122 protein-coding genes and 1 pseudogene (2 of these 123 only partly in view) are annotated in these 114753 nt (G+C 41.3%); 44 read left to right on the plus strand and 79 right to left on the minus strand.

The window, feature by feature from the left end; genetic code table 11:
- The 11 genes from eutH to MMU05_RS04955 all read left to right on the plus strand — a co-directional run.
- Nucleotides 1-338: the final stretch of an ethanolamine utilization protein EutH gene (gene eutH, locus MMU05_RS04905; RefSeq protein WP_241140558.1), read on the plus strand. The gene continues 751 nt to the left of window position 1, outside the view; the window shows 338 of its 1089 coding nt (coding positions 752-1089); its start codon lies off the left edge, out of view; it ends in the stop codon at nt 336-338.
- Between the two features lie 2 nt (nt 339-340).
- Nucleotides 341-2458, plus strand: a complete 2118-nt coding sequence (gene eutB / locus MMU05_RS04910) for an ethanolamine ammonia-lyase subunit EutB (RefSeq protein ID WP_241140559.1) — start codon at nt 341-343, stop codon at nt 2456-2458.
- A 191-nt stretch (nt 2459-2649) separates the two neighbouring features.
- Entirely contained in the window at nt 2650-3222 is a 573-nt protein-coding gene (locus tag MMU05_RS04915) for a hypothetical protein (protein WP_241140560.1), read from the plus strand.
- A 203-nt stretch (nt 3223-3425) separates the two neighbouring features.
- On the plus strand, nt 3426-3791 hold the full coding sequence (locus MMU05_RS04920) for a type II toxin-antitoxin system RelE/ParE family toxin (RefSeq protein WP_241125261.1): 366 nt from the start codon (nt 3426-3428) through the stop codon (nt 3789-3791).
- Entirely contained in the window at nt 3778-4077 is a 300-nt protein-coding gene (locus MMU05_RS04925) for a helix-turn-helix domain-containing protein (RefSeq protein ID WP_241125262.1), read from the plus strand. The genes MMU05_RS04920 and MMU05_RS04925 overlap by 14 nt, the downstream gene beginning before the upstream one ends.
- Before the next feature lie 221 nt (nt 4078-4298).
- The gene (locus MMU05_RS04930) at nt 4299-4538 is read left to right on the plus strand and encodes a ribbon-helix-helix domain-containing protein (protein WP_241140561.1); all 240 of its coding nucleotides are present in this window, start codon (nt 4299-4301) and stop codon (nt 4536-4538) included.
- A complete protein-coding gene (locus MMU05_RS04935; protein WP_241140562.1) occupies nt 4531-4818 on the plus strand; it encodes a type II toxin-antitoxin system RelE/ParE family toxin in 288 nt (95 codons plus the stop codon). The genes MMU05_RS04930 and MMU05_RS04935 overlap by 8 nt, the downstream gene beginning before the upstream one ends.
- A gap of 12 nt (nt 4819-4830) precedes the next feature.
- Entirely contained in the window at nt 4831-5409 is a 579-nt protein-coding gene (locus MMU05_RS04940; RefSeq protein ID WP_241140563.1) for a YdeI/OmpD-associated family protein, read from the plus strand.
- Between the two features lie 334 nt (nt 5410-5743).
- Nucleotides 5744-5947 (plus strand): helix-turn-helix domain-containing protein, encoded by a 204-nt coding sequence (locus MMU05_RS04945; RefSeq protein WP_241125266.1) that lies wholly within the window; start codon nt 5744-5746, stop codon nt 5945-5947.
- Entirely contained in the window at nt 5944-6279 is a 336-nt protein-coding gene (locus MMU05_RS04950; RefSeq protein ID WP_241140564.1) for a HipA N-terminal domain-containing protein, read from the plus strand. Before MMU05_RS04945 ends, MMU05_RS04950 begins: the two co-directional genes overlap by 4 nt.
- Complete coding sequence (locus tag MMU05_RS04955) at nt 6272-7216, plus strand: HipA domain-containing protein (protein WP_241140565.1); 945 nt, start codon at nt 6272-6274, stop codon at nt 7214-7216. The genes MMU05_RS04950 and MMU05_RS04955 overlap by 8 nt, the downstream gene beginning before the upstream one ends.
- 258 nt (nt 7217-7474) lie before the next feature.
- Here the strand turns inward: MMU05_RS04955 and MMU05_RS04960 are convergent, their stop codons facing one another.
- A complete protein-coding gene (locus MMU05_RS04960) occupies nt 7475-7975 on the minus strand; it encodes a hypothetical protein (RefSeq protein ID WP_241140566.1) in 501 nt (166 codons plus the stop codon).
- A gap of 115 nt (nt 7976-8090) precedes the next feature.
- Nucleotides 8091-9500: a sugar porter family MFS transporter gene (locus MMU05_RS04965; protein ID WP_241140567.1), complete on the minus strand. Its 1410-nt coding sequence runs from the start codon at nt 9498-9500 to the stop codon at nt 8091-8093.
- A gap of 260 nt (nt 9501-9760) precedes the next feature.
- Here MMU05_RS04965 and MMU05_RS04970 point away from each other — a divergent pair, with 260 nt between their 5' ends.
- The 7 genes from MMU05_RS04970 (at nt 9761) to MMU05_RS05000 (ending at nt 16434) form a co-directional block, all read left to right on the plus strand.
- Complete coding sequence (locus MMU05_RS04970; protein ID WP_241140568.1) at nt 9761-10312, plus strand: PorT family protein; 552 nt, start codon at nt 9761-9763, stop codon at nt 10310-10312.
- A 194-nt stretch (nt 10313-10506) separates the two neighbouring features.
- A complete protein-coding gene (locus MMU05_RS04975; protein WP_241140569.1) occupies nt 10507-11247 on the plus strand; it encodes a DUF2490 domain-containing protein in 741 nt (246 codons plus the stop codon).
- 109 nt (nt 11248-11356) lie between these two features.
- Nucleotides 11357-11812, plus strand: coding sequence for a DUF4440 domain-containing protein (locus MMU05_RS04980; RefSeq protein WP_241140570.1), 456 nt, complete (start codon nt 11357-11359; stop codon nt 11810-11812).
- A 27-nt stretch (nt 11813-11839) separates the two neighbouring features.
- Nucleotides 11840-13516: a mechanosensitive ion channel family protein gene (locus tag MMU05_RS04985; protein ID WP_241140571.1), complete on the plus strand. Its 1677-nt coding sequence runs from the start codon at nt 11840-11842 to the stop codon at nt 13514-13516.
- Nucleotides 13517-13560: 44 nt separating this feature from the next.
- The gene (locus MMU05_RS04990) at nt 13561-14016 is read left to right on the plus strand and encodes a GNAT family N-acetyltransferase (protein WP_241140572.1); all 456 of its coding nucleotides are present in this window, start codon (nt 13561-13563) and stop codon (nt 14014-14016) included.
- 23 nt (nt 14017-14039) lie between these two features.
- Nucleotides 14040-15176, plus strand: a complete 1137-nt coding sequence (locus MMU05_RS04995) for a lycopene cyclase family protein (protein ID WP_241140573.1) — start codon at nt 14040-14042, stop codon at nt 15174-15176.
- A 211-nt stretch (nt 15177-15387) separates the two neighbouring features.
- A complete protein-coding gene (locus MMU05_RS05000; RefSeq protein ID WP_418884462.1) occupies nt 15388-16434 on the plus strand; it encodes an amidohydrolase family protein in 1047 nt (348 codons plus the stop codon).
- Between the two features lie 166 nt (nt 16435-16600).
- On the opposite strand, the gene MMU05_RS05005 is transcribed toward MMU05_RS05000, so the two are convergent.
- The 3 genes from MMU05_RS05005 to MMU05_RS05015 form a co-directional block, all read right to left on the minus strand.
- Complete coding sequence (locus MMU05_RS05005; RefSeq protein ID WP_241140575.1) at nt 16601-18001, minus strand: MBL fold metallo-hydrolase RNA specificity domain-containing protein; 1401 nt, start codon at nt 17999-18001, stop codon at nt 16601-16603.
- Between the two features lie 220 nt (nt 18002-18221).
- Nucleotides 18222-20129, minus strand: coding sequence for a PspC domain-containing protein (locus tag MMU05_RS05010; protein WP_241140576.1), 1908 nt, complete (start codon nt 20127-20129; stop codon nt 18222-18224).
- A gap of 3 nt (nt 20130-20132) precedes the next feature.
- Nucleotides 20133-20462: a PadR family transcriptional regulator gene (locus tag MMU05_RS05015; RefSeq protein WP_113925352.1), complete on the minus strand. Its 330-nt coding sequence runs from the start codon at nt 20460-20462 to the stop codon at nt 20133-20135.
- A gap of 393 nt (nt 20463-20855) precedes the next feature.
- Here MMU05_RS05015 and MMU05_RS05020 point away from each other — a divergent pair, with 393 nt between their 5' ends.
- Together MMU05_RS05020 and porU2 are read left to right on the plus strand one after the other, a co-directional pair.
- A complete protein-coding gene (locus tag MMU05_RS05020; RefSeq protein ID WP_241140577.1) occupies nt 20856-21965 on the plus strand; it encodes a putative type IX sorting system protein PorV2 in 1110 nt (369 codons plus the stop codon).
- A gap of 2 nt (nt 21966-21967) precedes the next feature.
- Nucleotides 21968-26998: a putative type IX secretion system sortase PorU2 gene (porU2, locus tag MMU05_RS05025; protein ID WP_336246848.1), complete on the plus strand. Its 5031-nt coding sequence runs from the start codon at nt 21968-21970 to the stop codon at nt 26996-26998.
- Between the two features lie 178 nt (nt 26999-27176).
- On the opposite strand, the gene MMU05_RS05030 is transcribed toward porU2, so the two are convergent.
- The 3 genes from MMU05_RS05030 to MMU05_RS05040 all read right to left on the minus strand — a co-directional run bounded on the left by MMU05_RS05030 (nt 27177) and on the right by MMU05_RS05040 (nt 30061).
- Nucleotides 27177-28436: a DUF6515 family protein gene (locus MMU05_RS05030; RefSeq protein WP_241140578.1), complete on the minus strand. Its 1260-nt coding sequence runs from the start codon at nt 28434-28436 to the stop codon at nt 27177-27179.
- Nucleotides 28437-28453: 17 nt separating this feature from the next.
- A complete protein-coding gene (locus MMU05_RS05035) occupies nt 28454-29191 on the minus strand; it encodes a DUF2092 domain-containing protein (protein WP_241140579.1) in 738 nt (245 codons plus the stop codon).
- A gap of 168 nt (nt 29192-29359) precedes the next feature.
- Entirely contained in the window at nt 29360-30061 is a 702-nt protein-coding gene (locus MMU05_RS05040) for a TVP38/TMEM64 family protein (RefSeq protein ID WP_241140580.1), read from the minus strand.
- 71 nt (nt 30062-30132) lie between these two features.
- Between MMU05_RS05040 and MMU05_RS05045 the strand changes: the two genes are divergently transcribed.
- The gene (locus MMU05_RS05045; protein ID WP_241140581.1) at nt 30133-31278 is read left to right on the plus strand and encodes a trans-sulfuration enzyme family protein; all 1146 of its coding nucleotides are present in this window, start codon (nt 30133-30135) and stop codon (nt 31276-31278) included.
- Nucleotides 31279-31410: 132 nt separating this feature from the next.
- Here the strand turns inward: MMU05_RS05045 and MMU05_RS05050 are convergent, their stop codons facing one another.
- Both MMU05_RS05050 and MMU05_RS05055 read right to left on the minus strand, forming a co-directional pair.
- The gene (locus MMU05_RS05050) at nt 31411-31824 is read right to left on the minus strand and encodes a type II toxin-antitoxin system VapC family toxin (protein ID WP_241140582.1); all 414 of its coding nucleotides are present in this window, start codon (nt 31822-31824) and stop codon (nt 31411-31413) included.
- Complete coding sequence (locus MMU05_RS05055; protein ID WP_113925359.1) at nt 31825-32073, minus strand: DUF6364 family protein; 249 nt, start codon at nt 32071-32073, stop codon at nt 31825-31827.
- A gap of 133 nt (nt 32074-32206) precedes the next feature.
- Here MMU05_RS05055 and MMU05_RS05060 point away from each other — a divergent pair, with 133 nt between their 5' ends.
- Together MMU05_RS05060 and MMU05_RS05065 are read left to right on the plus strand one after the other, a co-directional pair.
- On the plus strand, nt 32207-32920 hold the full coding sequence (locus MMU05_RS05060; protein ID WP_241140583.1) for an SDR family oxidoreductase: 714 nt from the start codon (nt 32207-32209) through the stop codon (nt 32918-32920).
- 111 nt (nt 32921-33031) lie between these two features.
- Nucleotides 33032-33541, plus strand: a complete 510-nt coding sequence (locus MMU05_RS05065; RefSeq protein WP_241140584.1) for a GNAT family N-acetyltransferase — start codon at nt 33032-33034, stop codon at nt 33539-33541.
- A 23-nt stretch (nt 33542-33564) separates the two neighbouring features.
- On the opposite strand, the gene MMU05_RS05070 is transcribed toward MMU05_RS05065, so the two are convergent.
- From MMU05_RS05070 to MMU05_RS05115, 10 genes are all read right to left on the minus strand, one after another.
- Nucleotides 33565-34143, minus strand: coding sequence for a phosphatase PAP2 family protein (locus MMU05_RS05070; protein WP_241140585.1), 579 nt, complete (start codon nt 34141-34143; stop codon nt 33565-33567).
- Nucleotides 34143-34538, minus strand: a complete 396-nt coding sequence (locus MMU05_RS05075) for a VOC family protein (RefSeq protein WP_241140586.1) — start codon at nt 34536-34538, stop codon at nt 34143-34145. Before MMU05_RS05075 ends, MMU05_RS05070 begins: the two co-directional genes overlap by 1 nt.
- 107 nt (nt 34539-34645) lie before the next feature.
- The gene (locus MMU05_RS05080; protein WP_241140587.1) at nt 34646-35368 is read right to left on the minus strand and encodes a GDSL-type esterase/lipase family protein; all 723 of its coding nucleotides are present in this window, start codon (nt 35366-35368) and stop codon (nt 34646-34648) included.
- A gap of 79 nt (nt 35369-35447) precedes the next feature.
- Nucleotides 35448-35804, minus strand: coding sequence for a translation initiation factor (locus MMU05_RS05085; protein WP_241140588.1), 357 nt, complete (start codon nt 35802-35804; stop codon nt 35448-35450).
- Between the two features lies 1 nt (nt 35805).
- Nucleotides 35806-36657, minus strand: coding sequence for a universal stress protein (locus tag MMU05_RS05090; RefSeq protein ID WP_241140589.1), 852 nt, complete (start codon nt 36655-36657; stop codon nt 35806-35808).
- 72 nt (nt 36658-36729) lie between these two features.
- Nucleotides 36730-37641: a 1,4-dihydroxy-2-naphthoate polyprenyltransferase gene (locus MMU05_RS05095; RefSeq protein WP_241140590.1), complete on the minus strand. Its 912-nt coding sequence runs from the start codon at nt 37639-37641 to the stop codon at nt 36730-36732.
- 78 nt (nt 37642-37719) lie between these two features.
- Nucleotides 37720-38301: a glutathione peroxidase gene (locus tag MMU05_RS05100; RefSeq protein WP_241140591.1), complete on the minus strand. Its 582-nt coding sequence runs from the start codon at nt 38299-38301 to the stop codon at nt 37720-37722.
- A 1-nt stretch (nt 38302) separates the two neighbouring features.
- The gene (argS, locus tag MMU05_RS05105; protein WP_241140592.1) at nt 38303-40093 is read right to left on the minus strand and encodes an arginine--tRNA ligase; all 1791 of its coding nucleotides are present in this window, start codon (nt 40091-40093) and stop codon (nt 38303-38305) included.
- Nucleotides 40094-40179: 86 nt separating this feature from the next.
- The gene (locus MMU05_RS05110) at nt 40180-40560 is read right to left on the minus strand and encodes a GxxExxY protein (protein WP_241140593.1); all 381 of its coding nucleotides are present in this window, start codon (nt 40558-40560) and stop codon (nt 40180-40182) included.
- Between the two features lie 40 nt (nt 40561-40600).
- The gene (locus MMU05_RS05115) at nt 40601-41551 is read right to left on the minus strand and encodes an arginase (RefSeq protein WP_241140594.1); all 951 of its coding nucleotides are present in this window, start codon (nt 41549-41551) and stop codon (nt 40601-40603) included.
- 230 nt (nt 41552-41781) lie between these two features.
- Between MMU05_RS05115 and MMU05_RS05120 the strand changes: the two genes are divergently transcribed.
- Both MMU05_RS05120 and MMU05_RS05125 read left to right on the plus strand, forming a co-directional pair.
- A complete protein-coding gene (locus MMU05_RS05120) occupies nt 41782-43068 on the plus strand; it encodes an APC family permease (protein ID WP_241140595.1) in 1287 nt (428 codons plus the stop codon).
- 4 nt (nt 43069-43072) lie between these two features.
- Nucleotides 43073-44221: a methionine aminotransferase gene (locus MMU05_RS05125; RefSeq protein WP_241140596.1), complete on the plus strand. Its 1149-nt coding sequence runs from the start codon at nt 43073-43075 to the stop codon at nt 44219-44221.
- A gap of 62 nt (nt 44222-44283) precedes the next feature.
- Here MMU05_RS05125 and glgX read toward each other — a convergent pair whose 3' ends face one another.
- The gene (gene glgX, locus MMU05_RS05130) at nt 44284-46392 is read right to left on the minus strand and encodes a glycogen debranching protein GlgX (RefSeq protein ID WP_241140597.1); all 2109 of its coding nucleotides are present in this window, start codon (nt 46390-46392) and stop codon (nt 44284-44286) included.
- Nucleotides 46393-46675: 283 nt separating this feature from the next.
- Between glgX and MMU05_RS05135 the strand changes: the two genes are divergently transcribed.
- Nucleotides 46676-47161, plus strand: a complete 486-nt coding sequence (locus MMU05_RS05135) for a hypothetical protein (protein ID WP_241140598.1) — start codon at nt 46676-46678, stop codon at nt 47159-47161.
- 131 nt (nt 47162-47292) lie between these two features.
- Nucleotides 47293-48687: an arginine decarboxylase gene (locus MMU05_RS05140; protein WP_241140599.1), complete on the plus strand. Its 1395-nt coding sequence runs from the start codon at nt 47293-47295 to the stop codon at nt 48685-48687.
- A gap of 131 nt (nt 48688-48818) precedes the next feature.
- Here the strand turns inward: MMU05_RS05140 and MMU05_RS05145 are convergent, their stop codons facing one another.
- A complete protein-coding gene (locus MMU05_RS05145; RefSeq protein WP_241140600.1) occupies nt 48819-49916 on the minus strand; it encodes an alanine racemase in 1098 nt (365 codons plus the stop codon).
- Between the two features lie 154 nt (nt 49917-50070).
- Here MMU05_RS05145 and MMU05_RS05150 point away from each other — a divergent pair, with 154 nt between their 5' ends.
- The 3 genes from MMU05_RS05150 (at nt 50071) to MMU05_RS05160 (ending at nt 54673) form a co-directional block, all read left to right on the plus strand.
- A complete protein-coding gene (locus tag MMU05_RS05150) occupies nt 50071-53490 on the plus strand; it encodes a DUF7133 domain-containing protein (protein ID WP_241140601.1) in 3420 nt (1139 codons plus the stop codon).
- An 80-nt stretch (nt 53491-53570) separates the two neighbouring features.
- Complete coding sequence (locus tag MMU05_RS05155; RefSeq protein ID WP_241140602.1) at nt 53571-54335, plus strand: PIG-L deacetylase family protein; 765 nt, start codon at nt 53571-53573, stop codon at nt 54333-54335.
- Between the two features lie 44 nt (nt 54336-54379).
- A complete protein-coding gene (locus MMU05_RS05160) occupies nt 54380-54673 on the plus strand; it encodes a Dabb family protein (RefSeq protein WP_241140603.1) in 294 nt (97 codons plus the stop codon).
- 74 nt (nt 54674-54747) lie between these two features.
- On the opposite strand, the gene MMU05_RS05165 is transcribed toward MMU05_RS05160, so the two are convergent.
- Both MMU05_RS05165 and MMU05_RS05170 read right to left on the minus strand, forming a co-directional pair.
- Nucleotides 54748-55275 carry a lipocalin family protein gene (locus MMU05_RS05165; protein ID WP_241140604.1) on the minus strand — a complete coding sequence of 176 codons (528 nt, stop codon included), beginning with the start codon at nt 55273-55275 and terminating at the stop codon, nt 54748-54750.
- Nucleotides 55276-55370: 95 nt separating this feature from the next.
- Nucleotides 55371-56570 carry an exo-beta-N-acetylmuramidase NamZ family protein gene (locus MMU05_RS05170; RefSeq protein ID WP_241140605.1) on the minus strand — a complete coding sequence of 400 codons (1200 nt, stop codon included), beginning with the start codon at nt 56568-56570 and terminating at the stop codon, nt 55371-55373.
- A gap of 41 nt (nt 56571-56611) precedes the next feature.
- On the opposite strand from MMU05_RS05170, the gene MMU05_RS05175 reads away from it, so the two are divergent.
- Complete coding sequence (locus MMU05_RS05175) at nt 56612-57829, plus strand: ABC transporter permease (protein ID WP_241140606.1); 1218 nt, start codon at nt 56612-56614, stop codon at nt 57827-57829.
- Here MMU05_RS05175 and MMU05_RS05180 read toward each other — a convergent pair.
- The 4 genes from MMU05_RS05180 to MMU05_RS05195 form a co-directional block, all read right to left on the minus strand.
- On the minus strand, nt 57813-58559 hold the full coding sequence (locus MMU05_RS05180; RefSeq protein ID WP_241140607.1) for a polyprenol monophosphomannose synthase: 747 nt from the start codon (nt 58557-58559) through the stop codon (nt 57813-57815). The two genes, MMU05_RS05175 and MMU05_RS05180, sit on opposite strands and share 17 nt — an antisense overlap.
- 308 nt (nt 58560-58867) lie before the next feature.
- The gene (locus tag MMU05_RS05185) at nt 58868-59266 is read right to left on the minus strand and encodes a type II toxin-antitoxin system VapC family toxin (RefSeq protein WP_241140608.1); all 399 of its coding nucleotides are present in this window, start codon (nt 59264-59266) and stop codon (nt 58868-58870) included.
- A complete protein-coding gene (locus tag MMU05_RS05190) occupies nt 59250-59477 on the minus strand; it encodes a hypothetical protein (RefSeq protein ID WP_241140609.1) in 228 nt (75 codons plus the stop codon). The genes MMU05_RS05185 and MMU05_RS05190 overlap by 17 nt, the downstream gene beginning before the upstream one ends.
- A gap of 118 nt (nt 59478-59595) precedes the next feature.
- A complete protein-coding gene (locus tag MMU05_RS05195; protein WP_241140610.1) occupies nt 59596-60165 on the minus strand; it encodes a hypothetical protein in 570 nt (189 codons plus the stop codon).
- Between the two features lie 219 nt (nt 60166-60384).
- On the opposite strand from MMU05_RS05195, the gene MMU05_RS05200 reads away from it, so the two are divergent.
- Entirely contained in the window at nt 60385-61263 is an 879-nt protein-coding gene (locus MMU05_RS05200; protein ID WP_241140611.1) for an ATP-grasp domain-containing protein, read from the plus strand.
- A gap of 480 nt (nt 61264-61743) precedes the next feature.
- Here MMU05_RS05200 and MMU05_RS05205 read toward each other — a convergent pair whose 3' ends face one another.
- Together MMU05_RS05205 and MMU05_RS05210 are read right to left on the minus strand one after the other, a co-directional pair.
- On the minus strand, nt 61744-62529 hold the full coding sequence (locus tag MMU05_RS05205; RefSeq protein ID WP_241140612.1) for a tetratricopeptide repeat protein: 786 nt from the start codon (nt 62527-62529) through the stop codon (nt 61744-61746).
- A 204-nt stretch (nt 62530-62733) separates the two neighbouring features.
- Nucleotides 62734-63708: an RraA family protein gene (locus MMU05_RS05210; protein ID WP_241140613.1), complete on the minus strand. Its 975-nt coding sequence runs from the start codon at nt 63706-63708 to the stop codon at nt 62734-62736.
- 576 nt (nt 63709-64284) lie between these two features.
- On the opposite strand from MMU05_RS05210, the gene hisG reads away from it, so the two are divergent.
- The 4 genes from hisG to hisB all read left to right on the plus strand — a co-directional run bounded on the left by hisG (nt 64285) and on the right by hisB (nt 68906).
- Nucleotides 64285-65145: an ATP phosphoribosyltransferase gene (hisG, locus tag MMU05_RS05215; RefSeq protein WP_241140614.1), complete on the plus strand. Its 861-nt coding sequence runs from the start codon at nt 64285-64287 to the stop codon at nt 65143-65145.
- A 270-nt stretch (nt 65146-65415) separates the two neighbouring features.
- The gene (hisD, locus tag MMU05_RS05220) at nt 65416-66708 is read left to right on the plus strand and encodes a histidinol dehydrogenase (protein ID WP_241140615.1); all 1293 of its coding nucleotides are present in this window, start codon (nt 65416-65418) and stop codon (nt 66706-66708) included.
- The gene (gene hisC, locus MMU05_RS05225) at nt 66708-67772 is read left to right on the plus strand and encodes a histidinol-phosphate transaminase (protein WP_241140616.1); all 1065 of its coding nucleotides are present in this window, start codon (nt 66708-66710) and stop codon (nt 67770-67772) included. Before hisD ends, hisC begins: the two co-directional genes overlap by 1 nt.
- A gap of 39 nt (nt 67773-67811) precedes the next feature.
- Nucleotides 67812-68906 (plus strand): bifunctional histidinol-phosphatase/imidazoleglycerol-phosphate dehydratase HisB, encoded by a 1095-nt coding sequence (hisB, locus tag MMU05_RS05230; RefSeq protein WP_241140617.1) that lies wholly within the window; start codon nt 67812-67814, stop codon nt 68904-68906.
- 405 nt (nt 68907-69311) lie between these two features.
- Here hisB and MMU05_RS05235 read toward each other — a convergent pair whose 3' ends face one another.
- From MMU05_RS05235 to MMU05_RS05255, 5 genes are all read right to left on the minus strand, one after another.
- Nucleotides 69312-70484, minus strand: a complete 1173-nt coding sequence (locus MMU05_RS05235) for a serine hydrolase domain-containing protein (RefSeq protein WP_241140618.1) — start codon at nt 70482-70484, stop codon at nt 69312-69314.
- Nucleotides 70485-70487: 3 nt separating this feature from the next.
- Complete coding sequence (locus MMU05_RS05240; protein WP_241140619.1) at nt 70488-71108, minus strand: hypothetical protein; 621 nt, start codon at nt 71106-71108, stop codon at nt 70488-70490.
- Between the two features lie 98 nt (nt 71109-71206).
- Complete coding sequence (locus MMU05_RS05245) at nt 71207-72034, minus strand: LytR/AlgR family response regulator transcription factor (protein WP_241140620.1); 828 nt, start codon at nt 72032-72034, stop codon at nt 71207-71209.
- A gap of 30 nt (nt 72035-72064) precedes the next feature.
- On the minus strand, nt 72065-72484 hold the full coding sequence (locus MMU05_RS05250; protein ID WP_241140621.1) for a putative toxin-antitoxin system toxin component, PIN family: 420 nt from the start codon (nt 72482-72484) through the stop codon (nt 72065-72067).
- Nucleotides 72485-72488: 4 nt separating this feature from the next.
- Complete coding sequence (locus tag MMU05_RS05255; RefSeq protein ID WP_241140622.1) at nt 72489-72716, minus strand: hypothetical protein; 228 nt, start codon at nt 72714-72716, stop codon at nt 72489-72491.
- 198 nt (nt 72717-72914) lie between these two features.
- Between MMU05_RS05255 and MMU05_RS05260 the strand changes: the two genes are divergently transcribed.
- The gene (locus MMU05_RS05260) at nt 72915-73775 is read left to right on the plus strand and encodes a serine hydrolase (protein WP_241140623.1); all 861 of its coding nucleotides are present in this window, start codon (nt 72915-72917) and stop codon (nt 73773-73775) included.
- A gap of 82 nt (nt 73776-73857) precedes the next feature.
- Here MMU05_RS05260 and MMU05_RS05265 read toward each other — a convergent pair whose 3' ends face one another.
- The 12 genes and pseudogenes from MMU05_RS05265 to MMU05_RS05320 all read right to left on the minus strand — a co-directional run bounded on the left by MMU05_RS05265 (nt 73858) and on the right by MMU05_RS05320 (nt 84040).
- Nucleotides 73858-74400, minus strand: coding sequence for a hypothetical protein (locus MMU05_RS05265; protein ID WP_241140624.1), 543 nt, complete (start codon nt 74398-74400; stop codon nt 73858-73860).
- Between the two features lie 166 nt (nt 74401-74566).
- Complete coding sequence (locus MMU05_RS05270; protein ID WP_241140625.1) at nt 74567-75457, minus strand: hypothetical protein; 891 nt, start codon at nt 75455-75457, stop codon at nt 74567-74569.
- A 37-nt stretch (nt 75458-75494) separates the two neighbouring features.
- Nucleotides 75495-76415 carry a collagen-like domain-containing protein gene (locus MMU05_RS23060; protein ID WP_272493291.1) on the minus strand — a complete coding sequence of 307 codons (921 nt, stop codon included), beginning with the start codon at nt 76413-76415 and terminating at the stop codon, nt 75495-75497.
- A gap of 376 nt (nt 76416-76791) precedes the next feature.
- Nucleotides 76792-77140: pseudogene (locus MMU05_RS05280) on the minus strand (IS1595 family transposase); the annotation flags it as partial.
- A gap of 168 nt (nt 77141-77308) precedes the next feature.
- Nucleotides 77309-79198, minus strand: coding sequence for a serine hydrolase domain-containing protein (locus tag MMU05_RS05285; RefSeq protein WP_241140626.1), 1890 nt, complete (start codon nt 79196-79198; stop codon nt 77309-77311).
- Nucleotides 79199-79212: 14 nt separating this feature from the next.
- The gene (locus MMU05_RS05290) at nt 79213-80091 is read right to left on the minus strand and encodes an N-acetylmuramoyl-L-alanine amidase-like domain-containing protein (RefSeq protein WP_241140627.1); all 879 of its coding nucleotides are present in this window, start codon (nt 80089-80091) and stop codon (nt 79213-79215) included.
- 140 nt (nt 80092-80231) lie between these two features.
- Nucleotides 80232-80588 (minus strand): bleomycin resistance protein, encoded by a 357-nt coding sequence (locus MMU05_RS05295; protein WP_241140628.1) that lies wholly within the window; start codon nt 80586-80588, stop codon nt 80232-80234.
- Between the two features lie 98 nt (nt 80589-80686).
- Complete coding sequence (locus MMU05_RS05300; RefSeq protein ID WP_241140629.1) at nt 80687-81337, minus strand: hypothetical protein; 651 nt, start codon at nt 81335-81337, stop codon at nt 80687-80689.
- Between the two features lie 4 nt (nt 81338-81341).
- A complete protein-coding gene (locus tag MMU05_RS05305; RefSeq protein ID WP_241140630.1) occupies nt 81342-81848 on the minus strand; it encodes an RNA polymerase sigma factor in 507 nt (168 codons plus the stop codon).
- A gap of 261 nt (nt 81849-82109) precedes the next feature.
- Nucleotides 82110-82487, minus strand: a complete 378-nt coding sequence (locus MMU05_RS05310; protein WP_241140631.1) for an iron chaperone — start codon at nt 82485-82487, stop codon at nt 82110-82112.
- Nucleotides 82488-82516: 29 nt separating this feature from the next.
- Nucleotides 82517-83362: a sulfurtransferase gene (locus MMU05_RS05315; protein ID WP_241140632.1), complete on the minus strand. Its 846-nt coding sequence runs from the start codon at nt 83360-83362 to the stop codon at nt 82517-82519.
- A gap of 39 nt (nt 83363-83401) precedes the next feature.
- Nucleotides 83402-84040, minus strand: coding sequence for a hypothetical protein (locus MMU05_RS05320; RefSeq protein ID WP_241140633.1), 639 nt, complete (start codon nt 84038-84040; stop codon nt 83402-83404).
- Between the two features lie 246 nt (nt 84041-84286).
- Here MMU05_RS05320 and MMU05_RS05325 point away from each other — a divergent pair, with 246 nt between their 5' ends.
- Nucleotides 84287-85819: a Ppx/GppA family phosphatase gene (locus MMU05_RS05325; protein WP_241140634.1), complete on the plus strand. Its 1533-nt coding sequence runs from the start codon at nt 84287-84289 to the stop codon at nt 85817-85819.
- Nucleotides 85820-85856: 37 nt separating this feature from the next.
- On the opposite strand, the gene MMU05_RS05330 is transcribed toward MMU05_RS05325, so the two are convergent.
- Nucleotides 85857-86417, minus strand: coding sequence for a helix-turn-helix domain-containing protein (locus MMU05_RS05330; RefSeq protein WP_241140635.1), 561 nt, complete (start codon nt 86415-86417; stop codon nt 85857-85859).
- A gap of 413 nt (nt 86418-86830) precedes the next feature.
- On the opposite strand from MMU05_RS05330, the gene MMU05_RS05335 reads away from it, so the two are divergent.
- Nucleotides 86831-87379 carry a fasciclin domain-containing protein gene (locus tag MMU05_RS05335; protein WP_241140636.1) on the plus strand — a complete coding sequence of 183 codons (549 nt, stop codon included), beginning with the start codon at nt 86831-86833 and terminating at the stop codon, nt 87377-87379.
- Nucleotides 87380-87493: 114 nt separating this feature from the next.
- On the opposite strand, the gene MMU05_RS05340 is transcribed toward MMU05_RS05335, so the two are convergent.
- The 8 genes from MMU05_RS05340 to MMU05_RS05375 form a co-directional block, all read right to left on the minus strand.
- Nucleotides 87494-88216, minus strand: coding sequence for a TMEM175 family protein (locus MMU05_RS05340; RefSeq protein ID WP_241140637.1), 723 nt, complete (start codon nt 88214-88216; stop codon nt 87494-87496).
- A gap of 71 nt (nt 88217-88287) precedes the next feature.
- The gene (locus MMU05_RS05345) at nt 88288-88587 is read right to left on the minus strand and encodes a DUF6958 family protein (protein ID WP_241140638.1); all 300 of its coding nucleotides are present in this window, start codon (nt 88585-88587) and stop codon (nt 88288-88290) included.
- Nucleotides 88588-88593: 6 nt separating this feature from the next.
- Complete coding sequence (locus MMU05_RS05350; protein WP_241140639.1) at nt 88594-88989, minus strand: VOC family protein; 396 nt, start codon at nt 88987-88989, stop codon at nt 88594-88596.
- Nucleotides 88990-89149: 160 nt separating this feature from the next.
- A complete protein-coding gene (locus tag MMU05_RS05355; protein ID WP_241140640.1) occupies nt 89150-89839 on the minus strand; it encodes a hypothetical protein in 690 nt (229 codons plus the stop codon).
- Nucleotides 89839-90390, minus strand: coding sequence for a DUF5655 domain-containing protein (locus MMU05_RS05360; protein WP_241140641.1), 552 nt, complete (start codon nt 90388-90390; stop codon nt 89839-89841). Before MMU05_RS05360 ends, MMU05_RS05355 begins: the two co-directional genes overlap by 1 nt.
- An 11-nt stretch (nt 90391-90401) precedes the next feature.
- On the minus strand, nt 90402-90929 hold the full coding sequence (locus MMU05_RS05365) for an SRPBCC family protein (protein ID WP_241140642.1): 528 nt from the start codon (nt 90927-90929) through the stop codon (nt 90402-90404).
- Between the two features lie 28 nt (nt 90930-90957).
- Nucleotides 90958-91305, minus strand: coding sequence for a YciI family protein (locus MMU05_RS05370; RefSeq protein WP_241140643.1), 348 nt, complete (start codon nt 91303-91305; stop codon nt 90958-90960).
- A gap of 77 nt (nt 91306-91382) precedes the next feature.
- Nucleotides 91383-91973 carry a Crp/Fnr family transcriptional regulator gene (locus MMU05_RS05375; protein ID WP_241140644.1) on the minus strand — a complete coding sequence of 197 codons (591 nt, stop codon included), beginning with the start codon at nt 91971-91973 and terminating at the stop codon, nt 91383-91385.
- A gap of 369 nt (nt 91974-92342) precedes the next feature.
- Here MMU05_RS05375 and MMU05_RS05380 point away from each other — a divergent pair, with 369 nt between their 5' ends.
- Nucleotides 92343-92747, plus strand: coding sequence for an STAS/SEC14 domain-containing protein (locus MMU05_RS05380; protein WP_241140645.1), 405 nt, complete (start codon nt 92343-92345; stop codon nt 92745-92747).
- 628 nt (nt 92748-93375) lie between these two features.
- Complete coding sequence (locus MMU05_RS05385) at nt 93376-94173, plus strand: hypothetical protein (RefSeq protein WP_241140646.1); 798 nt, start codon at nt 93376-93378, stop codon at nt 94171-94173.
- 80 nt (nt 94174-94253) lie between these two features.
- Here the strand turns inward: MMU05_RS05385 and MMU05_RS05390 are convergent, their stop codons facing one another.
- The 10 genes from MMU05_RS05390 to MMU05_RS05435 all read right to left on the minus strand — a co-directional run bounded on the left by MMU05_RS05390 (nt 94254) and on the right by MMU05_RS05435 (nt 101716).
- Nucleotides 94254-94508 (minus strand): FUSC family protein, encoded by a 255-nt coding sequence (locus tag MMU05_RS05390; RefSeq protein WP_241140647.1) that lies wholly within the window; start codon nt 94506-94508, stop codon nt 94254-94256.
- A gap of 126 nt (nt 94509-94634) precedes the next feature.
- Nucleotides 94635-95618, minus strand: a complete 984-nt coding sequence (locus MMU05_RS05395; RefSeq protein ID WP_241140648.1) for a TlpA family protein disulfide reductase — start codon at nt 95616-95618, stop codon at nt 94635-94637.
- A 160-nt stretch (nt 95619-95778) separates the two neighbouring features.
- Nucleotides 95779-96207, minus strand: coding sequence for a hypothetical protein (locus MMU05_RS05400; RefSeq protein WP_241140649.1), 429 nt, complete (start codon nt 96205-96207; stop codon nt 95779-95781).
- 162 nt (nt 96208-96369) lie between these two features.
- Nucleotides 96370-96828 (minus strand): DUF4440 domain-containing protein, encoded by a 459-nt coding sequence (locus MMU05_RS05405; RefSeq protein WP_241140650.1) that lies wholly within the window; start codon nt 96826-96828, stop codon nt 96370-96372.
- A gap of 368 nt (nt 96829-97196) precedes the next feature.
- Nucleotides 97197-97334 (minus strand): hypothetical protein, encoded by a 138-nt coding sequence (locus MMU05_RS05410; protein WP_241140651.1) that lies wholly within the window; start codon nt 97332-97334, stop codon nt 97197-97199.
- A 513-nt stretch (nt 97335-97847) separates the two neighbouring features.
- Nucleotides 97848-98999 (minus strand): aspartyl protease family protein, encoded by a 1152-nt coding sequence (locus tag MMU05_RS05415; RefSeq protein WP_241140652.1) that lies wholly within the window; start codon nt 98997-98999, stop codon nt 97848-97850.
- 145 nt (nt 99000-99144) lie between these two features.
- Complete coding sequence (locus MMU05_RS05420) at nt 99145-99519, minus strand: DUF1016 N-terminal domain-containing protein (protein ID WP_241140653.1); 375 nt, start codon at nt 99517-99519, stop codon at nt 99145-99147.
- Nucleotides 99520-99660: 141 nt separating this feature from the next.
- Entirely contained in the window at nt 99661-100185 is a 525-nt protein-coding gene (locus MMU05_RS05425) for a threonine/serine exporter family protein (protein WP_241140654.1), read from the minus strand.
- On the minus strand, nt 100182-100961 hold the full coding sequence (locus tag MMU05_RS05430; RefSeq protein ID WP_241140655.1) for a threonine/serine exporter family protein: 780 nt from the start codon (nt 100959-100961) through the stop codon (nt 100182-100184). The genes MMU05_RS05425 and MMU05_RS05430 overlap by 4 nt, the downstream gene beginning before the upstream one ends.
- Before the next feature lie 203 nt (nt 100962-101164).
- Nucleotides 101165-101716, minus strand: a complete 552-nt coding sequence (locus MMU05_RS05435; protein ID WP_241140656.1) for a hypothetical protein — start codon at nt 101714-101716, stop codon at nt 101165-101167.
- A gap of 263 nt (nt 101717-101979) precedes the next feature.
- Between MMU05_RS05435 and MMU05_RS05440 the strand changes: the two genes are divergently transcribed.
- Entirely contained in the window at nt 101980-102846 is an 867-nt protein-coding gene (locus MMU05_RS05440; RefSeq protein ID WP_241140657.1) for an alpha/beta fold hydrolase, read from the plus strand.
- 89 nt (nt 102847-102935) lie between these two features.
- Here the strand turns inward: MMU05_RS05440 and MMU05_RS05445 are convergent, their stop codons facing one another.
- The 13 genes from MMU05_RS05445 to MMU05_RS05505 all read right to left on the minus strand — a co-directional run bounded on the left by MMU05_RS05445 (nt 102936) and on the right by MMU05_RS05505 (nt 112519).
- A complete protein-coding gene (locus MMU05_RS05445) occupies nt 102936-104396 on the minus strand; it encodes a cellulase family glycosylhydrolase (RefSeq protein WP_241140658.1) in 1461 nt (486 codons plus the stop codon).
- A gap of 521 nt (nt 104397-104917) precedes the next feature.
- Nucleotides 104918-105466 carry a DUF2911 domain-containing protein gene (locus MMU05_RS05450; protein WP_241140659.1) on the minus strand — a complete coding sequence of 183 codons (549 nt, stop codon included), beginning with the start codon at nt 105464-105466 and terminating at the stop codon, nt 104918-104920.
- A gap of 409 nt (nt 105467-105875) precedes the next feature.
- Nucleotides 105876-106403, minus strand: a complete 528-nt coding sequence (locus MMU05_RS05455; protein ID WP_241140660.1) for a hypothetical protein — start codon at nt 106401-106403, stop codon at nt 105876-105878.
- 151 nt (nt 106404-106554) lie between these two features.
- Nucleotides 106555-107079 carry a DinB family protein gene (locus tag MMU05_RS05460; RefSeq protein WP_241140661.1) on the minus strand — a complete coding sequence of 175 codons (525 nt, stop codon included), beginning with the start codon at nt 107077-107079 and terminating at the stop codon, nt 106555-106557.
- A 41-nt stretch (nt 107080-107120) separates the two neighbouring features.
- On the minus strand, nt 107121-107537 hold the full coding sequence (locus tag MMU05_RS05465) for a VOC family protein (protein WP_241140662.1): 417 nt from the start codon (nt 107535-107537) through the stop codon (nt 107121-107123).
- A 162-nt stretch (nt 107538-107699) separates the two neighbouring features.
- Nucleotides 107700-108428 carry a carbon-nitrogen hydrolase family protein gene (locus MMU05_RS05470; RefSeq protein ID WP_241140663.1) on the minus strand — a complete coding sequence of 243 codons (729 nt, stop codon included), beginning with the start codon at nt 108426-108428 and terminating at the stop codon, nt 107700-107702.
- A 71-nt stretch (nt 108429-108499) separates the two neighbouring features.
- The gene (locus tag MMU05_RS05475) at nt 108500-108871 is read right to left on the minus strand and encodes a VOC family protein (RefSeq protein ID WP_241140664.1); all 372 of its coding nucleotides are present in this window, start codon (nt 108869-108871) and stop codon (nt 108500-108502) included.
- 23 nt (nt 108872-108894) lie between these two features.
- The gene (locus MMU05_RS05480) at nt 108895-109347 is read right to left on the minus strand and encodes a DUF1569 domain-containing protein (RefSeq protein ID WP_241140665.1); all 453 of its coding nucleotides are present in this window, start codon (nt 109345-109347) and stop codon (nt 108895-108897) included.
- Entirely contained in the window at nt 109331-109822 is a 492-nt protein-coding gene (locus tag MMU05_RS05485) for a VOC family protein (protein WP_241140666.1), read from the minus strand. The genes MMU05_RS05480 and MMU05_RS05485 overlap by 17 nt, the downstream gene beginning before the upstream one ends.
- Before the next feature lie 14 nt (nt 109823-109836).
- Nucleotides 109837-110226, minus strand: a complete 390-nt coding sequence (locus MMU05_RS05490) for a VOC family protein (RefSeq protein ID WP_241140667.1) — start codon at nt 110224-110226, stop codon at nt 109837-109839.
- Nucleotides 110227-110301: 75 nt separating this feature from the next.
- The gene (locus MMU05_RS05495) at nt 110302-110883 is read right to left on the minus strand and encodes a Crp/Fnr family transcriptional regulator (RefSeq protein ID WP_241140668.1); all 582 of its coding nucleotides are present in this window, start codon (nt 110881-110883) and stop codon (nt 110302-110304) included.
- Nucleotides 110884-111058: 175 nt separating this feature from the next.
- The gene (locus tag MMU05_RS05500; protein WP_241140669.1) at nt 111059-111709 is read right to left on the minus strand and encodes a hypothetical protein; all 651 of its coding nucleotides are present in this window, start codon (nt 111707-111709) and stop codon (nt 111059-111061) included.
- Nucleotides 111710-112141: 432 nt separating this feature from the next.
- Nucleotides 112142-112519, minus strand: a complete 378-nt coding sequence (locus MMU05_RS05505) for a hypothetical protein (RefSeq protein WP_241140670.1) — start codon at nt 112517-112519, stop codon at nt 112142-112144.
- Nucleotides 112520-112920: 401 nt separating this feature from the next.
- Here MMU05_RS05505 and MMU05_RS05510 point away from each other — a divergent pair, with 401 nt between their 5' ends.
- Both MMU05_RS05510 and MMU05_RS05515 read left to right on the plus strand, forming a co-directional pair.
- Nucleotides 112921-113913: a Gfo/Idh/MocA family protein gene (locus MMU05_RS05510; RefSeq protein ID WP_241140671.1), complete on the plus strand. Its 993-nt coding sequence runs from the start codon at nt 112921-112923 to the stop codon at nt 113911-113913.
- Between the two features lie 689 nt (nt 113914-114602).
- Nucleotides 114603-114753, plus strand: the beginning of a protein-coding gene (locus tag MMU05_RS05515; protein ID WP_241140672.1) for a sodium-translocating pyrophosphatase. Its footprint extends 2081 nt past the window's final position; the window shows 151 of its 2232 coding nt (coding positions 1-151); its start codon is at nt 114603-114605; its stop codon lies beyond the right edge, outside the window.

Genomic DNA, 114753 nt, shown 5'->3' on the forward strand with positions numbered 1-114753 from the left:
CGATGGTGGCTTTTTTGACCAAAGTTTTCGAAAAACCGCTCTTGAAAGTAGGGCAAAGTCTCGGAATGAATACTGCCGGCGCAGCCGGAATGATCGCCACTTTGGCCAATGCTATTCCTATGCTGAATATCCTCAAAGACATGAATCCCAGAGCCAAAATCCTCAATACCGCCTTTGCTGTCAGTGCTGCTTTTGTATTGGGTGATCATCTGGGATTTACAGCAGGCGTGCAGCGTGACATGATTTTTCCGGTGATCATGGGAAAGATGACCGGAGGAATCACCGCAGTACTGCTCGCTTTAATATTGAGTAAAAGACTGATTAAAAACCACAACTGAAAATGGAAGCCAATTCTTTATTGTCTCTTTTTGCCCAAGCCAATGCCTTCAAGGAAGGGGATTTGTTGGTCGGGGGAACCCAAGACGAACTCATCCGGGGAATCGCCCGAGGCCGGATAGCCGACCTCAGCATCGCCCAGATCGCTAATACTGATTTTATCGAAGACAGGCTTACAGAAATTCTCTCCAAAAGTCTCAACAGAAAGGCTTTGAAAGAAATCTCCCATTTGAGGATATCTGAATTAAAGGCCATTCTCCTTTCAGAAAAAGGTTCTGATTGGGTCAAAATCTACGCAACCGGACTTCCAAGTGAAGCCATTGCCGCAGTGGTAAAGGTCATGTCAGATTCGGAATTGTCGCAGGTCGCAACAAGTATTTTTAACCCAATCCCAAATTCTTTTGGGGATTTTGGAGCAGCCATAGGTTCGGCGAGGCACTTTGGCAGCCGTATCCAACCAAACAGTCCCGGAGATGAGGAGGATGAGATTTTGCTTTCCACACTCGAAGGACTTTGTTACGGTTGTGGGGATGTGATCATCGGGCTCAACCCCGCAAGCGACGACTTGGAGACGATCGTCTGCACAGAAAAACTCCTCCAAAACGTCGTAGAAAGGCTCCAACTTCCCACGCGCTTTTGTGTCCTTTCTGATATGGTCAAACAAAGATCTGCCATGGCCCATACCAAAGTCGATGTGGGATTTCAAAGTCTGGCAGGCACTTCCAAAGGTTTGGAAGGGATGTTGGGCTGTGATGTGGATGAATTGTTGGATTTGTGCAGGTATTTTGATGGATTATACTTTGAGACGGGACAAGGTTCGGAGGTCACCAACGGTGCTGCGCAAGGTGTGGATATGGTGACATTGGAGGCGAGATGTTATGGCCTTGCCCGATATATCAAACAAGAAACCGGCAAATGGATGATTGTCAATGACGTGGCGGGATTTATTGGACCGGAGGTTTTCAGCACCGGCGCTCAACTCCGACGCGCGTGCCTCGAGGATACGGTTATGGCCAAACTCCATGGATTGGTGATGGGATTGGATGTGTGTTCGACTTTCCACATGGGCATCCATCCTGCCGAATTGCAGCAACTCACCACCGAGATTGTGCAACTCGCCGCCCCTGCGTACCTGATGGCAGTGGCAGGAAAAGCAGATCCCATGCTCGGCTACCTCACCACTTCTTACCGTGAGCATCCAAGGTTGAGGAAGTCTTCAGGAAAAATGGTTTCTTCAGCTTTTCAAAAGCGTATGGTTGAAATTGGTGCGTTGACTGAGGAAGGGAACACAGATCCGACTGCAGACCGCATCGCAAAGCTTTATGCCCAATACCTCAAAGCCGGAGGTGACAAAAGAGCCAATGAAGACCTGGAACTAGAAGCCAAAAAGAAAATCAAAAACCTGCAGGAAAAAGGCTGTGACTTGGGTTATGGCGTAAGCCATCAAAATGAAGACCCTGATTTTGTAACCAAGCGGTTAGACGGACTTTTCTCCCATGCGAGGAAAGCCCTTTTTGCAGGACTTGATGCTGCTGTGATCCGGGACTGCTGCGAATCCCCTGTCCATGTCCATACCGAATCCAAAGACCGGGAAGATTACCTTGCCCATCCGGGAAGCGGGGAAAAAATCAGTAAAGAAAGCACACAGGAACTGATAAAATTAGCCAAAGGATTGGGTAATACTTCGAAAATCCAATTTGTCATTTCTGATGGCTTGAATGCCAATGCAGTCAGCGAACACCTCCGTCAGGTTCTTCCTGCGCTGAAGAAATCACTTTATGGAACACATTTCACCTATAGTCGGCATGACATCATTGTCCGCAACGGCAGGGTAAGGGCAGGCTATCATATCGGTCAAATCCTGCAACCAGACCTGATTGTTCACCTGATCGGGGAGCGTCCCGGTACCGGACTTAACCAACTTTCAGCCTACATGACCTATGGTAAAAGTCCGGAAGGTTTTTCGATTTTTGATCCGGATATGGACCATAGCCTGACCACTGCTGTCTGCGGCATCCATCCCCAAGGCAAATCCCCACAATCCGCCGCCCAAGAAATCCTCCGCATCATCGCCAAAGCCATCGAGAGGAAAGGGACAGGGGTGAGGTTGGGGAAGGCGTAATAATGAAAAATGATGAATTATTAATGAAGAATGAAATCTGAGGAAAAATCAATTTGATGGATTGAGTTTATAAAAAATTCTTTTAGTTTTATAGGGGATCTTTCCACAATATTGTGGAAAGCACTCTATTTTGGAATGCTTTCTCCTATAGTAGAAAAAAGCGAAACGTTATGCGCAATTGCTGACAGACAATGGACATTAAAGAAATATTAGACAGACAAAGAGAATTATACTTAAACGACCTGCTTGACTTTTATAAAGAAAAGACAAGTGGGGTTAGAGAAATAATGCTTGAATTAAATAATGATGAAACAATAAGACAATTCAAACTATACCGCCTCGACCATTACGACCAAGTTGATGGAGAATCTAAGCCGACCGAACTTAATTCAGACAAGTATTTGAATTTTGAACCAATCGAATATAATTATGGCGAAATGACGATTGAGTTAAATCCATTTTATTGGAATGGTTGCGAATTTATTCTTAAGACAAATTCTCCTAAAAATGAATGGTTAATTGAATGGATAAAAAAATGGATTGACGAAGCGGATGAAAAACAAGAGGGTTCAGATGGACTCACTGGAGTTATTCATAGCGTGACTAAACCTGAATTAAGTGCGGATACTTCTTCGTTCTCGGTAGACTTCGGCTCAGCAGGCATTGAAGCATTTCTTGACTTAATAAATGAAATTTATCTTCAAGACATTAAATCATTGCGAATTGGTTCGTTCTCAATGATGGACGAAAGCAAAAGCGCATAAAACGGGTTTTGCGTTAGTGGGCGGACAGTGCGAATAGAAACATTTTGAGCAATTAATAAACGTTGGTGCTGGCAGACAGTTTTCGGTTTCAAAAGCCCACCAACACAAAGCCCGAAACCGTTATACTACACTTTAGAAAAACCACCTAAGCATTTTTCTCTTTTAAATAACTTCCATGTTCCATTATTCGTTAACTTTGCAGCATGGAGAAAAAAAGAACACTGATTTTCTTTAAGGATTATTTTAATGACTTTTTTGACAAGCTTCCTGAAAAGGTGAAAGGCAAGATTGATGAAGTGCTTTATATGATTATGGTTCTTGAGAGAATTCCAGCAAAGTTTTTCTCACATATGACCGCTAATGATGGACTATATGAAATCAGGATAGAATATAGCAGCAATATCTACAGGATATTTTGCTGTTTTGATGAAGGTAATTTGGTACTTCTGTTCAATGGTTTCCAGAAGAAGTCTCAAAAGACCCCTCAGAAGGAAATTGACAAAGCATTGAAAATCAAAGCCGAGTATTTTGAAGAAAAGAATAAACAAAAGAAAAATGGAAAAAATTAGCTCAGTTACAACATTTGAACAACACCTTGAAAAAAGGTACGGTCATGCTGGAGAAGAAAAAAGAATGGCTTTTGAAGCGAAAGCCAAAGCTTTTGCTATTGGTGAACTTATCAAAGAAGAGCGAAGACTTTCAAAAATGACTCAAGAACAACTCGCTACTAAAACAGGGACTAAAAAAAGCTTTATCTCGAGGATTGAGAATGGAAAAAGTGATATTCAACTTTCAACCCTTTATCGAATATTAGAATTAGGATTAGGTAAAAAAGTCTCATTCACAATAGAATAAAAGCGAAACACAAGATCACCTTGGATACACCGGGCGATTCATAGTAAATTGAAAGTTAAGTATCTTTAAGAAGTTAGGAGTATGCTTGAGGGATTCGACTCAATCTCAGCCTAGAAGAATATGGGTTGCGACTAGCAGTAGATTTCATTTCCACCTTTCTATCCTCACAAAATTGTAATTGATTCATATATGGTGTAATTTTACACCAAAAAAATAAAGCTATGGCAAGACAAAGTATATCTTTTTCGAAACCAAATGATGAATGGTTAAAATCCCAAATTGAAAACGAGGAATATTCAAGCAAAAGTGAACTTGTCAATGATTTGGTCAGACAGGCTAGGAAACAGCAGGCTACTATTGACTGGCTTAGGGCCAAACTAGAAAAATCCGAAAAAGATGGATTTACTACCGATTCCAAAGAGATGATTTTAAAAGAGTCAAAGTCCAGACTCAATGGCTAATTATAGACTAAGTAACGCAGCCAAAGAGGACTTGATTCGCATCCATCAATATGGAGTTGGAACTTTTGGTGTTTTCCAGGCTGACAAATACTTCAACGCATTTTTTGATTATTTTGAAATGATTGCCGAAAGACCCTATTCATTCGAATCTGTAGATTATATAAGGAAAGGTTATAGAAGATGTCCTTGTGGCTCTGATACCATTTACTTTAGAATTACTGACAATGTGGTTGAGATTATGGCAATAATTGGAATGCAGGATTTGAATAATCTACTCTAATTCATATGCATAATGGAAATAGATATTGAAACTTTTTATCCCAAAAGCAGGCAGGAGTGGCGGGATTGGTTACAGGAACACCACGATAAAAAGCAATCCATTTGGATTATTTACTACAAAAAGAAATCAAATGCTCCGACTGTAGCCTACTCGGATGCGGTAGATGAAGCGCTTTGTTTTGGTTGGATTGACAGCAAGCAAATGCCTATTGACGATGAGAAATTCATGCAGTTTTTTAGCAGACGGAAACCCAACTCTGTCTGGTCAAAGATCAATAAAGAAAAAATAGAGCGGCTAATTTCACAAGGACTGATGACCGAAGCCGGTTACCGAATCATTGAAATAGCCAAACAAAATGGCTCTTGGACGATTTTGGATGATGCGGAAGCCTTGCTTATTCCTGAGGATCTTGAGTCGGAATTCCAAAAAGCGCCCCAAGCCAAAGATTACTTTTTAGGATTAAGCAGGTCAGACAAACGCAATATTCTGCAATGGCTTGCCTTGGCCAAAAGGCCTGAAACCCGGCAAAACCGCATCACCGAGATAGTGGAACTCGCCGCCCAAAAACTTAAACCCAAGCAATTTCGTTGACCGAAAAAAGAGGGTTAGTGGAATATGGACTTTTTTGAGGTAAAAACTGAAGTATTGGATATTCGCTTCATTGCCAGTTACCCAATAATCTACTTCAGTCGGGACGGAAGACCGAAGTCGGAAGACCGATGTTCCGGACACCTCAGTCTCCAACATTTAATTACTTTGCATTAACGCTTTCACTGGCATCATTCCGAACATGCATAAAACAGAGATTTTAGATTCCTTGAAATTATATCTAATTGCATATAATTTCAATAAAATCTAACAAATTATATCTTATTGCATATAATTTGATAAAATTATCTATTTTTGTATGCAAATACATATAGAAATGAACTCAATTTCCGAATTTGTCAAAAGTAGACGAAAACTTTCCAAACTTACCCAAGAGGAATTGGCAATGAAATCCGGTGTTGCCTTGACTGTCATCAGAAAGATCGAGCAAGGAAAAGACAATCTTAGCATGTCCAAAGTAAATCAGGTCTTGCAGATGTTTGGTCATGTATTGGGTCCTGTTAATGAGAAATTACCATGAGACAGGCCTTAATCAAATACAATAATATCCAGGCGGGAATACTGAAGGAATTGGATACGGGAGAATATGAGTTTGTATATGACGAACGATATATTCAAAGCCATCCTGATAGGTTCATTACCTTCAAAATGCCTGTGAGAACTCAACCTTATCAGAGTAATAGGTTATTTCCTTTTTTCGATGGTTTGATTCCAGAAGGTTGGCTATTGAGCATTGCGTCAGAAAGTTGGAAAATCAATAAAAACGACCGTATGGGTTTGCTTTTGGCATGTTGTCAAAATACAGTTGGAGCTGTGAGTGTTCACACTATACCTGAAAATCAAGATGTCTAAGTGTCTTTATTGCTACAGGGAATTGGAGGCAAATGATATCGGGGATTATCATCCTAAATGTATCAAAGCTTTTTACGGAACAAAATCTGCACCGGCCTTGCCTTATCGTTTTGAGGAAATAGAACAATTGGCTAAGGATGCAGTGGAATTGTCAGTGACGGTTCCCGGAGTACAACCCAAGTTATCGCTTGGTTGGATCAAAAGCAGGTTGGAGAATGGCTATAATGGACGGTTGACTATAATGGATGCATTCGAGGGTTCCTATATTTTGAAACCACAAAATATCCAATATGAACAGATGCCTGAAAATGAACATTTGTCCATGAAATTGGCAGAACTTTTCAAAATCGATGTTGTTCCCACCAATATGATTCGGTTAGCTTCAGGTGAATTGTGCTACATCACCAAACGCATCGACCGAAAAGAGGACACCAAAATCCATATGATTGACTTTTTGCAAATCATGGAGTTGGAGGACAAGTATATGGGAACCATGGAGAATCTTGGCAAAACAATTGGAGAATTATCTGCTAATACTTTGATGGATAAACTCCGCTTTTTTGAACTGACGGTTTTCAACTTTGTAATAGGCAATAATGACATGCATTTAAAAAATTTTTCAATGCTTTTGACAGATATAGGATGGGTGTTGTCACCGGCTTATGATCTTTTAAATGTAAAAATCATCCTTCCAAAAGATCCCGAAGATACCGCCTTGCTCATGGGAGGTAAAAAAAGAAATTTCAATAAAGGGTATTTTGACCGTTTTGGGTCAGTTCTTAATTTGAATGAAAAACAAATCCAAGCTGTATATAAAAGATTGGGAAATTGGTTTCCAAGAGCACTCCAACTTATTGAGAATTCCTTTTTGACAGACAGTAATAAAACAAAATACAAAGAACTGGTTAAGGAGAGGTTAAATTTGATGAGTCATTGATCCAATTAGGATTCATGATTTTGCCTTCGATCCCGGGCTTTTTGAAGAACATTGACCCATGATAGGCAGAAGAATTCCAAAAAAGACGTGAAATCCGGCAAAACCGCATCACCGAAATAGTGGATCTTGCTGCCCAAAACCTTAAACCCAAGCAATTTCGCGGACCGAAAAAAGAAAGCTAACTCGTCTTGATGGCGATAAGACTATTCAGAAAAAGGCAACCCAAAGTTCTTTAACAGCTTTTTGGTAGCCGAAACTTTACATTTTCAGCACTTCCAAAAAGTATTTTTTAAGCTCTTTTTCTTCTTCGATATCAACTTTACCGTCTTCCATCACTCTTGACAACAAAACATGCATTTCTTTGAATGGGGATCGGCCAAGTACAGAATCATTCTCCTCCAGCCACTTTTTCAGAACAGTGACTTCATACTTATTGATCTCCTCGTCGCCTAATATGCCATAACAGATTCCCTGAAGAAAATGGATTTTGGCCTCTGTACTTTCAGAAACGCTAAGCTCAGTTTCATACTTTTTGAGAATAGCCTTTAGCTCCATGATTTCCTCAGATGTCATCTTGCCGCCATCTAGAATTGTTTTTACCTCGGCAAAGAATTCTTTGAAGGGGGATTCCGCACAAAGTTCCTGATGGGCTTGGCACCATAGTTTCATTTCGGTGAATTCACCTCGGGTGATTCTCCCGTCGCTGCTGATGCCATGAATGATTCCTTTGAGGTGATTGAATGGTTTTTGGGTTTTCATATTCCGGTTTTTAAAAGTTTTCACCTAAAATAAGGATTGTTGTCTTTCGGTGTATATGGAGTGCAGGGAATTTTAGCGGAATTGTAGAGAAGAGACTTTGATAGCCAAATTAACCTTATTTTTTCCCAATCAAATCCTTTTCGATCTGCTCCAAGGTTTTCCCTTTGGTCTCAGGCAGGACAAAGTAGATCACCACAAATCCAAAAGCACAAATAGCGCCATACAGCCAAAAGTTATTGGCCCAACCCAGGTTTTCTTTGATCGTGGGAAAGGTGTAAGTCAGTGAAAAATTTCCCACCCAATGTGCCAAGGCCGCAATGGAAATCGCTGCCCCACGGATCCTTGTAGGAAATATCTCGGACAAAACCACCCAAAGTAACGGTGCTAGGGTGAAGGAATAAAACATCACATTTGCCAGTACCAGAAATACGATCACCAATCCGCCTTGCCCGACAAAAAAAGAATAGCCGATAAAGGAATAGATTATGGCCATGGCGGATGTTCCAATCAGGAGAAGCTTTTTTCTCCCAAATCGGTCAACGGTAAAAATGGTAATGAAAACCGAAAGTACCATTACCCCACCGATCACGACGATATTGAGCATCATTTGCTTGAGGTTATAGCCCGCCGCCTGAAAGATATCCGCAGCGTAATAAATCACCACATTCAGTCCGCTCCATTGTTGGAGAAAGGAAAGGAATATCCCGATTCCCAATAGCCGGATGATTCTTTTGTTGAGAAGTTCTTTGAAATTGACTTTGGCAAGGCTCTCCTCATCCACCGTGGATTTGATTTCGGTGATGGCAAGGTCTGCGTAGAAGGTTCCTCCGATTTTTTCCAGAATCTTTCTTGCTTTGGTCTCTTGGTTGTTTTTGACAAGCCATCTTGCGCTTTCGGGCACAAAAAACATCAATCCAAAAAACAACAATGCGGGAATGGCTTCCACTCCGAACATCCACCTCCAACCATATTGTCCGCTCCAGCTTGCTGCCAGTGTCGCAAAATCCGGATTGTCGGGCAGAGAATTATCTAAAAGTGAAATCTGCCAGTTGACAACCTGCGCCAATAGCACGCCAACCATCACCAAAAGCTGCATCAAGGTGACAAACATGCCCCGCTTCTCAGGTGGTGCCACTTCTGCGATGTAAAGCGGTGAAAGGTTGAGAGCAATTCCCATAGCAACACCTCCTACGATACGGTATAAATTGAACCACCAGAAAGTGTCTCCAAGTGCTGTTCCGATAGCCGATACCGAAAAGAGCAGCCCTGAAAAAATCAGGAGTTTTTTTCTTCCAAACTTATCACTCAATACAATACATAGAATGGCGCCAGCCATACAGCCGATGAGCGCGGAACTTGTCCCCCAACCTTGGTCAGCAGGAGAAGTGATGTTGAAATAAGGTTCATAAAAAGGTTTGGCTCCTCCGATCACTACCCAATCATAGCCAAAAAGAAAACCGCCCAGAGCGGCAGTCATGCTGATAAGCCAGATGTAAGTTTGGTTGTAGCTGATTTTTTGGTCCATGGTGGTTTGGGTTTGGGAATTCCAATTTAAGATGCTGAGGCGAATTTGCAACGCGGGTTAGGTGGAAAAAGGCTGAAATAAAACAGTGAAACAGGTATTTATTTGTGAAAAACCCAAGTCAGGCAAACAAATCAGAAGGTAAACAGGAAAAGTTGGCTTTATTTTTTTGAATGATTTCAATTATCAATAAATTGATCGGAATTATGGGCGGAAACCGAAAAGCCAATAGAGTAGGTGAAAAATTTTGAAAAATCAGTAACATGAAAGTATTTCTTTTTGCGGCTTTGTTTGTAGGTTTTGTATTTATGCAAATAGAGGTGAATGCGCAGGGAATTGGAGTGAGGGCAGGATATCAGACGGCGAGTACCACCAACAGCGGGAATCAGGTCGGAGGTAATTTGGGCCATTATTACTTGGGTGCATATAAAAACATCAAGCTTGGAGTAGGTGATTTGCTCAGACTGAATACCGGATTGGAATACATGCAAAACGGACACAGAACCAATGACGCCAATTTTAGAAGTATCAATTACCTCAGCATTCCTTTTGGGCTCAGGGCAAAACTTGGACCTCTATATGCCCAAGGTGGTGTCAATGCCAATATTAAAATCGGGGAAAAATATGAAGTAAATAGTCAGAGTGTCTTGAATGATACCAACAGAACCAGCTCTTTTGATTTGCCTGTCCACATAGGGGTAGGATTCAGGCTGTTTATCATTGATATAGAAGCAAGGTACCACCACGGATTTATGGATGTCAACAACGGCAACAAGAATTCTTACCTGCAAATAGGTGCTGCTTTTGGGTTTTAGGCTGCATTAAATACTTTGGTTTTTAGTGAAAAAAGGAAGAGTTTTTCTTCCTTTTTTGTTTTCTATCCCTGCACATACAGAGTTATGATATTGCGTTTGAAATTGACATATTTGTCGGGTTGAGATATTGGAGATTTTGTTTTATTTGTAATGAATGCTTGCAAAAAATCCTTTTGATAACCATTTCTTAGCTTATGAAAAAAGTAGTGATGTTGATATTTTTTGGGGTGACGGTGTTGAAAGCAGGCTTTGCGTTTTCTCAGGGAGATACCCAACTTTGGCTAACTTATAACAACCAAACCAGACTTTCTGAAAAATGGGGGTATACTTTCGATGTCAATTATAGGACACGGGGATTTTTTCCATTTAATTCCACACTTACAGCAGGCCGGGTCGGAGCCAATTACTTTGTAAATAGCAGATTGAGAGTCACTGCGGGATATGCTTGGTTTGGGACTTACGTTTCTGACCTTGATATCAATTGGCTGCCTGAGCACAGATTATGGCAGCAGGCACAGTGGACTATTCAAAAATCCAAATTTCAATTGATACACAGGTTTAGACTTGAGCAGCGGTTTAGACAGGAATTGATCCGGTTCCCTTCTACTGAGCCCATCTATGCCTATACCACAAGAGCGAGGTACATGATCCAATTGCAGGGTTTATTACTTCCGCCAAAGACACCTGACGGTTTTCAACTCAGTTGGCAGGCAGCCAATGAAATCATGTTTCATTCGGGAGATATCATAAGCAGTCAAATGTTCAATCAAAACAGGACTTTGGCAGGCATAGTTATTTCTCCTAACCGCAAATTTGACTTGGCGATATTGTACCAATTGATCATGCAATACCAGCCGGTATTGGATAAAGTGGAGGACATTCATTCCATCAGGTTGACGGCATTTCATAATTTGGATTACCGCAAAAAGAGATAAGGCGGGATATTCCCGGAATCAGCATAAATTTCATAAATTGAAATTGATTCTGCCTTCATCAGACCAAAGGTAACCTCAGCACAGTTTCAGTTATCCTCTTTCCAGTTTTATGAAAAAGTTATTTTTCCTGATTTTCTTGATCCAGTTTTCCTGCAGTTCATTTTTGGTGGCCCAAAACACCAAGTTGACTGAGAAAACCAAAAGTGAACTCGTGGCTTTGATTGGCTCCTATTCGGAAGCAAGGGACAAAAATGACACGGTTTTGCTAAAATCAATTCTGACAGCAGACGTGGACCAATTGGTTTCATCAGGAGAATGGAGGGAGGGAATCTCCAAGGCCGTTGAAGGAATGCAGCGGAGTTCAACCACCAATGTGGGCGCAAGGACTTTGACAGTAGAAAAGTGCCGATTGCTCCATCCTGAGGTCGGAATTGTAGATGCGAGGTATCAGATTGAAAGTGGGGATGGCTCTATCCGAAAAATGTGGAGCACCTTTTTCGTGGTCAGGGAAAAAGGTAAATGGAAAATCTCCGCCATCAGGAATATGCTTCCGACTACTCAATAAATGTTTTGATATTTTGTAAATTTCCAAATGACTAGATTCAACAAGATTGTTCTGAGAGGCTCCTTTTTTGTTTTGGTTTTTCACCTGTTTGGGTTGGCTGCTTTTTCCCAAAGTGACAGTACGGCTGTGGATAGGGAAGGGATGCGAAAGGGAATCCAAGGATTCCCTGTTTTGGGCGTCATGAATGACACCATTTTCTATGTTTATATCAAGATGGGCGCTTCCACTCCAAGTGAAAGGGCCAAGCATATAACTGAAAAAATCAGGAGATTATATGAAGATCCTAATTTCAGTGTGGATTCCTTGACCATTGTCCAATCCGAAAATACAGTCGACTTGGTTTATCGTGATATTATAGTGACAAGTGTATCACCTCCTGATGCCGCAATCTATGATTTGGGTCTCAATGAAATTGCTGAAGAGGCAAAGAGGAGAATTTCACAATCGGTCAAAAATGCCCTCGAGGAGCAAAAATTGAGCAAAATCCTGTTTAGGGTATTGTATACCTTTATCATGTTTTTGGTTGCCTTTCTACTGTATTGGCTTATCAATAAAGGCTATTCGGCTGTCCTTAAATACCTGAGAAAACACCGGGATAGGTTTCTCAAAAACCTTACTTATAAGGATTATACATTTTTGACTGCAGAACAAGAATTGAGGGCTATTCTTGTTTTCCTGAAGGGAGTCAGGTTGTTTTTTTTCGTTGTCCTAGGGTATGCGGTCTTATCCATTGGGTTCAGTATTTTCCCACTTACGAGAGGATGGGCTGCTGCTTTGTTGGGATTGGTTTGGTCCCCTTTCAGGTCGATTTTCCTTGCGGTCTGGGATTACCTGCCAAACTTGGTAACCATTTTGGTGATTTCTGTAGTGATGCATTATTTCATCCTTTTTGTCAGGTATGTTTTCTTAGAAATTGAAGCAGAGAAACTAAAATTTTCCGGATTCCATTCGGATTGGGCCATGCCTACCTACGGCATTGTCAGGGTACTGTTATATGCATTCACTTTGGTGCTGATTTTCCCCCATTTGCCGGGTTCAGATTCCAATGTTTTCAGAGGAGTTTCGGTTTTTATAGGGGTGCTTTTTTCCCTAGGCTCTTCCACCGCCATAGCCAATATGGTGGCAGGATTGGTGATCACTTACATGCGTCCTTTCAAAATCGGAGATAGGATCAAAATTGGGGATATTACAGGGATAGTGTTGGAAAAGACACTTTTGGTTACCAGGATCCGCACCATCAAAAACGAGGAAATCACCGTACCCAATTCTTCCGTACTTGGGGGGAACACTATCAATTATACCACTTTGGCCAAAACTGAGGGACTGATCATTAATACCACGGTGACCATCGGCTACGATGTCCCATGGAGGGAGACGCACGCAGCTTTGATAGAAGCTGCTTCTAGGACTGATATGTTATTGAAAGAACCATCCCCTTTCGTATTTCAGACAAGTTTAGATGATTTCTATGTTTCCTACCAAATAAATGCCTACTCAAGGGAATCTATAGGAATGGCAAGGGTATACTCAGAACTGCACCAAAATATCCAGGATGTATTTTTCGAAAGAGGAATAGAAATCATGTCGCCGCATTACCGCGCGGCAAGGGATGGGAATATGACTACCATTCCTGCCAATTACCTTCCCCAGGATTATCAGGTACCGGTATTTAATGTCAAAATGGATCAAAAAAAAGACATTTGATTCCTTTGCTTTCAGAATCTAACAGCGGTCAAATATTTTCAAACATGCTTACTATTGTTCGTACCAACTCCCAAAACGCTGATTTCATCAGACTGGTCAAGTACCTCGATGCAGGACTCGCTGTCACTGATGGGGAAGACCATGCTTTCTACAATCAATTCAATAAAATTGATAATATCAAATACGTCACGGTTGCGTATGAAAATGAACTGGCTGTTGGCTGTGGTGCCATCAAGGAATTTTCTGAAGGGACCATGGAAGTCAAGCGGATGTTTGTCTCCGAATCCCACAGAGGAAAAGGCATAGCAGGAAGAATCCTAGCCGAACTTGAAACCTGGGCTGCAGAATTGGGTTATTCCAGATGTATCCTAGAGACAGGCATAAGGCAAGTGGAAGCTGTGGCATTGTACAAAAAAAGCGGTTATAGCATCATTCCCAACTATGGTCAGTACATTGGTGTGGAAAACAGCCTTTGTTTCGAAAAGGTACTCAAACCATAACCATCCCATAAATCAAAGCATCATTGAATCAGGAATTTGACTATATCATCGCAGGAGCAGGAGCGGCAGGTCTGAGTTTGGCGCTTTATTTTTTGGAAGAACCCGCGCTCAAAGACAAGCAGGTTTTGATTCTGGATAAACATGTCAAAAACAGCAATGACCGTACCTGGTGTTTTTGGCAAAAGGATCCAAGTCCCTTTGACCAAATTCTGCATGCAAGTTGGGATGAGCTTTATTTTCATTCTCCTGTTTTTTCCAAAGTTTTGGAAATCCAACCCTATCGCTACAAAATGCTCCGCAGCAGGGATTTTTATGAATTCTGTTTGGACAAAATAAAAGAGTCTAAAAATATCACCTTCATCCAAGATGATATCAAAGAAATAAATGCTGACGGATCGGTTGTTTGTCAGACACAAACTTTCGAAGGAAAATTTGTTTTCAACAGTGCTTTTGTAAGCATTCCAAAGACTACAGGCAAACACCATTTGCTGCAGCATTTCACCGGATGGTTTGTCAAAAGTCCGGAGCCCGTTTTCGATCCCAAAAGACCGGTTTTGATGGATTTTCGGATTGACCAAAAGGGGGATTGCAGGTTTATGTATGTGTTGCCAAAAAATGAGTACCAAGCCTTGGTGGAGTATACCATCTTTTCTGAAAACCTTCTCGAGGAGGCGGAATATAAGGCCGCCCTAGAAAAATACTGTCGTGAGGTGTTGAAATTGGATTCCTATGAAATTGAAGAAACGGAGTACGGCGTCATCCCGATGACCAACGAACCGATTCCCAAAACCCAAAGCGGGCATGTCATCAATATAGGTACAGCAGGCGGTCATACCAAAGCTTCGACAGGCTATACTTTTGCTTTTATCCAAAAGAAATGCAGAAAGATTGCCGCCAACTTAGGGGATAACAAACTCCCCTTGGAGGGATTAGACAGCAAATTTGACAAGTATCTGCTTTACGACTCCATCTTTCTGAGGGTTTTGTCAGAGAAGAACTTTCCCGCTTGGTGTGTTTTCAGCGAACTTTTCGAAAAGCTTCCGCCAAAAACAGTATTTGATTTCCTGGATGAAAACACCAACCTATTGACTGACATCAAAGTCATGAACTCCACCCATATCCCCACCTTTCTCAAAGCCGCATTAAAAGAGGTTTTCTGATTTATTTAAATGATGGAATTACAGAAATCATGTTTTTTAATTCCGATAATCACAAAACCCTTTTCAAATGATTGACAGTAATCCATATTTAAACTTTTTAAAAAATATCCTAATGAAATCATCTCATTTCCACATGTCGACAAATAAATTTCTTACCGAAGTTTTGTTTTTTTCTTTTGTCATCGTCGGATTTGATTCTTATGGACAGGAGATGAGTTTTGAGGAATACAATCCTCCTTCGACATTGGTTGTGCCTGAAAACCCGATCAAAAGAGCCAAATTCCCATTTATAGACATCCATAGTCATCAGTGGAATGTCTCTCAGGAAAGGGTCAATATCTTGGTCAAGGAAATGAATGAACTCAATATGGGTGTCATGGTCAACCTCAGCGGACGCGGTAGGGGAGCGGCCGGAGACATCGATGGACAGGAATACATGTACTCGATGATCCGGAGATTCAATGGTGTCGCACCTGGAAGGTTTATAGTATTTACCAATTTATCATTCAGGGAATTTGGTGCTCCTGGTTGGATTGAGAAAGCTGTGGCCGATTTGGAGAATGACGTTAAAAACGGGGCAAATGGATTGAAAATCTATAAAAGCCTTGGTTTGTCTACCAAAGATATCAATGGCGTCCGTGTACCGATAGACCATCCTGACTTGGATCCGGTATGGAAAAAATGCGGCGAACTCGGGATTCCTGTGATCATCCATGCGGCAGACCCTGAGGCTTTTTGGCAGCCTTTGGATGCCAACAACGAAAGATGGTTAGAATTGAAACTAAATCCGGGAAGGAAGCGAAGCGATACTGACCCTGCACCTTTTGATCAGATTATCGCCGAGCAGCATCATGTATTCAAGAAGCATCCAAAAACCACTTTCATCAATGCCCACATGGGTTGGATGGCCAACAACCTTGACAAAGCAAGTGCGCATCTAGACATGTATCCCAATGTTTATTTTGGGATTGGGGCTGTGATTGCTGAGTTTGGAAGGCAGCCCAAGCGAGCCAACCGGTTTTTTACCGAATATCAAGACAGGATCCTTTTTGCGAAAGATGCTTATAACAAAAAGGAATTCTATACCTACTTCCGGGTATTGGAAACCGAAGATGAATATTTCCCCTATTACAAAAAGTACCACGCTTTTTGGAGCATGTATGGACTTGGGCTATCGGATGAAGTCCTGAAGAAAGTTTACTACAAAAACGCCATCAAAATCATCCCCAATATTGACAAAAGTGGTTTCCCGGATTGAGAATTTGAGGTAATTATTCTGGAGCGAAAGGAATTTATTTTTTACCTACCAAAAATAGAGCATTATGTTAATTGCATCTCTGCACCAAACTTCCGTCTTCGGTCTTCCGTCCCTTTTGATCAAGGAATACAGATTACTGGCAAGAAAGCCGGTAACCTTATGAATTTTAAATCCCCTCAAACAACTCAAAACTCTCAAGGTATTCAGGGATAATCGGATGCCAATCCAATTCTTCTTTGAGCCGCACTGCCAATCCTTCGGCAGCTTCCTTTTCCCCATGGATGAGGAAAACCTTCTTGGGTCGAGAGGTAAACCCTTCCGCCCATTCCACCAACTCGTCTTGGTCAGCATGGGCAGAAAGTCCTTCGATGTAGAATACTTTTGCCTTTACTCTAACATCAATACCGTACATTCTAACAGTCTCTTCTCCGTCAAGAATTCTCCTGCCCCGTGTTCCTTCGGCTTGATAGCCTACAAAGATGATGCTATCCTGTTCATTGGGAAGCCTATGATAAAGGTGGTGAAGAATCCTGCCTCCGGTCGCCATACCGCTTGCAGAGATGATGATGGCATCTCCCCTCAGGTTATTGAGTGACATGGAGGATTCCTGGCTTTGGTAGTAATGGAGGTTTTTATGCAAGAAGGGATTGCATCCTTCCTCCTCCAAAACCGGGCATATCCGGTGGTAGGATGAGAAATCCTTGTACATCTTGGTGACGTCAATGGCCATCGGGCTATCGACGTAGATAGGGATATCGGGAATTTTTCCTTTTTGTAGGAGCAGGTGGAGGTAGTACAGGATCATTTGGGTCCTTCCCACCGCAAAGGCAGGAATAACGGCCACTCCGCCGTTTCGGAATGTTTCCCGGATCGCCCTTCCAAGTTCCTCTTCAGGCTTTGGATTGGACTGCTTTCTATTGCCGTAGGTAGATTCCATTAAGAGTATGTCTGCAAAGGGAACCCTTACCGGAGGATTGAAAATGGGGTCATGGTACCTGCCCAAGTCTCCGGAAAAGACAATTTTCTTTTCTTGGTTTTCTCCTTTGACTTTGATTTTGAGGATGGCGGCACCGAGGATATGGCCGGCATTGAAATAGGTGAATGAAATCTGATCGTTTATTCGTTCCTCGCGCTCCATATAGACGGGCTGCAGCAGCGGGAATACCTTTTCAGCATCTTCTCTGTTGTAAAGCGGCTGTGGCTTTTCATGTTTGGAATATCCCTTCTTCTGTGCATAAGCAGCCTCTTCTTCCTGCAGCTTAGCCGAATCCAACAATAGTATTTTGGTGAGTTCCATAGTAGGGAAGGTACAATAGATAGGACCTTCAAAACCTTCCTTGACCAGTTTGGGTAAATACCCCGTATGGTCAATGTGGGCATGGGTAAGGATTACCATGTTGATTTGGGAAGGATCCATGGGGAATTTATCCCAATTCCGAAGTCTGTATTCTTTCATGCCCTGAAAAAGGCCACAGTCCACAAGGATTTTGAGATGGTCGATTTCGAGTAAATACCTAGAGCCTGTGACAGTCTTGGCTCCGCCTAAAAATTTGAGTTTGACTTGCATCTTCTTTTGGGTTTGTTGCTTTATAAAAATACGATTTTAATTGTAGCATGAAAGTGATTATTGTCAGATACACCCAGAAAAAAACAGGTATTTAATCACTTAGGGTTTTGCTTTTTTATCCACTCCTGCTTTTTGCAAAGTCAAATAGATTCAAAAAAATAGCGGGATACTTGTTGGTATCCCGCCATGGTGGTCGTTGGTTCTGTCCTTTATTTCAATATCACTTCATAAAATAAGCCCCTTCAAACTTCACCCTTGACAGACTATCGGCAGAAGTTTTTTTACCGGCTTGATTACAGGTAAGGCACAGCAATCCGTTTTCGTTAAATACCCAATGGTTGCGGGAATTGATGTCCCTTGTTTTGTAGCCATTGCGGTGGATGGTGTTTTGGATGATCGGAATGATCGATTTGTCCATCACAAATGGCCTGTCATAAGGCATCTCCAGGTTAAGTCTGAGGTTTTGCACCCTGAATTTATCCAATTCATTCAAATTGATAGACCTTTCAAAGGTCACAGTCGAGTCTTCGACTTTGTAGCTGTATTGGATAGATTCTGCATTTTTCAAGGCATCGGCTTTGTTTTTTCCCCTGGCTTCAAAGTTTTGAAGTAAGATAGGTTCAGCGGCATCTGTGCCATCAAGCTGAAGTTTTACAAGGTCAAATATTCCACCATCCACATTCGAATCCAATGATTTGAGGACTATTGTACCCGGTGCAAAGGCCAATGTCTGTTCTACTGTATGGGTTGCTTCGGTTTTGAAGGATGCCACTACGCGTGGTATCTGGAAGGCACATAACCCAATGCTCAGCAACCACAGTCCCAATGCCACCAATCCAAATCTTGCGTCGATGATGCTCTTTTTGACAAGCACCGAGATACCTAAAAGTACGATGATGATTCCCGGAATCAGCATGGCTACAGCTGCGGAGATCGCAAGCCAAGTAGGCACGATTTCAGTGATCCATTCCATGGGTATGCTCTCTCTGATGCCTAAGTACACATCACTTCCCGGTGCTATTCCGAAATAAACCCCCAACATGGCGAGCGGTGCTATCGTGATGGACATACCGATGATGAATATGATCAACCCGAAAAAGACCCGGATGACAGCTAGAAGGAATGAACCCAATGGTCCCAATGCCTCACCAAGTGCATTGATTACTTTTCCTAGAAACCTGAAGGGTGCCAAAAGGATTTTCCTTGCCTGACTTTCTTCTTTTGGAAGGATAGGGTTTTGATTTTCCTTAATCGTGGTTTCAATATTATCCAAAGTGATGGCGCCACCTTTCATTTCAATTCGCTCAGTGATTGATTTTGCCACCGGCGTGATAATCCACAGGATGATATAGATGACGAATCCTGATCCACCGGCAAATATCAACCCGATAAACAGCAGTCTCATCCAGATCACTTCAATGCCAAAGTAGGCTGCCAGTCCACTAGCTACACCTCCTAGGGTTTTGTCGTCCGGATTTCGGTAGAGCTTCTTGATGTTTTTATCCTCAGGTTCGTCGTATGATACCGGCAGGATTACCCACAATACGATATAGGCGATGATGGCAAAGAATCCGAAAGAAAGGCTGAAATTGAAGTTCCAGGGAAGAAAATCCCAACCCGGACTTCCGAGTTTCAGGTTGCCGCTGAAGATCAGCAATATCGCTACCAACCTGGTCCAAAGCGGATCAATGGAAAGGTAATTTGCCATTCCGGCGCATACACCTCCGAGGATTTTGCGGTTTTCCAGCCTTGTGAGTTTTTTGTAGCCTTTGGTATTTTCGTGGGGAGTGATATGCTTGTAGTAATCATATTCCTCGTTGGCCTCTGCTTTTTTGTCTTCAGGACTGTCGGATAACTCCTCCTCAATTGCCTTAAAATCGGCAATTGTACCCATTTTTTCGATCAGGCTGTTTACATTTTCGGCGGTGATGACCTGCTTGTTGTTTTTGAGGTTGCTGAGGAAAATTTCCGCAATCCTGTTTTCGATATCAGAAATGATCTCCTGATTGTCTTCGTAGTGAGAAAAATGCCTGTTGATGGATTCAAGGTATTTTTTCAATGTGGTATAACCATCCTCTTCTATGTGAAACAGGATCCCACTGATGTTGATGCTTATTGTCTTTTTCATGGCTTATTTCTTTGAGGTGATTAATTGGGTTGAATTGACCAGGGAATCCCAGGTTTCATTCAGGGTTTCTAAAAACCTTGATCCTTCTTCTGTGATGGAGTAATACTTTCTGGGCGGTCCGGATTCAGATTCTACCCATTTGTAGGAAACCAAAGAGGCATTTTTCAGTCTATTGAGTAGCGGGTACAAAGTACCTTCCACTACGATCATCTTGGCGTCGGTAAGTTCCTCGATCATGTCTGAGGCATATACTTCCCCTCTGGCGATGATATGCAAAATGCAGAACTCCAGAAGTCCTTTTCGCATTTGTATCTGGGTGTTTGAAGCGTTCATTTTTTCTGAGTGGTTTAGTTACCAAGGAGTGTGTTTCAAAGCTTGGACATACCCCTTTTCCCATCAACCTTTAGAAAAACTGTACCAAAGTGTTGAACAGTACCTTGCATTACAAGACTTGTGTGTATAAAAAGGTACTGGAAAATTAAAAAAAAATTAAAAAAGTTCGTTTTTTTTTATTGGAGGCATTTTTTGACTGAATTTTGACCAAGGGATTTTTTTTAGACTTGATATACAAAAAGGATTTTAGGAAAAACAGGTGTGGCTGAAGTGGACAATTTTATGTACGCTTGCGAACAGGTTTTTGGCTTCAGGACACTTTTTATTTTTGATTGAGACGCTTTTTCCTTAACTATTTATTTTTACTTTGCATCATAATTTAATACGTGATTAATGGTGATTATCAGGTGTTTTATTGGAATACTGTTGTTTTTTAGCGTAGCCAAGCTTGATGCCCAGACAATAGCACCCAAGTATTCCAATGAATTCATGAATATAGGAATTGGCGCCCGTGCCCTCGGAATGGGGGGCGCCCAGGTATCTTCTGTCCGGGATGTAACAGCTGCGTATTGGAATCCGGCCGGTCTGATCGGTATCCGGCATCAGCATGAATTTGCCATGATGCACGCAGAATATTTTGCCGGCATAGCCAAGTTTGATTACCTCGGATACAGTACGAGCATTGATATGGACAATTCGATTGGTGTGTCACTCATCCGGTTTGGGGTGGACGATATTCCTGACACCAGATTTTTGTACGATGCCAATGGTGCTTTGAATTACAATAACATCCAGTTTTTCAATGCAGCGGATTATGCTTTGATGCTATCTTATGCCCGGGATGTCAGTGACGTATTCAAAATCGGTTTCAATGGAAAAGTGATCCACAGGAATGTGGGTAAATTTGCGCAGGCTTGGGGCTTTGGCCTCGATGTTGGCGGGATATTTCTTTTGGATCAATGGAGGTTTGGATTTATGTTTCGTGACATCACCACGACTTTCAATGCGTGGTTTCACAATGCAGACTTGGTCAGAGACATTTATGCTCAGACCAACAATCAGATTCCTGTCAATTCCATTGAACTTACCTTGCCGAGAGCGATATTCAGTGTGACGAGAGACGTGGAGATCAATGAGGAATTTAAGGTTCAAGGTGTATTTGACCTTGATTTTACTTTCGATGGGCGGAGGAATACCATTGTGAGGACCGGTTTGGTCAGTTTCGATCCCAGGTTGGGGATAGAAGCATCCTACCGCAACATGGTTTTTTTGAGGGCAGGGGGTAGCAATGTGCAGCGCATCAAGGATTTTGATGCCACTTATTATACCTCTTGGAAGCCAAGTTTTGGTTTGGGAGTTTTTCTGAATGAAAAATTCCAGATTGACTACGCGTTATCCGATATTGGGGGAATTTCCCAAACACCCTATTCACATGTATTCAGTGTGAAGGTGAGTTTGAAAGAACATGAACAGAGATTTAGGTTGAACAAAGGCTGGGAGTAGTAATGATGACAAGAAGATTCTTTTTTTCAGTGATGGCTGTTCTTTTTTCTACTTTGGCATTTGGCCAAAGTGGATGGATTGACTTTACCCGGACTTATTACAAAATCCCAACCTCTACGGATGGAATTTACAGGTTGAATTTTACAACCCTTTCCTCCTCAGGGCTCAATCCCAATGTCATCGATCCGCGCAATATCCGCATCTTCCACCGAGGAGAAGAAGTGGCGATCTTTGTTCAGGGAGAGGCAGACGGCAAGTTTGATCCAAATGATTACATAGATTTTTATGGTAAAAGGAATGACGGGACCCTTGATTTCAAATTTTACGATGATCCTTCTCATTTGGGAAATACGATGTATAACACCCACAATGACACAACAGCATTTTTTCTGACCCTATCTCCTGATTCCCGTGGCAAAAGGATGGCAAGAAGGGAAGAACCCACTGCTTCCATTCCTTTGCAGACCAATTACCAAACCATCAGACAGGTAGTCTATTTTGAAAATTATAACCTTGGACAAGTGTACAGTCCGGGAGTTTACCTGACTGATTTCGAAGAAGGAAGCGGATGGATGAGCGCTGCTATCACCAAAACCAACCCAAGAACGGTGGTTCTTGCTGACCTTGGTGAAGTGCCCAATGCAGGAAATGTGCAGTTGGAACTCGGACTCACAGGAAGGTCACCGAGCCCCCATACCTCCATCATCAGTGTGGGACCCAATTCCAGTAATTTAAGGCAGATTGCTTCTTACGACTATGAAAATTATCAGGCGATCCATCGGGTTGTCGGACTGTTGCCATCGGATTTTAGCTCCACAGGAGCCATCGCCATCAGAGTAACTTCCACCGGGACAGGGGCTACTGACAATGTATCCATTGCTTATCTCAGGCTGACCTATCCAAAGGTTTTGGCAGATGGGGATTTTAGCAGAGAAATATTTATTTCCGGGGCTGAAAACAGCAGGATTCAAATAGGGAATGTGCTTTCAGATTATCTTGCTATGGAAGTGTCGGATCCCCTCAATCCCGTCATAGTTCCTGTAACCAAGACCGGAAACCAAGTTTCCTTTGTCTCCGGAACAACAGGAGTCCCAAGCAAGATTTTTGTGGAAAACCAACTGAACATCAATAGGATTGCGACCATGACACCGGTGAGGTTCCGAAATGTTCTTGGTCAAAAAGCGGACTATATCATTTTGTCCCACAAAACACTGAGGAGACCTTCTTCCACCTATGCTGATCCGGTCAAGGCGCATGCTGCCCACAGGGCTTCGCCTCAAGGGGGTGGATATGATACATTGGTAGTAAATATTGATGAACTCTACGATCAGTTTACTTTTGGAGAAAAGACTCCTTTGGCGGTATATGAATTCCTGAAGGCCTATTATCCTATCCACAAGCCTGACTATCTGTTGCTGATAGGCCGGGCCATGGGGATTTTTTCTACGGCCAGAGCCAATGGGGTCAATTTTTTCTATCGACAAAACCCTTCTGTTTTCCAGTTTCAGGACCTTATTCCTCCGGCAGGGTATCCCTATGCGGACAACAATTATTCTATGGGACTAGATCCCGAAAACCCCAGTACTGCGGCAATTGTGATGGGAAGAATTCCTGCCCGGAATCCCGAACAGGTGGCTGCTTATCTGGATAAGGTTAAGGAAAAGGATGCCCTTGGTGTATCAGAAGATTGGCAAAAAGAAGTGGTCCATCTCAGTGGTGGGGTATCTGCTTTTGAGCTAAACAGGTATTTCAATTTTCTGAATGGGTTCAAAAATATCATCGAAGGCCCCTACATGGGAGCGAATGTTACTACTTACCGCAAACGCTCCAATTCGACGATTGAACTGATTGATATTTCAAGTGATATCAACAGAGGCACCAGTTTGGTAACCTTCTTTGGACACGGGTCTCCTTCGCTGATAGACATAGAAATCGGTTTTGCCTCAGATCCCACTATTGGATATAACAACAAGGGAAAATATCCCATGTTGCTCTTGAATGGCTGTGATGCCGGAAATGCCTTTGGAAATGCGTACACTTTTGGGGAAGATTGGGTGCTGACTCCGAATAAGGGTGCCACGAATTTTATGGCCCATGCAAATATCGGGGTGGATGTTTACCTCAGAAGGTACAGTGAGGCATTCTATATCAAAGCATTTTCTGATTCCACGACTATCTACCAACCTGTAGGAATGGTTAGGAGAGAGGCAGAGAAGTGGTTTTTTGACAGATACGGACAATCACCCGTCAACCGTTCCCATGCCGAGCAGTTAGTCATGTTGGGGGATCCGGCAGTGAGACTTTTTCCTGCCAACAAAGCAGATTATTCTGTTTTGGAGTCTGATGTGACTTTGGGAAGCTTCGAAGGGGAAACTTTCAATGCCCTTGCCGATTCCTTAGATTTCTCCTTTATCCTAAAAAATATCGGAAGGGTAGATGTTGATTCCCTCGAATTCAAAATCTCCCGAAGATTGCCTGATGGAACAAATATCAATTTCCCATCAGTCAGGATTCCTGCAGTTTACAGAAAAGATACCATCCATTTTGCTGTTCCAAATACAGGTATCCAAGCCTTTGGGGACAATATTTTTACCTTGGAAATCAATCCGACCAGGGTGATTCCGGAGATGACATTTGGTAACAATGCCATCACTGTAACCAAATTTATCCCGCTTAGCGGAACCATTCACCTGATTCCGGAAAACTTTGGAATTGTCAATGAAGCAGAAATCAACCTCATTGCCCAGATTCCGGGAAAATCCGTGGAAGCCCGAAATCTGGTGATACAGCTAGATACGGCCGCCAACTTTTCCTCAGCCATTAGGAGGGAAACCAGGATTACAACCTCTAATTTGGCCAATTGGGAATTGAACCTGTTCCAAAATGTGACCCAAAGAGACTCGGTGACATTCTATTGGAGGTCAAGATTTTTGGACCCAAGGGAAGGGGAAAGCCAAGAGTGGACTGAAGGGAGTTTTACCTTCATCTCCAATGGTCCTCAAGGTTGGGTACAAAGGAAGCTTGCCCAATTGGAAATCAATCAGCTCAACAACCTTGAAATAGAACCCGTCAAGCGCAAATGGAAATACAAAGACACCAAGTTGGATGTGGGTGTATTCACATTTGGAAACCAAACAGATAGCTTGACATTTAGAAATACCCAATTTTACCTGCAGGGTGTTCCATATATTATTGATAATGTAAACAATGCCAACTCAAGGCTTTGTCCTGACGGTTCTTTGGGTTTGGTGGCTTTTGAGCAGAGGTCTCTGACACCTTACTTGGTGATTCCTGTTCCGGGATTTGATATCCTGGATGGCAGGAGTTGCGGTAGGGTGCCACAAGTGATACAAAGTGTGCGCAATGTGTGGATTACCCAACCTGGGCAAAGAATGCTTCTAGACTATATCGATGGTCTCAAAGAAGGGGACTATGTGGTAATTTTCTCTGTGGGTAATGTTACTTATCAGCAATGGCCTGATGCCGTTTTTGAAAAAATGAAAGAAATCGGAGCCAATGAAGCTGTGCTCAGAAATCTTCAAAATGGCGATCCTTATATCCTATACGGAAGGAAAGGGATGAAACCGGGAGAAGCTGTGGAGATCGTTTCCCAACAGAACATTGAATTGGAGACAAATCAGCAGATCATTGAATTCGATACCGAGTTGCAGGGCTACCTTTCTTCGGGAAGTATCGTGACACCAAGGATTGGGCCTTCGTCGGAATGGAAGAGATTTTTCAACAGTGTCAATGGAAGAGATTGGTTCAATGAGGAACTGGCGTATTTTGATGTGATCGGTGTTGGACCGACAGGCGATGAACAGGTACTTTTCAACGAAGTGCAAGACGGACAAATAGACCTTTCCAGTGTCAATGCAGACCTTTTTCCATACCTGAGGCTGAGGTATGCCATGCAAGATTCCCTTTCGACAGCCCCGGCATACCTTGACAAATGGCAGGTAAATTATACCGGAGTCCCTGAAGGAGTATTGATATTCAATGGCAAAGAAGAGAAATTGAACCTTCAGGAAGGACAGGTTGCTACCCTCAATTTTGAATTTGTGAATATTTCCCAATTGGATTTTCAGGATTCCTTGGTCGTGCAATGGGAATTCAACAACACCACAACCAAGAAAATAGAGAAGTTTTCCAAAAAGATTCCTGCTGTCAAATCGGGAGAAAAGTTCGGATTCAACATTGAGTTTAATTCTACCGGCAATGGAGGCGAAGTCCAGGTGGAGGTTTTTGCAAATCCAAGAATTATCCTCGAGCAGACATACAGAAACAACATCATCGATCTTGGGACCTACTTTGTAGTGGCACCGGATCAAAACAATGCCATTTTGGACGTTAATTTTGATGGGGTATATATCCTCGATGGGGATATCGTTTCGCCGACTGTCATGATTACTTCTATTCTCAAAAATGACAAGTCCCTTATCCTCAAAAAGGACACCTTGGGACTTGAGATATATCTCAAAAAGCCTTGTGCGGATTGTCAGTATGAAAGAATTAATTTTTCTTCTCCTTTGGTCACCTGGACCGAAGCAACTGAGAATAGTAGTTTCAAAGTGGAATTCCGTCCCGGACCATTGGAAGATGGCATTTATACCCTGAGGGTAGTGACCGAGGACCTAGGTGTCGACAAACCTTACGAGATCAACTTTGAGGTTATCAATGAATCCACCATCACCAACTTCTATCCTTACCCCAATCCATTCAGCACCAGCACCAGATTTGTCTTTACAGTGACAGGTTCTGAAGTGCCTGATCAGATCAAAATCCAGATCATGACAGTGACCGGAAGGGTAGTACGTGAAATCCTTCAGGATGAAATCGGTCCCATCAGGATTGGTAACAACATCACAGAGTTTGCTTGGGATGGCAGGGATGAGTTTGGCGACCAATTGGCCAATGGCGTTTACATCTATCGGGTTCTGGTCCGCAAAGACGGACAATTTGTAGAACTCAGAGGTACGGCAGGAGACAAAGCCTTCAAACAAGGTTATGGAAAAATGTACTTGTTGAGATAAGGATTTGGTGAAATGATTTTTCGATAATCACAGAACCATAGCAGGTTTTAAAAAGGCTAATAGTCTAAATAAAGGTGTGCCGTTTACTTGGTTTTTCCGGGGTTACCCAAAGCATTCAAAACAAAGAAGCCTGTTTCTCACCAGAAACAGGCTTCTTTGTTACTATCTAAATTGAATCTTACTCTTCTTCCTCTGCATATTCAATGTATACAATCTCATACATGTTTTTGCCATTAACCTGTACCGGTTGGAAATAGGTTTCCCCATATCTCACAAGGGTTCTTTCTCCTACTTTAACTTCCTCCCCGCCTTCGGAGAGATTTTCTACTAATGCTCCTGCTGTTGGTGGCACGACAACATATCCCTTGGCGGTTTTTTCGTAGAATGCTCCGCCCCAATAATAGTTGATTTCATTGTCTTCCAATTTGACTATTTCGTAATTGTCCGGTATAGAGCTTACTTCGGCACCAATCGGTGCGGGAACGACCACCCATCCTTCATCGTCTTTTTGGTAGAATACCCCATCTGCATATTGGAATTCATTGACGACATTCGTCACGTTGGTCACGTTGGTGATATTGGTTTCATTGACAACGTTCACCACCTGAGCCTGAGGCGGAGGCATCGGCATCCAAAAACCCCAAGGATGCCACATTGGACCCCAAAAGAAAGGTCTGAATGCGAAAAAGAAAAATGGATGGAATGCAAAAACCGACATACGGCCAAACATAAACGGAGGCCTCATCATCATGGGAGACATCACATTTACCCTTACCACTGTATTTCTTTGGGCATTGATATTGATATTGTTGTTGTTCCCGATATTGATGTTATTGTTACCTCCCCCAGGTCTGTTTCCACCACCAGGTCCGTTTCCACCGCCGGGTCTGTTGTTATTGCCTACGCCGGGATTTCTTCCGCCATCCGCACCTGGCCTAGCGCCTGAGGCACTTCCTGTTCTATCACCTTCTCTATTTCCGGCTCTATTTCCTGAAGCGCTTGCTTGACTATTTGCGCCGGCACCCTGATCTCTGGATTGGCGTGTAGAATTGATAGAGCGATCACTTGTAGCCTGATTGGTATTGACTTTTCTATCAGATCCTCTCTGTGCGCCACCATTAATGGATCCTTGAGAAGGTGTGCCAGTAGAAGGTCGAGCTGAAGGTTGTGAGGCTCGGTTTGAAGGAGCTGTAGCCTGCTGTCTTGAAGGACTACTACCGGTATTGGATCTAGAAGGACTACTTGTACTTGGTCTTGAAGCAGCGCCACCACCACTTGGTCTGGAAGCTCCACCACTACTCGGCCTTGCAGCCGCACCACCACCTGAGCGGCCACCACCACCATGGCTCATTCTCTGAGCCAAAAGGCCATCTGGATTAACAGTCAGGAATAGCATCAACATTGCTATACCTGCCAATTTTGCATATTTATTGATCATAATCATGAGCTTTAATTTCAATAGGTTGATGATTTGGAAACGATATTTAAGCGTCTTGCATTTTCTGGAGCCACAAAATCAAAGATAGCTTCCGGTAATTCCGGGTTTAACTTCCAATTGGAAAATATACCTTCGAATTGCAGGGTCTCTCCGTTTTTTTTCTCATGGATGACATATCGCGCAGGAAGGGCAAATGTGTCGTTGTGTATCCAAATCTGAATGTGTTTGTCCGCTCCTTTTGCAATTATATGGTGGTAATCTTTTCCATCAAAATGTACCAAACCCATGTAATAGATGCTTTCGCTATACTCCATCAAATCATCCGTAAAGGAAGGGTAGAAGAAATCCCCTGCAGGAAAATCTATACCATAATCCTTATTGACCATATCCATGGTCTCGACAATATTATCCGGTGTTTCGATAAATCCATAAGTATTGCCGGTAAATGAATAAATCATTAACATGTCGGTATTGTACCAATATCCCACTTCTTCTTTTGGTCCTTTGGTATGGACATGCATTTTGTCGGGTCCCACGATATGTACATCATGGACGAAATGTTGCCGGATCAACCCTTTATTGAGGTCAGGAGCATCTACTCCTGTTCTCAGCTGAAAACTACATGAACCGAGGTCTCCGATGACCTCACTCATTCGGTCCAAAAGAACCACCGCTCTTGCATCCATGGTACTGTCCTGTGCCTTTGCACTGAATACCAAGAAAAATGCAACCATAAAATATCCTATTTTTTGCATAGACTTTTGGTAATTGATAAATGGATAATCTTGTATTGAATCTTGAAATAAATTTAAAAACTATCGGGACAAACAGCTATGGTTTGCAAAAAGAAATCAGGTTTTGTGACCTAAGGAATTTTTTATGTTCTTCATTTTTCAGGTGAAAATGGGTGGTAACAAGGCGTTTTATTTTCTACTGAAAAACCGCCAAATTCCCCATAAACTCAGTAACAAAAGAAAAATGAAAATCCAGGCTTTTCCTGAAATCCCTTCCTGATTGATTGCACTATAGATATCTGTACCAAGAGTTCCGGCAGAAAAGGTAATAATTGTTCTTGGCAACATTCCGATACTGCCAAAAAGTACGAGTTTTTTCCAGCCGACATGCAGCAATGAAAAAAGAAGGTTAGAAACTGCAAATGGTAGGATGGGACTCAATCTTCCAAAAAAAATCAATTCTCCCATCCGGTTTCTTTTCATTTCGATCAGGTTTTTTGCTTTGGGGTACCTGTCCAAAATCAGATCTAGACTTTCTCCACCGAGTTTTTTGCCCCATGCATAACCCAACACAGAAGCAAAATTATAGGCTAAAAACAGATACAAAAAAGCTTCCCAACCAAATAAAAACCCCGAAAGGACTGCGACCAGCGTGGTGGGCATCAGGGCTAAACCCATCAATAAGGTAACAAAAAGCAGGTATGTAGCGGCAGCCATGACAGAGGAAAAATCCCAATTTTGGAGATTCTCGGAATAATGGATCAAAACCGGAATTCCCAAAAGACTGCCTAGGGATGGCACCACTGCAACCCAAACAAGTGCCAAAGCAACGACCGGATTTATCCTGTAGGCGGATTGGAATTCCTTGAATATACCTTGCTTTTTTTCCATCTTTGGGCCACTGAAGCGCAAAGGAAATCAAAACTTCGGAATTAAACCCAAAGAAATTAGATAGCAGAAATATGAAATTTGGAACAAAAGCAATCCATGCCGGTGTAGAACCGGATCCATCCACAGGGGCAATCATGACCCCGATTTTTCAAACTTCGACATATGTCCAAAAATCCCCCGGAGTGCACAAAGGGTATGAATATGCAAGAACCCAAAACCCTACCCGGGATGCACTGCAAAAAAACCTTGCTGCCCTCGAAAACGGAAAGCACGGTTTGTGCTTTTCATCAGGCCTGGGAGCCATCGATGCAGTGGTCAAATTGCTCAATCCCGGTGACGAAGTCATCAGTACCAATGACCTCTACGGCGGAACCTACAGGATTTTTACCAAGGTTTTTGAGCGCTATGGGATCAAATTTCATTTTATCTCAATGGAAAATCCCGTGTCGATTGAATCCTATATCAACAAAAACACCAAGATGATCTGGGCTGAGACTCCCACCAATCCGATGATGAACATCATTGATGTGGAGGAAATCGGAAAGATTGCCAAGAAGCACAAGATATTATTTGCGGTCGATAACACTTTTGCGACCCCGTTTCTCCAAAACCCTTTGGATATGGGGGCAGATATTGTCATGCATTCCGTCACCAAATACCTTGCAGGTCATTCTGATACCGTGATGGGCGCGTTGATAGTCAATGACGATGAACTTGCCAAGCAATTGGCTTTCCTCCAAAATGCCTGCGGAGCGACACCCGGACCTCAGGATTGCTTTTTGGTATTAAGAGGAATCAAAACACTCCATATCCGCATGGAAAGACATTGCCAAAATGGTGCAGCAATTGCCCATTTTCTGAAATCCCATCCTAAAGTGGACAAAGTATATTGGCCGGGATTTGAGACCCATCCAAACCATGCCGTGGCCAAAAAACAGATGCGGGACTTTGGGGGAATGATTTCTTTTGTCATCAAAGGCAACAAATTGGAAGATGCCATCAAGGTTTTGGAAAACATGCATTATTTCTCCCTTGCGGAATCTCTCGGTGGAGTTGAATCCCTTTGTGGACATCCCGCTACCATGACACACGCAAGCATTCCAAAAGCAGAAAGAGAAAAAGTGGGTTTGGTAGATTCGTTGATCAGACTCAGTGTTGGGATAGAAGATGTCGAAGACCTGAAAGAGGACCTAGCGCAGGCATTGGAACTGGTGTAGGTTTGGTAGGTATTCAGGAATGAATGCCCGTGTTTTAAAAAATACAGCATACTTGGGGAAACATGGAAAAATAGAAATTCCATGTTTCTTTTTTTTGACGGAGCAAAGGAATTTGGGAAAGTGATTTTTGGCTTAAAGCAGCTCGGAAAATTCGTGAGGAGAAATGATCGGAAGAATGGGGGTTGATTTCTTCAAAAAACCTTTGTCAGAGGTTACAATTACACTTATGTCATTTTCAAGTGCGGTGAAATATTGGAGGGCATCTTCTAAATCTCCAAAGTCTGATTTTATGGCTTTAATTAAAGTATTCTTGTTGGCCTCCAATAACTCAAAATTCAAAATTATCATTTCCAGAATGGCCTTGGTGGCTTCCAAGCCTTTACTTTTTTCTAAAAAATAAATACAGATTTGGATGGAGGATATACTTACAAATCCAATAATTTTTCTTTGATCAATTGACTCAAATAATTCTGTAATCCCTGTGGTTCCTCTCTCTAGAAAGAAGTCCAAGAGGACATTTGAATCAAAATATACCCGATGCTTCATTTAGGTTAGTTTTGATTTAAAATAGGTTTCCTTCCAATCAAAATCTTCAGGAAATTCAGTTTTTGACTTGGGTAAAGTCTTTAAAAATTCAATCAGACCTAAATTACTTTTTGTTTTGGTTTTTGGTTTTAGAATTTCCGCAAAATGGGTTTCAACCAAATTTGAAATGCTGATATCTTGCTCAATGGCATATTGCTTGACCTCATTCAGCAAGTTTTCTTCAATGGTTATATTGAGTTTTTTTTTCATGAGAAAATTGAATACGTATAAATATATATTATACGCATAGAAAGGTCAAGAAAAAAATGGGATTTATTGAACCTGTACTGATTTCCAATGGTTTAATTATTTTATTGTACACATTTTTAAACCAAATATGACTATGCAGAATCTTAAAAACAAAACAGCCCTGATCACAGGCGGAAGCAAAGGGATCGGATACGGGATTGCAGCCGCTTTGATGGCGCATGGGATGAACGTGGCGATCACAAGCAGGTCTCAGAAAAGTGCAGACGATGCTGCTGCTGAATTGAACAAATCGGGAAAGGGCGAAGCTATTGGTATCAAAGCAGATGTGAGGAAATTTGATTCCCAACAAAAAGCAGTGGATACACTCTTGAAAAAATGGGGAAGTTTAGACCTTTTGGTTGCCAATGCAGGTGTAGGTTTTTTTGCATCTGTGGAGGACATGACTTTAGAGCAATGGCAGGATACGATTGATACCAACCTGACGGGTGTATTTTACAGTTTAAAGGCAGGATTGGATGGATTGAAAGCCTCAAAAGGATATTTTATTTCCATTTCTTCCCTTGCAGGGACCAATTTCTTTGTCAACGGATCTGCATATAATGCTAGTAAATTTGGGGTCACAGGTTTTACCCAAGCTGCTATGCTTGACCTACGTCAGCATGGAATCAGGGCTACCACGATCATGCCGGGTTCGGTGGCTACCTATTTCAACAACCACCAACCCAATGAAAAAGATGCCTGGAAAATTCAGATTGAAGATATAGGCCAGATGGTGGTGGACTTGATGCAAATGAATCCACGGACACTTCTAAGTAAAATCGAAGTCAGACCAAGCATGACTGCATAATAAGTAAGAAATTAATTTATTGCTGAATCCTGGCTCAAAATTGTAAAATCGATTTTGGGCCGGGATTTTTTTATTTTTCTTTCACATTTCCGTTACCTCTATTTCACATCCATGAATCCCATCCTTGAAACTGACCGTCTTCTCCTGAGAGAATTAAACCTGGGCGATGTCCCTTTTATCCTTTCCCTGCTGAACAGTCCCGGTTGGCTGAAATATATCGGAGATCGGGGGGTCAAAAATGAAGAGCAGGCAAAGGATTACCTTTTGAACGGTCCACTCAAAAGTTATAAAGAGAATGGTTTTGGCCTGTATTTAGTAGAAGAAAGGATTTCAAAATTACCAATCGGATTGTGTGGCCTACTCAAAAGAGAAACTTTAGAAAATCCTGATTTGGGATTTGCGTTCCTTTCGGATTACATGGGCAAAGGATTTGCCTTTGAGGCTGCAAATGCAGTTTTGGAGCATACGAAAAGTCAGTTGAAACTGCTAACTATTCTAGCCATTGTCCTTCCCGACAACCAACGCTCCATAAAACTTTTAGAAAAGCTAGGATTTCAATATCAGAAAACTTTTCAGGTCAAAGAAGGGGAAGATTTGAGTCTCTTTCAGATTGATCTATAAAAATGAATTCAGAGACAAACTTCTCAAATCATTAGTCCAATTGCACCGAAAAAAGAACCGATTATGGCGCCGATGACCAATTCTTTCATACTGTGTCTCTTCATTTCCCACCTTGACCATGCCACTGCAAGTGCAAATCCCAGAGTGATAGATCCCGGCAAAAACCCGAACACAAAAATATTTACCACTATATAAAATGCGATTCCGGCATGCATGGAGGCTTTTATTTTGAGATTGACTAAGGCCATGGTCAGTACCAATATAAAGAAAACCAATGTTTGACGCAGGACTTCTCCCGGAAAATCGAGGATCCAAAAAACCAAAAGCAAGACCACAAATAGGCTGATGGCAAAAGGATAGAAGCCTTTCCTTTGCGTCCTGTCGGAGACATCAAAGTTGGTATATTCCCCGCTTTTCATTTTCCGATAATTGTTCCAAATGATGGGAACTGCTACAAGAACAATCACGAGGAAAGAAACCATCAAGGCCATTTTCCTTTCGAGATTCTGAAAGGACATAAAAATCACGTAAGCATTTCCGAACAACAACGGATGTCCGATTAGAGAAATGAGTTTTGCGGTTTTTTGCTTTTTTGTAAGCATCAGTTAGGTTGGATCAGGTCCCAAAGATTGCCATAGAGGTCCTCAAATACGGCTACTGTTCCGTAGGGCTCCGTGCTTTTTGGACGGAAGATTTTGATGTTCTGATCTAAAAGATTTTGGTAATCCCTTTCGAAATCATCGGTGTACAAAAACAAAAAAACACGCCCACCGCTTTGGTTTCCGACTGCCTGGAGCTGGACTTCATCTGCCGCTTTGGCCAATAAGATTTCGCATTGTCCATATTCATATCCCGGAGGTGCGATTCTGACCCATCTTTTGGTATCAGACATGCGGGTATCTTCCAATAATTGAAAGGAGAGTTTTTTGGTGTAAAAAGCGATGGCTTCGTCATAGTCCCTGACCACCAAGGCAAATTTTGCTATGAATTGTTTCATTTTTCTTTGGTAAAAGCTGTAATTTAAAAATTTCCAAAATTACCCCAAACCTGCAATTTTTCGGAACAGGGTTCTTCTTTGTTTGAGTTTAAGTTCCCTGAATTTGGTCATATATTATCTTCGACCTTTGCAGCGACGGAGAAGGCTATCATCTCATAGCCCATATCGGAAGGATGGATGCCATCTTCTGAAAAAAACTCTCCTGGGTACTTGTCTCGGTTATTTTCAAAAGAAAGATGGGGTAATTTTTTCTCCAAAAACTCCAATTCCCTAGTTAGAATACTCCTGTGCCATCCCAAGAAAATCCGCATGATTTGTGGTATTCCCGGGAAATTTTGAACCGGTGGAATCAAAGGGATAGTGATTTTTTTTACTCCTTTTTCCTCTACCAAAAACTGGATGAAGGATTCCATTTCCCGTTTGAATTTTTTGGGAGGTGTTAATTCAAAGCAATCATTCGCACCGATCAGAATGATGGTTTTGGAAAAAGCATTGGTCATTTCATTCTCGGATTTTCTGAAGAGGTCTTGGAGATTTTGTGCTTTGAGGCCGTTTTCACCAATATTGAAAATAGTGAATCGCCCTTTTAAATTTTTGAATATATGAGTGGCAAATGTCGTCTCGATACTCGTGGCGCCTACGCCGGCTGCGGTGGATTCTCCGATTATCAATAGACAGGATTCTGGATTTGAGCTTTCAAGTTTTAAAAATTCACTCCTTGGCGGAAGTTTTACAAGGTTGTTTTTCAATCTTGTTCCAATGATATAAAGAACCGGAAATACAGGTATCAAGACCACCAATTCTAAAAAATACGAAAATCTGTTGCGCATGACTTTGTGTAAAAGGTGTAAACAAAACACCAAGCCTTGATTCAAAGCTTGGTGCAATATTTTAGATTCTGGAAAGAGGTTATCCTCCTACTTTTTTGGCTTTATAACCTTCCTGTAGCAAGATTTGAATGACTTTATCACGATGGTCTCCTTGGATGAGAATTTCTCCTTCTTTGGCACTTCCCCCGACACCGCATTTGTTTTTGAGCAATTTGCCTAGTTCTTTGAGGTCATCCTCTGTCCCGACAAATCCTTCTATCAAAGTCACCTGCTTGCCGCCACGGGATTTTTTGTCCAACATGACTTTGAGATTTTGCTTTTGGGGAGCCAAAGTTTCATCTTCTTTTTCACCCCCAAAATTGAATGCAAAATCATTGCTCGTGGAATAGACTACGCCGTCCCTTTTCTTCCAGTCGTTGTTGTTCTTTTTTGACATTTTATTTTTTTGATTTCATGGTCCACACCGGCCTTTGGGCAGCATTGACCACATCTTCAGCAATACTTCCGCTCAGCAGGTGCAAAAATCCTGTCCTGCCATGCGTAGCCATGGCGATCATGTCGGCATTGACATCATCGGCAAACTCCAGTATACCTTCTTCTTCCGAAGTGCTGTTGTAAACCTGCATGGAAGCTGCATTGATCTCAAAATCTTCTGCAAAGGTTTTCATCTTTTCCATGGAAGTCCTCGTGCTTTCAAACATCGAAGGGGTATTGATTTTGACAAGATGTAGTTCCGCATCGATTGTGTTTATGGCAGCCTTTAGTCTGTCTATTACTTCACTTGGAACGCTGCCAAAGTCACTTGCGAAAATCACTTTACGGATACTGTCTGCCGAGACAGGGCCTTTGATGGTGATGACCGGACAGGAAGCGTGTCTTACCACTTTTTCGGTATTGCTACCGACCAATACTTCCTCCATGCCCGATGAACCTTTGCTCCCCATGATTACAATATCAGCTTTGGCATCGATGATTTCTTTTGAAATTCCTGCAAATGGATTTCCAAAAACCATTTTGGTTTCAAATTTAAAATCGTCGTCTTTGAATTCATCCTCCATCGCAGCCATCTGTTTTTTTCTCTTTTCGATCAGCTCGATCATAAAAATCTGGCTTGATTCGCTGCTAAAGGCACCAACTTCACCATAACTCGAAAAACTCTGTGGCGAGGGCAGTTCGATAATGTGTAAGAGTTCTAATTTGTTTTTTGTCCTTTTTGCCAATTCGATGGCAAATTCAAAAGCATAGTTTGCTTCTTTGGAAAAATCATAAGGAACGAGAATTGTTTTCATGGTATAGGGTGTTTATTGATGCAGGAAATTACAAAATTTACCTCAATCCTTTTACCAACTGATGCTTTTTATCTAAAAAAATAATATTCCAATTCCAAAAACTAAAACCCAAAGCAATGTTGAAATTGCCATTTTTTTCAGATAGGGATCAAGATCTTTCGCTTCAGTTTTGTATGCCACGGATTTGCCGACAGTTGCCATGATAGGAAGCACGGCCAAGGCAATCAGACAGCCATAGGATTGGTTGATAATTGCAAAAAGCACCAAGGATAAATTACCCCCGATTATCAATGCCCAATTGTAAATGACAGCGTTTTTCCTGCCTACACGGACAGGAATGGATTTTTTCCCCGCTAAGGTATCCGCTTTGATATCCCTGATATTATTGATGTTCAACACCGCGGTACTGAAAAATCCCAATGAAACAGCAGGCAAAACAATACTCCAATCAAAGGACAGGGAATGCAGAAAATACGTGCCTAAAACTCCCAATAACCCAAAAAACAAGAAGACTGAAATATCCCCCAATCCCGCATAGCCATAAGGCTTGCTGCCGGAAGTGTAGGTTACCGCTGCGATGATGGCAGCAATACCCAAGCCCAAAAATAGCAAAAACAACTTCCAATCCTGAAGAGCGATGAATAAGAGCACCAATCCTGAGACAAGCGAAAGCGCACCCAAAAGGACCATTGCTTTTTTCATTTCTCCCAAGCTGATGATACCCGACTGCACAGCCCGGATCGGGCCTTCCCGGTCTGCAGAATCCGCACCATGGATGCTGTCTCCATAGTCGTTGGCGAGATTGGATAGAATCTGAAGAAAAACAGTCGTCAGGGCGGCCATCAAAAATACCCAAAAGCGAAATTCCTCTTGGTAGGCTGCAAGAAATGATCCCATTAAAATACTTGACAGAGCCAACGGTAATGTTCTCAACCGGATGGCGTGCATCCAAGCCTGTCTCTTATTGGATAAGGTTATTTCCACTTTTTGATTTTGGATCAAAACTAACAAAAAGACCTGTTTTCGGAAGGAAAACAGGTCTTTTTGTGAAAAATATTTGTGTTATTCAGCAATAAGTTTCAGGATTTCTTCATCCATTGGTTTTACTGAAGAAGCGAAAAACTTCACAAGTTCACCTTTTTCATTGATGAAGTATTTGCAGAAGTTCCATGTAGGTTCTTTGTCATTCCATCCGTTCAAGTCTTTGTCTGAAAGCCATTTGTAAAGGGGAGCTTTGTCATCACCTTTTACGGATATTTTATCCATCATCATAAAGGTGACCCCGAATTTGGAAGAGCAGAATTCTTTGATTTCCTCATTGGTTCCTGGTTCTTGACCGCCAAAATTATTAGCGGGAAAACCGATGATCGTCACCTCATCTCCATGTTCCTGATGAAGTTTCTGGAGGTCTTCGTACTGTTTGGTATAGCCACATTTTGAGGCTACATTCACCAATAGTAGTTTCTTTCCTTTGAATTGGGAGAAATCGACTTCCTGACCATTGATGTCTTTCATTTTAAAATCGTAAAAGGATTTTTCCATAACCATTTCATCTGGTGATACATTGTTGACTGGTTCTTGCTTTTGGATAAAGCCTGTGAAGGCTAAAGCGATGATTGCGAAAGCGAAAAGGATTTTTTTCATATTACATTCTGTCTGGGACTTTAATACCTAGTAACTGCATGCCCTTGCGGATTGTTTTGGCGGTAATGGCAGAAATTGCTATTCTAAAGGATTGGACCTTAGGGTCATTTTCGTGGAAGATCGACAATTCTGCGTAGAATCTATTATATTCTTTAGCCAAGTCAAAAAGATACTGGGCTAATACAGAAGGGGAATATTCTTCTCCTGCTGCTATGATTTTTTTCTCAAATTCATTCAATATCACAATCAGGTCTCTTTCTGCAGGCTCCAATTTATCTAATCCTTCAAATCCCGCACTGCTGTAATCTACTCCGATCTGATCTGCTTTTCGGAGAATGGACGCAATCCTTGCATGGGAATATTGGATAAATGGACCGGTATTTCCCTGGAATTCTATGGATTCCTGAGGGTTGAATAGCATTCTTTTCTTAGGATCGACTTTGAGCAAGAAATATTTCAAAGCTCCCATTCCCAATATTTCATAGAGTTCAGCGGCTTTTTCTGCGCTGAATCCATCAATTTTTCCAAGTTCTTTGGTATGGCTTTCGGCAGTCTCGATCATTTCCTGCATGAGGTCATCTGCATCGACCACAGTCCCTTCACGGGATTTCATCTTTCCGGTAGGCAAATCCACCATCCCATAGGATAAGTGATACAGACCATCTCCATAAGGACGACCCAACTTGCGCATGATCTTGAACAAAACATCAAAATGGTAATCTTGCTCGTTGCCGACTACATAGACCGATTTGTCAAAATGAAAATCCTGGTATTTCAATTCGCAGGTCCCCATGTCCTGGGTGATGTAGACCGAAGTGCCGTCAGACCTCAGAACCAGTTTTTCATCCAAGCCTTCGGCTGACAGATCGACCCAAACTGAACCGTTTTCTTTTTTGAAGAAGACACCTTTTTCCAGTCCTTCATCTACAATGTTTTTTCCTAAAAGGTAAGTGTCTGATTCGTAATAAAATTTATCGAAATCGACTCCCATTTTTTTGTAAGTCCCATCAAATCCCTCATACACCCAACCATTCATGGTTTTCCAAAGGTCTACCACGTCTTTGTCTCCTGCCTCCCAAAGTCTCAGCATTTCCTGAGCTTCGAGCATGAGTGGTGCATTTTTCTTGGCCTGCTCTTCTGTTTGACCTTCGGCAACAAGCTGTTGGATTTCTTTTTTGTATTCCTTGTCAAATATCACATAGTATTTACCTGCCAAATGGTCTCCTTTTAGTCCGCTTGAAGATGGGGTTTCTCCATTGCCGTGGTGTCTGTAAGCCACCATCGACTTGCAGATGTGGATGCCACGGTCATTGACCAGGTTGGCTTTGACTACTTCATAGCCGTTGGCTTTCAGGATTTCAGCAACGGCATAGCCTAGGAAATTATTCCTTAAGTGCCCAAGATGCAGCGGCTTGTTGGTATTGGGGCTGCTATATTCGACCATTACCTTTTTTCCGTTTGCGGGAAGTTGGCCCAAATCAGGATTACTGTAGATCTTCGAAAAAATATCCAACCAAGATGTCTCGCTCACGGAGATATTCAGGAATCCTTTGACGGTGTTGAAAGAAGAGACCACATCACAGTTTGCCACGAGGTATTCCCCGATCTTTGCGCCGGAAGCCTCAGGATTGAGTTTGGTGATTTTCAAAAACGGAAACACCACAAAAGTAAAAGTCCCTTCAAATTCCTTGCGGGTGGGTTGTAGGGCAAGTTCTTCTAAAGTTGCCTGATGACCAAAAAGCTCCAAAAAAGCACGTTGGATAGCGAATGTAATTTCTTTTTCTAAATTCATATTTTTTACCGCAATGGGCGCAAAGGTTTCGCAATGATTTCGCAAAGAACAAGCTTTTAAGATCTATTGATCTTCAAGTCCATTGACTACCCGTTTATTCCGTATTTTAATCTCACTTCATTAAAATTGATTAACAAGCCCAACTTAAATTTTCCAAGTTTGAGGTAATTTAAAATTTGAGCCGCGTGTATATCAGTCAGGCTTTCAACTGATTTAAGTTCTAAAACCAATTTGTTTTCAACCAATAAATCAATTTTGTAACCTACATCTAGTTTAATTTCATCAATAATCAAAGGCATTGGTTTTTCAATTTCAACCTGAAAACCGGCTTGATTTAACTTGAAAAACAAAACCTGTTTATAAGCATTTTCTAGAAGTCCCGGGCCTAATTTAGTATGAACATCATAAGCTATATTGAGAACTTCCCTTGAAAGAAGATTTTCATTAAATGATTCAAACTTTCCCATTGCTTTCCATTGCGATACCTTCGCGTCCTTTGCGGTTAAATCAAAAGTTATCCACCAATGACTTGGTAGTCGCTTCTAGAATGTCAAAGGCGTTTTCGGCCATCAGGTTTTCGGAATCTAGGGTAGGATTCACTTCGACGATTTCCCAACAGCAAACCCGCTTGTCTTTGATCAATTCTGTGTTGAGCTCAAGGGCTTCTTTTACAGTTAATCCATTGGCAACAGGCGTTCCGGTGCCCATAGAGATCGATGAATCCAAGCTGTCTACATCAAAGGAAATGTAGATCTGATCACAATCTCCAAGGATGCTGAGAGCTTCTGCTGCTACTTTTGTAATGCCAAGGTTTCTGACTTCGTCTGTGGTGAAATTTTTGATCCCATATTTTTTGATCAGAAAATCCTCAGGTGCTTCTGTATCCCTTACGGAAATGAAGACAATATCTTCCGCCTTTATTTTTGGTGCGTCGCCGCCGATTTTTTTAATTTTTTCCCAATACTGAACTGTTTCTTCTGCAGGTTGATTGACTTCGCAATCTCTGTTGTCGGTCTGAATGCACATCGCCAAAGGCATCCCGTGCATATTTCCCGATGGGGTGGTGTAAGGGGTGTGGAGGTCTGCATGTGCATCTATCCAGATTACCCCAAGCCGTTTGTCAGGATGCGCAGCTTTTATTCCCATGATGGTGCCTGCGGCTGTGGAATGATCTCCCGCCAATATTATTGGAAAAAGCTTTTCCAATCTCAGCGATTCTATGGTGCTGTAGACATTTTTCAAAACCTGATAGACTCCATCGATGTATTTGGCATTTGGATGTTTGTTTCCTTTCCAAAGAAAATTGTTGGCATCAGGGACATGGATAGGATCGAATCTGGTAAAGAAATCCGAAGTTTTGTCCAAGCTGGCAATTTTGAGCGCATCGATACCAAGGCTTGCGCCTCTTGTTCCGGCGGCAATTTCCGATCGGACCTCGACCAATTTTATATCTCTCATAAAAGGTTTATTTGGGCTTTTCTCAATCTTTATTCAATTGAAGTGGCGCAAAAGTAGTCAAAAAATGGCTCAAAAACCATTTGAACGGATTGATTTGAGAAAGTCCGATCTTCCTAAAACAGGCATTTTCCCGAGGATGAATTTTTGGATCCAAAGGTTTTGGTGTTAATTCAATAATTCTGGTTTATTTCGGAAAATGATTTGAAAAATCAGAAAATCAGGCTTTGTCAATGAGGATCAAAAATAAAATAGGCTGGAAAACTGCTTCAGGTTTGGTGATTGCCAACATGATCGGAACGGGGGTTTTTACCAGTCTGGGTTTTCAGGTCGCAGACAGCCAAAACACCTGGAGCATCATCATCCTGTGGCTGATAGGGGGAATGATGGCATTTATCGGGGCATTTGTCTATGCCGAACTCGGTACGCATTTCAAGCAGTCGGGAGGCGATTATATATTTCTTTCGAGGACCATTCATCCCGCAGCAGGCTATCTCTATGCATGGATATCCCTGACGGTAGGTTTTTCTGCCCCGATAGCCATTGCGGCTATGGCCATGGTGAAATACTGGGAGCCATTGATCGGTTTCCAAAACAGCCAAGCCATTGGCATGGCAGCTATTGTGATGATGGGTTTGTTTCATTCTTTTTCGGTGCATCACTCAGGTCTGGTTAACAATATCCTTACCGGTATCAAGTTGCTATTTGTTTTTGCGCTTTTGGGTTTGGGATTCGGATATGCTACTGTCCTGTCTGAAAGCAGTTTTGATTTCAGTTCTGCATGGAAGGGGGAGATTTTTGCTCCGGGATTTGCAGTTTCACTGATCTATGTTTTTTATGCCTATACAGGATGGAATTCCGCAGCCTACATCGTAGAAGAGATAGACCAACCACGAAAAAACCTTCCTAATGCCTTGATCTCTGCGACCTTTCTCGTGATGTTCGTTTATATATTGCTGCAATTGGTGTTTCTCAAGCACGCGTCTATTGCACAGTTGGAAGGAAAAGTCCAAGTCGCTACGCTGGCATTAGGAAATCTTTTCGGTACACAAGGCGTATTTTGGGTAAGTTTTTTCATTGGAATCCAACTTATTGCCACGATTAGCGGCTATACTTGGGTTGGGCCAAGGATTACCAATGCGATGGCCAAAGAATATGCCTTTTGGAAACCATTGGCAATAGTCAACAAAAACGGGATTCCGGTCAGGGCCATCTGGTTCAATACCGGTGTGAGTCTGTTGTTGATGTTCAGCGGGTCTTTTGAGTCTATCTTGTTGTATGCTGGATTTGTGCTGCAAGTGATGGGTACCTTGACTATCGCTGCATCTCTCAGACTCAAAAGCAGGTCCGGATTCAAAAGTCCTTTCCGGCCTTATCTGCAATACATCTACATTCTTTTTAGCCTTTGGGTGATGGTTTTCATGGTTTATGACCGTCCAAAAGAAAGCCTTTTCGGATTGGGGATAATCTTTGTAGGTTATGTTCTCTTTCTTTTAGACAGAAAAACTCTTCAAATTTGATTGAATGACTCTTTTTTCAAAATTACCCGACGTAGGAACTACCATCTTTACAGTCATGTCGAAGTTGGCGACTGATTGCAATGCCATCAACCTGGCACAAGGCTTTCCGGGCTTTGACTGCTATCCTTATCTCCATGACCTGGTGAATTATTATGTCAGTGAAGGATACAACCAATATGCGCCCATGAGCGGAGTGCCCATTTTTAAGCAGAGGATTGCTGAAAAAACCAGCAGGGTTTACGGCGTGGACTTCAAAGCAGAGTCAGAAGTCACTGTTGTCTCAGGTGCTACAGAAGCCCTTTTTGCCGCCGTGACAGCTGTGGTAAACAAAGGAGATGAGGTGATTTTGCTTGAACCTTGTTATGACAGTTATGCGCCCGCAGTGGTGTTAAATGGAGGAGTGCCGGTGTATGTGTCGCTTAGATTGCCGGATTTTTCTGTTGATTGGGACAAAGTAAAATCTGCCATCACTGACAAAACACGTCTTATCATGGTCAATACACCCCATAATCCCTGCGGCTACGTCTGGACCCAAAAGGATTTGGATACCCTGGCGGAGTTGATTCAGGACAGAGAAATCTATATTGTCAGTGACGAAGTATATGAGCATATCACTTTCGATGGCCGGGAGCATCTGCCCATGTTCAGTCATCCGGTGCTGAAAGAACGAACATTTGCCTGTGGCTCATTCGGAAAGACTTTTCATATCACCGGATGGAAAATCGGCTATTGTCTGGCACCCGAAAAATTGACTGCCGAATTCAGAAAAATCCACCAGTTTTTAACATTCAGCACTGCGACTCCTTTGCAGTACGCTTTGGCTGACTTCATGATGGAACCATCCAGATACCTGCACCTGAATGCATTTTATAACCGAAAGCGGGATCTATTTTGTAGGGGTTTGATGAAAACAGATTTTGAATTTACGCCTGCTCAGGGCAGTTTCTTTCAATTGGTTTCCTACGGCCATCTTTCTCAAGAATCTGACTACGATCTTGCCGTCAGGATGACCAAACAGCTGGGGGTTGCAAGTATCCCGGTTTCCGTTTTTTATCACGATAAAACCGACCACAAAATGCTGAGATTTTGCTTTGCCAAAGAAGATGAGGTTTTGGAAAAAGCATTGGAATTGTTGCAAGGTTCCATATTCTGATTGTTTTGGCTGCCTTGGTTTCAAATCAAAACAAGAATAAAAACGCAATCAAAAGTATCTCTTCAATCTAATTTGGTAAACAAAATAGCGATAGAATGGGACTTGGTTTCGTAGGTTTTTGGAGTGTAGGTACCTGCTTCTGACCATAGACAAATGTCACATGGCCCGTCGAGACTGGTGTCCAACCACCTTTTCCAAAGAACAGTTTTTCCACCGATAGTTTGGGGGATTTCAAACTCTAGGTTTTGGTTGTAGGAATTGATCAGGTAATGCATCGCCATTTTTCCGTTGAGAGACATGATAGTCATGGCTATACTGAGTGAAGTAGGCGACCAATCGGGTTTGTTGAGTTTGACCCCATGCCAATCGATCTTTGAATGGATAAGCAATTCCTTCAGGCTCATGTTGAAGGTGGATTGGGAGGTTTCCCTTAACAGACGTTTTTTGATCAGGATCTTTACAAATCTGAAAATTTCTGCATTTTTTTCTACCAGATCCCAATTGAACCAGGTGAGTTCATTGTCTTGACAATAAGCATTGTTATTGCCCTGTTGGGTGTGGAGGATTTCATCTCCCATCAAAAGCATGGGTGCTCCCAAGGACAATAAGGTGACCGTGAAAAAGTTTTTGATCTGCCGTTTTCGAATTGCCAATACCTCGGGATCGTCAGTCGGCCCTTCGACACCGCAATTCCAGCTGAGATTGTCATTGTGTCCGTCGCGGTTGTTTTCGCCGTTTGCAAAGTTGTGCTTGACATTATAGGAGACAAGGTCATTCAAAGTAAACCCATCATGGCAAGTGACAAAGTTGATGCTTTGCTCCAATTCCCTGTTTTTGGACTCATACATGTCAGGGCTGCCGATCAGACGGGTTACAAAATGACCCACTTTTCCTTTGTCCCCTCTGAGAAAACTGCGGGCATCATCTCTGAATCTCCCGTTCCATTCCTTCCAGCTATCGCCGGTAAAGTTGCCTACCTGATACAGTCCCGAAGCATCCCAAGCCTCAGCTATCAGCTTGGAGCCTGCCAGGATCGGGTCAGATTCGATGTCCCAAAGGATCGGTGCGTTTTCGATGGGATTGCCCTTTTCATCTCTGGATAAAATAGAAGCCAAGTCAAACCTAAAGCCGTCCACATGCATGTCCCGCACCCAAAAGTGCAGACTTGAGATAATCATCTTGCGAACTATTGCCTGGTTGGCATTCAGCGTATTACCTGTTCCTGAATAGTTTTTATACTTGGATCTATCATTGTCCAAGATGTAATAGATACTGTTGTCTATTCCCCTGAAAGTATATGTCGGACCTTCCTCGTGGTTTTCCGATGTATGGTTAAATACCACATCCATGATCACTTCCAATCCTGCGCGGTGAAGGGCTTTGACCATATCCCTGAATTCATCCAACACTTTCAAGGGATTTTCCGGTTCGGTGCTGTATCCCTGATGCGGGGCAAAGAAAGAAATCGGACTGTAACCCCAATAGTTGGATTTGCCCTCAGGGGCATCCTGTACATCAAACTGAAAGACCGGTAGCAGTTCTACGGCAGTGATACCGAGATCGACGAGGTAGGGAATTTTTTCTATCAGCCCTGCAAAAGTTCCTCTTTTGTGTGGGGCAACTCCTGAGTTTGGATTCTTGGTGAATCCGCCGACATGCATTTCGTAAATGACAATGGATGAAAAAGCTTTCCTTGGATGGATATCACCTTCCCAATCATACAATCCCATGTCGACTATAACGCTTTTCAGGGACATGGCATCTGCTTTTCCGAATTTGCTGACTGCTTTCCTGTTAAATTGTTTGGGCATGGATACAGCCTTGGAGTAGGGGTCAAGCAATATTTTGGAAGAATCAAACCGGTGTCCAAGCATGGGTTCGAATGGACCGTGCACGCGGTAACCATAAAGCTGACCCGGCTTAACTCCGGCAACAAAAATATGCCAATAGTGGTAAGTTTTGTTTTTTGAAGCATCCAACCGGAAGGTTTGGATAGGTTCAATATCATCTACATGGTTGAAAAAAAGCAATTCCACCCAAAAGGCATTTTTAGAAAAAAGACAAAAATTGACTCCTTCGGGAGAAAAACTAGGACCTATGGGGAAGCTTTGGCCAACTGAAGTTGAATATGGGGTGATGGGTGTAGACATTGGGTTAATTTGTCTCAGCATGAATTTAGCGCCGAATTAAGCTTGTTTTTAAACGTGAAACAAGCAAATCCCCAATGCTGTTTACAAATACTTAGACATCTTTCTTTGGAGAAAATTTCAGTTGGTATTGAAAGTCTTCCAATTTTACTCACCAAAAATTGATTTCCAGAACCATTAAGGGGAAAGGCAAGAAAAAAATAAAACCCTATAAAAATGATAGGGTAATTAGGATAATTAAAATCCGTCTTTTATATTTGAAGCATGGTTTTGAAAAAACCGCATTCCAATCAAAAATCATTATCCTATGGCATCTCAAATCTCCACCCAACAAGCTCCAATTCAGGAATCATTCACTTTTCAGAGTGTTTCAAAAAGATCTGAAAATCTTACGAATCAGGTAAATCTAACCGAGATGATTATGGCTTGTGATATGGTAGAACTGACAGGAATGGGCTCTTTTGATTTTCCAAATTACCCTGAAGCCAATAAAAGTTTTCAGGTGCTCTATTTCAGGCTTGCTTCAGATTTTGAAAGCCTCAAAGGTTTGTTTAACGGACTGATCAGCATCGGTCAGCCGAATGGTGTGATTCTGGAATTCGAAAAGGAATTGAACACGTACACCTTGAAGTTTTACTCTTCCAATGAACCTGTGGTCTCAAGATATTTTTCAAAAATCACCAAGGTAATCTCTGAAGAAATCAGATTTAAAAAGATCCTCAAAAAAATAATCGAAAACCAAAAATCTTTTGAAGCTGAAGGCCAATTGCTTCGAAACGAGATCTTCGCATAACAGTTCTCTCTATATTAAATTTTATTGTTAAGGGGAAAGTCCATGTGGATTTTCCCCTTTTTTCATTTGATTTGCCGATTTTAAAAGCAAATTTTGTAGTCCGTTTTCAACTTAAACTTCTCCCATTTGAAATGAATAAATACATCGATCTGATCCAACAGACTTTTGACTTTCCCACCAAAGAATTTAAAGTAGAGAACAACGAGCTGCACTTCAACGGTGTCAACCTCATGGAAATCATCAAAACCTATGGGACGCCTTTGAAGCTGACTTACCTTCCGAAGATTTCTGAAAACATTCAAAATGCGAAGACCTTTTTTGGGAATGCGATCGAAAAGCATGACTATAAGGGGAAGTACACCTATTGCTATTGCACCAAGTCGTCACATTTCAGCTTTGTACTGAATGAAGCATTGAAAAACGACATCCATATAGAGACCTCTTCCACTTTTGACATTCCTTTGGTCAGGAATCTTTATGCCCAAGGATTGATTACAAAGGAGACCTTTATCGTATGTAACGGTTTCAAAAGACAGCTTTACAAGCAATATGTCACCGAATTACTCAATGATGGTTTTGTCAATTGTGTTCCCATTTTGGATAACCTTGGAGAGATCGATTATTACTTGGAGCACGTCAAAGTTCCTTTCCAAGTGGGAATCAGGATTGCAGCAGATGAGGAACCAAAATTCGGTTTTTACACCTCAAGATTGGGTGTGAGGTACAATGACATCATTTCTCTTTACGAAGAAAAAATCAAGGACAATCCCAATGTCAGTCTGAAGATGCTTCACTTTTTTCTCAACTCGGGGATCAAGGATACAGCTTACTATTGGTCTGAACTGACCCGATTTATCCAAAAATATGTAGACCTTAAGAAAGTGGCCCCTTCCTTGGATACCATGGATATCGGTGGAGGATGGCCGATCAAAACCAACGTGTTTTTTGACTATGACTACCAATACATGGCGGAGCAGATTGTCAAAAACATAAAATGGATGTGTGCCAAAAATCATACGGATGAACCAAACATTTTCACCGAATTCGGTAGCTATACTGTGGGCGAAAGCGGAGCGGTGCTTTATTCAATTCTGGACGAAAAACTCCAAAATGATAAAGAACTTTGGTATATGATCGATGGCAGTTTCATCACGCAACTGCCTGACAGTTGGGGATTGAACCAAAAATACATCATGCTTGCCGTCAATAATTGGGAAGAAGAATACCACAACATATCTCTCGGCGGGTTGACCTGCGACAGCATGGATTACTATAACTCAGAAGCCCATCAGTTCAACATTTACCTTCCAAAAATCGAAGAAGGTAAAAAACAATACATCGGATTTTTCCATACCGGAGCATATCAGGAATCTCTCGGAGGTTATGGAGGAATACAGCATTGCCTGATTCCGGCACCAAAGCATGTGATTATCGACAGGGAAGCAGATGGCAAGGTCAAGCATTGGCTTTTTGCCCCAGAGCAAACAAGCGATAGCATGATGAAAATACTCGGATATGAAAAATAAAAAAAGGGGTGGTTTGCTGAAAACCACCCCTTTTTTATTTCAATGTATATCGGTCTTCCGACTTCAATCTTCCTTCCCGACTGAAGTAAAATACTGGGGAATTGGCAAAAAATTGTATGTCCCTTGAGTTTTCAACCTTCTGCATGATCGACTTTTTCACCGTTGATTGTCATATAACTTCTCATACAATCCGCTGTCATGCAGCTGTGAATAGGAAGAATTCCGATAAGATCTCCCACTTTAACTTTGGAGAGTAATTCGTCAGATGCCTTGATGATGCCGTGCTCCTGCGAAATACTTTTCAAAAATGAGCGCTGGGAAGGGATTTTCCATCCTTTTTCTGTCAGGTAGACCACCTCACCAAAATTCTTTCCGCCGTCCGCTTCAGTCAGTACATCTTTGGCAAGGTGCACACCACCACCGTGGATCAGGATTTCTTTTCTTTCTTTTTTGACATCGACTACAGGCACTGCCAAGGCCACCGCAACATCTTCTCTCGCACAACTTCCCAATGCCACCTGCATCATGTCATAAAACACAAAGTTACCGGGTCCAAGCTCATCAATATCTCCGAAATCTTCTATCACTGAACATCCTGGTGTATCCCCTGTCCTTGTAACAAGTTCCGGATATTCCGACCTGTATTTACTTTTCAGCATCCTCAGGGCAGCCCTGGTCTGCTCATAGATTTTGGGAATGTCTTTTTCATAGTAGGAGTGCCCGGCATGCAGGTAAAATCCCTTGAATTTGAGTTTGTCTGTGCTTTTGGCAATTCTCATGATAGATTCCATCAGTCCAAAGTCTGAAACTTCCACCCCTGTCCGTCCGTACCCGGCGTCGATTTCGATAAAAAAGCCGACCGGATTTTCAAGCTCTTTCGCAAGTTTTTCTGTCGTAGCTTCGTTGATAAGCTGGACTGAAAGAGACTGGGTTTTTGCAAGATCACTCAGTGTTTTTACTTCCAAGGGATTGAAAGGAAAAGCGATATGGATATTGTCCCATCCCTGCCCGCAAAAGTAAGCCGCCATTTTGATGGAGGAAACCGTGATTTCTCTGATGCCATATTCCATCGCCCATTTTCCAACAAGATGGGATTGAGGGGTTTTGAAGTGGGGAACGAGCTTTTTACCATGTCTTTTGGCCCTATCTGCCATTACCTGAAGATTGTGGCGGCAGATTTTTTCATCAAGCAAAAGGGTGGGTGAGGTGATACCGGAAAGAACAGACATGGGATTGATGGTTTTTGATTGGGATTTGAAAGTAGGGAAAATGCCCCAATCAAAAAATATTTCCCACAGCCGATCATCAAAATAATAGGAATGAACCTGACATTTTTGGTAAATTATGGCCTGTTTTAAAACCTATAATTCCCCATCCCAACCCATGAGAACCGACACCCTTTTTAAAGGTATTTTCCTTTCAAGTTTTCTGATAATATCCATTCTCTTTTCCTGCAAAGAAAAGGAAACAGCACCTGTAGATCTTCAGATCACCCAATATGACCATGAAGTGGTAAAAAAACAAGCTGCAGAAATTGAGGCGACGGTGACCCCTACCTTGTCTGAGGGGCTTTCTTTGAAGCTTTGGGCGGTGGATTCCATGATTATCGATCCTGTTTCCATAAAGGTAACAGATGATGGGACCTTGTATTATGTAAGTTCTGAGCGCTTAGGGCAGTCAGAATTTGACATCCGTGGTCATCAAGATTGGGAAATACAGTCCATCAGTTGGCAAAGCGTAGCCGATAGAAAGGCATTTTTGAGGAAAGAGTTTGCACCTGAAAGGAGTGAGGAAAACAATTGGCTAAAGGATTTGAACGGTGATGGATCCTATGATTGGAAGGATCTGGCGGTGGAAAAAGAAAGTGTTTATAAGATAAAAGATACCAATGGAGATGGTTTGGCTGATTGGTCTCAGCGGATTGTATACGATTTTCATGAGGAAGAAACAGATTTGGCTTTGGCAGTTACAGTCCATGAAAATGATGTTTTTATGGGTGTTGCCCCTGATTTTTGGAGACTACAGGATACCAATGGAGATGGCTTGATGGATAAGAAAACTTCCATTTCTCATGGATACGGAGTCCACGTCGGATTTGGTTCGCATGGGATGTCGGGCGCCAAAGTCGGACCTGACGGAAGGATTTATTGGGCTATTGGCGATATCGGATTTCACGGAACCGACCAGGACGGAGTTGAGTGGAATTATCCCAACAGGGGAGTTGTCGTCCGATCAAATCCTGACGGAAGCGACTTTGAAGTGTTTGCGATGGGTGTAAGAAATACCCATGAGTTTACTTGGGATGAATATAACAACTTGATTTCAGTCGACAATGACGGAGACCACAGGGGAGAAAGTGAGCGATTGGTTTATTTGGTCAACGGATCTGACACCGGATGGAGGATCAATTGGCAGTTTGGAAAATACCGTGACCCGGACAACAATACTTACAAAGTCTGGATGGACGAAAACATGTACAAGCCAAGACACGAAGGTCAGGCAGCATACATTACGCCTTGTATCATCAATTATGTCAATGGTCCTACCGGAATGATTTATAACCCGGGAACTGCCTTGGGAGAAAGATGGAAGCAGCACTTTTTTGTGGTCGAATTCGTAGGAAATCCTGCCCGCTCCGGAATCCATGCTTTTCAGCTGAAGCCTCAGGGGGCAACTTTTGAGCTTGCCAAAACAGAATTGATCCAGACGGGAATGCTTCCAACCGGTATTGATTTTGGACCTGATGGAGCACTGTATGTGGCCGATTGGATCAATGGTTGGGGCAAAAAAAATTATGGACGTATCTGGAAGCTTGATGATACTGAAGGTCAAAATTGGGCAGCACGAAAAGAAACCCAACGTTTGATCACTTTGGACTATTCCAAAATGTCAGAGGAGGAATTGGAAGGACATCTCTATTATGAGGATGACAGGATCAGACGGAAAGCCCAGTTTGAGCTAGCCAAAAGAGAAGAAAAGGGTGCCAAAGTATTCGAAAAGGTGATGAATCAGAAGGCCAATCAGATAGCAAGGATACATGCCATCGTCGGTATGAGTCAGATAGCGAGGATGGAGGATATGAAATTTGCGAAGCCATTGATCCCATTGCTAAAAGACACTGATCCCGAGATCCGTGCCCAAGCTGCCAAATGGATCGGTGATATCAAATACAAAGACGCAGGAGAATTTTTATTGGCTCTTTTGGTAGATGAATATCCAAGAGCCAGGTTTTTTGGTGCCGAGGCCATAGGCAGAATCGGTTACACGCCTGCATTTACTTCTTTGGTGGGATTGCTGGACACCAACGATAATGAGGATGCCTATATCCGACATGCTGCTTCTTTGGCATTGGCCAGATTGAACCAGGCTGATGAGTTGGTAGCACTCTCCACAGAACCTAGCAATGCCATCCGTTTGGGTGCTGTATTGGCGTTGAGGAGATTGAGTCATCCCGGAATCCAACAATTTTTGAAGGATCCCGATGAATACATCGTAACCGAGGCGGCCAGGGCGATCAATGATGATTTTTCTATAGTAGGTGCACTTCCGGCTTTGGGTGACCTGTTGGTTACTACAAAATTTTCGAATGAACCGCTGATAAGGAGGGCTATCAGTGCCAACTTAAGGGTAGGTACAGAAAAGTCCATGCAAAATCTTCTTGCTTACATTTCCAAACCAGGAGCGCCTTTGGTGCTGAGACAGGAAGCCATTGATGCTTTGGGTACTTGGACCAAGCCTTCGGTTTTGGACAGGGTAGACGGAAGGTTCCGAGGAGAAGTGACACGCGACGGCGCCTTGGTAAGGACAGCAGCTGCCGCACCTTTGCTTCAAATGTTGAAGGAAAAGGAAAACGGTCTTAAGATTTCAGCGATCAATGCGATCGGAAGGCTTGGAATTCAGGATGGTTCGGATGAGCTTTTGGCTTTGATCCAAACTGACAAATCTCCTGAAGTCCGGGTAGCATCCATTCAGTCACTTGCCAAAATGAATGCTCCTAACACCGCTTTGGGAATAGAAAAGGCCATTGCCGATGCTGACAAATCAGTAAGGGTAGCGGGCCTCAATCTTCTTGAACAGTTGGATCTTGACAAGGAATTGAAAGCGAAACTTTTGAATGAAATCATAGAAAAAAGAACCACTGAAGAAAAGCAGGCTGCTTTGGTGGCTTTGGGGAAATTGCCCGTTGAAAATACCAAGTCTATTTTTGATGGCCTATTTGCACAGATGGCATCAGGAAAACTACCAACAGACATCTTATTGGAACTCTCTGAATCTGTGGATCTATCCAAAGACTCAACCTTAGCACAAGGGTACCAAAAAGCTGCCGATCAGCTTTGGAAAGGGGATATCTTGGCCTCTTACCAAAGCAGTCTCAACGGCGGGGATGAAATCAAAGGAAGGGGAATATTCTTCCAATCACAGACCGGTCAGTGTATGCGCTGCCATGCGTATGACGACATGGGCGGAAATGTAGGCCCGATGATCAATGGTGTTGGGAGAAAGCTAAGCAGACAGGAAATATTGGAATCGCTTATTGATCCAAGCAAAAGAATAGCTCCGGGATACGGAATCGTCATGCTGGAATTGAACAACGGCAAGGCGTTAAACGGTGTATTGGAGAAGGAAACGAATACTTCCCTTTTGGTCCAAATGGGCAACCAACCCGATACCCTCATCCAAAAGAAAGACATCAAAAGCCAAAAAATGGGAGCTTCCTCCATGCCGGATATGAAAGCAGTCCTGAGTCGAAGAGAAATCAGGGATTTGGTGAGTTACCTCGTCACTTTGAAGGAAGATTTTTGAAAAGGGTAGGTACTATATTTCTGATTTCAATCCTTGTCTTTACCGGGATAAGTGTAGGATTGATTTGGTGGGGAAAATCCATGCTCTACAATGCAGATATTCCCCAAAAGACACACCTATTGGAAGATTCTCAATCCCAAAAGGTGATGGTCTTTTTCGCCCATCCTGATGACGAGATTGCAGTAGGAGGCACTTTGCTTGATTTACGAAAGCAAGGGCATGAGTTAGTGATGGTTTATTTGACCAAAGGGGAAGCCGGCCCAACAGGCGGCTTGGTAAAGCAGGAGGAACTTGGTGAGGCAAGATCACAGGAAATGAAAAAGGTTTCGGAGGTTTTGGGTGCAGAAAAACTGGTGATGTTTGATTTTCCTGACAGTGGTCTTAAGGACTTGCCTTTGGATACTTTTAAAATCGTGGCTAGGGAAATGATCGAAAAGCACCGGCCTGATGTGGTAATCAGTTACGACAGTAAAGTCGGTCTTTACGGACATCCTGACCATAGGATGGTTTCCCAAGCGATGGAGGAAGTTTTCCTTGAGGATAAAAATAAACCGGGATTTCCGGTCAAAAAACTTTATCAAGTCACTTTATCCCCCAAACAGATTGAAATTGCTTTGAAAATTGCTCCCGGCTTTCAAAGAAATTATCCCAAGACAGGAGAGGGATTGCCGGTTCCCGATTTTTCGGTTGGGACCACAGCCTATTTCTCCACTTTGGTCAGGATGATGGAAGCACATGCCACCCAAGAGGAGGTTTTCCGGGATTTGTTGCCTTACCGGGAACAGGTGCCGGAATTCATCTATTCAAGGATTTTTGACAGGGAGTATTTTTATGAAGTGAAGTAGATTCCAGGATAGAAATGCCGTTTAGAAAATAAAAAAATTCAATTATGATAAGACATACGGTTGTTTTCAGACTCAAATTTCCCAAAGGTTCATCCGAAGAAAGGGAGTTTCTACAAGCGGCTGCTGCCTTGGCATTGATTCCGGGAGTTCAAAAATTCGAATCCCTCAGACAAATCAGCAAGAAAAATGATTTTGATTATGGGCTGTCCATGGAGTTTGATTCGGAAAGTGATTATGATTCCTATAACAATCACCCCGACCATTCAAAATTTGTAAATGACTTTTGGGTAAATTCCGTTGAAAAATTTTTGGAGATCGATTATAAGGTGATCAAATAAGAAAACAATCCTTTGGGGACAAACCCGAAAGAAATGCCTGAATAGACGGTAATTTTTTTTGAATTGCGGGAATGTTATTTGACCAGGGTTATTTCAATGGCAAATTCGACTTCCTCATTCCTTCCATCTGTGTTGACATCATAAGACTCAGACTCATCCAAAACAAGAACCAGTCTGTTATTGGTCAAGGTAGTAACATCAAAGTCTTGGTCGCCGTTGACCGAATCCAGCACCAGCTTGGTATTGTTGTTTTGAAGGCTATATGTCCCCGAATCCTCCTCCACACCATCGACTCGGACTACGTAAGTACCATCGGCATTAAAAGTAAATTTGGTAGTTTCCAATTCTGCCTCTTCAATAATTCCCGAAAGGAAAAGGGCCTGCACAGATTGTGCTACTTGGGGGGAAAGGCCCATAACGGAGGTCAGGTAGGTCAGTGCCGGTTGACCGTTGATAGTAGCTTCTTGAAGAGAATAGGAATCAAAACTCCATGTTCCCACGATAGTCGCAGAGGGGGAATCATCCTCACTCATACATGATCCCAAAAATGAAAACGCGGCGATAAGTACCACGAAAAAGGTGAATTTAACGTTCTTGATCATAACCTAACAGGTTTATAGATTCTAAATAAATCTCATAAATCTACAGAATAAACCGGAAATATTAAAACCAGAATGATTTAAACACAATTTTGATTTTAGTAGATCAGGTATTTTTTACGTGAAATTTTGAAGGCATCCAGGTCTTTTTGCCAGGATGCTTTGATTTCGGCTTCGCTTTTTCCGGCCAGAATATCCTTTCTTAATTGGTCACTTCCAGCCAATTTGTCAAAAAAATTATTGAAGAACTTTTCCTTCTTTCCTGAAATTTCATAAGCCTCCAACAGGTATTTCAAAGTAAACTGATGGGTCAATGGTTCCTTTCTCAGATCCCTGCCATAGCACTTTTTATCCTGCTGTGGCGGAGTTTTGGACATGCCATCGATACTTACAGGAGTGAAGGTGAAATCCCCGAACTTGGGATCGGGATAGCCATATACCTGAAATGGAAAATAGGTTCCCCGACCCAAAGAGACATCTGTCCCTTCAAAATAACAAAGTGTCGGGTATAGCCGGATGGCCGTATCATTGGGAAGGTTTGGAGAAGGTTTGACAGGCAGGCTATAAGCCATACTGCGGTTCCAGTTTTTGACTGGAATGACTTGGATGTCGCTTTTTACGCCTCCTTTCAGCCAACCTTCACCATTGATCATCTGGGCCAATTCCCCTACAGTCAGGCCATGGACCACAGGAATGGGATGCATGCCAACAAAACTTTCATATCCCTTTTTGAGAACAGGGCCATCGATATAGTTGCCATTGGGATTGGGTCTGTCAAAAATCAACATTGGCTTTTTGTTTTCGGCGCAGCTTTCCATCACATAATGCATGGTGCTGATGAAGGTATAAAACCTGATACCGACATCCTGCAAGTCATAGACGAGGACATCAATATCCTTTAACGTTTCGGCAGAGGGCTTTTTATTGTTTCCATACAGCGATACTATCGGCAATCCGGTGCGCTTGTCAATTTCTGAATTGACCACTTCGCCTGCATCTGCATCTCCCCGGAATCCATGTTCGGGGACAAAAACCTTGACCACTTCAATCCCTTGGGACATCAGAAAATCTACTAAGTGAATGTTGTTTTTAGAAGTAAGGATGGAAGTCTGATTGACTACCAAGCCGACTTTTTTTCCTTTCAAAAGAGGAAGGTAAATCTCAGGTTGGTCGGCAGCCGGCAAGATCATGTTTTGATTTTGGGACTGGATTTCAGGTTCAGGTTGGGTTTTTGTTTTGCAAAATGCCAGACTCTGAAGGAAAAATGTGGCGAGTATGATTATTTTGAATGGCTTCATAGTTACTTTGCGGTAGAATTTCAACCAAATAAACAAAATCATTGAACCTTTCCTATTTCATTGCCAAGAGAATCAGTTTTAAGAGGACAGGCGGTTTTACCGGAACAATCCATCGCATAGCAGTTGCATCCGTGGCAATCGGAATAGCGGTGTCTTTGGTTTCTTTCATGATTTTGGGTGGTTTTCAGGATAAAATCTCCGAGAAGGTTTTTTCATTTACAGGACATTATCAGGTTCAAAAGTTTGTCTCCGGTAATGCATTCGAAGAAAGCCCCACTTCAACCAATTCTGATTTTTATAAGGATTACCCCAAAAATCAACTGATCAGCCATGTTCAGGTTTATGCACACAAGCCAGGTCTGCTAAAAGGTGACGAAGAAGTGGAGGGGGTTTTGATGAAAGGAATAGGGCCTGACTTTGATACGCTGGACTTTCAGAATTCCATCATCAAAGGGAGGTTTATCCAGTTTTCCGATTCCAGTGCTTCCAATGAAATCCTTGTTAGCCGCAAAATCGCTGACAAACTTAAATTGGAAGTTGGAGAAAGGATTACCATGTACTTTGTGCAGGAACCGCCAAGATTCAGGAGGTTTGAGATTGTCGGACTTTACGAAACATTTTTGGAAAATTTCGATGACAAAATCATCATCGGGGACATTCAGACCATCCGAAACCTTAATGGCTGGTCCGATGACCAAGTAGGAGGTTTTGAAATTTTTGTCCACGACAATAAAAAGTTGGATGAAATGGCTGAACCTATTTATAATTCTCTCGACTTTGACCTCAAGCTGATCAAAGTGACTGACAAGTACATCGAGATTTTTGATTGGCTGATTTTGCTCAATAACAATGTGTACATATTTCTTGGGTTGATTCTGTTCGTTGCCGCCTTCAATATGGTGTCGATTTTATTTATCCTGATCATGGAAAGAACCCAGATGATCGGGATACTAAAGGCCTTGGGATCTACCAACAAACAGATCAGGAAGATTTTTGTCTGGAACGGAGTCAGGATTATCGAAAGGGGATTGCTGATTGGCAATGCCATTGCGATTGGTTTTGGATTGCTTCAGGATAAGTTCCGACTTGTGGCTCTCGATCCTGAAAGTTATTACATGACCTTTGTCCCGATTTCATGGAATTGGCCCGTCTTTTTTATTCTCAATGCAGCTGTACTACTGGTGACAACTCTGGTGTTGTTTATCCCTGCAATGCTGATCAGCAATATCCAACCGATCAAAGCTATACGGTTTGATTGACCTTATAAGTCTTGAAAAAGCTTAAAAATTTCATGTAGATCACTCCCCAAACAGCCTCTTTGAAAATGTGGGTGTTCATCTTGGAAGTTCCCTTGGTGCGGTCTGTGAATATAATGGGTACTTCTTTGATCTTGAATCCAAGTTTCCAGGTAGTGAATTTCATCTCAATCTGAAAAGCGTATCCGATGAACTTGATCCTATCCAACCTGATGCTTTCCAAAACCTTCCTCGTGTAGCATTTGAATCCTGCCGTGGCATCTTTGATCGGCATACCGGTGATAAACTGCACGTATTTGCTCGCAAAGAAAGACATCAAAACCCTTCCCATCGGCCAGTTGACCACGTTGACGCCTGTAATGTAGCGTGAGCCGATTGCCATGTCATAACCGTCTTCAGCACAGGCTTTATACAATCTGACAAGGTCTGCGGGATTATGGGAAAAGTCGGCATCCATCTCAAAAACGTATTGATAGCCATTGACCAATGCATAGTGGAAACCTTCGATGTAAGCGGTTCCTAAGCCAAGCTTGCCTGTCCTTTGGATCAGGTGGATCCTGTCGGGAAATTCTTTTTGTAATTTCTTTACTTCTGCTGCAGTCCCATCAGGTGAATTGTCATCTATGATCAGGAGTTCGAATTTTCCATCCAACTCCATGACAGCCTTGCTGATGTCATGGATGTTTTCCAGCTCATTGTAGGTGGGGATGATGACAAGTTTTTCTCTGTTCATAAAATTCGAAACCCAAAAATATGATTAAAAGCATGGAATTGTAAGCGCCGAGAGATTTTATGCAAAAATTACCATATAATTGCCTCCTGAAAAATTCGCCCAAAATCATGAAAATTGCTGTAATCACCTATGAGGCAAGATGATTCTACTTTGGGTTTGAAATGTCAATTATGATTGGTATTCGTGGTAATCAGCGCACCTTTGAGAGGCAAATGCAGCTATTTGAATGAGGAGGTATTTATAGGTTTTGATTAAGGGAGACTATCTTCATGTTCATTTAAGGGAAATTGATTTAATTCAATTTCCAATCACCAGTTGATTAATTGAATTTCGGGTAACAAAGCAAAATGACTATCCCGAGTTACCAATGGTATAGTATGTTCTATAGCCAATGCGCCAATCCAAATATCATTTTCTGGGATTGGAGTTCCTTTGGATTTCAACTCCTTTTTCAACCGTCCGTAAATCAAAGCAGTTTGGTCGCTTGTGTTTAGAATAATAGAGAGGTCTAGAAATTTTTTAATGAAAGCCATCTGATGAAAACTATGATCGGAATTTTCAGCTCCAAAATACAATTCTCCAAGAGCAAAAATTGGGAGATATATTATATTAGCCTTATCAATCTCAATAGCTATTTCTCTTTTTCCTCTAAAAAGGTCGATAACGACATTGGTGTCCAAAAGAAAAGAATTATTTCCAGTCATCATCGTTGATGTTTTCGCAACCGGATTCAATTACTTTTTCCAAAGCCTCAGCCTCTTCCTTGTCCAATACACCCAATAATTCAAATGCGGAAGGCTTATTCGAAGGTGCTGGTTTTTGATCATCCAATACTGAGGCCAACAAATTAATTACCCTCTCATCATTGACAAAAATAAGTTTTTCAATCAATTTCAATTTTTTGGCTCGAATATCCATAGTATCGGGATTGTTTCCGAATATCGGAAATATTGTGTTTAGTATCAAATAGTGAATTGGGTAAGACTTATAAAAAGAGTATGGTATGTCATTAAAAATGATTGACTTTTATATGGTTTCAGTTCCATATTTGACCTGTTTTTTTGTATTTATCTACTTGCTTACCAAAATTTTTAGTCAATTCAACTAGCTCATTTTTGTCCGAAAAAAAATGAAATGGCGAGTATATATCGAATCTACCTGTAGTCCTAAGATTAAAATATACTTGACCATCTTCCATGATTATAGTTAGATTTTTTCTCCAACCCCAAAAAGTTGTTTTATGTGCTATTATGATTTCATGGCTTTTAGATAAATTTTCTGAATGTTGATAATTAAAAATCAGAAGTACAACTTCTAGTAATCTATTGTTAATATTTAAGTTAAATCCATCAACTGAAACAAGTTTTTTAGAATGTCTATTGGCAAAATTGGAAAAAAATATTAAAGCTGAGGCGATAACAATATCCCTTGTAGCATTGAATACTTCATTTGTTTTATCTATATAGATTATTGGGCTAATTAGTCCAAGAATCGGCCCAATTAAAAAAATTGATAACAAAACTGCTAAGTAGGAAACCTCCCCAAAAAATCTTTCATCGACAAATCTTAGATTTTTTTCTCTGATAGATTTTTCAATATTTACCATCGTTTTTTTTCTTTAGTGTAGCTGTGTTTTGGGAAGGATCGTTCTACTTAAGGTCGTTAAACACGGTTATTTTTTTTAAAAAAATCATTTACAATTATGTCTTCTTCCTAAATGGATCGAGTGCAAAAAAATATGATTAATACCATGGAATTGTAAGTATTGGGAGATTTTATGCAAAAATTAACATATAATTGCCTCCGGAAAAATTCACCCAAAATCATGAAAATTGCTGTAATCACCTATGAGGCAAGAGGATCTTATGCTACAACCGATGTGGCGGATGAAGACCTAATCCTGGAACAAATCCTGGCCGAACTTGGTCTTGACTTTACATTTGAAGTTTGGTCTGATGACGGTGTCGATTGGACAGCATATTCCCACCTGTTGATGAAATCCCCTTGGGATTATTTTGACCGATATCCGGAGTTTTTGGCTTGGTGCCAAAAGATCAAATCTTTGGGGATTCCGGTAATCAATGACTTGGACACAGTAATCAGAAATTCAGATAAGCGTTATTTACAAGAAATAGAGGACCGTGGATTTTCCATTGTGCCCACGATTTTTAACAGCAAAAACCAAATTGCTGATATTGAAGCCTGTTTTGGGGTTTTTGGAACTGAGCAGATGGTAATCAAACCAACCGTCAGTGGCGGGGCAAAAAACACCATGAAAATCGAAAAGGGAAATTGGCAGGCTGATCGGGAAGAGATTGAAAAACTCCTCGCTTCCGAGGATTTTATGCTCCAGCCTTTTGTCAGGGAGGTAGCCGAAGTAGGGGAGTTTTCCTATCTTTTTTTCAATGGAAAGTTTTCCCATGCGGTATTGAAAAGCGCCAAATCAGGGGAATTCCGTGTACAACATTTTTTCGGCGGACAGATCCATCCGATCGATCCGACTTTGATCGAATTGGTTTACATCCAAAAGATCATTGATGAACTTGCTGCCGATACCCTGTATGCGAGGGTAGATGGTGTTTGGATCAAAGGCGTTTTTTATCTCATGGAGCTCGAACTCATTGAGCCTTATCTTTTTCTCTTCACCTCCAAAGAAGGCAGGGAAAATTATAAAAATGCGATCAAAGAGAGGTTTAGGGTTTGAGAGAGACGAGAACCTAGAAGTAAGATTTTTTGAACAAAGTATAAAGTACCAAGTACCAAGATCAACCTATTCCTTGTCATTTCGAGTCTCAAACATTTAGAAAATGTTCAGAAAAGGAATGACGGTTGGTCTTGCGTCATCTTGAATCCGAGGTACAGCCTGTCCCGATTTTTCGGGAAGGATGAAAGATCTCAGAAAAAAGAGACCCTTCGCTTCACTCAGGGTGACGACCAAGAGATTCACGTCATTGGTAAGGAGGTACGACTGAGAAATCTTTTGAATAGACCTCTCCTACGTCGAGGTGACAAGGTTAAGTATATAACCTTTTGAATCCTAGTTTTAAAATTGGTCATATGCAAATAGAAAAAACATCTCGTCCTTTTTCACGGAGACAGTTAATCATATAACCAAATAGCCAAGAACCAATAACCAAATAACCAAATAACCAAATAACCAAATAACCATTAACCTATCACCCAATCACTCACACCTTTCCAGATTCATTTGGGCGTAAAGACTTCCTTTTTCGGCTGCCTCCCTGAGGTCTTTGCAGCCTGTAGGGTCATCCATATCTATTTTGGCATTCCCTCTCCTTGCCAGAGCTTCAATATGGTTTGGGTTGGCCTTGAGCACATCTTCAAAATCCTCCAGGGCCCAATCTGAATTTCCGATCAGCAAAAGGATCAACCCCCTGTTGTATTTGGCAGTGATGTTTTCCGGATCATACTTTAGACACATGTTAAAAGAACCAGCGGCACCCAAAATATCCCCGATCTGAGATCTTGCCATACCTTGGTAGAAATAAGCCCGTGAATCAGTGGGATTCAATTCTTTGGCAAGCTGTAAAAATTCATCTGCTCTCTGATAGTCTTCATTCATGAGCATTGCCCTGCCTAGCATCAATAGAGTATCAAAATCCTTTTCATCCTCTTTGGCCGCAAGGAGCAGGTATTTTTGGGCGTTTTTATAATCTTCCCTTTTCCAGTATAGTTTTCCAATGCCGGCAAATGCTTGGGCATAGGTTGGATCATATTGGATGATGGTTTGGTAATCTTCCACCGCTTTGTCAAATTCTTCTAATTCCTCATAGGATCTAGCCCTTAGGTGCAGGGATTTGATGTCATTGACATTGAGAAAAAGCGTCCTGTTGAACTCAGAAATGGCGTTTTCGTATTCACCTTGGCGAAAATACCTTTCACCTTCAGAGAAACTTCCAAAACAGGAAACACAGGTAATCAGGAGGAATATTGAAATAAAGGGACGCATCTGTTTTTTAATTAAAAACTAAAAATAAAAAAACATTACGAAAATATCATAATAACACTAAAAAAATTCTATATGATTTTCATGATCCATTGCGGATACTGAAAAAAATATAGAGAAGGATCGCAAATAGAAAAAGCTTTGGAAAATAGATAGGAGATATCGATTTCCAAAGCTTTGAATGGGGTTGAGTTTACATTGACTTATCTACCCTCCGATATTTCTGTCTTTTCTTGCTTCAATATAGGCATTCAATTCCGCCCTAGACATCGGTAATTTGTCATCGGGAAGGCTTCTCAGGTAATCATAAAATTCCTTATTCATCTGCTCAGTGTAACTGCTGTCAATCTGACCTGTCGTCCAGTCCCCGGCTTTGTTGCGCATGATACCATAACCGTGTCGCATGTTGCTGATTTCGGCATTGAGTACAATCTCGGCTACCAAGTAGGCTGGGAAAAAGAGGGTTCCGTAGGGACTTGCAAAAACCACATCACCCGGCAAAACCGTCACATCTCCGATTCTGATTGGGGCATTAATGGATGTCAGCATCATTTCCGCAATGGAAGAAGGATGGTCACCAAGGATCCAACCGTTGAATCCTTCTACTTTTTTGATCTCTTGGATATTTCTGACAGATCCATAGAATACCACGCCACGCTTGGTTTTGGCATATATCGAGTTGGCCAAACGATCTCCAATCAAAGTGCCCTGCTCGACTTTGGCAAAGCCGTCAGCGACATAGACATCGCCGTCTTTCAGCATTTCGATAGGCCATACATTGGATTGGGCTTTTTCTCCGTGTCCTTCGGCCAAGCCAACTTCCCGGATCAGATCCCCAAAATCAGGACGCTGAGGCATATATTGTGCAGTCACTGCCCGTCCTGTCATGACTGTGTTTTTGTCAGGATGGATCATCATCCAATCTCCTTGGTACTGATTGTTAAACTTGTGGCTGCGCAATCCACCCCAAGCATGAGTCAGCACAACGTTTTTGAGCCTTTCCAATAATTCATCTGAAACGAAAGGTCTGCCATCAGGCAGCCGCTCTCCGGTCCAGCGTGAAGTCAAAGAAATAATGTATTCCCGGTCCATGGCTACCCTGTCATATTGGGCAAAGGAAGGAGTAAGTGTGCAGAGGATCAATCCTGCAAAAATCAAAGCGGTCAATAGGTTTTTTTTCATGGTGTATGTTGGGTTGAATAAAATGGTTATAATTGTTTTAGTTGTTGTAATGGTTGAAGGGTTGTCAGCTCCGCGCCTGCCTGCCGTAGGTAGGTTGTCATGTTGTCAAGTTCTTGGGACCTGCTCACTGAAAACTGCTTCCTCCGACTTTTCACACTTCTCGGCTAAGGCTTTTTACCTCAAGAAATTAATTCACCATCTATCCTTCAATAAGATAATCAAACCATTTATTGGCAAGAAAACTATCAAATTTGGATAAATGGCTGATTTTCAAGGTAAGTGAGGAGAATGAACCGACCGGAATTTTTTGGTCATCGTTACTCTCCCAAAAAAACAATCCCTCCTTCTTGCTAGTTAAAAAGCCTGTAGTAACTTTGCTCACGCAATGAAAAGTAAGACCTCATACCGTACTTCTTTTTCTGTCCACATCATCCTCGGTGGGGCACATCATTTGCATCATTCCTCCTAAGGAGGAAATTTTTGACATATCGCCCGCGGACGGCTGTTGGTATATCTTTACAGCCCTATCATCCAAAATTCTTATTGGCATTTTGATACTAAACGTATATTGCACCCATGAATTCAATTATCCGAATAGCCGTACAAAAAAGCGGCAGACTAAGTGAAGATTCCCTCAGCCTCATCAAGGAATGTGGCATCAAATTTTATAATGGAACCGGCAAACTCAAGTCTGCTTCCACCAATTTCCCTATCGAATTCCTTTTTTTGAGGGATGATGATATTCCGGGATATGTCGCTGATGGCGTAGCAGATCTTGGTATTGTGGGAGAAAATGAATTGGTCGAAAAGGACAAAGATGTCACCGTGCTCAAGAAATTGGGTTTCTCCAAATGCCGGCTTTCTCTTGCCATTCCCAAAGGGGAAGAATATGAAGGGGTAAGTTATTTTGATGGAAAAAGCATTGCAACTTCCTATCCAAAGATTCTTGGTGACTACCTCAAATCCCAAAATATATCAGCCGAAATCCATGAAATCAGCGGTTCTGTGGAGATTGCGCCGAGCATAGGCTTGGCACAGGGCATCTGTGATATTGTCAGCTCGGGTTCGACATTGATGATGAATGGGCTCATTGAAGTTGAGCAGATCTTCAAATCCGAGGCCGTCCTGATTGGAAATAAATCCCTTACTGAAGAGAAATTAGCGATTGTAGACAAACTTCTCTTTAGGATGAATGCTGTCCAAAAAGGGAAAAGCAACAAATACGTCCTACTAAATGCCCCCAATGCTTCTTTGGACAAAATCATCGCCTTGATTCCAGGAATGAGAAGCCCGACGATCCTGCCTTTGGCAGAAGAAGGTTGGTCCTCTGTGCATTCAGTATTGAGCGAAGACCAGTTTTGGGAAAACATTGAAGGCCTCCGTGCTGCCGGTGCTGAGGGGATTCTGGTTGTACCGATTGAAAAGATGGTTATTTAAGACAAGAGATGTGAGATTTGAGACATGAGATTTGAGACATGAGATTTGAGACATTAGAAGCGAGATTAGAAAATATAGGAAGAAGGTAGCAGTCTCAGTTACAGATTAACAGATCCACGACCTTTCGACAACTTGACAACCTGACAACCTACCTACGGCAGGCAGGCGCGAAGCAGACAACCATTACAACAACTACAACAATTACAACCACTACAACAATTACAACCAATAGAACCACTACAACAATTACAACCACTAGAACCATTTTCCATGAAAACCATATACAACCCGACCAAGTCTGAATGGACCAAGGCCTTGCAGAGGCCAATTCAAAAGACAAAAGCCATTGACAAAATCGTCAAGCCGATCATGAGGAAAGTCGATCGAATGGGGGATAAGGCTTTGAAAAAATTTGCTTTGGAGTATGACCACGTCACGATCAAAAACCTACTCGTAACCAATGAGGAGGTGCTTCAGGCCCGTGAGCAAATTGAACCAAAACTCAAGGAGGCTATATTATTGGCCAAAGACAATATAGAAAAATTCCATGCCGCCCAAACCCAACCTGACCTCGTCATGGAAGTAATGGAAGGCGTGACCTGCATGCGCAAATCTGTTCCGATCCAAAGGGTAGGTTTATACATTCCCGGGGGAACAGCTCCATTATTTTCCACAGTGCTGATGTTGGGAATCCCCGCAAATCTTGCTGGCTGTGAGGAGATCGTCATCTGCACTCCTCCTGACAAAGAAGGAAATATCCACCCGGCCATTCTTTACACTGCAGACCTAATTGGGATTGATAAGATAGTCAAAGCAGGTGGCGCTCAGGCTATCGCTGCGATGACCTTCGGTACAGAATCTGTTCCCAAAGTGGATAAGATTTTTGGACCGGGCAATCAATATGTGACTGCGGCCAAGCAATTGGCCACCAAAAAGGGAGTAGCCATTGACATGCCGGCAGGACCGTCTGAGGTTTTGGTATATGCCGACAGCTCTGCAATTCCGTCTTTCGTGGCGGCAGATTTACTTTCACAAGCCGAGCACGGAGTGGATTCGCAGGTAATCTTGGTGGCTAGTTCCGAAAAAGTAGCCAAGAAGGTGCTCAAAGAAGTGGAAGAACAATTGGAAAATCTGCCACGAAAAGACATTGCCAAGCGGGCTTTAGACAACTCGGTAGCCGTCGTCATGGGTAAAGAAGAGAATGCCATCGAGCTGATCAACGATTATGCCCCGGAGCATTTGATCATCTGCGTCGAAAACGAGGATTTTGTAGTTTCCCAGATCGTCAATGCCGGTTCCATCTTTATCGGCAACTTCACCCCTGAATCAGCAGGTGACTATGCCTCCGGTACCAACCATACTTTGCCTACTTATGGCTATGCCAAAAACTATAGCGGAGTCTCTTTGGATAGTTTTGTCAAAAAAATCACTTACCAGAAAATCACTGAGAAAGGCATCAAGAAACTTGGCCCAACTGTGGAAATCATGGCTGCCAATGAATTGCTTGAGGCACACAAGAATGCCGTTAGCATCCGCCTCAAATACCTAAAAGAGAAAAAGTAATGGCTTTTGATATCCAAAAATTCCTTCGTCCCCATATCCTAACCATCAAACCCTACTCTTCTGCAAGGGATGAATATTCGGGTCATGACGGCGTGTTTCTTGACGCCAACGAAAACCCGTATGGTTCGCTGACAGGGGAGGCTTTCAACCGATATCCTGATCCTTACCAACAGGAAATCAAATCCAAATTGGCAGTGGTCAAAGGTGTTTCCCCAAAGCAGATTTTTCTCGGAAATGGAAGCGACGAAGCCATTGACCTGTTGATGCGTGCCTTTTGCAGGCCGGGAATAGACAATATCATTTTGCTTCCTCCTACTTATGGGATGTATGAAGTCTCAGCTTCGATCAATGACATTGCCATCAAAAAGGTAAATCTGACGGAAGACTTTCAACTCAGGCCAAAAGAAATCCTTGCGGCAACAGATGAAAACACCAAGGTTATTTTTGTTTGTTCTCCCAATAACCCGAGTGGCAACAAGATGAAAAGGGAGGCCATACGGGAAATTCTAGCAGGCTTTGAAGGATTGGTAGTCGTGGATGAAGCTTATATCGACTTCAGCGATGAGAAAAGTTTTACTTCTGAATTGGCACAATATCCAAATCTACTTGTGATGCAGACATTTTCCAAGGCTTGGGGACTTGCCAATCTCCGGATCGGGATGGCTTTTGCCTCGGAAGATATCATCAGAATCCTGAATCTGATCAAACCTCCTTACAATATCTCCGGACTGACACAGGAAAAGGTACTTGCGTCTCTTGAGAAAGCAGATGAGATCGGAAAAGTAGTCAAGACTATTTTGGAAGAAAGAGAACACCTCCAAAAGGATTTGGAAGGTTTGTCATTTATCAAAAAAATCTATCCTTCCCATGCGAATTTTCTTTTGGTGAAAGTTCCCGATGCCAAGAAAATGTATGATGACTTGGTGTCCAGCAAAATAATCGTCCGCGACCGCTCCAAAGTGGTTTTGTGTGAAGATTGCCTCCGGATTACTGTGGGAACACGGGAGGAAAATGAAGCTTTTCTAAATTCATTCAAAAAGCTCGCCGGACAATCTTTGAACTAGTCCAATAACCTACTAACCAATAACATTTATTTTATAATCATGAAAAAAGCACTTTTTATCGACCGGGACGGCACCATTATCGTTGAGCCGCAGACGGATTTTCAGATCGACAGTTTGGAGGATTTGGAGTTTCTCCCAGGTGTCATTTCCAACCTGAGAAAAATCGCTGAAGAATGTGATTACGAATTGGTCATGGTAACCAATCAGGACGGTATGGGGACAGCTTCTTTTCCGGAAGAAAACTTTTGGCCGGCACACAACAAGATGATGCTTACCTTGGAAAATGAGGGTGTGAAATTTGCCAAAGTCCACATCGACAAATCCTTTGACCATGAAAATCTCCCTACCCGCAAACCGGGTATCGGAATGCTCACGGAGTATTTTGATGGTTCCTATGATTTGGCAAACTCGTATGTGATCGGGGACAGAAAGACAGATATCCAATTGGCAAAAAATATGGGAGCCAAGTCCATTTATATCGGAGATCCTGACGATAAAGCGACATTCTGTACCAAAAGTTGGGATGAAATTTACAGATTCCTAAGGATGCCGGCAAGGATCGGGGAGGTTTTTCGTAAAACTTCCGAAACAGAAATCCATATCCGGGTCAATCTTGACGGCTCAGGAAAATGCGAAATCTATACCGGATTGCCGTTTTTTGACCACATGCTGGAGCAATTGGGCCGACATGGTGGAACTGACCTGCTGATTGAAGTCAAAGGCGACTTGCATATCGATGAGCACCACACGATTGAAGATACCGCTTTGGCTTTGGGTGAAGCATACCTGAAAGCTTTGGGAGACAAAAAAGGCATTTACCGCTATGGTTTCCTGTTGCCGATGGATGATGTGTTGGCACAGGTGGCAATAGATTTTGGCGGCCGGCCTTGGATGGTTTGGGATGCAGATTTCAAAAGGGAAAAAATCGGAGACATGCCGACTGAGATGTTTTTCCATTTCTTCAAATCCTTTAGCGACACTGCCAAGTGCAACCTGAACATCAAAGCCGAAGGAACCAACGAGCACCACAAGATCGAAGCGATCTTCAAAGGCCTTGCCCGCGCCATCAAAATGGCCGTCGCAAAAGACACTTCAGCCCTGAACCAATTGCCAAGTACAAAGGGGATACTCTAATTTCTAATTTGTCCAATTAATCCGATTAGTTCAAGTCTTCAGACTTGGACCATTTCTCTATTTCAAATGAGATTCTTCTCCTGTACAGCTGTCGGGATCCGCAAGCTCCGGTTCAAAATGATTTGAATCTCTTAGTCGTCACTCTGAGTGAAGCGAAGGGTCTCATCTAAGCGAAATGAGATCCTTCAGTCGTACCTCCTTCAGGATGACGCGACCATACGTCATCTTCTTTCTTAAATTAATAATTTTAACAACTTAGAAAGACGGCTCAACAACTCATCAACTCATCAACTCGACAACTCGACAATCTGACAACGCGTAGCAGACAACAACTAGAACCACTACAACAATTACAACTGAAACATCTAACCAATTAACCAATAACCAAATAACCAATAACCGTCTTCACTTCCCCAAAACCACCCCATAAATCTCCTCCAAAATCTTTTCTGCATCCTGATGAATCGGACTGTCTGTGACGGTGCCGAGGTTGATTCCGAAAAACATATAGATCTCTTTTTCTGGGAAATAGTAAAGTTGGCTGCCTGAACCCAATCCTCCGCCGCTATGCCCAATGGCCGGTTCTCGGAGGATAGTGGTGTAATCCAATCCCAAGCCATATTGCGGATCGCCGTTTTTATCTAAAACCCATTCTTTCATCAGGGTCAGGCTTTCATTTGAAACCAGTTTTCCCTCCATTAATCCTTTGAGAAACAGGATGGCCTCTTCGGCAGTGGTGATGATTCCGTCATCTCCTACCATGGAAGCGACGTTGGTATTTTGTAGGACAGAAGCGTTTTCTACAATTCCATTGCTGTACCTATCCCAATAGCCATTGACCAATTTGTCACCATAAGAATCTCCTTGTTTTATTTTGTAATAGGTGTTTTTCAATCCCAATTTCTTAAAAATATGTTCCTCCATATATTCCCCATGATCTCCATTAATGCCATCAGCGATCAAAGCCAGCAACACATAATTGGTATTGCGGTAAGAATACCTGCTGCCGGGTTCAAAATCCAATTCCTTTCCGGCAATGTATTGGATATATTCTTCCGGCTGAAAAATCCTTTCTGGGTTCTGAAGAAGCCTGGTGACATATGTCGGGGCGTAATTATATTCAGGAAGTCCCGACGTATGGTTGAGCAACATTTTGACAGTGATGCGGTCTGCATCGGGTAGCATAGCCAAAATTTCTTTTGGCAAATAATCTGAAATTTTCCCTTCTATGTCGATTTTTCCCTTTTCCGCCAACTGCATGATGGTGACCCCCATGTAGGATTTTGCGATGCTTTGGGTATAGACCAGATGGCAAGGCTGGATGGGAACCTGTCCTTCAATTTTTGCCAATCCACTGGAAAGTGTCCAAAGGTTTCCTTCCTCATTTATCGCTGCTACAACACCAGGAATTCCTACAGCCGTCAGTTTGTCCAATGCTTTCAGCAAAGCAAGGGCTTTTGGATGGGTAGGGACAGGTTTGGAATCATTGCATTGGACAACATTAAAATTCTGGGCGAAAGTAGGGGATATGATCAGGATTGCCCAAATTAAAATCAGGAGATTGCTGTACTTTTTCATGGCTTAATTTTGGGTCAGGTCTGGATAAACAGGATGGATTCTGGCTCCCATCTGGACAAAAGTCATGGGAACGACAGGAATGCTTTTGTTGTAGTTTTTCAAAAACATAACTTGATACCCTACAAACGGGGATACAAATGTTTCGGATCGGTAATGGTGATAGCCCAAAGAAACACCTACGGGGATGGCTAGCATTCCCTTTCCTAGTTTTTGGACTGTTCGCCAAGTTCCTTCTTTTTGGATAAATGATTCCGTCGGTCGGAAGGCAATGTGGTATCCGATCCCTGCTTTGATTTCTGCAAATGAATTGGAAACCAGGTATGGCCGCCAAGCCACCTGTGTAGAAAACAGCAATCCGCTTCCCATAGCTTTATTTCTAAACCAGGTAATGTCAAATTTCTGGATCCAATTGTGGTAGGAATTGTGACTGACCTCCGTCCCGATGCCGATACCGAAATTTTTAAAATTAGACTTTAGGTCCTTGAAGGGCATGGCAAAAGCTTGGAACTGAAGGGTGACGACAATCGGAAAATTTCGATAGTCTTTGGCTTTGTTGTCCTGTGCATTTCCATTTTGCGCGAGCAAAAACAGAAAGAGGCAAGGCAGTAAAAATCGTATGTTCATGTCCGTTGAATTTTTCCCAAAACTAACTTGGACAGGCTGGTCGATTTAAAAATTCCTTATTCCAATTGCTGAAATGTAGCGGATTTCCCCCCGAACTGTCAGCCCTGCGGTAAAAACCAACTCTTAAATGCAGGTGCTTTGGTGCGGCTGACCGTTAGTTCTTGCGGTGATTTGATGTCACATCTTACCTGAACAAGCAATTTCCCATTTTCCAGCCTCTTAAATCCTGTTACTATTTGCCGGCTGACCATGTATTGCCTGTTGACCCTGAAAAAATCCATTGGAGAAAGCTTCTGCTCTATTTTGTCCAATGAAAGGTCTAAAAGGTAATTCTTTCCTGAGGAGGAAATCAGTTGGACATAATCCTCTTCCACCAAAAAAAGGTCGATTTCCGAAAATTTGACCAATAGGAGTTGATTGCCGGTGCGAACCGGAAAACCATCCATTTCAGGTTTGAGGCTTTGTTTTTCTGTTTCAGCACTTTCCCATTGCCTGTAAAAAAACATCCCCACATAATAACCATTGATCACAAAAAACCAGATGCTGATGATTACCAAGTCCTTGGTGTAGAAGTGGATCGGGGCAGTTTCACCTTTGATCAATACACTCAGCAATTCCGTACTCAAAGCCAAAAACCCCAATCCAACAATCATTGTGGTGATCATTTGTATGACAATCCTTCTTAAAAAATCGGGCTTGTAGGGTATCTTTTGATCCAAGGAGAAAATAATCCACCTGACCAATAGCCAAGCAACATAGCCTTGTAGGGTATCAATTGTAAATCGAAGGAGTAAGAAACTGTTGAATTGGATATTGGAATAAGTGAGGTAATAATTGAATGCACTGATAAAAGGAATGGCTATCAAAAAAACCCAAATATCAGGATGATAAAATACTCGTCTTGAAAGAAGGTTTGGTGATGCCATGGGGAAAAATCAAAGTGGCTAAGGAAGAATTCAAGAATTTGAATCTTTCAGGAGGATTTCAAATTCTTTGATATTTAAAATGTCAACTCGTGGAAATGGAATAGATCTCAAAATTTTAAAATCTTTATCCTCAGTTACTATAAAATCAGCATTTGCAGCAATTGCGCAATCCACAAATTTATTATCATCAAAGTCTTTCTTAATCAATTCAAATTTATAATATGAATTAATAAAGTTTACGTTTTGAAGATTTTCTAACACTCCAAGAATACTTTCACTGGCAGTGGTTCCCATATGCGATGAAATAATTTCACGGTACTCAAATAAAATATCAGAAGTAATAAACAATTGAAATTGACCTGTGACCAATTTTTGAAAAATCCAATGGTGGGAGGACCGATCTGAAATACTGACTAGCAAAACATTTGTGTCAATTACAACCTTTTTCAATATCTCATTTATTATAAGGTGTTCTTAACTTTGTATTTAATAATTCATCAACCTTTTCCTCATTCCATCCTTCTTTATCCCATACTTCATTGGCAGCTTCTATTGCTTTTTTGGCAAAAAAAGAAGCCAACATTCCTTTGAGCTCAATTAGGTCTTTGTCGTCCAATTGGTGCGAAAATGCCTTAAGTAGTTCTAATTGAAGGTTAGACAATGGTCTTTCGATAGTTTCCATTTGATTCATTTTTTTTGATACTTAAATATAATTCCTTTTAGCTTAAATCAATATTTGGGCCTTAAAAAGACAATTTTCAAAGGATCAGTTTATTTGTATTAGCTTAAATTTGATTATTAAAGCCCGAGAGAAAATTTCTATTTAATGTTTTCGGTATCTAAATTCATGATAAATTCCATTTCAAAATAACCAAATTATATGCGTCTCCTTTATTTTCTTGCAGTTTTTCTTTTTGTATCTCCATTCACTTTCGCTCAAAAACAATCCCTGCAGCAGGTTTTGGAAAAGGAAACGGCAGGTTTCCGGGGGGATGTAGGCATTTATGTCCTGCATCTGAAAACAGGGGAAGAGGCGGCAATCAATGCCGATACGATATTTCCGACAGCAAGTATTGTCAAAGTACCGATTTTGGTAGGTGTGATGGACAAGATTGAAAAGGGAGAATTGGCCTATCATCAGAAAATGGTTTATAGGGATTCGATCAAATACGGCGGTTCGGGATTGATGCAATATTTCAAAGACAGTACGGAAACCGAACTCAGCGTCCTGATGTCGCTGATGATTACCTATAGTGACAATACGACCTCGCTTTGGTGTCAGTCTTTGGCGGGTGGTGGAGAGCGGATCAATGAAATTATGGAAAGCCTCGGGCTCCAACTTACCCACGTCAATTCAAGAACTCCGGGTAGGGAAGAGGACTGGAAAAAATACGGTTGGGGCCAAACCACTCCGAGGGAGATGGCCCAACTTTTAGTCAAAATCCGCAAAGGTGAAGTCATCAGTCTCGCAGCTTCGGACCGCATGTACCGGTTGATGGGCAATATTTATTATGATGAATATGCCCTGTCGGAAATCCCTGCACAGGTTCAGACCGCATCCAAACAGGGAATGGTCAATGCTTCCCGTTCAGAACTCGTGTTGGTCAATGCCCCAAAAGGAGATTATGTCTTTTATTTCGCCACCAAAAATAATGAGGACCAACGATGGGAAGACGACAACGAAGCACAGTTATTGCAAAAAAGGATTTCCAAGGTTTTGTGGGAATGGTTTGAAAAGTGATGAAAAAGCAATTTATTGACTGGGTCAAAATTACCAATGGCGATGAGATAGGCATTCATTCAATAATTTTATGGAAAATTATCTAGTTGGAAAAAAAAGAAAAATCTCTCGGCAACAATTTACTCGCGAATTTCGAAGGGATTTTTTTCGTCTCTTGATATTCTGACAATATTTTGTACAAATTATTCTTGGTGTATTTGGATCGTCCAACCGTCACAATCGCTGTTCCCGCAGCGAGTCCTAACAAAGCAATTTCTCCTCCGGGGTCATTTTTCTCTTCAGGCATTTGACCAGTTAAAACTCCGCCTACTAAACCTAAAACCTGGTCAGCAGCATTTGCCGAAGTCACTACCAAACCGATCAATATTCCACTGCCACCAACGATCAATCCTGATGTGGTAGCGCTTTTCCTTTTTCGAAAAAACATATTGACAACCGCCGTCAGCGAATCTGATTTTGATGCCATAGCCAAAAATTCATACTTAGACATTTGGGAAGGCTCTTTGACTCCGGAATTTTGTTGGGCAATTGCTTCAGAAAATATAAGGGCAGAAGATATCGTTAAAATAAGAATTAGTTTCATAAGAAATTGGTTATTTTTTCTATTAAAATAATTCTTTTTCATAAAAAACAAAAGCAGCATTATCTTGAATTTCAGTGATATAAGCTTGGGTTTAAGAAAAGGGGGAATTGAGTTTATTTTAATTTTAAAGGTTTATTTTTAAATAAACTTTAATAGGGATTTCAACTTGGATATTGCAATCAAACCAAGATACATAACCATGGGAAATTCAGTTTTCCAGGTTTAGCTCTTTTCTCAAAAACTCATCTTCGACCTTGTTTTTGGTCCAATAGTCCGCAATTTTCAGGCCTTTTCGGGTTGCTTTGGTGATTTCTTTGGTTCCGTCGGATTTGGTTTGGATTTCTTCCCAACCCATAATCTGATAGGGAAATCCCTTTTCGAAGTCAATCTTCAAAACCCTGCTACCCGAAGCGTACGCTACTTCCACCTGACTTCTGCCTGCACTGAGATCCAAAACACGGATAAATGCCTCTTCTGTTTTGAATTCCTGATGGGTGAATCTTTGGTGAAAAAGAGAAGGCAGCATCTGCATGCTTCCTGTCGGAATTTGCTTGGGATCGATGCGGATCAGATTCCAAAGATCATCTTCCGCCATGCCGCTAAATGAAAACGTATCGTCACCTTCCTTTTCGAAGTAGGAAAAAATCTTGCCGTTGTAACTGTCAGTACTTTTGAGATTGAGTTGGGTGAATGAATGACCGCACCATTCCTGGGAAGAAGCTGTAAATTTCAATCCCTGACTTTGCTCTTTGGTAGGCGTAAAAGCCGACATCATCATGTGGTAAGGATAAATGCCCGTCACAAAATCCCTCGTTTGGTTCATCTTCAAGACAGAAATTTTATCCGAAGAACTTCCCTCCGGATCATCTAACTTGACTTGCTTTTTTCTCGAAAAATCCTCGGTGACAAAAATCAAAACCGCCTCGCCTTCTCTCGCTTCTCCATATCGGTATTGAGTCAGATCAAAACTGCTGATTTCCGCTTTTCCCTGAAACCAATACTTGCCCCATTGTTCAAAATCGATGCCCGAACGCATGGGCTTAGAACAGGAAGCCAAAAAGATAAATAGCAATGACAGGGAAACAAAATAGATGCGCATACAATCTGGTTTTTTTTCAATTTAAGAAATCTTTGGATCAATCCGGGATTTTGTAGTATGCTTTTACTGCTTTGTAGTCCTTCAGGTTGATGGGAGCCATCCTTCCTGAACTTGGAGTGCCGCCCGGAATAATTATATACCTGAAACTGGCATCGCCACCTATTGGACCAGGTGAGGTATTATCTTCATTTGAGATAGCAATCTGAATCTTGTTTAACTGAAGGTAGTGGATCAGTCTTTGATTTTTAGTTTGGGTGATGGGTTGCGAAATAGGAAGTGGTTGAACCATATCAGGGAAAAAGTCAAATTTCACATACACCATTACTGTCCCCCTATCGATAATTTGGGAAGTTATTTTGGTTTCGTCAATGGTATAAATTTTTCTGACTTGGGTAAGGAAAAGGGTGTTATTACTCCATTTTGACTCTTCAAATCGGATCCAACCTGAATAAATTACATTTGCCGTTCCGGTTTCGCCTTGAGGACCCTGTTCTCCTTGAGGCCCGGTCGGTCCGGTCTCTCCTTGAGGCCCGGTCGGTCCAGTCTCTCCTTGAGGTCCGGCAGGACCAGTTGGGCCTTGCGGTCCATTTTCCCCTTGCGGTCCTCCTGGCCCTGTTGGCCCGACCTCTCCCCTTGGTCCTGTGGGTCCTTGTGGCCCGGCAGGTCCTTGTGGCCCTGCTATTCCTTGAGGTCCTACTGGTCCCTGAGGCCCGGCTTCACCTTGAGGTCCTGTTGGTCCCTGAGGCCCGGTTTCACCTTGGGGACCTTGGGCTCCATCCTGTCCCGGCTCTCCCTGTTCCCCTTGCACACCTTGCACACCTTGCACACCTTGTTCCCCTTGTTCCCCTCTTGGGCCCTCCACCACTATAGGATCTCGTGTAGGTTCTTCATCTTTTACACAGGAGTAAGTGATAAATAATATTGTTAAAGACAAGCAAAACTTGAATAAAGCTCTCATACCATTCCTTTTTAACTGAAAATACAGATATTGTTGAAAAATTCTGAAAATAATATTGATCTAAACTTTCAGACTAATGTTGTCTTTTTTTTAAAATAAATTGATCGATTTAATGTCATTTGAAGGCCATGTGTGTAGGTTAATACACAGTTTGGGGTGGTTTCAAATTAGATCATTTAAAATCCCATAGTTTAAATCCCACTTAATTTATGCTTTCATACACATAAAAAAAAATTTATGGTCTATAATTATGTACTGAGGTGATCATTTAGCATCATATTATTGAAGAGGTAAATAGTTTTTCAGCTAAAACCATTCTTTTTATTCCATACCCTCTGCCTACGTGTCCTGTTTCCTTGCCGCCAAGTAGGAACTATCCAAATCCACTGTTCAGGGGTTGAGTCTCACTTGATTTCATCGCCTCACGCGCATTGTGCATGAACATCCTGGCTGTTTGAGAACGAACAGCATAGCGTTATCCACCTGAAGGACTGAAAGACTTTTGGTGGTAGTTGCCATTTCAAAGCAGATGTAAAATGCCTTCAATAGCCCAAACTTCACCATATTAAACAGAGTACTATTGCTCGGGCTTTTCGTATCACTACATGTATTGCAGGTTCTGGAGTAGTCTTTGCGGATTTGACTTCCTTGATGGCCGCACTTTCTGCATATAAGGTTCTGATTCTACTTCAATTTGAGGTATTCTTTAAATCTTCTTCGATAATAAAGCGTTCAGTAAGCTCTATAATCCCTTGTCCTTAAAAAATGTCCATTCCCTTCATTTGATTGAGGATAATGATATGAAATTAGGTAATTATCTCGGCTTCATTGTTTGCTAAATCAATATTACTCCGCAGGGTTTTAAGAATTTCCTTAAATTATTTTATACTTAATCAACTCCATGTAATCAATGGGATCACTTTCTGTGTAATCAGGAAAATCGAAACCATAAAATGAAAGCAAGTGAGCGCAATGATTGGCCAAGTTACCCACCTGCTTTGGGGAAATCTTTTTGAAAGAAACAGAATAATAGCAGAGGTCAGAGAACCCAACACAAAAAGGATGGAGCAAAACAGAACACCAATTGACAAATAACTTGGTGTGGAAAAAAGTAAATCTGCGCCTTCAATATTCATTCTGGGAATAAAAAACATAAGGAATATGGATAGGCTAGTACAAGTTGGCAGGATTGATATTTTCAAGAGATTAGCATATTTAGCTCTATTTCTAAGGAAAAGGATAAGGCTTAAGACAGCAATAAATGCTCCCAAAACCATCAAAATAACCCATATCACCAAAATTGAAATTTGCCCAAATACCCTAAATCCTGATATAGGCTTAAAGACAAACCTTTCTGTATAAAGCACTTTACCTTCCAAAGGATCGGAATCCTGAACCAAACCTATCTTCCCGCTATTCCCATAAGTGTATTCAGTTGGAGAAACAGGATAGTAAGTTGATTTGCCACCGGGAAGGATCCAAGCCATGGTCAGGTGGTCCTCATGTACTTCCACTTTTTCGATATTGAAGATCAGGTCCTGGTAAAACCGGTCTTGATTTCTGGGATTGATAGCCAAATAATAGCCGTCCTTAATATGAGTTTCGCCTTGATATTTTGCTTTATGATTTGGTCCTAAATGTAAATCGGCAGTTTCAAAATCCCGGATAAGGGTGGATATCTCCTGCATGGCAGTGCCATTATTAGCGTTCATCAATATTACATGTCCGATCTTTTCCTCAGGTAAATATGCCAATTCCGAAAGCCCTCCATCCATAGCGCCACTATGACCGTGGTAAGTAAAGTTGTTATGGAAAGAAGTTTGGTTTCCCAAGCCGTAACCCAATTCCAATCCGATATCAGATCCGGAACTGTTGTAGGGAATTTCCATTCGGTCTATTGATTCGCTTTTTAAAAATTGGACACTATCCAAACTACCTCGGTTTAGTAACAATCGGAGAATTTGAGAAATATCTACTATAGAGGAATTGAGCGCTGAGGATGGCCGGAAAAGCTCATTTTTGTAAGCGATTTCCTTCATTTCCCAATTGTATGTTTCCGCTCCCCACTTTTGAAATATTTTATCATTGAAAAAAGTAGAATGGTTCATCATAAGCGGTTTAAAAATCGATTCCTTTACATAATCTTCATATTTTAAACCGATTACCTTTTCGACAATATATGCCGCAACCGCATACCCTGAATTGCAATAGGCCATTCTCGTACCAGGAATCCATCTTGAAGTCCTCGAGTGTGGATGAAACTCCAAAGCATCTTTCAATGAAATGGGAGGATGCTGATTGTGAACCATTTCTACCAAGTGAATTTCATCCCATCCTGTAGTATGTTCCAGGAGGTGAATAATCCTTACGGGATGTTCTTCTTCCCATTGATTTTCAAACTTTACTTCAGGAACAATACTTTTCACTTCATCTTCCAATGTTAATTTTCCTTCTTCCTGAAGCTTGAGAATCGAAAGCGCAACAAACATTTTGGATAAAGATGCAATCCGGAACATTGAATTTTCATTATCCTTTTCAGCAATTTCTTGATCTGAATTACCTAAAACCTCAAGCCAAACATTTCCTTCTTCATTTAACAATGCTATGCCGACCTTGAGGTTTTGGTGTTGGGAAATGACATGTTTTATGTTGATTTTAAGCTCGTTTAATTTTGTGTCGGAAATAGAATCATTTTGAAAATCGTAATTCGATTTTCCAAAACAAAAAATACTATTCAGAAATAGTAGGGTGGTCAGGAGGAAAAATATTGGCTTTTTAAACATAGTATCAATTCTGCTCAATTTGCAAGGGCCACCAACCGGCTTACCATAATCCCGGATTGGGATTTGTTAGCCATAAGGTAGTCGCTCAAGGGCTTTTCCGAAATCTCTACTTTTTTGGATCCCGAACTCGCATGGAGCAAATGGATCCGGCCTTCTTTTTCGATGGCAAATCCCACATGGACAATGTCCAAATTGGTCATCGAAGTGGTAATGGCAATCAAGTCTCCCGAATTGATTTTGTTTTCGTGAGTTCTAATTTCGGTCTTCGGCAAAAAGTAATACTTCCGGGATTTTATTTCAGATTCGGTTTCTTTGAGTTGATTGATATAATCCGGATTGGAAAGCTGTGGATAGAATTTTGGGTTGGAAGTCATGAAGGATGGATTGTTTTCGTAGACACTTCCACCGATTTCTTTGCTGATATCCTTCAAAATCCCTTTCTCTTCATTCTGAAAAATCCAGTCTGAGAAATAATGCAAACGGGAAGAATACCCATCATTGACCCCATGCCGGTATCTTAATTTTTCCAGTTCTTGGGTGTAAGCTTCAAAAGTAAATTCCCCTGCCTTGGCTGTCCTTGCCAATGAGACCACAGTTTCCAAATACGTGGTACAATCCAAACCCATCAAGTTCACTACCAGTTTTTCCTCGCCGGGAAGTTCCAAAGTTTTCTCCACATAAGGTGTATTCAAAAACCAAGAGCCGATTTCGATGGTCAGGTCATTCATGGACTTTTGGGAATGGTTCTGCTGTGAAAGCATGTTCAAAGCCGAATCTAGCCTTTGACGGCTTTCCAAAGTGCATACAGTTTGAGCCTGTAGTGAAACAGGAAAGGAGAAAAGGATAAAGAGGATCAACCGCATGAAAATGGCCATAGGAAGGTTCTTTGACAAATTGCATGATTTTTTTGAAAATGTCATGCTATTTTTAAATTGAATGTAGGGTTGGCGGACTTTCAAAGATTCCATTAATATCTTATTCTCCACATCCACATTGGAAAGTTGCAGAATAGAGTCAAATTCCCTAGATTTTTCTAAATGTCTTGCCCAAAAGTCAGCAAATTATGGTCAGGATCAAGAAGAGAAAATTCCTTCATTCCCCAAGGTTTGGCCTGTAATTGCCCGTTTGGATGAATGGGAATTTTTTTGTCCAATAGGGACTTATAAAATACATCGATATCGTCAGTCCTGATGTAAACCTGTCCATAATTTTCTTTAGGATCGAGAGCCTTGAATTCAAAAAAGTGGATCTCAATTTTATCCTTATATAACATCAGGTAACCCTCATAATCCGCATTTCCATTTTCCTGAAAGCCCAATTTGTTGATGTAATACTCCCTTGTAATGGCTTTGTTACGCATGGGAAGTTTGGGATGGATTTCGGTGAGCATGGCTGATAGAGAATAATTAGATGTGGAAGAAATGAAATGAATCGATGGTACTATGCGATTAAAATTACTCAGTTTTGATAGCAAATCAAATCCTTCGGTCAACCTTCCTTTTTAGCTTCTTCGATCTGTTGCAATAGATCTGCTGACTTCATCATCGGATCCCATTCTTTACCGCTTAAGAGAAACTTAAACCATTTTTTGTCCCGGTTTTCAAATCTGATATTTTTGAAAAGCCAGATCCCAAGATAGGCCATACCCAATGCGACCCCTACAATAATGCTGATTTGAAATACATGGAGGTTTTGGAACAAATCTTTGGTCCAATAGAAAACCGTCCAAGCCGGAAGTTGCAAAAACAGTAATCTGGTAATCCAGATGGTGCTTGACTTCAATTTGGCGATTTTTTCTTGGGTGCTGAGAATCGGTTCGTTGATGTCTACAAGATTGATCAGCACGAGCTGATAGAGGTAAACTCCGATAGAAAGTTTGGTGAGGAGGATGTGAAATCCAATTGAGATCAAAAACATCGGACTGGCATATGCCCAAACGTTAAAAACAATGAGATCCAAAAAACCCACCCAGACGATACCCACAATGATGGCAAAGATTTTTATCGGCTGCATTCCGGAAAGGAGCGATTTGACTTTGATTTTGGTGATTTCTTCTGCGTTTTGTCTATTCAGCACAAGATTTTGGGAAAGCTTTCGGTCATAAGATTCCCAAAGGGCGAGGAGTTGGTTTTCTTCCATGGTTTTATCTGTTTATGGTAGCAAATTTTTGTTTGAGGGTCTGTTTGATGCGGGAGACTTTGGTCGAGACATTGGAGACAGTGAGTCCGAGGATGTCGGCGATTTCCTGTTGGCTGTTTCCTTCGAGATAAAGGAGAATCACCGCCCTGTCGATTTCTTTCAGTTCTCTGATGAATTTCTGAAGCATATCAAGGTCTTCATTCTGTTCGATCGGGAGTTTTTCGACCGGAAGGGAAATAATTTCCTCAGGAAATGGTTGGCTTATCCTGCCCCTGCGGCTTTCTTTTCTGTAAAAAGAAATGGACACATTGAGCGCAATCCTGTACATCCAGGTACTCAGCTTGAAACTCGGGTCATATTTGGGAAAGCTGAGCCACAACTGCAAAATGATCTCTTGGATCAGGTCTTTGCGGTTTTCTTCATCCCGACAATAGGAGTTGGCGACCTTGTAGATGATGCCTTTGTTGGCATCTATGACTTTCAGAAATGAGGTCGAATCCCTAGTAAACATGGTGTGGCTGCGGTTGTAGGACCGGATCTGAACTTTGTTTTGTTGAATATGGCAAATTTTCCATGATTGAAAACAGGTTTGATGGAGTTGTTTACCCAATTATTCGCCTGAGGTCAAAAAATCTCACAGTTGAGGTAGAAAAAGGGGAAAGGATTCTTTAAAATCAAAAAACCATGCTTTTCAGAAAATCTATTAAATCATTAATCCCTTAATTGTTTAAAATAATACGCTACATCCGTCAACTGTCATCGGACTTTTAAATCACCTTTTCTTTTTCAAAGGTTTACTATTTCTCAGGTTTTCATCCAACCTAAAAATCACAATATCTGATATCAGGTCCAATGGAAGCGGTTTATCCAAGGGGAACTGAACAGTTCCTTTGGCGGTGTTAAATGCGGCAAGCTCTTTCTTAAATTCCGCTATTCCCGAAGCGCCCGGATAGAAGCCAAAGTGGGATTTATATGCCGCAAAGTGGACAAGATTGCCATGAATCTTAAAAGTCGGGATGCCATAATTGATGCATTCTTCTGCTTCAGGTGCGGCTTGCCTGATCGTGTTTCGGATGACTTGGAGCTTTTCCTGAATGTCCTCCGGAAATTCCGAGATATAAGCGTCGGTGTCTTTGGCGGCTGGTTTCATGGGTTCAAAGAAGTTTAAAAATTAAAAGTTTATCCTAATTCTGTCGCTATTTCTCTGCCGTTCCTTGACCATTCACTCCAAGAACCCACATACAGTTTGGGGATTTCCATTCCTGCATGCGCCAAAGCCAATAGTGTGTGGCAGGCCGTGACACCTGAACCGCAATGCACGATAACGTTTTCGGCAGATTTTCCTTCCAAGGCTTTCTCATATTTCGCTTTGAGTTCTGCAGGAGAAAGAAACAATCCTTTTGGATCAAGGTTGGAGGCAAAGGGGATATTCACCGCACCGGGGATGTGACCCGCTACCAAGTCAATGGGTTCTTTTTCTCCCCGGTACCTTTCATTTTCACGCACATCGATGATGAGGTAGTTTTTGTCTTTGGTGACTTTGTCGATTTCTGAGATGTCTGAAATGCGCAATTTCCATAGATTCACTTTGTAAATTCCCTTTACAGGGGTTTTTTCCAACTCTGTACTTATCGGAAATCCAGCTTGGATCGCTGCATCCATTCCTCCATCCAAAACCTTGATTTTTTCGTGGCCTACTGCTTTCATCATCCACCAAAATCTTGCTGCAGCATTTGCTCCGTTTTTGTCATCATAGACGACTACATGCGAGTCAGGGCTGATGCCAAGCGACTCCAAAAGTAGGGAGAATCTCGCTGCGTCAGGCAAAGGATGTCTTCCACCATCCGCATAATCCGCCTTGATATCGGACAGTTGACTGTTCAGATCGACATGCAAAGCGCCTTGGAGATGGGATTTGTCGTAGTTTTCTTTGCCAAATCTGGCGTCAATCAGCACGAATGCTGGCGAAGCTGATAAGGTTTGTAAATCAGAAGCTGATATGATCGGGGATATCGATTTGTTCATTTTGTGGGTCTTATCTGGAAATGGGAAAAAGCAAATTCCTTAAAATTTGAACCAAGGATAGGGTTCATTGACAAAATCCAAAGCTCTCGGCAATCCGTCCCCGGGGAGAAGTTTCAGTTCGGGCTGCATGGACGGGTTGGAGGGATAGGTTTTCCCATCAAATTTAACAATCCTGTATTTTCCGCCGGACAAAATGAACAGGTCTTTCCAGCCATTTGACTTGGTATTGTCGATCACTACAGGGTAATCTGAAACTGTGAATTGTGTGATGACATTGCCTTCACGGCCCAAAATCATCTGGGTACAGCCACCTGAACCGCAAAAGTACGGTCCGGTAAATCCCACCATGATTTCTTTGTTGCCATCTTCATTGAGGTCATATTCAAAGAAGATAAACTTCCTACTGTATTCGTCGATGATGTCCTTTTCCAGATCATCTTTGAACAAGGTTTGAACAGTCTTCCTGACCAATTCAGCGGTTTCTTTTGCGCTGCTGTTGACACCATAAAGATTTCCCGGAATGGTGTCAGTCGGATCCGGATCGTAGATTTCTTCGGGTATATCGGTTTCTGTTTGGACGCTGTCAGCTTCGGTACTTTCTTGAGAGCTTGGAGATTGACAGCCTACGACCGACAAAACTAGAAAGCCGAGGAGGAAGGATATTTGGTTTTGGGACATGATAAAAAAGGTTGGTGTGAATTTATTTTTGGATAGATGTAATTACAACCCCAATATAATTCATTGCCTTTTCAAAAGTCTCAATCTGCGAAAACTTCCATCCAAGAATTTTTCATTTCCTTTAGTTATTTCTATGGATTAGGCAATCCTCCTGTATTTCCAAAAGCAATCTCCCCTGTTTTTCCTTATATTTAAAAACAACCAATAACCAATAACCCAATAACCCAATAACCCAATAACCATCCTATGAACTTAGCAGCAATCGACATTGGTACCAACTCCATCCACATGGTCATCGTCAAAGTGACATCAGGGCAGTCTTATGAAGTTTTGGTTCAGGAAAAGGAGATGGTCAAACTTGGCGTTGGGGTGTTTGCAAACAAAATTCTGAGTCAGCGGGCCTTTGATGCCGGGATAGAGACCATTTCAAGGTATGTGCAGTTGGCAGATGAATATGGCGTCGAGCACATCATTACCGCTGCCACATCCGCAACCCGGGAAGCCAAAAACGGTAGAGAGTTTCTGGACCGTCTTATCCAGGATTCAGGACTCCATCCACAGATGATTTCCGGAAAGGAAGAAGCAAGGTTGATTTTTTTGGCAGTTAGAAAATCCATTGATCTTAAAAAGCAGAATGCCATGGTCATTGATATCGGCGGGGGAAGCACCGAAGTGGTCATTGGAAATAAGGATGAAATACTTTTCAAAAACAGCCTTAAACTTGGGGTTTTGAGGCTTTTGGATTGGGTTGGGAATGAAGGTCCATTGAATAGAACCAAGCAGACCACACTCCGGAAATATATCCGAGAAATTGCCCTCAAAACCATGGAAGAAGCCTCCTTAGCCGGTTTTTCGAAGGTCATCGGTACTTCCGGGACCATCAGGGCATTGGGGGAAGCGGCTTTGGAAATGACGGATGTCAACATCGTCAACTCTGTCAATGCAGAAGTAGTGAAGGTCAAAGACCTTGAAAAAATCGTGGCAAAGCTCCTTGAATTGCCGGCAAATCGGAGAACTGAGGTGAAGGGTATTAATGAAAACCGTGTTGATGCCATCCACCTCGGTGGTATGCTTATCCTTGAACTTCTCCATTTGTCAGGAGCTTCAGAAATAACGCTCTCAGATGCTTCTCTCAGAGATGGGCTGATTATCGATTATATCGAACGAAACAGGCCTAAACTGGGTGAGCTTGTTGAAGGCAAAAACATCAAAGAACGATCGAGTTTGCTCATGGCCATGCGATATGAGACAGATATTGAGGAAAAAAGGCATGTGTCCAAGTTGGCATTGCAGCTTTTTGACCAACTGCATGAAGAGCATCAGATGAATGAGGAAGCTAAGGAATTGCTCCACAATGCTTGCCTGATCTATGATGTGGGCTTGTTTGTCAATTTTCAGGATTATCAGAAGCATTCGGCCTACCTGATATTGAATGGCCGCCTTCGGGGATTCAATAATGAGGAAAGGGTCATGCTGGCGCTGATGGCCCGATATCACCGAAAGTCAGGTCCGAAAAAAAAACATAAAGAATTTCATGGCCTTCCATCTGAGGATCAAAAACTGGTAAAAGGATTGGTTGGAATTTTACGGATTGCGGTAGGCCTGAACAAAACCAAAAACCAATGGGTGGAAAATACCCAATGCCTCATGGATGATGAAAATCTGGAAATCAGGATTTTTGGCGCTGCGGCCATGGACCTGGAAATATGGGAAGCCCAACGGTTTTCTGATGTTTTATCAAAATCCCTTAGTCGAACTGTAATTGTGGTGAAGGGATGAAACCTGTCATCCTTCATCGGTCTTTTCTCACATCCCATCAAAGATCCTGTATCGCAATCCTTCTTTTCTCTTTCAGTTTTTTGAAATGTGAAGGGGAGAGGCCTGTCACCTTTTTAAATTGGTTGGAGAGGTGTGCCGCACTGCTGTAATGCAGCTTGAAGGCAATTTCCGACAAGTTGAATTCTTCCAAAATAATCATTTCCTTGACGCGCTCGATTTTGAGGGAAATGAGGTACTGTTCGATCGTAGTGGCTTCCACTTCAGAGAAAAAATTGGACAGATAGGTATAGCTGTGGTTGAGTTTGTCACTCAATAGCGTAGAAAAATTCACATTTGGTTTTTCATCGGAATGGTATACATAATCCACCATCACTTTTCTGATTTTCTCAATGATGACCCCCTGTTTTTTTTCAAGGAGCTCCAACCCGACCTTTTTGATTTTCTTGTTGAGTTCACGTTTTTCCTCATCGGTGACATCCTTTTTTGTCTCTATTTCTCCCAAACCGACTTTGACCGGAACAATGTCCATTTCATCCAATGCTTCTTTCACAAAGGCCACGCAGCTTTGGCAAGCCATATTTTTGACATACATTTTCATAATCCGGGAAGTTGTAGTTTAATGTAGAAAGTAATTCAAATAGGTACTCTTGTTTAACGGTTTTACTAAAATTATACCAATTAAGGCCTCCATGCGATGACAGATACTGGAAGGAGATTGATTTCAGAATTTCAATGACAGAAGAAAACATAAAGAAGAAAGGCATCCGTTGCCCAAAAAATCAAGCTTTAAATTTTCTTTGAGGCCTCAAAAGTCGGGAAATCCGTAGGATTGGGTTTATATAATTTCAGGATAGGATTACATCATTTACAGGAACGTCATCAGAAGAATTAATAATAACCGACTTTTCCGTTGGATAGCTATTTTTTACCGCCCATCAATTCCTTTGTTAGGATCTTAAACTTTAAGGCGAGCCCGTTGTTGTTTAACCAGATTTAAACCAAAATCAAAAAATGAAAAATTTAAGATTCTTATCATTGGCAGTTGCTACTGTCGCCACTGCTTTTCTAGCCAGCTGTGGAAATGCACCAAAAGAAGAAGTTGTAGAAGAAACAGCCGTTGAGGTAGTTGAGGAAGTTCCTGTAGAAGCTCCTAAGACTGTTGTTGAAATTGCTGTTGGTTCTCCGGACCACACTACCCTCGTAGCCGCTGTTACAGCTGCAGGCTTGGTAGAGACTTTGAGCGGAACAGGACCATTTACCATCTTCGCGCCAACCAATGCTGCTTTTGCTGCATTGCCTGCAGGAACGGTAGATAACCTATTGAAGCCTGAAAGCAAAGACCAACTAACATCAGTATTGACCTACCACGTGGTAGCAGGTAATGTGATGGCTGCTGACCTTTCTGATGGTCAGGTTGTAAAAACTTTAAACGGTCAGGACTTGAAAGTATCCATCAAAGATGGCAAAGTAATGATCAACGGTGCGACTGTAACTGCTGCTGACCTTGCAGGCAGTAACGGTGTCATCCACGTAGTGGATACAGTTTTGTTACCAAAGTAATTCAAAACTGAAGAAAAAATGAAAACCTGCCATTCGGCAGGTTTTTTTTGTTTTATAGGGAATTGGTTTTCTAAAATTAAATGAAAAGAACTTCCCCGGTCAATGAGCTAAATATCATATTTCGCCAAACTCTTTAGATTTACTTTGGAATTTTTTGTACCACAATATGATCAAAGGGGTGTAAAGACAATAAGTCACGCCGCCTATGACAGAGGCCCAAATAAATGAGAACTCTTTTAGGATTAGGGTAAGCGTTATAGATAGAAGAGGGACTGAAAACATTATAAGAAGCCTGATTTTTTGTGATTCCGTATAAAATTCTTCAAACTGATTAAAATTCAAATCCCCCTTCATTTTATATGCCCTGTGGTAAAATAGAAACAAAATAAAGTAAAGGGCGAATGCTACAAAACCATAGTAAATCATCAAAAGCGGAACTTGATCGCCTTGAATATTTACAGCGATGTCAGTTTTAAAAAAAAAGTTGGTGAGAAATAAAGTCAAAAATCTCAACGGGTAAACGTAAAAAATGACCAATGCTATAAAGATGGTGTTCAATATGGTGAGCCTAGTGTCATTGAGGCTATATACTTCAGAAAAGTCCAAATGCTCATTCCAAATCAAAATAATGAAAGAAATGCTGATCAAAAAAGCAGGAAGTGTTTTTGTAAATGTCAATAAATCTTCAAAGGAGTTGGGATTGGCCAGGTTAAAAATGAGCAAGGTGATTGCAATCCCAAAAACGGCGTCAGTCAGATTGTCAAATCTTGAGGCATTTTCTCCACGATAATTGATTCTTGGGTCGTGTTGTTTGTTTTTTAATATCTCATTTCTCATAGGTTTCGGTCATTTAGCATCAACAACAGGTTACTTTTCACCATTATGGTGTTTCTCAGGTCCTCCAAGGATTACAATTCCTTTGTTTTCAATTTATACTTTTCTGGTTTTGAATTGGTCCTTTCTATGATTTTCCGTGCTTCCAAATCAAGTTTTACGGTTTCACCATACCACTGCACCCCTCCTTCAAATTCTTCTTTTACACGCAAATACAATTCTTCCATCAATGCTGTATGTGTCATTTCAGATCCTGATAAGATCGCCAACAGATGATTGCGAATAAATGTATACTTGTCCAATGCTATGTTCTTATTGGTCTTGCCGGGTAGCGGATGCAAAGTCTGGATGGATTCTGATTTCTTTTTTCCCATGTCTCCTCAATTTCCCATAGGTGTGCAAACTTCAAGTAAAAATCCGTCTAAATCTCTCAGGTAAGCCACCGTTTGTCCCCAAGGTTTTTCTTTTGGTTCTTCCAAGATGGTTGCTCCGTGAATTCGAGCAAGTTCCACAATCTCAGATACGTTATCAGTCACTAACCCCAATTCCGTTGCAAATGGTTTTTGCGCTAAGGTACTTTCCATAAATCCGTTTTTGAGGTTGGAATGGGCGAGTTCTTTTGAGGCAAATGCAATGGTGGTTTGTCCTGTTTCCAATTCCCCATAATCATTTTCGGCAGTGAAAAATTTCCGGTTAAAACCAAAGGCGTTTTCATAGAACCCGATTGATTTTGACACGTCAACGACGTAGAGAATTGTGTAGCCAAATTTTACCATATTGTTTTCAATTTATGTTTTTCTAATCGATATCCATTTCCTCTCCCCAAGACAAACTGTTGATTATTTATATTAAAAGATGGTCGGCATATTTACTATTTAAAGCCTTGGCTTATGCTAAGAAGAAACAAAGTAGAAACCTAAAGGTGTCTGCAAAGGACTAGGTTTTTTTCTTGGGATGCACAATCGCCATGGATTCATTATTCAGTTGCATGACCATCAAAATATGCATTAAAAATACTATAGGCACAATAAATGAAGGTAAAAATATGTAAGGAAATTCAGATACGGCTATGTTAGGCTGGTCAAAAGAAAATTGTTGTATAGGCAAAGGAGCAGCCAAAACCGCGATAACCGCAATGTTGATTAAAAATGACAGCCCTACATAATTCCAAATCAGCAACACTTTTTTTGATGCCGAATATTTAAAAAAAAGAAATGCCAAGAGTAATATAAGTGCGGAAATGCCTATGAATATGTCATAATTCCAACCTGCGAAAGTCATGATTTCAGGTACTTTCTTTTGTAAAAACAAGAAAAATAAAAACACCTCAACGGGAATTCTCAAAGTGTGGATCAGCATGGCATACCTGTAATCAATCACAGTGGCTTTAAGTACCTTATAGAAGGAAACTACCAGAATAATATTTCCCAAGAAGACAAGTAAAAACCTTGGTGGAATTGATATTGTGTCTTGAAAAAAGTCAGATAGTGCCAGAATACTTATGGAAGACAACCAAAAAGCAGAAAACGCCAAAACTCTTTTATTCCTGCCTGTTCCCAAATAGAAAAACAGGAGAAATAAAAGAGTAAGTACTACGAATAATAGGGCTTGGATAATTTGGTTCATTATTCTGCATTATCATAAGCCATTCTGATCCAGTCAATTACCTCTTGGTCGATTTCATGGAGATCTGAAAGGTTGATTTTATGAGAACACATGGCATCTGGCTTTTCCGCCTCAAGTTTACCTTTTGCCGGAACCCCTTTTAAATTAAAGCCAATCTCAAACCTTGTTTTTGATGCGGGATTGAGGGTGATAAATTGTTTTTTTCTTCTCAGACTTACATAAGCCTTCTTGGGAGAAATCTCAAAATCACCTTCAAAATTCTGAATTTCAGAAATCAATTTGTCGTAGAATGACTTCAAATGTTCTTTCCCTTTGTACTGATTTAGGATCAGTTCGTCGGTATCCTTTGCCGAATCCGCATCCGAACCAAGTGCTTTGGAAGCAATGGTCGTCGCATATCCATGAGTGATATTGCAGGTTTCTTTTAAAAACTTCACGATTTCTCCGTGTTTTGAAAAACCTTGAGCAGAGATCAAGCTTTTCCATTCATCAAGTGAATGCCCTGTTTTCTCTTTCAGGTTTTCAAGCATGGTTAATGTTGCCTTGTCCATAGTAGTGAGTTTTAGTTTTCTACAGCTTTTTTCAACAAATCCAATCCCTGCTGATTGGTTTTTTCCATTTCAGCTTTTGCTCCAAAAAGCCACATAAAAGCCGCATCAACCAGCCCTGACTCAAGCTTGAAATCTTGCTTTACTTCAATGCCACCGGCCGTCTGGGTAAAGTGGTAATCAAAGGTTGGTTTGGCTACAAATGGCTTTTGAATATCACATTTCATTCCGATATACTTGTGATGGTCAATTTTTACAAGCTCCTGAAAACCCAGGTCTTTGCCCTTGTTGCCATCCCAATGGTATTGTGCACCTACTGCGCCGTCTGTTCCTTTTACTTCATACTTTTGGCTGGGATCCTGTGCCAAAAACGGTGACCATTTAGGGAAATTTTTTTGGTATTTTACCATATCAAAAACATCATCCATCGAGCCTTTGATGGTAACTGTTTTTACGATTTGAATTGATTTCAAACCATTGCCTTGGTACAAGACAAATCCTATGAATGCCACTAGAGCAATTCCAATTATTACGTAAATCATTTTTTTGTTCATTTTTAAGGGTGATTAATTAGTTCATGGGGATTACAGTCCTTACTTCAACAGTGCCGCCCATCATAAGGATAGGGCATCTTTTTGCAAGTTCGGAGGCTACTTCTATCGATTCGGCCCTTAAGACCATGTTGCCACCCATTGTTTGTCCCTCCGCTACGAGTTGTCCTTCTTCAATAGTCTGATTCGAGTGAATCTTTTTGCCTTCAAAACCCAATTGGTGGGTGCTTACCAATTTTCCCTGCATGGCAATTGTACCGATAAACTCACCCCAATGCCTGTGCATTTCCAGCAATTGCACCGGGGTGGGCTGTTCGTTGCTAGGCGGATATCTGAATAGCAACATAAACTCTTTTAAATTTTCCATATTTTAAGTTTTTGGTGAATGATGTTGCTAAGATGCAGCAACACAAAAAACCAAAACTTGTCATATGGCAAGAACTGCTATTCGTTTGCAATTTCTTTTCGGATGCGGCTCAAAGAGGTGTCGGTGATTCCCAAAAAAGTAGCGATGTGCTTGAGTGAGACATTTTGGACAATGTGGGGTTTCATTTTCAAAAGTCTGAGATACCTATCTTTGGCCTGATCGGCAATAAGGGAAATGCTGTGTTCTTTTAAGGCAAAGTAACTTCCTACAAGCAGTCCTCTTTGCTGTTCCCTGTAATTCAACACCGTGTTAAATAATTCTTGAAAGGATTCGAAGTTTATTTCCCAACAAATACAGTCAGTAAGGGCCTGAATATTTTCTCGGGTAGGGGCAAAAAAGAACATAGAAGGATAATCAATCACTACATCACCGGATGCATAGAGATTGAAAGTAATGTCGTTGCCTTCAGTGTCAATAATGTAAGAGCGGACGAACCCACTTTCAATAAACCAGTATTTTTTTTCGACCTCACCCTCTTTTAACAAATAATCATTTTTTTCAAAAGTCACTTTTTTGTAACGGGGAATAATCTGCATCATTTCCTCTCGGGTTATGCCACTTGAGGCAAATACTTTATTCAGGAAGTGCTGTTCAATCGCATCTGTCATATTTTTAGTTTTTTGTTTAGGATTGGGCAAATGGCTTTAACTTAACACGGTTAAAAATAGATTAAATTCTATTTTTAGTGCAATTAATTTTGTTTTAACCATATAAATAGATTTTATTTCAATTAAAAATAAATTTTATAAAGAGATCATTTTTTTATATTAATACCGATCCCCGACTATTGAAAAAAAATAAATCAAAAATCCGGTTAATGAATTTGCAACAAAAAATATGGCAGGGTCATTTCCTTATTAAGGGAAATCCTCCCTATTCGGAATAAACTGAGGTTGGTTTTTGAATTGACACCATAGGGTCAATTCACCAAAATGTTTGTTTCTAAAACTCTTTACTCCAAATCCTGTTTCTCCAGCATGGACAGCTATGCAATCATCGACGAATCAGATTTTCCCATTATCCGGATTCGGTTTACGGGCAATAAAAGTACAGATCAAAACTTCCAAACTTACCTAGACCAAACAAAGGCTTGTTACCGGTTTGCAAAGAGGTTGGTGATCATCTTTGATGCTACGGAAGCCAGTATTCCTTCTCTTTCTCACCAAAAAATGCAGGCCAATTGGCTCAAAGAAAATGAGCAACTCATGAAGGACTTTTGTGCAGGAACAGCCTATGTTATCCCCAACGCAGCGATCAGGGCGATATTGAAGATGATTTTTTCTTTTCAAAAGCAGCCCGTTCCTTACAAAATCTTTGAATCTGAACCCGAAGCCAATGCTTGGATAAATGGACTTGCCTTGGATAGCAACGCTATTGCTTAAGGGTTGAATTGAAATTCATGACATGACGAAGCGGATTTTTACAGCATAAACCTCCTTACTTTACGGGCCTATATCACGGATTTTTTTGGACCACTATCCTAGGAAAATTGTAGGGTGGCCACAATTCGCCGCGATCATTTCACTTGAGATTGGCTTGTATTCAAGTAAATAATACTGAATTCGTTAGTGGATTTTTGAAAACCAGAAAAATGCTGGGGCTCTCCAAAATAGCCTGGATCGGCTTGTTTGAGCTCACATACTTTTGGCAATTGATATACGACGCTGAGATTTTTTGGAAATCGCTATTTCCCGCCGCTTCCCCGCAAGTCGAAATATCTAAAAAAGTGATTACATGTTGATTTGTTTTGGAAGATAAGCCCATTAGGAAAACCTGTTTAAAAAAATATTGCGTAGAGATATTCAGATATGCTATAGGATTACCTGAAATCTATGATTTAGAATGGCCAAAATTTCCAACCCAAAATTTTCAACATCCCTGAAATGCCAAATGGAAGCTCTTCCCATTTCTGAAGATAATTGCAAAGATTCCATGATAATTGAGAAAATTTTAAATTATCCCTGAATCCGTTTTTGTTATTTAGGAATCAAAATAAAATCGAGAAAATACATGAAAAAAATTAATTCATTTCTTGCCATAAAGCTATTGCCAATTCTTTGGCTTGTTTCTTTTCTTTTTCAGTTTTCGGCATTGGCCCAGACCGAAGAGAAAGGAAAGAAATTCGATTTTCTGGTGGAGCCATATATCATGTTCCCCAATATGAATGGGGAAACAGGTTTGGGTGATGTATTGAATATCCCCGTAAACGCCAATCCGGGAGATATTTTCAGCAGACTTCAAATGGCATTCATGCTCAATACGGAAATGAAAGCCGAAAAATGGGCTGTAACCTCAGATCTTGTTTACATGAGACTGAATCAGGATATTAGACCGGGATTGGTGATCAACTCAGGAGAAGTTACCGCCAAACAGTTTATCTGGGAAGCAGCGGGTCTTTATCGGGTCAGACCTTTTTTGGAAGTTGGTATCGGAGGTAGGTTGAACAGTCTGGATATGGGAGTGGATGTCGTTGTCAATGATCCTCCGATTGGGGAGACTGGGGTAAGAACTTTTTCATCAAGTGAAACAAAAACATGGTATGATCCCATTATTGTCACCAGACTGACGACTGATTTTAAGGAAAAATGGGAACTGCAATTCAGAGGCGATATCGGAGGATTTGGGATCGGATCTGATCTGACCTGGCAATTGCAGGGATATGTAGGCTACCGTTTCTCAGACTTGTTTCTGTTAACGGCCGGATATAGGGTGATTTATATGGATTTTGAGTCCGGACAAGCTCCAAGAGCTTTTGTCTTTGATATGCATCAGTTTGGACCGGTCATAAAATTCGGGTTTAATTTCTAAAAGTTGGAAGACCTATATATCGCCAATATCCAAAACCTGAATTGAACCTACTTTCATCACCACAGATCTCTGTGCATTGTTTATTTCAGATTTCGCTGGGTCAGCAATGCATCGACTTCCTTGGTTCTTTTATTTCTTGGGTCATTCACCATCTTATGGACAAAGTACAAGGGGATAAGCATCAAAAATCCAAAAGTGCTCTTGAATAGGCTGAAGACCACAATTCCGATAAGGAATCCGATAAGAAAAGCATTGGTGATCGAAAAAGACTTCAATTTTTTTGCTTCAGCCAAAAGCTCTTGGTCTGTCATTTGGGAGAGGTCTTTGTTTTCCATGGCTTCAATTTAGGTTTATTTTTTGGTAATCAGGTAGTTTCTGAATTTCCCCTTACCAATTGGGAGAAATCTCCTTAAGGCAAAAAAAATGAAAAGTGAAAAGGGTCAAAATCCTATCACAAAGCCTTATTTCACCAATTCTTTCAACTTGTTCGATGTTTTTTGGCTATATCCCCTAATGATGTCCTCCAACTCTCCCTCGGCATTGATGATATAAAAAGTTGGCCACATCTTCCTGTTCAGGTAGGTTGATGCAAAATCAAATTCATCCCAAAGATTCGTCCAGGTAATTTTCTCCTTTTTGTCTTTGTTGGTATTTAGCCAGATTTCGCGGGAGGAGTCTTCCCAAATGGTTATCATTTCTATTTTGTCATTGTTCAGGTCAGCAACCTTCTCGAGTATCCCAATACTTGCCACAGAATACGCGCAACCGGAGGAGAATAAAGCGATTAATGTCGTTTTGTTATTTGGTTGAATCACAGAAACTTGGTTACCATCTTTATCAGGCAAGGTGAAGTCTCCGACTTTACTGCCTATTTTGATATTGTCTAGTTTTTTGGCAGCGATATAGCTTTCAATCCTTTTCACATAAGCAGAGTTTCGGTGTTCCTCCGTGACAAGCTGGGTAAAGCGCTCCAAATCAGGAATAGCAATCTTCTCTTTTTGCCTTTCGGCAAAATACAAACTGGGAATATCGATGGGATTGGCAAGGATAAAATCGAATTGATCCTTTCCTTTCAAGGCTTCTATCTTTTCCGAATTGGTTTGAAAAGGCAATAATCCCTGCATTTGGTAAGATTGGTCTGACCAATCTTTGGTGATTTGGACACTGTCTCTTTCAAACCAAATCGAGGGTGTTTTTTGTTCGAATTTCCTTCCCTTAGTGATATGCCCCAAATAAAAAAAAGAAGGGGTCTGCGAAATGTTGACATCAACAGAAAAAGTCCCGTCAGCCGGTGGGTTTAAGGGGAATAAGCGCCCATCTATACCAAGATAAATTGATTCTGCTGCATTCAGGTTGTCTATTTTTCCACTGATGTTGACGGCTACCTGTGCCTGTGCCCCCAAAAATGCGATAAGTAGACCCAGTGTCAGGAATAGTTTTTTCATATTTTCTATCAAATTAAAAATACTAAAGATTGCTTAGATATCTAGCGCAGAACGGTATTTCAAGGTTTTATAATTTTGACCGAATTTGTTGAATTGCACAAATTCTGAATTTATCGCTTTTCCCTGCAAAAAAAAAACGCATCCGCTGAGGCCTTCCCCTCTACGTCATCATAAGCAATATCAGGATGAATGTCAGTATCCCAAGTCCTGTGGTTATTCTTCCCATCCTTTTTGACTTTGTCCAACCTGACAGGGAAATCATCGTGATAAGGGATAAAATACCCATGAAAAAAGAAATTGTCCCCAAAAGTCTCGGCAGTGCCAAATCACGCTCTGCGACCTGAAAGGGATATCCATCGGTGGTCATCAACAAAAGTTTGGTCATGGCAAAAATCGTAACCAAAAAGAAACTCCCTGCCAAGGTCGACACCAGCATGATGATTTTTACCAATCGGGAATCGTTTTGGGATACCAGGATATTGGCTATGATCGCAATCGAAAAACCCCCAAGCAGCGAACTGATGGTAATCACTTGGTTTGCAAGTTTGTTCCAGTATTCAAATGGAATCCCGGTTGTCAAGTCTGTCATTTTAATCCAAATTAACGTTTTCGGTCTTTGCGTTCGGGCGGGTTTCGGAGCACTTCACTGTCAACCAAGCACATACTTTGATAGAAGCACAATCCCGAAAGCTTTCGGGATGATTTAACCACTGAACAGCCAATTTTGGGTAGGTGCTGTTAGCAGTAGTTTTTATTCATTTTTAATTCGAGTTGAGTGAAGCATTTCTAATTTCCATCCATTCTCTGTTAAAATTGCCGTTGCGCTTTCTAGCCATTGAGCTTTTCTAATGATTTTATTATCAGTTGAGAATGTAGCATAGTTTTGGTATGCAACCCATGCCATTCCGTTTGCGACTTTAATTTCAATAATTTCAATTGTATTCATTCGTATTGGATTCGGTTTCCGAAGTATGGCATTATCCAAATAATTTGCAATAGAATCGTTATTCCAAACTTTTCCGTTTTCCAAAAGCAGGAAATCCTTTGTATAGTATTTATCAATGTTTTTAGAATTTAATTCAGACCAGATTTCGTCAAAAGATTTAATAATTAATTCTTTTATCCGTGATTTGTCAGTTTCGATGGAGCTTTGTCCAAATGATATCGTTGTGAAACATATCATCAAAATTATAGTGTTAAGTTTTTTCATTTTTGTTGTTTTTAAATTACTGCTATGGATATTCTCCACGCCACAGTGGGTGGAATTCCAAATCCACCCAGTCCAGTCCAAACGTTATACTATACCTAGCGGGGGAACGAATGTCAAGAAAAGCTTTTTCATTTTAAAGGATAAGTTCTTGTTTGCGAGTTTTTTCATCCCTCCTGAAAAGAAAAGGTTATTGATCGATGCTTATCTTTTTTCTCAAAACGCTACCTAAAATCCAATGAACAGCTCCCGCAAGTGCGGGAAAACCCGTATCGCGCACGTCCGGGAGTGGTGGGAGACTTGTGCGCCGTGGCGTAGGCGCACAATGAGCTTATACTCACGGCCATCTAATCGATTATCGGTTCGGTTTTCTATTTTCTGCTTTTTAGTTCTTTAAGGATTTCTTTTTGGATGTCAATTACTTCATCAATTCTTAGCATCCAAGCTCCAAAAGCTCTGATTATAGAAACAACAACAACAATTACTAAAATTCCTACAATAACTTCCATATTTATGTTTTTAAGGTTAATTTATTTATTCATTCTATGTCAAACTGAAAATGAACGTTTTAAAACTGTTTGTCTGTCAATAAAAAATGGAATTTGTCAAAACTGAAACCATAAAAACAAATTTTTATAAAGCTATTAAACTTCTAGGATATGTAACAATCCGAAAACTTCTCAAGCCACCAACCTATCAAATAATAATCTTTTTCCAAAAAGAAACCGTTTCTAACGCACTTAAACTGACAGATAACGATTCTCTCCAGGCCACAGTGACGTGAGGCGATCCAAATTAGAGTGATAGACGCCACAATGGTGTCTATTTTCTTATTATCTAAACATAAAACTAATATTCTAAATATCCAATCTGTCCCCGGACTTTTGATTTGATCAAAGAAATGATCACAAATTTGGGTTGAAACCCGAAAAAAAACGGAATTGATTCTTGATTCAATCTATAGGCTGGATAATGTTATAAAGTGAAAGGCATTGAATTTCTAAAAGTGTATGGGATCTTTCTTATTTCAACCTTATCGGTTCAAAAATCAAAGAAGTTCCATCCAATTTCATGATGGTCATGGATTTTGGTTTGTTGGTAAATGACCACCTCATAAAATCACAGGAATCCTCAAAATCTTCTGCCCTGCGGCCATTGACAGAAAGGATTTCTTCTCCAATGCTGAGCATGATGTCTTCCGGGACTGCCCCAATGGATTTGCTCATGACGACGAGTTTTCCCTCTTGGTAATGCACCCCGACTTGGATCGGATCTTTGAACTTCACCGCTTCCCTCATGCGGAGAAGGTATTTCGATTCGGAATTGTTGATGACCAGGCTGCTGCCCAAAGTTTTGAAAAATCCAATGCCGAGTTTCGCCCCAGTAATGGGCTCAAAACTTATTGGGATTCTTTCAAAGTAGTTTTCGCCGATTTGGAGACTGTCTACCAGGATCGTTCTCGTGCTGTCTGTTTGGATACTCAAAGCCCCCATAGAACTGCTGATATCGGGATTGCTGAGGCCGAGGCTGTCCTTCAGAGACAGGAAATCCTGGATGGAAGGGTTGTTTGCGGGAAAACTGAAAAAGTGCGTATATCCAGTGTCTATGAGGACGTTTTCAAATTCCTCCCCGGCAAACTTCACTGTAACATAAGGCCTCTTATTGAAAAAATAAACCGGAATGTCCGTCCACCCATTTTCAACAGGGAAGGGTTTTTTCGAAAAACGGATCACCATGTTTTCAAAATCAACCTCCCAATTGAGCTGTGAAATGATGTCAGAGCCGAGAAGGTAATAATCCATGCAGTAGAGGTATGCCATGTCATTGACGAGGCTCCGTACTTTGGGGAACTTGACTCCGCCGATCTTGATTTCTTTGGTCAGTCCTGTCGGGACTTTGGCCACCTGCTTGTTGGAATCCCGCATTTTGATTTTTTTGCCTTTGACCTGCAGCCTTTCGGCCGGTTCGGCAAGGGAGTTTGCCAAGCCCATACTCGCACCGGTGTCGAATGCAAAATCTGTGTCCACGCCGTTCATTTGGCCTTTGAATACGAGCAACCCGGCATCTAAATGGAAAGGAAGTGAGTAAACAGAATCGGAAATGGTCTGTCCTTTGGCCGTTTCACCGGACTTAAATACCAGTATAGCAAAGAATACAATCAGGAAATGTTTCATAAATACCAAAATAGGTTTTTTTTGAAAAAAGTTGATGTGGTGGGTTTTATTGATTTTGGGGTTTTTGGATTCATTCCTCAAAAAGACTTACTTATTGATTTTCCTTGAACATCGCTAATTCCCATGAAAATCATTTTTTTTAATTTTATGAGAGTAGTGATTTAGATTTTGTAAAAATTTCAACATGATGCCGCCAGGGGATTTTTCCACCAAGTTGGTGGAAAAATTCATCTTCTCTATAAAATTGATATAAGCGTTCGATATTGTATAGGTTGGTTTTTGAAAATCCCTCCATATCAGGGAATTCATCCCGCAAATCTTTTGATAATTCTAGTAACCAATTGTTGCCCCATTGGGTTGTTGTCGAAAGTTGGTCCATTATTTTTCCCAAATCAAAATAGAAAAATAACAATTCATTATTTGCCGCAAGAGCCACTTTTACCCTAGCTACCCTTATCCTTTCTTTAACTCCTCTTAGCCATTCTGAATAGGGGATATCATTAATTTGAGTTTGTTTCATTTCCACTTCTTTTAAGATTTGGTTTCTGAACTTTGATGCCGTGATTAAATATTTATTTGATAAATTCTAAATTTGCTTATTCAATAGGCCTTTAATGACCAAAAATAATAAAATAGGCCTGCTTTCATGAGGTAATTTTACCTATAATTTTTCTCTCCTAATTTTCCTTCTACCCCGAAAAGGAACAGAATAATTCACCTTTTTCACACTCTCAATTCTAAAAAGCAACATGGGCAAAGTTACCCCCAAGGAAATGGCAAGGATGATAAAAAACGTCATTGCGCCGTTGTGGGCAGTGGCAGTAAGGACTTCAGCTTCGGTTTGGTTGATAAATGAAATCAAACCCAACATGGTCCGATAGGCAAAAGACCCCGGAATAAGAGGGATGACGGCCGGAATACTGATGACCACCGGCGGAACATGCCTCCAATGCGAAACAGGGATACTTGCAAAACCGATCGCCGCAGCCCCTGCAGCAGAAGCCATGATTATCCCTCCGCCCACCTCAGGCAGCAGTACGGTGAACTTAAACAATCCTGCCAGAATACCGCCCAAAAATATCGCGAGCAAAGCCCGAGGAGGGGTGTTAAACAGAACCGCAAATCCTATCGCAGCACAGCCGCACCAAAATGCTTTGAAAATAATCTCTAACCAGTCAGGCATCATAGCATTTTGAAAATATATAAAACTATTGCCAATCCTGAGGCAATGGCGAAGGCATGCATGAGGGCATTGGTGCCCCGGTCAATCCCGTTGATGATATGACCATCCATCAGGTCTACGAAGGAATTGATCAGCAGCACGCCCGGAATCAGAAACAAAATGCTGGTGGCAAAGGCATGGTCTAAGTTGGTCGCTGCGCCAAGAATCTTACCACACAGCGCAATCACGGCTGAAGCCAACATCGCGCTGCCATAGGTGATCATAAAGGGGTTGTATTTTTTGATGACCAATTCCTGCTTGAAAAAAAGACCGACCACCGTAGCCAAAAAGGTAAGAACCATTTCCATTGCATTGCCGCCAAAAGTATAACAGAATGCCGATCCTGCGATTCCTGTAAAAAACAGAATGACATGCCTTTTGTAGGTGGGAATATCGGGAACTTGGTTGATGACTTTTGCATACTCTTCAAGACTGATTTTTTTCTCCATCACATCCCAACTCAATCGGCTGATGACAGAAATCACCCTGAAATTGGCACCGGGAAGGGTGGCGATGCTCCTCGATCCTGAGAAAATGTTACCTCGTTTTTCCTTGTGAAGAGATATGGAAATGTTGCGCGTGCCCAAGTCTACGTTGGCCTCATAGCCGTAGGCATTCGCAAACCTTGAAAGGTTGGTGATAATCCTGCTGCTTCCAGCACCGGACTTGATCAAGGCAACCCCGGTCTGTAATAGCAGGTTTCCCAATCTCGCAGGTTCGTCACTTTTTTCGTTGCTCATGTTTTATCCTTTTTGTGGGAATCCCAAAAATCAATAGTCCCCGGATTGGCTGCTGCAAATTAAGTCTAAAATGAGAAAAATGCAGGAAAAGATTGGGTAAACTTAATCCGGCCTTGACCTTGGGAGCTACTAAGATTCCGAATTCTTGTGCTGATATTTCAAGATTGTTTACTTTTTGCTCAAAGATTCATCTATGCCTATTTTCAGCCTGCCAGATTCCTTGCTTTGGAAACAACAAACCAAATCACCGGACGGACCCCGAGATAAATCACTGCACCGATCAATGCCAAAATGCTCCCGATACCGGTTGGAAGCACCGCTCCAAAAGTATATGTCATCCCGATCACAAACCCAAGAAGGCACTCCGCCCGATAGATGGGTAAGAATAAAGAAATCCCCAACACAGCCATTAACATATACCCCGGTACTTCGGTATTGCCAAGGCTGAAAAAGGAGGATAAAGTAATCCCAAAAAGCAAAGCCATAAAGAAACCAACGGTTACACTTTTTGGGATAGCCTTCATTCGAGATTTACCCTTGTTTTGTTTGGTCAACCTCTTTTCTACCTGATAGGTCAAAAACCATGTCAGGAGGGGAAGCAATATAGCACCCCACCAATTGGAGATTTCGGGTAAATCCTCCCGGGCTAGTATATGGTGGCTTGGAACCCCTCCGTTAAAATGATTCCAAAGCAACAAAGACAGAATGCCAAGGGTGACGACGGCAGAAAAATAGAGACGTGTTTTCAAAAACATTGTTTTCCAGGTAAAATCAGTTTTAAAAATACCGCTTATTTTTTCATTTCAAACCAAGTCTTCATGGCCTTTTGTGCCGCATTTATTCCGGAAAATCTCAAAACTGCGAATTGTACAAGGTTCAATACAAGTTCTGTAACATATGTTGGCTTTGTTGAAATTAACTTTGCCTTCGGTAATTATTAATGGTTTTCATGGATTATTTCATTCAAAATAGATTCAAATCACCTAAGCTACTAACTTAAAACTACAACTGAACCAAAATGAAAAACGAAAACAAAGGATCCGATTTGACCATCGCTGTCAGCAATTTCCATATGTCCTATGATGAAATGGGAGAAGGAAATATTCCGGTCATCTTTTTACATGGTTTCCCTTTTGACAAATCTATGTGGGCAGAGCAACTTGAATTTTTGAAATCTTCCTACCGGGTAATTGCGGTTGATATCAGGGGTTTTGGTAAATCTACGGATGAGGAATCCGACTTTAGCATCGACATGTTTGCCGAGGACCTCATTGCCTTGATGGATGAATTATACATCGAAAAAGCCGTCGTATGTGGTTTGTCAATGGGGGGATTTATTGCTCTGAATGCCCATGAGAGATTTCCTGACCGTTTTGAGGCTTTGGTTTTGTGCGATACGCAGTGTATCGCAGACACAGCTGTGGTCAAAGAAAAGCGACTCAACACCATACTTGATATAGAAGCCGACGGAGTCCAAAAGTTCAATGAAAGCTTCGTAGAAAGTGTTTTTCACCCGGAATCCCTGACAAAGAAAAAGGGCTTGGTCAAAAATCTGAGCAAAGTGGTTTTTGCAAATTCTCCCCAAATCATCAGTCAGGGATTGCTTGCCCTTGCAGGCCGCACTGAAACCTGTACCACATTGGGTGCGGTGGAGGTACCAACGCTGATCATCTGTGGCAGGGAAGATGCCGTGACGCCGCTCGCCCAATCTGAGAAAATGCACAAAAGCATCAAGGGTTCTATCCTAAAAATTATCGACAACGCAGGCCATGTTTCCAACCTCGAACAACCACAGGAATTCAACCAATATCTGGAAGATTTTTTAGGAACCCTAAGCGGCCTGAAAGTCGAAGAAATGATTGAAAGTCAAAAGGTTGAAAAATAAAGTGGGGGAAAGGCTTGGAATAAAAGACATGGTTCAGTTCTTTTTCTGATGTAGATGCAAACCCATTTCACAATGGTTAAAAATTGAGTCTAGTCTTTGGAACCTTCGATCAGGGCATTGAGCGCCTGTTGGTCAAAAACCGTATTGGTCTTACGGTCAAAAAGTCCTGAACCATTGTTCCCTATCCCCCCAGCATCCCAATAGAAAGGTAAGATGCCATTTGCTAGGGCCTGTTGCGTCACGTATTTGAGGTAAAATGCCCTAGAAGCCAAATGGAGGTCTCGATCGGCACCTGTCAGTGTAAGCCTTCTTCCTACCGCATATTCCCCGAGAATCACCGGTATCCCTTTGTCCACAAACTTGGTTTTCATCAGCCGCATCATGCTGTCCACGGTAGCTTCTTCCCCCCAGGTTGCATTTCGGGTAGGGTCTGTCAGGGAATGAAAATCCTTACCCCAATAATAAAACATGTTTCCCCAATTGGCATCTGATTCCATCAAGCTGAACTGATAAGGCGTGTAGTAATGGACCTCGGCCATCATCCTGTTTGCAATTTGGTCTATAGGTAAGGAAGTCATCAAGGTATTCGTTTTTTCGATATCGGTAGATGGTCCCTGTACCACGAGGACCCGATAACTGTTTCTACCCCCTGTGGACCTGACAGCATCCACAAAAGTCTGAAGGTAAGAGTTGAGCACCGCCATTTGTGAGGCATTATCGACATTGGGTTCATTGGTGCCTGCAAACATCAGGTGCTCATCAAAATCCCGTAAATGCGTGGCTATCTGTTCCCAAAATGCTTTTTGTTTGGCATTGTTTTCAGCCTGCTTGGCAGGAGTGACATTGTTTTCCAGCCAACCCCCATCCCAATGGATGTTTAGCACGACATACATACCCTCGTCAACACTGTATTGTACCACCTCTTTTACCCTGTTCAGCCACTCGGTTTTGATTTTGGCGGTGGCACTGTTTTCCATATATTGGTTCCAGGAGCAGGGAATACGGATGGCATTGAATCCGTTTTGTTTGACCAATTGGATCAGTTCCGGTGTAATGAGTGGATTGCCCCAAGCTGTTTCGCTTCCGATGGCTTCCAATGAATTGCCGATATTCCAACCCAACCTGATTTTGCCAGCCAATTCTATCGCTGAGCTCGTCATCCCACTTGCGTCGGGTGGGATAGGGGAGGTGTTGTAACTTGGATACAGTTGCCCCTTCTGGCTTATTTTGATTTCTTTAGGCGCTGCATTTCCCGCTGTCAGGGTCAGATTTCCTGTTCTAATGACATTGTCCGGATTGGTCAAAGCGGTGACCTCAATGGTAGAGGTTCCACTCCTACCGGTACTTTTACTCAGCTGTATCCATGGCAGGTTTGATGTTATTTCCCAGGAAGCTGCATTGGTAGTGATGGAAAAATCTGCGGTTCCGCCTTCTTCGGGGAATTCAATTTTTTCTTTTGAAACAGATACCGAGATCAGGTCCTCTTTTTCACATCCGCTAAAAGCAAAAAAGGCAAACACTAATGTCAATCTTACTAAAATCCGCAACATCAAAGGAATAGGTATGGTTTTATGGAAAATAGGTTTGCTTGGAATACTGCGGCAGATTTGAAATTCCCAAAATTGAATTTTCAAAATGCAGAATGAATTTATGAAAAAGATTTAGGTTTCGGCAATGGGGCAAAGTAAATAGGCATTCCTGCAAAGTTTTTAACGCGGAGACGTAAAAGAGGCAGAGTTTCTTTTCTCTTTTTTACTCCGTGTCCTCTGTGTCCTCTGTGGTGAATAATTTTTTTTACCGCAAAAGAAAAGAAAGTTTCGCAATGGGCCCAAAGGGAGAATCGGCGAGAGTTTTAATTTACCGCAGAGCGCACCGAGGGTACATAGATCGCATTCATTCTGAATACCGAATTCCTCATCCTTCATCCCTTTTCCTTCATCCTTTCAACTTCCCCCTTTTTCTCCCCGTCTCTGCGTGAGATATATTTTTTACCGTATCGCAAAAAAAAGACCTGTCTGATTTAGAAGAAGCAGACAGGTCTTGTAATAAAATCTTTTTCTATTTACATCCCTTAGTTAGGGACAACCGGTATCATGAGTTGGACATTGCTCCATTCGAAATAAACGACAGCGCCTCCAGACCCTTCCTCAATACGTGTGGTAAATTGCTCCACGGGCACCACAGGCCGGGTTACGGGAACTTCGGTTACGAACACGTTTTTGCTAAAATCAGGCTCCCAAGCTCCCCATTGTCCGGTTTCTGAATTAACACCGATCTGAAATGAATCCGGGCCGGGGATAGCATACAGGCTGTAGCTTCCGGCTTTCAATGGCATGCCGTTGAAAGTCACATCTTGGTTGAGGGTGATGGTGGTAGCCTCATTTGCTCCCAAGCGCCAATAGGCTCCATAGGGCTGGAGGGCGCCCTCATCTTCCGATCCAAAAATTACACGGCCTCTAACCGAAGGACGGCTATAGCTGATTTCCACATGAAGTCCATTGACATCAAGATGCGCTGTGTCGGGCGGGCTCATTGAGCGGTTACGGTTGTTCAGATAAATAAATGCAACGGCCAGCAACAAAGCCAATATGCCTACACCGATAAGAATCTTTTTTAACATGAGGATTTTGTGTTTTGAGTAAGATAGAAAAGTAGGAAAAATTGGGTGAAATGGCAATGTAAGTGCCCAATTTTAACGTTAGGTTAATACTAAGAAAACCATTTCAAGACACTTTATTTTGGTTGGGTGAAATTGCTTGCTGACAAAGTATGTCAGTACAGGAATACGCAATTCCGCTAGTCCCTAATTAAATGATCAAAGGCAAGGAAGTAAAGAAGGGGTAGGAAATAGACAGAGCAGGCTAGTTTTGTGGCAATTTTAAAAAGTACCGTTTCTCAGCTATACGCAGGCAGGGGTATTTACCGCTACACTTCCTGCGAAGAAGTGAACTTTTATTTTACAACTTTCCTGTCCTACGGAGCACGAAACCCCTGCTTGCGTATAGCTGATGTTAGCGGGTCGTTGTTATTTAATCAAAAGCAGACTTGTCATTTTGTTTGCTTTGATTTTTCTTACTTTTTCCTATTTTCTTTCTTAAATATTTTACCCAAAAACTCCATTCGGATGTTTTCTTGTCGACTAAGAAATTATTCTCAATTTTATCAAAACTATCCTCGATAAGTGCATTGTGCAATGAACGTATTCCCAAAACCCACAATAAAGTTCCTATTCCAGCAGTCTGCATTTCAATAGTGTGTTTGATTAGAGTCTCATTTTTATTTATTGGTTCAATCTCAAATTTATGAATTCCATTAAATCCTTCTGGTTTCTCAAATCTAAATTGAATTATCTGTTCTGAATTATACTTTTCAACCACATACTTTATTGGGCCGTGTCCGCCTTTCGCTCCAATGTTTATTCCACCTGCGAATTTCATTGCTGGCCACTTTTCTTTTGGCCAAATTTTATCATTGTCCGTTGATAAGGTATTTATCAAATCAACTACCTTGTTTTTAGGTTGGTTTATTATTCGCTTATGGATATTCAGTACTTTCAATTTTTATTTTATTTAATTTTTAATGTATTGGCATGCGGGTAAACGCAGGCAGGGTTTTTTACCACAGAACTTCTTACGAAGCACTAAATCTTTGCTTGCGTATTTGTGATGTTAGTGGGTCGTTGTTTTTCTTCGCTTAGGTTTTTATTCTTCATACTTGTATATCTCCCGCTCTAAATGACCATTCCACATGTTTGTCAAAGTCTTGCCTTAACAGCATATTCAATTGGGCTGTGTGATGTTGAGTATGTCGCATATTGTAAAGCAAAATTTCCAAAATAGGATAATCCATATCATTGGGTTCATCACCTTCTTTAAATCTTTCACTTAGCTTTTCTTCGGTCAATGAGTCAATAAGCTTTCTGCATTTTTCACGACTTTGTTTTAAGTAGTCCAAGATTTCTTGTTTGCTATAAACTTTATCTGGAATTAAATCATCTATGGCTTCTTTTGGTCTATTTCTTTCTTCCTTTTGAGTAAAAGCAAGCAATGGCAAAAAATCGCTTGGCGGAATTGTCAAATAATAATCCAAAAATATTGTGCTGTGAAAAGCTAAATAATAATATCTTGGATTTTGTTCGAAATATTTTTCAGGGCAACTTGAAACCACGTTAAATAGCATATCAATGCTTGCTCCAAATTGGTTCCATAAAATGGATTTTGTTGAATTGTCCATATTTTGCCCTATTAAATTGCTGAGTGGGTCGTTGTTTTCATTTACTCGTGATACCCCTTATTCACTTGACGTTTGGAAATCCACCAATAATTTCCACAAGGGTCAATAATTCCTGATTGCCTGTCAAGGTAAGGCATTTCTTCTGGTTCGAATTCAACCGTTGCTCCGTTTTCTATGGCTTTTCTGTGAACCCCATCAACATCTTCAACATAAATGTATAGAGATGTTCGCATTCCTTCAAACTGTTCTCTTGCCTGACTAACCATAAAGCAAGTATCACCAATCTGTAAGATGCAATTTGCAATATCTCCATTTTCGGGATTAATAGATCTATTTAATTCTTCCGCATAAAACGTGTTTTTCAGGAAGTCAATCAACAGGATTGGGTTGTCGACAAATAGGTAAGGGACAACTGTATGAAATCCTTTTGGTTTGTAGGTGTCGAATATGTTATCCATTTTTCATGCCTGTTATTTTGATCCGGCTTATTAGTTATTGCTCTTTAGAGACTTATATTTTTCTTCACTTTTGTCCTTAGCTGGGATTCGTCAGAAAAATGTCATTGAATTTTTCGGAATTGGCGGTACTATTATTCTCCTCAATGCTGTCGGGTCTTTTTTTTATATTGTATGTTTAATTACTACTTCTGTTTCTGTATTAAAGATTAGTATTCCTTCATTTTTGTTATCGAGTTGCCCTGCCAAACTTCCTTGTTTTGTCCAGACGGAACTTTGGCCAGCACTTTCAAAATTATCACAAAACCCAACACAATTAGACATTAAAACTGGTATTGCAAATTTCTTGGCAATTGCTGGATAATGTATCTTTCCTTTTTCAATTCCCATTTGTGATTTTGCAACACTAGCAATATAAATTTCGGCACCAAGTATAACGGCATTATCTGAATGGCTTGTTTGCAAACTTTCGTAACATATTGCAGGGGCTATTTTTTTGTTATCAATCGTAAGTATGATTTGTTTTTCGCCACATTCAAAGTATGGAAATTCATCAGAATGGATTTGTTGTTTTGAATAGGTTATTCTCGTTTTATTGGGTTGGAAAATGACCATACTAATTTGGATACCCGATTGTGTCTTGGTCGGGATACCCACACCAACTGTAATAGAATTTTTATTACAAATTGCCTGAATCACATCAAATCGCTTATCTGATTGATCTGTTGCCAGATCGCTTGCAAGTTCGGGCTCATATCCAGATAAAGAAAGTTCAGAAAAGAAAATGGCAGACACACCATAATCTGATGCAATAGAAACTAGCAAAATATGCTTTAGAATATTATCCGAAATATCCCCTTTAATGGGTCTTATCTGTGCGACACCTATTTTCATTGTACTTAATTTTTTGAATTTCTAATAGGTTTTTAACAGCTCGTTATGCAACTGGATATTTTTGTTTTTCTCTACTCTGATACAATGATATAATAACCGTCTAAATCTCTTATTATAAATTGTTGAAGTCCAGAATTTTCATTTAGGTGAGGCTCTTGTTCTATGGCAAGTTTCAAATGAATTGCATTGCTCCACATTTTTGCCAGGTCTGGAACCCGGAAATATAAAATAAGCCCATTGCCGGTAGCTATGTTTGGGTCTTTCATTGTCGGGTGATCGTGTTCGCTCCATCGATGAAGGCAAAGGATAACTTCACCTTTTGTGTTGGCTAACATCTCAAAATTTTCGCCACCGTGATTGCTTTTTAAGTTTAGCAAATCTTGATACCATTTTGAACTTTTAGCAACGTCTCTCACGGCAATTATGGTTTCTAATCTTATCATAATACATTGCTTGTGTTAACTAGTTACACACCAAACTGTCTTAAATGATGGTCAGTATGTTTGTAAGCGAGTATTCCTATCTGCTCAACTGTCATCCTTCCAAAAAAATCGTGAATGAAATTTGGGTTATCAAAGTGTCTGTATTCGTTGACAAGTTCAATCCATTTGTTTTTTTCAGCATCTATATTGCCGTTGAATTCTTTGATTTTAAATTGGTCTGATGTTGGGATATTTTTGTCAAATGGCTTTTCGTCTTTTATCATTTTATTTAGGGCATATTTCCCAAATATCTTCCCCAATATTTCTTGCTTATAAATGTGTTTATCTATACCTGTTACCCAACCATTCCAAAAGGAATTATGCTTCACCATTTGGTAAACGTTCATCTTGCCCCATTCAGGTTTAGCGTCTTTATCTACTAACCTAATTCTCTGGATAAGTTCTTCCCTTATTGCATTATCAAATATTGTTTTCATTATCAAAGTTGTTTATCGGTTGCAATGAAAAATAGTTCCCTGAATCGTCTTTGAACATTGCTTCAGTACCGTAAAATTCTTTTGTTGGTGCTTTGATGAATTCTACACCTTTTGCTTTAAGCTCTTCGTAGGTGGCAAAAATGTCGTGGCAGGTTAAAACTCCACACCCAAACACACCTGCTTTGATAAGTCTAATTAAGCTTTCTGCAACATTTTTAGGAAACATTTTACTTACTTTAACTGGAAACAATACCAATTGCAAGTCGGGTTGCTCTGGTGGCGAAACTGTCAGCCAACGGGTGTCTGGCCCCATTGGAATATCATCTACAAGTTTAAATCCCAACTTATTTACATAAAAGTCATGGGCACTATCTTGGTCTATAACGTGTATGTTTGTAATTGTCATTTTTGTAATCATTGCTGTCCTTTTTAATGCATTAAATGCAAAGGTCAGAAATGATTCAGACCTTTGCATCAATAAATAATCAACTAATTCATTGAATTAAATCCTATGGTATTCCCTTCTGTGTCCATCACAACAGAACAAAATCCGTATTCACCAATTGGAAATTTGTTTTGTAATACTTTTCCACCTGCTTGCTCTATTCTTTCTTCTTCAACAGCACAGTCGGCGCTATAGAAATATACGATGGTAGAATTTCCTCCTGCCTCAAATCCTTTCATTTCCACTAAAGCACCACTCGCACCATGTTGTTCCATTTCCGATGGAAAAGCCAACATTTTCATTTCTCCTTGCAAATCGCTTGGTGTAGGTAAGTCGCTTAATTTTAGGTCAAATACTTGTTCGTAGAATTTCTTCGCTCTATTTATGTCGCTTACATAAATTTCGAACCAAACTGCTGGATTATTTGCTTTCATGTTTTTCAATTTTATGATTTTCCCTTACAAAATTCGATGTTTTCTTAGCAAATAATCTTGCCATATGACAGTAAATTATAAATCGAAAAGAATTTCTTTTCTTATTCGGCTCAATGAAGTATCCGTTATTCCCAAATAGGAAGCGATATGTTTGATAGGGACATGTTGAACGATTGCAGGATTGTCCTTAATCAACTCCTTATACCTTTCGGTTGCGCTTTTGGTAAGCATTTCTATTTTACGCTGTTTTGAAATAAATAATTGTCTGGCCATCCAAGCACGCCCCCATTCTCTAAACCCTTCAATGCTATGAAACAAGTTCTGAAATTTCTCGAAGTCGATTTTCCAAGCAATTCCGTTGGTGAGGGCGATAATATTCTCTTTCGTGGGGATTCTTTGGAATAGTGAAGATACCTCAATAGCAATGTCGTTTGCGCAATAAAAATCTGTGGTAATTTCATTTCCGCTAAAGTCATGTACATATGCTCGCAATAATCCACTTTCAATAAGATAGTATTCATTCGCCATTTTACCATTTTTTAGCAACAAGGAACCCTTTGAGAAATTGATTCTCTCGTGAGTATTCATAATTACATTCAAGTCATTCCTTTGAATTAATGGATGGTCATAAATGCTCTGGAAAAAATTAATATTCATTAATTTGATATCCTTTTTTGATTTTAGTCTTAAAATGCCCGCTAACGGAAAAATGTTTGCGAAGGGCGGGATTGAATAGCACTTCCCTTGCCCTACGCACAAAGTTTTTAGAAAGTACAAAAGCCTAAATTACGCACATTAGCCCGCCTTTTCGCAAACATAATGTTGGCAGTAGTTATTTGTCATCATAGAATTTTTGCATTTTAGCGAGCAAATCTCCAGATATACCTTTAATGTTACCTAATTCAGAAATTTTGTTTGGCAAAATAACACCATTGGCATTACACATAATATCCCAAGAATTTAATTCAAAGGGTGTTCCTAAACCGTTACTTAATTTAGCCATTGCATCCCATCCAGCTTGAAAACCCTTATATACATCTTCTGATTTTATATTCGCAATTTGATCTATGTCTCCATTTGTTGATGGATGAACAATAGGATTTCGAAAATTATCATAAAAGGTACTATAAGGATTGAAATCATAAGTAATTGCTAAATGATTATATGCATCAGTCCATTTTTGTTTGAAATACCTAGATTTTACGATATTTAATTGATGTTTTGTATAAGCCCAACTAATCCACGCTTCCATTCCTGCTTGAAATAAAATGGTAGCTTTGATACATTCTTTATTCTCTATGCTATATGCTCCACTTAATTCAGAAGAAATAGATAGAAAATTTACAGGATGAGTATCTTCAGAAATAGACTTATAGTAATTCATCGCATCGAGGTTAATTCGACACGCATTGCCTAAATGAATAAATGCTTCATGAATGTGATGATGTGCAACACTCCAACCGTCAGTTACAAAAAATGCCATTTTCTTTATATTTTAATTACTGCCAACTATTGACTTACGCCACTAGTGGCGTAAATCTCTGGATTTTGTTGAGATAGCCGCAATAGATTGCGGCAATTTTATAAATATCTAATTAGTTTGTTAAAAATTCAATCTGCTTCAATATATCATAGGATCGATTTACTTCTTTTCTTCAAAACTGAATACACCAAAGTTGAAATGCCGAAAAAGAACCATAAAATCATCAAAATCGGAAAATAGCCAATCACATAGTACGTGTCATAAATCTGAATGGCAAGCCTCTTGTCACTTGTCGAGAATCCGGTTATCAAAAGGAAAATTGTAACCAAAACAAAGATTAGGGTAGGTTTTGGTTTCATCGTTTTACCAGTTTCCAAATTGTTCTTATTGCTCTTGAATTCAACCTAAAACCCTTCTTGTATTAAAAATTAATTAACGGTTTATTTTACTTTCCTTCTCCACCTCCTCTAATCTGGAGTTGGCCAATCTTTTTTGAATATCCTTCAACAAAATCTCAAACCCTTTACTGAATTTGTAAGTCGTGTTATATTCCCAATTTTCCCCATCCTTTAAATTTATTCTAATTATGAAGTCATCTTCTTTTCGGAAATAACTCAATATTGGATCCATTTCCCTAAAAAATCCGAAAAAGCCTTTTTCATAAGGTCGGTAAAATTCAAATGATTTGATATTTTGAAATTTAAACTCTCTGAATGCCCAATAGTCAATGGCTTTTATTGATATCCTATCATTGTAAACCTTTATTGTTGGATGCCCTTTCTCTTCAAAAATCATTTCCTCTTTGGTCATATTTCTCTTTTCATTAAAGATGAAATTAATAGCGATTTTAGTACCTAGGAATTTGGCGAATTGGCCACGATCATCTTAATTATTTTTGAAATATATTAATAGTTATTAAAATATCCAATAAGCCATAGTCGTCCTTCGGTCTAAACCCCACGATCTCTTAAGTAGCTCCCACACTTCTCCCATCCCCTGGTATCCCTTCCCTTACTGATACTCCGTGTCTCTACTATAGATACTCCGTGTCCTACTTAGGGATACTCCGTGTCTGGGTTACCCTTGAGCTAATTCAAACCTATACTGTATCCAATTCATAATTATGAATTCTGAATTCAGAATTAAAAAACCCCTAAACCAATCCATCCTTCTACAAATCAAACTTCCCACTTTTTCCCTAATTTAGAACCATGAAAAAGATACAGGATCAGGAAGTCCGTTGGGGGGTGTTGGGTGTCGGTAACGTCTGCGAAGTCAAATCCGCACCGGCCATGAAGCATATTCCCCACAGCAAACTCGTAGCCGTCATGCGCCGCGATGAAGCCAAGGTCAAAGACTATGCACTCCGCCATGATGTCCCCAAGTGGTATACATCTGCTGAGGAATTGGTCCACGACCCCGAAGTCAATGCGGTATACATCGCTACCCCGCCTCACATGCACCTGCCGCTGACAAGGTTGGTGGCTGCTGCCGGCAAACCTGTCTATGTCGAAAAACCGATGGCTAGGACCTATGCCGAATGCAGGGAAATGATCGCCATCTGTGAGGAAGCCGGAGTTCCGCTGTATGTGGCCTATTACAGAAGGGCACTGCCCCATTTTTTGAAGATCAAAGAATTGATGGATTCTGGCGCCATCGGAGATATCCGAACTGTCCACATCAACCTGAAGCAGGTACTCAAACCTGATGTGGTCGTGCATCTGGAAAACAACTGGCGCATCAATCCCGAAATTGCCGGCGGAGGATACTTCTTTGACTTGGCTTCCCATCAGTTGGATCTGTTGGATTTCTTTTTTGGTCCGGTGACCAAGGCAAGCGGTTTTTCATCCAATCAAGCCAAAGCATACCATGCGGAGGATATAGTGACAGGAAGTTTTGTCTTTGAAAACGGGGTCTTGGGATCGGGGAATTGGTGTTTTACTACATCCCGCACCGCGGAGATCGATGAGATTACCATCTATGGCAGTAAGGGGATGATCCGTTTTGAGACTTTTGGAAAAGGGGAGTTTACCTTGGAATCAGATCAGGAGGATCCTATCCATTACCATGTCGACCTGCCCAGACACATCCAACAGCCTTTGATCAAATCCATCGTCGAGGACTTATTGGGAACAGGAACTTGCCCAAGCACCGGCCGCACAGCAGCAAGGACCAATTGGGTGATGGGGGAGATGGTGGGCTAGAATGCTGAATTCATAATTAAGAATGAAAAAAAAGACAAGAAGCGAGAAGTTGATTAGAACCAAGTACGATTGACCAAGTACCAAGCAGCTTTCCCTTCATCCCGAACCCGACAACGCGCAGCAGACAACAATTATAACCACTACAACCAAGAGACCCTTCGTGCCTCAGGGTGACGGATCCCAACCCGACAACCCGACAACCTGACAACGCGAAGCAGACAACAATTAGAACAACTACAACAATTACAACTATTAGAACCAAGAGACCCTTCGTGCCTCAGGGTGACGGTTCCCAACTTGACAACTTGACAACTAGACAACGCGCAGCAGACAACAATTACAACAACTACAACCATTAGAACCAAGAGACCCTTCGTACCTCAGGGTGACGGTTCCCAACCCGACAACCTGACAACGCGAAGCAGACAACAATTAGAACCACTAAAACAATTACAACTATTAGAACCAAGAGACCCTTCGTACCTCAGGGTGACGGTTCCCAACCCGACAACCCGACAACCTGACAACGCGCAGCAGACAACAATTACAACAACTACAACCACTACAACAATTACAACCATCACAACCATCACAACCTCCTCCACCATTTTTTCTCAATTGGTTGCTATAAAGGTGAATAATAATATCTTTGTCGCATTAAAAATTTTAGGGTTAACCCAAGATAATTTATGGAACAAGCAATTGTATATCTCGTCCCCGTAATGGGGATTATCGGCCTCATCGTGATGGCCATCAAATCGGCCTGGGTGGTCAAACAAGACCCAGGGGATGCAAACATGGTTGAATTGGCGGGACACATCGCCAAAGGTGCCATGGCTT

It is taken from the genome of Cognataquiflexum rubidum, assembly GCF_022538115.1.
GTDB classification, from domain to species: domain Bacteria; phylum Bacteroidota; class Bacteroidia; order Cytophagales; family Cyclobacteriaceae; genus Cognataquiflexum; species Cognataquiflexum rubidum.

Excerpts from the sequence above, each read along its gene's own strand:
- eutB (WP_241140559.1), top strand. The coding sequence starts at position 341 with ATGGAAGCCAATTCTTTATTGTCTCTTTTTGCCCAAGCCAATGCCTTC.
- MMU05_RS04915 (WP_241140560.1), top strand. The coding sequence starts at position 2,650 with ATGGACATTAAAGAAATATTAGACAGACAAAGAGAATTATACTTAAAC.
- MMU05_RS04920 (WP_241125261.1), top strand. The coding sequence starts at position 3,426 with ATGGAGAAAAAAAGAACACTGATTTTCTTTAAGGATTATTTTAATGAC.
- MMU05_RS04925 (WP_241125262.1), top strand. The coding sequence starts at position 3,778 with ATGGAAAAAATTAGCTCAGTTACAACATTTGAACAACACCTTGAAAAA.
- MMU05_RS04930 (WP_241140561.1), top strand. The coding sequence starts at position 4,299 with ATGGCAAGACAAAGTATATCTTTTTCGAAACCAAATGATGAATGGTTA.
- MMU05_RS04935 (WP_241140562.1), top strand. The coding sequence starts at position 4,531 with ATGGCTAATTATAGACTAAGTAACGCAGCCAAAGAGGACTTGATTCGC.
- MMU05_RS04940 (WP_241140563.1), top strand. The coding sequence starts at position 4,831 with ATGGAAATAGATATTGAAACTTTTTATCCCAAAAGCAGGCAGGAGTGG.
- MMU05_RS04945 (WP_241125266.1), top strand. The coding sequence starts at position 5,744 with ATGAACTCAATTTCCGAATTTGTCAAAAGTAGACGAAAACTTTCCAAA.
- MMU05_RS04950 (WP_241140564.1), top strand. The coding sequence starts at position 5,944 with ATGAGACAGGCCTTAATCAAATACAATAATATCCAGGCGGGAATACTG.
- MMU05_RS04955 (WP_241140565.1), top strand. The coding sequence starts at position 6,272 with ATGTCTAAGTGTCTTTATTGCTACAGGGAATTGGAGGCAAATGATATC.
- MMU05_RS04960 (WP_241140566.1), bottom strand. The coding sequence starts at position 7,975 with ATGAAAACCCAAAAACCATTCAATCACCTCAAAGGAATCATTCATGGC.
- MMU05_RS04965 (WP_241140567.1), bottom strand. The coding sequence starts at position 9,500 with ATGGACCAAAAAATCAGCTACAACCAAACTTACATCTGGCTTATCAGC.
- MMU05_RS04970 (WP_241140568.1), top strand. The coding sequence starts at position 9,761 with ATGAAAGTATTTCTTTTTGCGGCTTTGTTTGTAGGTTTTGTATTTATG.
- MMU05_RS04975 (WP_241140569.1), top strand. The coding sequence starts at position 10,507 with ATGAAAAAAGTAGTGATGTTGATATTTTTTGGGGTGACGGTGTTGAAA.
- MMU05_RS04980 (WP_241140570.1), top strand. The coding sequence starts at position 11,357 with ATGAAAAAGTTATTTTTCCTGATTTTCTTGATCCAGTTTTCCTGCAGT.
- MMU05_RS04985 (WP_241140571.1), top strand. The coding sequence starts at position 11,840 with ATGACTAGATTCAACAAGATTGTTCTGAGAGGCTCCTTTTTTGTTTTG.
- MMU05_RS04990 (WP_241140572.1), top strand. The coding sequence starts at position 13,561 with ATGCTTACTATTGTTCGTACCAACTCCCAAAACGCTGATTTCATCAGA.
- MMU05_RS05000 (WP_418884462.1), top strand. The coding sequence starts at position 15,388 with ATGAGTTTTGAGGAATACAATCCTCCTTCGACATTGGTTGTGCCTGAA.
- MMU05_RS05005 (WP_241140575.1), bottom strand. The coding sequence starts at position 18,001 with ATGCAAGTCAAACTCAAATTTTTAGGCGGAGCCAAGACTGTCACAGGC.
- MMU05_RS05010 (WP_241140576.1), bottom strand. The coding sequence starts at position 20,129 with ATGAAAAAGACAATAAGCATCAACATCAGTGGGATCCTGTTTCACATA.
- MMU05_RS05015 (WP_113925352.1), bottom strand. The coding sequence starts at position 20,462 with ATGAACGCTTCAAACACCCAGATACAAATGCGAAAAGGACTTCTGGAG.
- MMU05_RS05020 (WP_241140577.1), top strand. The coding sequence starts at position 20,856 with ATGGTGATTATCAGGTGTTTTATTGGAATACTGTTGTTTTTTAGCGTA.
- porU2 (WP_336246848.1), top strand. The coding sequence starts at position 21,968 with ATGATGACAAGAAGATTCTTTTTTTCAGTGATGGCTGTTCTTTTTTCT.
- MMU05_RS05030 (WP_241140578.1), bottom strand. The coding sequence starts at position 28,436 with ATGATCAATAAATATGCAAAATTGGCAGGTATAGCAATGTTGATGCTA.
- MMU05_RS05035 (WP_241140579.1), bottom strand. The coding sequence starts at position 29,191 with ATGCAAAAAATAGGATATTTTATGGTTGCATTTTTCTTGGTATTCAGT.
- MMU05_RS05040 (WP_241140580.1), bottom strand. The coding sequence starts at position 30,061 with ATGGAAAAAAAGCAAGGTATATTCAAGGAATTCCAATCCGCCTACAGG.
- MMU05_RS05045 (WP_241140581.1), top strand. The coding sequence starts at position 30,133 with ATGAAATTTGGAACAAAAGCAATCCATGCCGGTGTAGAACCGGATCCA.
- MMU05_RS05050 (WP_241140582.1), bottom strand. The coding sequence starts at position 31,824 with ATGAAGCATCGGGTATATTTTGATTCAAATGTCCTCTTGGACTTCTTT.
- MMU05_RS05055 (WP_113925359.1), bottom strand. The coding sequence starts at position 32,073 with ATGAAAAAAAAACTCAATATAACCATTGAAGAAAACTTGCTGAATGAG.
- MMU05_RS05060 (WP_241140583.1), top strand. The coding sequence starts at position 32,207 with ATGCAGAATCTTAAAAACAAAACAGCCCTGATCACAGGCGGAAGCAAA.
- MMU05_RS05065 (WP_241140584.1), top strand. The coding sequence starts at position 33,032 with ATGAATCCCATCCTTGAAACTGACCGTCTTCTCCTGAGAGAATTAAAC.
- MMU05_RS05070 (WP_241140585.1), bottom strand. The coding sequence starts at position 34,143 with ATGCTTACAAAAAAGCAAAAAACCGCAAAACTCATTTCTCTAATCGGA.
- MMU05_RS05075 (WP_241140586.1), bottom strand. The coding sequence starts at position 34,538 with ATGAAACAATTCATAGCAAAATTTGCCTTGGTGGTCAGGGACTATGAC.
- MMU05_RS05080 (WP_241140587.1), bottom strand. The coding sequence starts at position 35,368 with ATGCGCAACAGATTTTCGTATTTTTTAGAATTGGTGGTCTTGATACCT.
- MMU05_RS05085 (WP_241140588.1), bottom strand. The coding sequence starts at position 35,804 with ATGTCAAAAAAGAACAACAACGACTGGAAGAAAAGGGACGGCGTAGTC.
- MMU05_RS05090 (WP_241140589.1), bottom strand. The coding sequence starts at position 36,657 with ATGAAAACAATTCTCGTTCCTTATGATTTTTCCAAAGAAGCAAACTAT.
- MMU05_RS05100 (WP_241140591.1), bottom strand. The coding sequence starts at position 38,301 with ATGAAAAAAATCCTTTTCGCTTTCGCAATCATCGCTTTAGCCTTCACA.
- argS (WP_241140592.1), bottom strand. The coding sequence starts at position 40,093 with ATGAATTTAGAAAAAGAAATTACATTCGCTATCCAACGTGCTTTTTTG.
- MMU05_RS05110 (WP_241140593.1), bottom strand. The coding sequence starts at position 40,560 with ATGGGAAAGTTTGAATCATTTAATGAAAATCTTCTTTCAAGGGAAGTT.
- MMU05_RS05115 (WP_241140594.1), bottom strand. The coding sequence starts at position 41,551 with ATGAGAGATATAAAATTGGTCGAGGTCCGATCGGAAATTGCCGCCGGA.
- MMU05_RS05120 (WP_241140595.1), top strand. The coding sequence starts at position 41,782 with ATGAGGATCAAAAATAAAATAGGCTGGAAAACTGCTTCAGGTTTGGTG.
- MMU05_RS05125 (WP_241140596.1), top strand. The coding sequence starts at position 43,073 with ATGACTCTTTTTTCAAAATTACCCGACGTAGGAACTACCATCTTTACA.
- glgX (WP_241140597.1), bottom strand. The coding sequence starts at position 46,392 with ATGCTGAGACAAATTAACCCAATGTCTACACCCATCACCCCATATTCA.
- MMU05_RS05135 (WP_241140598.1), top strand. The coding sequence starts at position 46,676 with ATGGCATCTCAAATCTCCACCCAACAAGCTCCAATTCAGGAATCATTC.
- MMU05_RS05140 (WP_241140599.1), top strand. The coding sequence starts at position 47,293 with ATGAATAAATACATCGATCTGATCCAACAGACTTTTGACTTTCCCACC.
- MMU05_RS05145 (WP_241140600.1), bottom strand. The coding sequence starts at position 49,916 with ATGTCTGTTCTTTCCGGTATCACCTCACCCACCCTTTTGCTTGATGAA.
- MMU05_RS05150 (WP_241140601.1), top strand. The coding sequence starts at position 50,071 with ATGAGAACCGACACCCTTTTTAAAGGTATTTTCCTTTCAAGTTTTCTG.
- MMU05_RS05155 (WP_241140602.1), top strand. The coding sequence starts at position 53,571 with ATGCTCTACAATGCAGATATTCCCCAAAAGACACACCTATTGGAAGAT.
- MMU05_RS05160 (WP_241140603.1), top strand. The coding sequence starts at position 54,380 with ATGATAAGACATACGGTTGTTTTCAGACTCAAATTTCCCAAAGGTTCA.
- MMU05_RS05165 (WP_241140604.1), bottom strand. The coding sequence starts at position 55,275 with ATGATCAAGAACGTTAAATTCACCTTTTTCGTGGTACTTATCGCCGCG.
- MMU05_RS05170 (WP_241140605.1), bottom strand. The coding sequence starts at position 56,570 with ATGAAGCCATTCAAAATAATCATACTCGCCACATTTTTCCTTCAGAGT.
- MMU05_RS05180 (WP_241140607.1), bottom strand. The coding sequence starts at position 58,559 with ATGAACAGAGAAAAACTTGTCATCATCCCCACCTACAATGAGCTGGAA.
- MMU05_RS05185 (WP_241140608.1), bottom strand. The coding sequence starts at position 59,266 with ATGATGACTGGAAATAATTCTTTTCTTTTGGACACCAATGTCGTTATC.
- MMU05_RS05190 (WP_241140609.1), bottom strand. The coding sequence starts at position 59,477 with ATGGATATTCGAGCCAAAAAATTGAAATTGATTGAAAAACTTATTTTT.
- MMU05_RS05195 (WP_241140610.1), bottom strand. The coding sequence starts at position 60,165 with ATGGTAAATATTGAAAAATCTATCAGAGAAAAAAATCTAAGATTTGTC.
- MMU05_RS05200 (WP_241140611.1), top strand. The coding sequence starts at position 60,385 with ATGAAAATTGCTGTAATCACCTATGAGGCAAGAGGATCTTATGCTACA.
- MMU05_RS05205 (WP_241140612.1), bottom strand. The coding sequence starts at position 62,529 with ATGCGTCCCTTTATTTCAATATTCCTCCTGATTACCTGTGTTTCCTGT.
- MMU05_RS05210 (WP_241140613.1), bottom strand. The coding sequence starts at position 63,708 with ATGAAAAAAAACCTATTGACCGCTTTGATTTTTGCAGGATTGATCCTC.
- hisG (WP_241140614.1), top strand. The coding sequence starts at position 64,285 with ATGAATTCAATTATCCGAATAGCCGTACAAAAAAGCGGCAGACTAAGT.
- hisD (WP_241140615.1), top strand. The coding sequence starts at position 65,416 with ATGAAAACCATATACAACCCGACCAAGTCTGAATGGACCAAGGCCTTG.
- hisC (WP_241140616.1), top strand. The coding sequence starts at position 66,708 with ATGGCTTTTGATATCCAAAAATTCCTTCGTCCCCATATCCTAACCATC.
- hisB (WP_241140617.1), top strand. The coding sequence starts at position 67,812 with ATGAAAAAAGCACTTTTTATCGACCGGGACGGCACCATTATCGTTGAG.
- MMU05_RS05235 (WP_241140618.1), bottom strand. The coding sequence starts at position 70,484 with ATGAAAAAGTACAGCAATCTCCTGATTTTAATTTGGGCAATCCTGATC.
- MMU05_RS05240 (WP_241140619.1), bottom strand. The coding sequence starts at position 71,108 with ATGAACATACGATTTTTACTGCCTTGCCTCTTTCTGTTTTTGCTCGCG.
- MMU05_RS05245 (WP_241140620.1), bottom strand. The coding sequence starts at position 72,034 with ATGGCATCACCAAACCTTCTTTCAAGACGAGTATTTTATCATCCTGAT.
- MMU05_RS05255 (WP_241140622.1), bottom strand. The coding sequence starts at position 72,716 with ATGGAAACTATCGAAAGACCATTGTCTAACCTTCAATTAGAACTACTT.
- MMU05_RS05260 (WP_241140623.1), top strand. The coding sequence starts at position 72,915 with ATGCGTCTCCTTTATTTTCTTGCAGTTTTTCTTTTTGTATCTCCATTC.
- MMU05_RS05265 (WP_241140624.1), bottom strand. The coding sequence starts at position 74,400 with ATGAAAAAGAATTATTTTAATAGAAAAAATAACCAATTTCTTATGAAA.
- MMU05_RS05270 (WP_241140625.1), bottom strand. The coding sequence starts at position 75,457 with ATGCGCATCTATTTTGTTTCCCTGTCATTGCTATTTATCTTTTTGGCT.
- MMU05_RS23060 (WP_272493291.1), bottom strand. The coding sequence starts at position 76,415 with ATGAGAGCTTTATTCAAGTTTTGCTTGTCTTTAACAATATTATTTATC.
- MMU05_RS05285 (WP_241140626.1), bottom strand. The coding sequence starts at position 79,198 with ATGTTTAAAAAGCCAATATTTTTCCTCCTGACCACCCTACTATTTCTG.
- MMU05_RS05295 (WP_241140628.1), bottom strand. The coding sequence starts at position 80,588 with ATGCTCACCGAAATCCATCCCAAACTTCCCATGCGTAACAAAGCCATT.
- MMU05_RS05300 (WP_241140629.1), bottom strand. The coding sequence starts at position 81,337 with ATGGAAGAAAACCAACTCCTCGCCCTTTGGGAATCTTATGACCGAAAG.
- MMU05_RS05305 (WP_241140630.1), bottom strand. The coding sequence starts at position 81,848 with ATGTTTACTAGGGATTCGACCTCATTTCTGAAAGTCATAGATGCCAAC.
- MMU05_RS05310 (WP_241140631.1), bottom strand. The coding sequence starts at position 82,487 with ATGAAACCAGCCGCCAAAGACACCGACGCTTATATCTCGGAATTTCCG.
- MMU05_RS05315 (WP_241140632.1), bottom strand. The coding sequence starts at position 83,362 with ATGAACAAATCGATATCCCCGATCATATCAGCTTCTGATTTACAAACC.
- MMU05_RS05320 (WP_241140633.1), bottom strand. The coding sequence starts at position 84,040 with ATGTCCCAAAACCAAATATCCTTCCTCCTCGGCTTTCTAGTTTTGTCG.
- MMU05_RS05325 (WP_241140634.1), top strand. The coding sequence starts at position 84,287 with ATGAACTTAGCAGCAATCGACATTGGTACCAACTCCATCCACATGGTC.
- MMU05_RS05330 (WP_241140635.1), bottom strand. The coding sequence starts at position 86,417 with ATGAAAATGTATGTCAAAAATATGGCTTGCCAAAGCTGCGTGGCCTTT.
- MMU05_RS05335 (WP_241140636.1), top strand. The coding sequence starts at position 86,831 with ATGAAAAATTTAAGATTCTTATCATTGGCAGTTGCTACTGTCGCCACT.
- MMU05_RS05340 (WP_241140637.1), bottom strand. The coding sequence starts at position 88,216 with ATGAGAAATGAGATATTAAAAAACAAACAACACGACCCAAGAATCAAT.
- MMU05_RS05345 (WP_241140638.1), bottom strand. The coding sequence starts at position 88,587 with ATGGGAAAAAAGAAATCAGAATCCATCCAGACTTTGCATCCGCTACCC.
- MMU05_RS05350 (WP_241140639.1), bottom strand. The coding sequence starts at position 88,989 with ATGGTAAAATTTGGCTACACAATTCTCTACGTCGTTGACGTGTCAAAA.
- MMU05_RS05355 (WP_241140640.1), bottom strand. The coding sequence starts at position 89,839 with ATGAACCAAATTATCCAAGCCCTATTATTCGTAGTACTTACTCTTTTA.
- MMU05_RS05360 (WP_241140641.1), bottom strand. The coding sequence starts at position 90,390 with ATGGACAAGGCAACATTAACCATGCTTGAAAACCTGAAAGAGAAAACA.
- MMU05_RS05365 (WP_241140642.1), bottom strand. The coding sequence starts at position 90,929 with ATGATTTACGTAATAATTGGAATTGCTCTAGTGGCATTCATAGGATTT.
- MMU05_RS05370 (WP_241140643.1), bottom strand. The coding sequence starts at position 91,305 with ATGGAAAATTTAAAAGAGTTTATGTTGCTATTCAGATATCCGCCTAGC.
- MMU05_RS05375 (WP_241140644.1), bottom strand. The coding sequence starts at position 91,973 with ATGACAGATGCGATTGAACAGCACTTCCTGAATAAAGTATTTGCCTCA.
- MMU05_RS05380 (WP_241140645.1), top strand. The coding sequence starts at position 92,343 with ATGGACAGCTATGCAATCATCGACGAATCAGATTTTCCCATTATCCGG.
- MMU05_RS05385 (WP_241140646.1), top strand. The coding sequence starts at position 93,376 with ATGAAAAAAATTAATTCATTTCTTGCCATAAAGCTATTGCCAATTCTT.
- MMU05_RS05390 (WP_241140647.1), bottom strand. The coding sequence starts at position 94,508 with ATGGAAAACAAAGACCTCTCCCAAATGACAGACCAAGAGCTTTTGGCT.
- MMU05_RS05395 (WP_241140648.1), bottom strand. The coding sequence starts at position 95,618 with ATGAAAAAACTATTCCTGACACTGGGTCTACTTATCGCATTTTTGGGG.
- MMU05_RS05400 (WP_241140649.1), bottom strand. The coding sequence starts at position 96,207 with ATGACAGACTTGACAACCGGGATTCCATTTGAATACTGGAACAAACTT.
- MMU05_RS05405 (WP_241140650.1), bottom strand. The coding sequence starts at position 96,828 with ATGAAAAAACTTAACACTATAATTTTGATGATATGTTTCACAACGATA.
- MMU05_RS05410 (WP_241140651.1), bottom strand. The coding sequence starts at position 97,334 with ATGGAAGTTATTGTAGGAATTTTAGTAATTGTTGTTGTTGTTTCTATA.
- MMU05_RS05415 (WP_241140652.1), bottom strand. The coding sequence starts at position 98,999 with ATGAAACATTTCCTGATTGTATTCTTTGCTATACTGGTATTTAAGTCC.
- MMU05_RS05420 (WP_241140653.1), bottom strand. The coding sequence starts at position 99,519 with ATGAAACAAACTCAAATTAATGATATCCCCTATTCAGAATGGCTAAGA.
- MMU05_RS05425 (WP_241140654.1), bottom strand. The coding sequence starts at position 100,185 with ATGATGCCTGACTGGTTAGAGATTATTTTCAAAGCATTTTGGTGCGGC.
- MMU05_RS05430 (WP_241140655.1), bottom strand. The coding sequence starts at position 100,961 with ATGAGCAACGAAAAAAGTGACGAACCTGCGAGATTGGGAAACCTGCTA.
- MMU05_RS05435 (WP_241140656.1), bottom strand. The coding sequence starts at position 101,716 with ATGTTTTTGAAAACACGTCTCTATTTTTCTGCCGTCGTCACCCTTGGC.
- MMU05_RS05440 (WP_241140657.1), top strand. The coding sequence starts at position 101,980 with ATGAAAAACGAAAACAAAGGATCCGATTTGACCATCGCTGTCAGCAAT.
- MMU05_RS05445 (WP_241140658.1), bottom strand. The coding sequence starts at position 104,396 with ATGTTGCGGATTTTAGTAAGATTGACATTAGTGTTTGCCTTTTTTGCT.
- MMU05_RS05450 (WP_241140659.1), bottom strand. The coding sequence starts at position 105,466 with ATGTTAAAAAAGATTCTTATCGGTGTAGGCATATTGGCTTTGTTGCTG.
- MMU05_RS05460 (WP_241140661.1), bottom strand. The coding sequence starts at position 107,079 with ATGGACAATTCAACAAAATCCATTTTATGGAACCAATTTGGAGCAAGC.
- MMU05_RS05465 (WP_241140662.1), bottom strand. The coding sequence starts at position 107,537 with ATGGATAACATATTCGACACCTACAAACCAAAAGGATTTCATACAGTT.
- MMU05_RS05470 (WP_241140663.1), bottom strand. The coding sequence starts at position 108,428 with ATGAAAATAGGTGTCGCACAGATAAGACCCATTAAAGGGGATATTTCG.
- MMU05_RS05475 (WP_241140664.1), bottom strand. The coding sequence starts at position 108,871 with ATGATAAGATTAGAAACCATAATTGCCGTGAGAGACGTTGCTAAAAGT.
- MMU05_RS05480 (WP_241140665.1), bottom strand. The coding sequence starts at position 109,347 with ATGAAAACAATATTTGATAATGCAATAAGGGAAGAACTTATCCAGAGA.
- MMU05_RS05485 (WP_241140666.1), bottom strand. The coding sequence starts at position 109,822 with ATGCAAAGGTCTGAATCATTTCTGACCTTTGCATTTAATGCATTAAAA.
- MMU05_RS05490 (WP_241140667.1), bottom strand. The coding sequence starts at position 110,226 with ATGAAAGCAAATAATCCAGCAGTTTGGTTCGAAATTTATGTAAGCGAC.
- MMU05_RS05495 (WP_241140668.1), bottom strand. The coding sequence starts at position 110,883 with ATGAATATTAATTTTTTCCAGAGCATTTATGACCATCCATTAATTCAA.
- MMU05_RS05500 (WP_241140669.1), bottom strand. The coding sequence starts at position 111,709 with ATGGCATTTTTTGTAACTGACGGTTGGAGTGTTGCACATCATCACATT.
- MMU05_RS05505 (WP_241140670.1), bottom strand. The coding sequence starts at position 112,519 with ATGACCAAAGAGGAAATGATTTTTGAAGAGAAAGGGCATCCAACAATA.
- MMU05_RS05510 (WP_241140671.1), top strand. The coding sequence starts at position 112,921 with ATGAAAAAGATACAGGATCAGGAAGTCCGTTGGGGGGTGTTGGGTGTC.